This window comes from Arthrobacter sunyaminii (assembly GCF_018866305.1).
GTDB lineage: Bacteria > Actinomycetota > Actinomycetes > Actinomycetales > Micrococcaceae > Arthrobacter_B > Arthrobacter_B sunyaminii.
Window position 1 is genome coordinate 3,823,916 of sequence record NZ_CP076456.1, and the last position, 90,350, is coordinate 3,914,265.

Sequence of the window (90,350 nt, forward strand, 5' to 3'; positions counted from 1 at the left end):
TCGGGACTGCCGTTTTTCACCAGCCCGGGCATGGTGCCGGCGGCGGGAGCGGCGTTGCTGACTTCCAAACCAACTTTTGTGGAAAGCACGGCCCGGTCCCGGTAACCGTCGCCTAGCGCCCGGCCCACCAGCTCCTCATTGGTGTACGGCCCGTACACATCCGCCGTGTCAATCAGGGTGGCACCAAGTTTAATGGCGCCGCGGATTACCGAGATGGACGTTTCCTCGTCCCGTTCGGCGTTCATGTCGTAGGCGTAGGTCATGCCCATGCAGCCCAGGCCGATGACACCGACCTCCGGTCCGTTGATTCCCAGCGTGGTGGTGCGCATAGCAGGCTCCTCTGGTGGTTTGGCCTGAGGCCGTTTGGGCCGCGGAACACGGGCCACTTCAAGGCTAGGAGGGCGAACCGGTCCGCGGGAAGGGTCCGCGGCCACCCGGGCGGGCACGCGCCGGGGAGGTTAAGCGAAGGTGCCGCCCTCCTCCGACCGGAGAAGAGCGGCACCTTGGCACTGCAGCGGGTGAGGCAGATCAGCTGCGGGCAGTCACGCCGTCGGCCTTCGCGGAAGGAGTATCTTCCCCTGCTTCCCCCGTCTCATGCGGGTGGCGTCGTTCCAGGGACGCGCCCTCGACGTCAACATCCGGCAGGATCTTGTCCAGCCACTTCGGCAGCCACCAGGCCTTGTCTCCGGCCAGGTGCATCAGGGCCGGGATCAGCAGCATCCGCACCACAAAGGCGTCCACAAGGACACCGAAGGCCAGCGCGAAGCCGATGGGCCGGATCATGGTGCTGTGCGAGAAGATGAAGCCGCCGAACACCGACACCATGATGATCGCGGCCGCGGTGACCACGGAGCGTCCGTTGCGGAAGCCCTGCATCACGGCCACGCGCGCCGGCGAGCCGTGCACGAAGGCTTCGCGCATGCCCGAGCCCAGGAAGAGCATGTAGTCCATGGCCAGGCCGAACAGGATGCCCACCAGGATGGTCGGCAGGAAGTTCAGTACCGGGCCGGGGGTCTCCACGCCGAAGATGCCGGCCAGCCAGCCCCACTGGTAGATGGCCACCACGCCGCCGATGGCTGCGAAGTAGGACAGGATGAAGCCCAGCGTCGCGATCACCGGAACAAAAATGGACCGGAAGACCAGGATCAGGATCAGCAGGGACAGGCCCACCACTACGCCCAGGTAGATGGGCAGCGCTTCGGAGAGCTTCTCGGAAATGTCGATGTTGCCGCTGGCGGTGCCGGCCACGCCCAGCTCCACCTCACCGTTCTCGGTGTCGATTGGGGACAGGTCACGCAGCGTGTGCACCAGTTCCTGGGTGGACTCGCTGGTGGGACCTTCAGCCGGGATGACCTGGAAGGCGGTGACGGTGCGGTCCTCGGAGGAGCCGATGGGAGCCACGGCCGCCACGTCCTGCTGGTCGAACAGCGTACGGGCGATCTCGCCCTGTGCCACCAATGCTTCTTCCTCGCTGGGGTTGCCGGGCAGGTCCGCGACCACCAGCAGCGAGCCGTTCTGGCCCTCGCCGAACTTCTGCGAGACGGCTTCATACGCCTGGTACTGGGTGGAGTCGTGGGCCTCGGAGGATCCGTCGGGCAGGTTGGTGCGCAGGTCCATCGCCGGGATGGCAATAACGAGCAGCCCCGCGATGGACACCACCACGGTGAGCACGGCGCGCATGGTGGACATCTGCTTCACCGGGATGGATTCCGGCTTGCCGGCGGAGGCGGAGGCCTCCTGGTCCTTGTCCAGTGCCGCGCGCTCCTTGCGGCTGAGGATCTTCATGCCGGCCAGCTTGAGCAGCGCCGGAGTCAGTGTCGTGGCGATCATGACCGCAATGGCCACGCAGGCCGCACCCACCGTTCCCATCAGGCCCAGGAAGGGGATGCCGGTGATATTCAGCGCCAGCAGGGCGATGAAGACCGTAGCGCCGGCAAACACCACTGCGTTGCCGGAGGTGCCGTTGGCCAGGGCGATGGATTCCTCCAGGCCGTAGCCGGCCTTCAGCTGGCGGCGGTGCCGGTTGACGATGAACAGGGCGTAGTCGATGCCCACGGCCAGACCGAGCATGACGCCCAGGATGGGGGTGACGGACGCCATTTCGACGACGCCGGAGAAGGCCAGCGCGCCGGCGGCGCCGATGCCCACACCGATCAGTGCGGTCACCAGCGGCAGGCCGGCACCGATGAAGGTGCCCAGCATTACCACCAGCACGACGGCGGCAACCGCGAGGCCTACCACCTCGCCGACACCCAGGATGCTGGGGACGCCGGCGGAAACCTCGGAGGAGAAGTCCACCTTGACGCCGTCGATCGGCTCATCCTCAAAGGCTGCGACCAGGGCGTCCTTGGTGTCCTGTTCGACCTCCATCTGCGTTTCGCTGAAGACCACGTTGACCACTGCCGCGCTTCCGTCCTCGGACACGGTACGGATTTCAGTGGCCATCTCCAACAGAGCGGCGCCCTGTTCGGCCTGCACGGCGCCGGCTTCCAGCTCGGCGCTCTGCGCGTCAAGCTCGGCACGGTTGGCGTCCAGGACCTCCTGCTGAGCATCCAGCTCGGCAATCATCGGCGCCGGGGCACCGGCCGCTTCGGCCTGCTCCCGCGCGGCGTCGAGCTGGGTTTGTCCGGCCTCCAACTGGGCCCGGCCGGCGTCGATCTGGGCTCGGCCGGCCTCGATCTGGGCCAGCCCGTCCTGAAGCTGCTTAGCCTGCGCGGCACGCTCCGCCTCGGTGGCGAACGGGTCGACGACGGTTTCCACGCCGTCCACGTCACCGGCCTTGGCTACCAGCGCGGAGATGTCCTCACGCTGGGCATCGGTGAACGCCGAACCGTCCTCGGTCTGGACCACCACGGAGCCGGAACCGCCGGAAGCCTGCGGAAGTTTCTCCTGCAGGTGGTCAGTGACCTGAGTGGTGGGGGTATTGGGAATCGAGAAGCCGGTGGCAAGCGTGCCGCCGAAGAGGGCGAAGGCCGCTCCGGCAAGCACCAGCACTCCGATCCATGCCGCGAGCACGGTTTTCGCGCGGCGGGCGGCCGCGGCTCCGAGGCGGTAGAGGAATTCAGCCATTTGAGGGTCTGTCCTTATATGGGAATGGGTGGGAACTACGGGTGGAGTGTTTGTGGGGAGGCCGGGTCGGAGACATAGCCCGATCGCACCTTTTCCAGGAGCGCATCAAGCAGGTCCGACCAGACCCGGCGCGCTTCGGGGGTATCCACGGCCCCGGTGGCACAGTGCCAGTGATGATAAAGAACGCCCAACCCGCTGGTCAGTGAACCAACGAGCAGGTCGACTCCCAGCCGGTCCGCTTCCGGATACCGGCTAAGCATCGCAACGGACAGCCGGTCATTCAGTTCGGTGAACGCACGCAGGGCGATGGGATGGGCCTGCGCCTGGCGCGGCGTGGAGTCCGGAACTGCGCCCGGGCCAAGCAGGCGGGTGAGATACGCCATGGGCGCTACAAGGTCGGCGGCACGGAAGGCTTCGGAAATCTCGGCGAACATGCCTGGGCGGGCAGCATCCACCGGTGATACCGCGGTGAGGCTTTCCACTGCGGAGCTGAGGACGCCGCTGCACACCTCGGACACAATGTCACGGATGGAAGCGAAGTGATTGAACACGGTGCGGCGGGAAACGTCCGCACGCTGCGCCAGTTCGTCAACGGAGAAATCCGTGGTTTGACCCTCGTGCATCAGCGCCGCCGCAGCCGTTATGATCGCCTGCCGGTGGCGGTCCTTGAGCGCCTGGCGGCGGTCTTCTGCGGGCACGGAAGTCTGCACGTTTCATACACTACGTGCAACGATGCACCAAGTGCAATTTGCCTCCGATACCCTCGGTGCGACGTTTATTCGACGCCGTTGACCACCCTGGCAACACCATCCAGTGCAGCCCGGGCTTCGGGGGTGAAGGTGGCGGCAACGTAGACATGGAATCCGTCGGGGGCGACCTGCAGCTCCACCGGCGATGACGCCGCGGCCGCTTTGACCGCGAAGCGTTCTGCATCCGGCAACAGCAGATCCCGTCCTCCCTGGAACAGATACACCGGCGCCAGCCCTGCCAGGGTGTCGTTAATCGGGCTGACCTGCCAGGAGTCCAGCGGAAGGCCGCGGGCCCAAAGTTGGGCGCAGTACACCAGCCCGGGGATGTCCAGCATGGGATCCCGCCGTTCCAGCACGGGGATGCCCGGGTTGGACATGGTGCAGTCCACCCAGGGGGCGAACAAGAACACAGCCTGTGGCTGGCTTTCGCTCCGGTTGCGCCGGTCGATCACGTGCGCCAGGGCCAGTCCGCCGCCGGCTGAATCACCCGCCAGGAAGACGCGGGCGCCGGCTGCCCGGCGGGCAACGGCCTGGTGCACGGCCTCGACGAACGGCAGGGCCTCTGCCACCGAGTGCCACGGTGCCAGCCCGTACAGCGGCACCGTAACCGTGGCTCCGGTACGGCGGATGAGGGCGGTGATGATCCACCAGTGGGCCTCCCGCAGCGGGAAGACGTAAGCACCGCCGTGAAGGTAAATCAGCTCCCGTCCCGACGGTTTTCTGGGGGTCAGCGTCATCACCGGAAACCCGGCCACGACTTCCTCCCGCACCCGGCACAAACGGCGAAGAGTGAGCGGAACGGAAGGCCGGCGCCGCCGTGCAGCGGTGCGCCGGACCACCTCCGGTGTCCGGAAGGCCCGCGGCGCCGCACGCAGGGCCAGCCCGGCCAACCTCATTGAAAGCGACATGGACACTCCGGTTTTGCCGTTGCTCGTCTGAGTGGATTCAGCCTAGGGCACCGACAAAGAAAACCCCCACCCCTAGTGCTGACGAAACCTCTCCCAGGCGGATTGCCGGGACATCCCCAGGGCCGAACCAATGCTGGCCCAGCTGATTCCGCGCACCCGGGCGGCTTCGACCCAGCGCCGGAGATGGGCTTCGACCTGCTCCCGCGCCTCGGCAACCTGCGGCAGCCGGGCCATCAGTTCGTCATCGGAGAGCCCGCCCCAAGGAGTATCCGGAAGCGTTTCCCCGGAAACCGGGGCGGCATCGAGCAGAGCGGTGGCACGAGCGGCGCAGTCACGGCAGATGGAGGCTGTAGGCGCCCCGGCCAACAGTCCCGTTTCCTTTCTGGAACGCAGACAGAAAGAACACATGAACGGTGCCGCGGTGGATGCCGGCACTAATGCATCTCTGGAGGTGTCGGGCATAGAGGTCAGTCTATTCGTTTGCCGGATGCTGAAAATGACCCCTTGTTCTGTCAGGGATTACCTGACAGTATATCGGACGTCAGGAGTGGCCTGACAGAACGCTTCGGGGGAACCATGGCACGACAACAAGCAATCAGCACCGACCTGCCGGGCAGACAAAAGGCTTCGTTCCGGTTCCTGCTCGGGTCAAACACTGTCGAGGGGTTCGCGGACGCCCTCACCCGAACCCTGCTGCCAATCCTCGCGGTGACCGCGCTTGGGCTGGGCTCGGAATTTCTGGGTGTGCTCAACGCAGCAGGGCTGGCCGCATTTCTGCTTCTAGGCGTGCCGGCGGGTGCCGTAATCGATCGGTTGAAGGACCGCCGGCGCGTCATGACCGCAGCCACATGCCTGCGTATCCTTGTCACGGCAACGCTGGCCATCTCCACTTTCACCGGCTGGCTCAGCGGCCCGCTGCTGCTCGGGGCAGCCGTCACGGTGGGGATCGCCGATGTTGTCTTCACCACCGCTCTCAGCACCGTGATTCCGCGGGTGACACCCGCCGGCACATTGAAACATGCCTACTCGCAACTGGCTGTTGCCACCCAGACCGCGTCAACGGCGGCCGCCGCCGGCACCGCAGCACTGTTGGGCATCCTGGGCATGGGCGCGGCCCTGGCTGCCGCCGCAGCTTCCTACGGCATGTCTGCGATGCTGCAACTGGGCATCAGGCTCGGCGCTGCACCGGCTCCTGCCAAGGGAGGGACAGCAAAAATCCGCCGGGATTTGGGCAGCGGCTTCCGCACACTTCGGGCCACGCCCGCACTTTGGGCACTGACAGTTTCGGGGGCACTTACCAATGCCGGAGCGATGCTGGGCAACACCGTGTTGCCGGTGTTTATTCTCCGGGACCTGGACATAGCCCCTCCCCTATTCGCGGGGTTGGGCGCATTGGCTGCCGCAGGAGCCATCGGCGGCGCCGCAGCGGCACCGTTTCTAACGGCTGCATGGGGTTTGCGTAACCTGCGGACAGGCGCCGCGGCGGCGTCGGCGCTGTGCGTCTCCGGAGCAGCCCTCTGCCCCTGGCTCCCCGGGCCGGAACTGGCCTGGCTGGCGATTCAGTCACTGGGCTGGAGTTTTCTCGTGTCAGTGTCAGGCGTGGCAGGAGCCGAGGTGCTTCCGCGGAGCGTTGCGCCCGGCAAACTGGCGTCCGTGGCAGCGGCGCAGCGGACAATCACGCTGGGGGTGATGCCGGCCGCCGCCCTGCTGGGAGGAGCTGCGGCCGGGCTGGCTGGCACCCTCCCGCTGCTGGGTGTGTGGATCGTACTTGCCGGCGCCGCCGCTGTTCCGGTGATTCGCTCGCGGGAACTGGCGGAGTATCGGTGAGCGCCGCCGTCGGCCCGTAAAGACGGGCGAGACGGCGGCACACATTTTCCGCTGCGTCACCGATACCTGCGCCGGAGACACGCGATATGCAAGGGTGGAGGGTACTGAAAGTCTCATCCTTTGACTTCACGATCCAACCATCGGCAGGAGAACACCATGAGCAACCAGGACCAGCCCATCAATTTCGGAGCCGACGCCACCGAGAACAACCTCGCCGGCACCCGGGACGAGTTTAATGACGAGGTGACTGCTCAGCTTCTCGACGAAGTGAAGGCGGAGAAGCAGGCAAAGGCGGAGGACAACAACGAGGAGTCCCCCAGCCGGGAGGCTGAAGAGCGCGAAGAACGCGAGGACCAGCCGGCTCTGGAAGTTGATGAGGAAAGCCCCGCATCCGAGGCGAAGCCTGCCTCCTGATTCCCCGCGCATGAGGCATTTCCGGGTTGCGGGGCCTGGATCTGCTGATCGGCTGTTCGAATGAGTTAGTAAGCGCCCTGTGTTTTGGGTCTCATTCTTTCTATTCTTGAGAGAGGGGTTCTCGGAGGCGCCCATACCCAGCAACCGCAAGGAGTCCTCCCATGAGTACCAGCGCAGGAGCGGCGGGGCAGCCTGCCCGCAAACCAAACCGGGCCGGCACGGGCCAGGGGGCAGCAAACCCGGCTGCCCGTGACGGCGGAACCGAAAGCCGCGAACGGGTAGTCGGCCGGGAGAAGGAACAATTTGGCGGCGTCAAGATCGGCTCCGCCTTCTTCGGCTGGCTAGCAGCAGCGGGAACCACGGTGCTGCTGAGCGCGATAGCCACCGCTTTTGGGGCGGCACTGCTCGCCAACAACGTTGATGCCGCCGGGGAGGCCGCAGCGAACCCTCAGGGCGCAGGCGTGGCCGGAGTCATCCTCCTCATGGTCATCCTGTTTGTGGCCTATTTCTGCGGCGGCTACGTCGCTGGGCGGATGGCCCGGTTTAACGGCGTTATGCAGGGCGTGGCCGTGTGGATTTGGGGAATCGTGATCGCCCTTGTGCTGGCCCTCATCGGCGCTGTGGCGAGCAGCGAACTGGACATCAACGCCCAGCTCAACACCTACCCCCAGCTCTCCGGCGACAACACGGCAGCGGCTGTCATCTCCGCGGTCATTGCTGCCCTTGTTGCCCTGGGCGGCGCCATCCTCGGAGGCTTGGCCGGGATGCGCTTCCACCGCCGCGTCGACAAGGCCGGGCTGGGCGACTGAACACAATGCACCCACCACAGCATTCAGCACAGCACTGCCCATTTTCGGCGGACCGGTGAAATCAGACAGCTTTCCGCCGTGGGTGCGCCGGACAGGGATCGAAGTTGCAGGCTGGCTGCTGATCGCCTTCGGGCTTGTTGCCCTGGTACTGCCCGGACCCGGACTCCTGGGCCTGGTCGGCGGCCTGGCCGTCCTGTCGCTGCGGTACCGGTGGGCCAACCGCCTCCTGCGTCCGGTTAAGGCCAAGGCATTCAAGGCGGCGGAGCAGGGTGTGCAGACCTGGCTGAGGATTAGCGCCAGCATCACCGGCGCACTCCTGGTTATGGCCACCGGCGTTGTCTGGGGCGTGTGGGCCAGGCCGCCGCACTGGTGGCCCTACAGCCAGAGCCTGTGGCTGCCCGGCGGCTGGGGCACAGGGACGGGCCTGATTCTTTCAGGGCTCATTGCACTGGCACTGATTGCGTACAGCTACCGCCGGTTCCGCGGGACAGGATCGCCGCAGCGGGCGAAATCCAAAGATCTTAGCTAGAACCCGGGAAGGTCTGGTCTGACCGCAGCCGGGAGTTCAGCGCCTGAAGCGCCTGTACGGCATCATCCAGCGCGGCGGCCTGCGCAGCATCCAACCCCGCCAGCGCCTTTCGGATGGGCCCTGCCCATGCATCCCCAATGGCCTCATCCTGGGCCATTGCTTTGTCCGTCGGAAACAACCGGCTGATACGCCGGTCACTTGCACTGCTCTCTTTGGTCACCAGTCCGCGGTCGGCGAGTGTCCGGACAGCCGCACTGGTGTTGCTCTGCTTCAGTGCCATGTGCCGCGACAGTTCAGTCACCGTCATCCCGGGCGCCTCCAGCACATGCTTCAGCACGGCAAGATCCGTCGAGGTCAGCGGCTCGATCCCCGTGACATCGGGAACCCGCCGATGGATGGTCCAGGAAAGGTCCCGCAGGAGCATGGCCAATTCGCGCCGTCGCGCCGCAGCCTCCGTGTTGTCCACCATGCGCCAATCCTAGCTTATATCTTGACATACATATGTGCACATATGTATAGTTGAGCGCTCCCCCACCGCCCCCTCGAAAGAAACCATGCCTGATTCCAGCACCACTCCTCCCTCCGCCGTGCACCGCGCGAGCGGACAACTCATTCTTCTCCTGGCCCTGCTGACCGCGCTGGGCCCGCTGTCCATTGACCTATACCTCCCCGCATTCCCGGGCATGGCAGCTGATCTGGACACCACCGCAGCCGGCGTCCAGCTGACCATGACAACCTTCCTGGTAGGCCTTGGCCTGGGGCAGCTGTTTATTGGTCCGCTGTCGGACGGCATCGGACGGCGCAAGCCGCTGCTGGTGGGCACCTTTGTCTGCGCCGCGGCCAGCGTTGTCTGTGCGGTTGCTCCGAACGCGGAAATCCTGGCCGGCGCACGGTTCCTCCAGGGGCTGGGCGGTGCTGCCGGCGTCGTCCTCGCCAGGGCCATTGTCTCCGACACCGCCCGCGGTGCCGCCGCTGCCAAGCTGCTGGGCGTACTGACCATCATCTGCGTCATCGCCCCCGTCATTGCACCTCTGGCCGGCGGTGCGATCATTGCCGCCGCGGGATGGCGTGCGGTGTTCTGGACCCTGGCCGCCCTGATCCTGCTGCTCTCCGTCTGGGGCCTGTTTGGAGTCAAGGAGACTCTGGCCGCCGAAGACCGCAACCGCGGCGGCATCAAGACCACCCTGCACGTTGCCGGCGTGGTCCTTAGCAACCGTAACTACACCGGCTACCTGCTGACCTTCTGCTTCGCCTTTGCCGGGCTGTTTGCCTACATTTCCGCCTCCCCGTTCATCATCCAGAACATCATGGGCCTGTCGGAAACCCGGTTCGCCCTGGTCTTCGCCATGAACGCCCTGTGCATCACGATTGTCAGCGTCATCGCCGCTGCGCTTGCCGGCAAGGTCGCCTACCGCACAATGATCTCCATCGGCCTGGTGGTGGCTGTGCTGGCGGCTGCCGGACTGCTGATTTTCGCGCTTTCCGGGACACCCATGGTTCCGATGCTGGTCCTGTTCGCTGTGTTCCAGGGATCCCTGGGCTTCATTTTTGGCAATGCCACAGCCCTGGCCCTCGAAGAAGCCGGCCATCATGCCGGAACGGGCTCAGCCTTCCTGGGCTGCCTGCAGTACGTGCTGGCAGCTGCAGTGGCACCCCTGGTGGGTCTCGGCGGAGAGGAAACGGCCGTGCCGATGGGCATCGCCATGGTCAGCTTTGCCCTGCTGGCGGCCATCTCCTATGTAACACTGACCCGCAAAACCAGCACAGCCCCCGCTGGTGATGAATCCGATCTGCCAGTCAAGGATGCCCTCCGGTCCGCCTCCTAGTTAGTGCCTGCACGTGGGCTAACCTGCCGGACGCCCCGCGTCCGCACCTCGCTGATTCCCTTCCGGACGCCGTCAAGGCAACCGGAAGGGAATCTGTTTAACCGGCCACCGGGCCGGCCGCGACGGTCATGCACACAGGAGGCACCGGCACGGCAGCGAGTCCGAACCGCCGCCTCCCCCGGACATTTGCCCCACGCCGCTGAGACTGGTCGATTCGAAGAGCCGGTCCAGGAATTCACCCACTAAGCCTTTGGCACAGCACCGGGACGGAGCCAGAACCGGAGGCAGCGGATACATCCGCTGCATGTCGAGGTCTTCCACGTCGGTGTTCAGGTCTGCTGCCAGCACTTTCAACAACCTGCCCTCAACCCCCGGACTCATGGTTCGCCGCTTGGAAATCCGGTCAATCCTCGGGCCGAGCCCGCCGGCTGCGGCGCAGAGGTCCACATGCAGGCGCAGTACGTACTCCATAGCGATCAGATCCACCTCGTGGAGCGCGGGACCGTCGGTCCAAGCCACGTCGATGGTGGCAACGTCGTAGGCCACGAGAGGGAGGACCTCGAACTGCACTCCGGAGAAGGCACCCTCCAAAAAGGTGCTGAGCCTGCCGGCAACTTCCGCCGCCCACCAGTGGTCTTTCATGTGCCTTTGCCGATCCGTGAATGTTGGCTGACCAGCTGCGGGCCGCGGTTGTATCAGCCTTGCCGGCGAAAATGTCGTCGTCGGCAACGTATTGGATTGTAAGGCTCGGCAACCGTCCGCACCAGAGGGACCGGACACATGCCGGTTCTCCACCCGCTCCCCGTGCCACGAGAAATCGACTTCCGCTGTGACGGTGTCGAGCCGGCATCAGGCAGCGCGCTCCGCGCATGTCTCCTGCGGGTGTTGTACCCCTTTTTTCCGCAGGTGCAACTAGTTTCTCGGTTTTGAAGATAATTTGAAAAAGTCTCTGGTGGTTACGGCGTGGCTGCTGGAAGGATGTGAGCCTGACGGCATCACATCTTCATCCAGCCGGCAGACATTTTGTATCCGTATCCAAGCACCCGTCTAGTTTCCACCCTCCGGCCGGCGCGGCAAGTGAAATCTTCTGATTCATGGCGCAGGCGCCGGATCCCGCCCGATGGCGACCCCCACCCCAACAGTGGTTCGACAGCGCCACCACTGTGTCCGCACCGCCGCCCGACTTGCCCCAGGCCGGACGGGCAGCGGTTTTCAATCTCTTTTCTCCAAAGGCCGGAAATCACCTTCGGCATGACGCAAACGGGAGGATCTCCAATGAGCCAGTTAGCAGCAGCACAACAGGTTAAGCCGCTGACCAACGGAGCCGAGTGGTGGTCACTGACCATCCAGCCTACAGATACGGACTTGTGCGACGCCGTCCTTGCTGACGTTGTCATCCCGCTGGCAGCTCAGGGCAGGTCCTGGGGCGCCCAGCGGTGGTTCCATACGCGGTGCATGGATCCGGCGCACCCCTTCATTCAGGTCCGGATCCTTGGTTCTCCCCGGGTCCTGGACCGGCTGGAATCCCTGATGCGCGCACTCGTTGACCAGGCCGCCCCCCGCCTCGGGGAGCTGCAGACTTCCGAATACCGGGAGGATGCCGTACCCACCCGGTGGGACTACGGGCCCGTCTCCCCCCGAGCCGAATCCGATCTGGCAAAGTACGGCGGGGCCGAAGGACTGGCTCTGGCGGAAGAGGTCTTCGAGCTGTCCTCTGACCTGGCAGCTTGGGCAACATCCCGCTTTCCGAAGGTAAACAGCCGGTCTTCCCTGGCCGCCCTGCTTCTCTTTGATGCCGGCTACGCCATGATGCGCGGGCCGCGGTCCCCGGTTTGGGCGGACCGCCGGGCCATTTCGTGGGACTTCTACTGGGACAGCCATCTTCGCAGCTGCACCGCGGGATCCGGCCCCCAGGCTGCCCATATGCGCAACGCCCTGACGTCCCAGCTGGCGCCGCGGATCCTTCCGGCCCACCGGCTGATGGCCGCAACAGCTTCGGAACCGGCCGTGGACAATTGGCGCAAGCGCTGGTCACGGGCCATCGACACCTACCTGTACCGGGCGGACAAGGTCAGGGCCAGCCGAAGCGCCCAGCAGCTGACCGTGTATCAAAGCCGCCTCATGCTCAACCGGCTGGGCATATCCGTCCGGGACGAGGCCGGGCTGGGACTATATGCACGGTCCTGGAGCAAGGAACGTGAAGCGGACTTCCTTCGGATGGCCCCCTAGGGAAAAGCCTGCGGCGCCCGCCGTTACCGCAGCACTTTCAGGATCTTCACAGGTCAATTGGTAATACTAATAGGGCAACGCGAGGGGCGCTTCCGGAAGTGAGACCACCGGAGGCGCCCCGCCTCTTTAACCCGTCCTTTAGCCGGTGAACTAACCGGTGAACGCCGGTTTCCGCCCCGTTTTTCCCGGCCTGTCCACTTTGACAAAATATGAAGGGACGAAGCGGCGTGCCCTCCAGCGGCACGCAACACGGTAAACGGGAATCTGAAAGGCGGCCCCGGGCATGCACTTCTCCTGCACCTGCATTTACCATCCCCATCCGGTGACTGCCCGGCTGGAGATTGAGGTCTACGACCCCTTCTGCACTCAGCGGGTGCACCGCGTCTCCGGCTCCACCAAATACGAGCCCAACTACATCTTCCGCGGTTAGCCTTTCACACACTGCCGGGCCGGTCAGCGGCCGGCGACATCTGCGCCTCAACCGGCTCAGGAGGCTGCGGCTGAGGTCCGTGAACCTCGTCCGCCCCGGCCGCAGCCGGCACCTCACCCGACACGGCGGCGTTGGCCGGGGTCAGCGACTGGTCCCGCAGATACCGCAGCACCACGATGCCGACGGCGGTGGCCGGGACCGCCAGGAACGCGCCGACGATACCAAAGAGCGTGCTTCCGACGGTGACGGCTCCCAGCACGACGGCGGGATGCAGCTTCAGGGTCTTGCCCACGAGGAAGGGCTGCAGGATGTTGGACTCCAGCTGCTGCACCACCAGCACCAGACCAAGGACAATCAGCGCTGTCACCCATCCGTGCGCCACCAGGGTGACCATGGTGGCCAGGACGCCGGTGGCCACGGCTCCGACAATGGGTATGAAGCTGGCAAAGAAGATCAGCACCATCAGGGCCAGGGCCAGCGGCACGTCCAGGAACCACAGGCCGAGGCCAATTAAGACGGCATCTGCCAGAGCTACGGTTGCCTGGGCAAAGATGTAGGCGGACAGGGTTTTCCATGCCTCTTCGGACACCCGGACCGCGTGCACAAAAGCTTGGTTGTTGGTCCAGCGGCTGGCCCAGGGCAGGAATTTATCCCCGTCCTTCAGGCAGAAGAACGTGAACACCAGGGTCAGCAGGAACACCACGGTGACAGAGGTGACGGTTCCCAGCCCGGCGGTAATACCGGAAATGATGTCGCTGCTGTGTTCCTGCAGCTGTGCCAGACCGGCGTCGAGCAGTTCATTGAAGTCAACCGTCTGGACGGCGAAGGGAAGCCCGGCAACGAAGTCGCTGAGATCCTGAAGATTCTCCCCTGCCCGCCGGACCAGTTCTTTCGAGCCGGACGAGATTGAGGGAAGCACCAGAACGGCCACGGCGGCGACGGCAGCCAGCAGGCCCACGAGGGAGAGCAGTGCGGCAAACCCCTTGGGCAGCGCCTTTCGCAGAACCCGGTTCACCGGCCACAGGATTGAGGACAGCAGCAGGGCCAGCAGGCCGGGAAGGGCGATGGACCACAGCGACCGGATACCGAACCACACCACCACCAGCCCGGCCAGCACGATCAGCCCCCGGGCAACCCATACCGATGATGCGGCGAGGCCGCGGGCAAAGGTGCCGCGGGGCTTCAACCTGCCGCTGCCGGAATCCGCACCGGCCGCAGATGACGCTTCGACAGAAGATTTTTGGGGCGGCGAGGCTGGAGAATCGGTCGTAGTCACCGTTCCATCTTGCCTCACCCGGCAGGGGAGGTTATTCCGTCAGCTGCGGCTGGGTTTCGATGAAGACCCAGTCCCGTTCCCCAAGAATCGGCTCAATCACCGGGCCGCCCGCTTCCGCGATGCGGTCCTGCACCTTTCGTGGGAGGCCTTCGTCACGAAGGTTCTCCCGCAGCCACATTTTGGCCGAACCGTCTAGATACGGCCACCAGCGCTCGATCTGGATCGGTTGCATTGCTGCCCCCTTAAACTCGCGGTGAAACAACGTTGCCACCGCGGTCCGGACCGCGCAAGGGGGGTTGCCTAAGTGGCGGCCGCCCAAGGTGACAGGCGGCCGATGCGCCCAGCTAGGGCAGGGTGCCGATGCTTTCGATGGACTCGCGGGCCTGTTCCGCCAGGGTTGCCGGGATGGGAGCACTCTTGGCAGCGTCCTCCGAGGCCGCCTGTCCTTCGTCGCTGACCACGTACAGCCCAAACGCCTTTACCAGCTCCACTGTGTTCGGATCCTCATAGCCGCTGCAGTAGATCTGGTAGGAAACAAGAACCAGCGGATAGGCGCCGGGGACCGTGGTGGTGCGGTCCAGGTGGAGGGCAATGTCATGGGGGCCGCGGTCCGGAACGCGGCTGGCCTGTTCGACGGCGATTGACGCGCCCTCTGCACTGATCGGAACGTACTCCTCCCCGACCAGCAGATTGACGGTGCCCATGGAGTCGTCGATGACGGAATCGTCCGCGTAGGTCACGGCACCCTCGGTGCGGGTCACCGTGCTGACCACACCGGCGTTCCCCTGTGCGTTTTCACCGCCCAAACCGCCCGGCCATGTCCCCGAAGGGCTGTCCTGCCAGGCATCAGGAGCGGCGTCATGCAAATACTCGGTGAAGTTCTCGGTGGTGCCGGAGTCATCGGCCCGGCTGACCGGAGTTACCGGGAGGTCAGGGAGATCAACCCCGGGATTCTGCCCGGCAATGGCGGGATCATTCCACCTGACAATTTCGCCGCGGAAGATCCGCGCGATGGTTGCGGCGTCCAGGTTGAGGGAATCGATGCCCGGCAAATTGAAGGCCACGGCAATCGGTGAAATGTAGGCCGGAATATCCAGGGCGCCTCCCGGGCCGCAGACTTCGCGGGCCTGCTCCAATTCCTCCTCCTGCAGATAGGCATCCGAGCCGGCAAAATCCACGGCCCCGGCCAGGAGGGCGCTGCGGCCGGCGCCGGAGCCGTCCGGGGAATACTGCAGCTGAACCTTCGGGTGAAGGAGGCCGAAGCCTCCAATCCAGGCGTCCATGGCCGGTCCCTGGGCGCTGGACCCGGAGCCGGAAAGAATGCCGGAGAGAGTGGAGGTGCTGTTTTCCGCTGCTTCGCGCTGCGCGTCGCCCAGTGGATAGTCCGATCCGCAGGCGGACAACGCCAGCGCGGCGGCGGCAACCACGGCAAGAGTGCGGGCGGGACGGGGTTTCGGCACGGAGGCTGTCCTTCCGGGGACTGTGACTGTGGGCCGGTTTAAGTGCCCACACGAGCTCCCGGAGGAAAGACCGGGCGCCTCTTCAAGGCTAGCGGCCATTCCCGCTCCTCCGCCAACCGAAAGACCTTCCGGCCCTTGGCCGCCCGCAGTGCCGGTGAAACGATGGAAAGACCGCGACGGCTGCCTCTTTTGTTCCCGGACGGAAATCCGGACCCGGAATCAGCTGTCATCGGCCCAGGAGGAGTCAAAGTGCTCATTACCGCAGCCGTCTTTGCCGTGATTGCCGCGGCTATTCATCTGTACATCTTTGTGCTGGAGTCCCTGCGCTGGACTGCGCCGGCAACCATGGCGGTGTTTAGAATCTCCACTCCGCAGGAAGCTGCCTATACCCAGGGCCTGGCCTATAACCAGGGCTTCTACAACCTCTTCCTGGCCGTGGGAGCGATGCTGGGTGTAGTTCTGCTCGGGGCCGGCAGCCGAGTGGCCGGGCTGACCCTGATGAGTTTTGCCGCTGCGTCAATGGTGCTGGCCGCTTTGGTCCTGGTGTTCAGCAACCGCCGGATGATCCGTCCGGCCCTTATTCAGGGCGGGCCGGCCCTTGTCTGCCTCGCGTTCACCCTGCTCGGTGCCTGACGGTGCTCTTATCGCTTGGCTATTCCGTTCGGGCAGCCCCGTAGGCAGCTGCAGTCCACAGGTGGAACAGGGCATAGGCACGCCACGGCCGCCAAGGTTCGGAGAGCGCCGCCGCCGCACGCGCCGTCGCAACTCCCAGCGCCCGCTTAAGCACCAGGTCGTCGGCCGGATACGCGTCCCGGTCACCGAAGACACGCACCGCAAGATAATCGGCGGTCCAGGGCCCAACTCCCGGCAGCGCCAGCAGCGCGCTCCGGGTTGATCCGGCGTCAGCTTCCGGGCTGACCTCCAGACCGGAAGCCACTGCTCCGGCCAGCGCGGTGACGGTGCGTGCCCGGGCGTGTGTCAGCCCCACGGCCAGCTGCAGTTCCGACGGCGGCACGGCAGCCAGCTCTTCAGGCGAGGGGAAGGCACGCAGCCCGTCCCGTTCGGCACCGCCGTAGGATGCCGCGAGCCGGGCGCCGAAAGTACGGGCAGCCGCCAGCGAGACCTGCTGGCCCAGCACCGTCTGGACTGCGGTCTCGAAGCCGTCCACCGATCCCGGCACCCGCAAACCCCGGGACACCGCCACCAGCGGAGCCAGAAGGTCAAAACCGGAGAGAAACGGATCGATGACGGCGGGATCCGCCTCCAGATCCAGCCAGCGCCGAACCAATGCGAGCACCGCGGCTTCTTCCTGCCCCCGGGCCTTCGCCGGAGTCGCCCCATCCAGGGAAAGCTCTGCCTCCACGGCGCCCGGATGGCCGAACCGGACGCGGACCAGAGCCGGCCCGGACGGCGCGGGCACCAGGCGCTCCACCCAGGCCCCGCCGTCGTCGTATTCCGCCCGCTCCACCCCGGGCACTGCGTGGGCCGCAAGCGCGCGGAACAGCGGCTGCCAGGCGAACGGTTCGGCGCAGGGCAGAACGTGTCGGACACTCCGGGTCAGCGCCGGCATCAGGACAAACCGGTCATGCGCAGGGTGATGTTGATCCGGCCCCGGGGAAGTCCGGAAGCGGGGTCGGCTGTGTCCGGAAAGGTCTTCGGCACACCGTGGTATGCAAACCGGGAGGGGCCGCCAAACACGAAAAGATCACCGGAATTCAGCTCAATATCGGTGAACGGCCGGGTCCTGGTCAATGTATTCCCAAAACGGAATATACAGGTGTCGCCGATGCTCAGGGAAACCACAGGGGCGCTGGACTTCTCATCCTTGTCCTGGTGCATGCCCATGTGGGCGCCGTGCGCGTAGTAATTGATCAGCGCCGTGTCCGGGGTGTAATCCTCGGGTTTCCACAGCTCCGGGGCGTATCCGGGCCGGCCGGGGGTGGCGTACGCTTCGGCCAACGCCCGCCGGCCCAGGGTGATCAGCCAGTCGGGCACGTCGGCCACCCGTCCGCCGCCGGCGTCGTCCGCAGTGCGGGTGTACTTGTACGGCTGCCAGTGCCAGCCCAGGCATACCGTCTGCACCGACATCGGATGCCCGCCCGGCATGACGGCGGCGCGCATGGGCACCGGTCCCACCGCCCACTGCCGGCAGGCCCGGACAATCTCCCGCTGGGCCGCCAGGTCCAGCCACCCGGGTACGTGGACGGCGCCCGGCCCCGGTTCAGTACGTTCGGGCGGAAAGAGTGCATTGTTCATGCGGCTGCCTCCAAGTTCAGCAGAAGCCGTTTGGCAGCAGGGCCGCCGCGGTAGCCGCCCGTGCTGCCGTCCGAGCGCACCACCCGGTGGCAGGGCACCACCACGGGCAGCGGGTTCAGGGCGCAGGCGGTCCCGACGGCTCGGACCGCGCCGGGGCTTCCTGCCAGCGCGGCAACGGCCGAATATGTTGCAGTGGATCCGTAGCCAATGTCCCGCAGATGCTCCACGACGGAGCGGCGGAACCCTGCCGTTAGCCGCAGGTCCAGCGGCAGGTCGAAAGTGCGGCGGGTTCCGTCAAAGTACTCGGTGATCTGAGCGGCGGCGGCTTGGAGCCGGTCCGGTGCAGCCAGGATCCGGGGGCTGATGCGTTCGGCCAGCAGGGCCAGCACGGCGTCATGGTCTTCACAGTCAAAGGCCACCCGTACCAGGCCTGCATGCGTGGCGGCCAGCAGCAGCTTCCCCACCGGGGTCTCAACAACTGTGTACCCCACATCCAGCAGCCGGGCTTGCTCGGCGGCAGCCCCCAGACGTTTCTGCAGCCGGTCCAGGGTGTCGCGGTCGGCCATCTCCCGTCCGGGTCCCGGCTCCTGAATCAGGCGTTCCAGCGGGCTTTCCTGCATTGGGTTGTCCTGCAGCGGGATCATCGGGACTCCTCCAGGTTCAGGCTGCGCAGTTTCTTCATGCCGTCCGCTGCCGACCGGCGGCACGCTGCCTCGGTTCCACCCAGCAGCACTGCCACCTCGGCATAGGGCAGGCCCGCCAGGTGGTGGTAGGCAAGGGCTTCACGCTGGCGCTGCGGCAGAGTTTTGAGTGCCTCCCACAACGGGTCAAAGCACTCGGAGCCCTCCGGTGCACTGCCGTTTCCAGGGGCACGGGCAACGGGCCCCGGGCGGAACGCGGTCTCGGGCAGTTCACCGACGGGCACCGGCCGCCGGCCGGCGGCACGGTGGACGTCTATGGCCTTGTGCTTGGCGATCGTCACCAGCCAGGCCTGGATGTTGGCCCCCGGCGGCAGCCCGGGATAAGCGCGCAGAGCGGCCAGGAACGTTTCCGACCAGGCGTCCTCGGCGTCCTGCGGGCCCAGCACGGCACGGCAGACCCGCAGCACGGCCGGGCCGTGCTCCCTGACAATGGCTTCGAACGGTTTCACTTCCACACCCGGTAGACGTTTCCGAAACAGCTTTTGTGAGCCGGCTCCGGTTTCAGCTCCCATGGTCTCACCGCACGGGCTCCCCGGCCTGCGCCCGCGGGTTTCAGAACAGCATGTCCTGGACCCGCCGGGGATCCTCCAGCCCCAGCAGAAAGTGCTTGCGCTGCAGCCCGCCGGCATAGCCGGTCAGCGCACCGGCCGCGCCGACGACCCGGTGGCAGGGAATGATGACGGAAACCGGATTGCGCGCATTGGCTGAACCGACGGCCTGGGCCAGGTTTTTATCGCCCAGCTCGCGGGCCAGGTCGCCGTAGGACCGCGTTGCACCAAAAGGAATCTCCTGCAGGAGGGCCCAGACCCGCTGCCGGAACGGATTTCCCGCCGGGGCGAGCGGCAGATCGAACTCCCGCCGGTCACCGGCGAAGTACTCGCCCAGCTGGTCCCGCGTCCGCGCCAGGACAGCGGCAGCGTCCAGGGGTACCTGCGCGCCCAGCGTGTCCGGCGCAGGTCCGCGCCGGTGGTTCTCCATGTACACCGCCGTAAGGGCACCGCCGTCGGCCACCAGGGTCAGTAACCCGATGGGCGAAGGGATGACGGCATGCACGGCACTCATGAGCCGAGCGTAGCGCCTTAGCCGCCCAGCTGGCCGCTGAGCCGGGAACGGATGGCATCGGAGGAGTCATTCAAACCGGTAATGCGGACGGTCTTGCCCCGGCTCCGGTACTTTTCCGTGATGGCGTCCAGCGCGGCCACGGTCGAGGCATCCCAAACATGCGAGGCGCTGAGGTCAATCAGCACGTCATCCGGATCCAGGGCGTATTCAAACTGGGTGTAGAGGTCATTGGAGGAGGCAAAGAACAACTCGCCGCGCACCGTGTAGGTGACCGTGCCGCCGTCGTCCGCCGCAGCGCGCTGCACGGTGACGAAGTGCGCCACCCGGCGCGCGAACAGCACCATGGCGGCGAGGGTTCCCGCTCCGACGCCGATGGCCAGATTGTGGGTGAACACCGTGGCCACGACGGTGATGACCATGACGGCTGTTTCGGACTTGGGCATGCGGCGCAGGGTGGAGGGCCGGATGCTGTGCCAGTCAAAGGCCGCCCAGGCGACGAAGATCATCACGGCCACGAGTGCCGCCATGGGGATCAGCGCCACGATGTCCCCGAGTGCCACCACCAGGATGAGCAGGAACACTCCGGCCAGGAAAGTGGAAATCCGGGTGCGGGCACCCGAGGCCTTGACGTTCATCATGGTCTGCCCGACGACGGCGCAGCCGCCCATGCCGCCGAAGAAGCCGGTGACGATGTTGGCGATGCCCTGACCGGCCGCCTCACGCGGCTTGGAGGACCGGGTGTCGGTGATGTCATCGACCAGTTTGGCGGTCAGGAGGGATTCCAGCAGGCCCACAAAGGCCATGGCGAGGGCGTACGGAGCGATGATCTGCAGCGTCTCGAGGGTCAGCGGCACGTCGGGAAACAGCAGGGCGGGGAGACTGTCGGGCAGCGCACCCTTGTCCCCGACCGTGGGGATCTCCCAGCCCGCGGCAACGGCGGCAACGGTCAGCACCACAATCGCCACCAGCGGTGCGGGCACCGCCGTCGTCAGCCGGGGCAGGCCGAAAACAATCACCAGCCCGACGGCGATCACCGGGTAAACCAGCCAGGGCACGCCGATCAGCTCGGGCAGCTGGGAGGAGAAGACCAGGATGGCCAGGGCGTTGACGAAGCCCACCATCACGGAGCGCGGGATGAAGCGCATGAGCTTGGCGACGCCGGCAAGCGCCAGCAGGATCTGCAGGATGCCGGCCAGGATGACCGTTGGCACCAGATACTGCACGCCGTGGCTGGCCACCACCGGGGCGATGACCAGGGCGACGGCGCCGGTGGCAGCGGAGATCATGGCCGGGCGGCCGCCCACGAAAGCGATGGTGACTGCCATGGTGAAGGACGCGAAAAGACCCATCCGCGGATCCACACCGGCGATCACGGAGAACGCGATTGCTTCGGGGATCAACGCCAGGGCCACCACGAGTCCGGCCAGGACCTCGGTTTTCAGCAGCCGCGGCGAGCGCAGCGTGGACAGGACAGACTGCCGGGCGGCCGGGGCAGGTGCACTTGGTGTCATAGCGGGCAAGGCTGTTCCGTTCGAATGTGCTGGGAGGATCCGGTGGCCGGGACGGGGTGTGCGGGGCCGTGCGTCGAATCCGCTTCCAGATTACCGCCGCGCAGGCACCCTCCGATCCGGCTCCGCGGCACGGGCGGCCGATGTCACACTGGCCCGGACTCTGTGAGGAGGGCGGTGATGTTCTACTGACAGGACCTGACCTCTCCGGAACGTCTTTGTCTGGGAACATAATGCATACTAATGCGCAGCGGAAAGTGTGTTCGCTGCACATAATCGGAGGGAGCGTGCATTGTTTACCGGCCTGAGCGCTTTTCCCCTGACACCGCTGCACAATGACGCCGTGGATGAAAGTGCTTTTGTCCGCCTGATGGTGCGGCTGGCCGAGTCCGACGTCGATTCGATCGCAGTGCTGGGCTCCACCGGCTCCTACCCCTATCTGAGCGCCGGGGAGCGCCGGCGCGTGGTGCAGCTGGCCGCGGCAAGTGCTGGATCGAAGCCGCTGATCGTCGGGGTCGGGGCGCTGCGCACTTCCGAGGTCCTGGCCCATGTCCGGGCTGCGGAAGAAGCAGGCGCCGCAGGGATCCTGCTGGCTCCGGTGAGTTACCAGGCCCTGACGGACGACGACGTTTACGGCCTTTTCCGGGAAGTCACGGACTCCTCCAATGTGCCGGTCATTGTTTATGACAATCCCGGCACGACCCATTTCACTTTCAGCACCGCACTCTACGGCAGAATTGCGGAGCTGCCCGGAATAGCGTCGATCAAAATCCCTCCGGTATCCGCCGCAGCCGCACCGGAAAGGGTCAGAGCCGTCCGTGCCGTGATTCCGGACCATGTAACCGTCGGTATCTCCGGGGATGCTGCTGCCGCCGGCGGACTCACCGCCGGGTGCGACGCGTGGTACTCAGCCGCGGCGGGCACCCTGCCCGGCGAGATGGTGCGGATCATGCGTGCCGCACAGGAAGGCCGGTACGAAGACGCGGCAGCCGAGTCTGCACGGATGGCTCCGCTGTGGGAGCTCTTTGCCGAACACGGGAGCCTGCGCGTCATTGCGGCCGTCGCCGAGCAGCTGGGCCTGGCTCACCGAAACTGCCTCCCCCTGCCGGTGCACGGGCTGGGGGTACGGGAACGCAGGCACCTTGCCGGCGTCGTCGAGAAGCTGGAACTCGCGTAACCGCCCCGCAGTCTCAAACCTTCCGGGCCAGGTCGTACAGCTGCTGCAGCGCCGCGGCTTCGGTCTTTTCCAGCACCTCCGTCGGGTCTCCGTCAAACAAGTGCTCGGCGTGGCCTGTTTTCCCGTGCAGGCTCCAGCCGATGAAAACGGTTCCGGCCGGTTTCCCTTCCAACGGTCCCGGGCCGCCCGCCCCCGTGGTGGAGACGGTCAAATCGGCGTTGAACAACCGGGCAGCTCCCGCGGCCATTTCTTCAGCACACCGCGCAGTCACAACGGGGCATTCACTGACACCCAGCACGGTTTGCTTGATTTCCGTCAGGTAGGCAACGATCCCGCCGCTCAGCCACTCGCCGGTGCCCCCTCCGCGGCCCAGGGCGCCGGTAAGGTTGCCGCAGGTCAGCGACTCGGCGGTTGCCACCGTCAGGCCGGCCCGCTCCACTTCATCAGCGATCAGCTGCGGGAGTTCCTCCAGGGGGTTTGTCACCGCGTCCATATACAGCTTTGCCACCTTCCAGCGTCCGTATGCTATTGATTACTAACGGTACTTACTATTTCATCTCCCGCGCCGCTCCCGGTTCTTACCGGGCACGGCGCCTTGAAGAAGCGGGGTCACAGATTGCAGCCGCGGAACTCCATACGGGTGGCGAGTATTCCTTCCGGACACGTCTACGTCCGCCATCTGGACCCCCTGCCGGGAACTGCGCCGGAAACCCCCGAGATTGTCCGCCTCCCGGATCCGGACCCGGACTCACCGGACAACCCGGCCACGGGCAAATGGTGGCCCCCGGTGATGCTCTCCGCCCAGTGGATTGACGCCAACGCGGATCTCTTCGATGTGTTCCACATCCACTTCGGCTTCGACGCCCTGGACCCCCGGGACCTGCAGGAGGTGGTGGCGGCGCTCCGGCGGAACGGCAAGCCGCTGGTCTACACCGTGCATGATCTGCGCAACCCGCACCACGAGTCCCCCGCCGCCCACGACGCCCACCTGGATGTCCTGATTCCCGGCGCTGACGCGCTGATTACCCTGACCGAGGGTGCCGCAGCGGAAATTGAACACCGCTGGGGCCGCCGCCCGGACGTCATTGCCCACCCGCACGTCGTCGAACCCCAAACCATGGCGAAGTATGCCCGGCGCGCCGAGGAGGCCGGGACCGGCGGCCCCTACCGTGTGGGCGTGCACGTCAAGAGCCTCAGGGCCAGCATGGACCCCCTGCCAGTGATCCGGGTGCTGCTGGAACTCGCCCGGGAAGACGGCGGCATGGTGGTTCAGGTGAACGGGCACTGCGATGTCCTGGAGCCCGGCGGCGCACGGTACGACGCCGAGCTGGCGCAGTTCCTGGAACGAAAGTCCCGTTCCGGCGAACTCGAACTGCACATCCACGACTTCCTGCCGGATGATCAGCTCTGGGACTATCTCGCCGGACTGGATCTGTCAGTGCTCCCCTACCGCTTCGGCACCCATTCGGGCTGGCTGGAAGCCTGCCGGGACCTCGGCACCGCGGTGGCCGCACCCGACTGCGGTTTCTATGCAGATCAAGGTCCGGTGTTCGGTTACTCCCACAATGAGGACGGACTGGACGCCGCCTCCCTGAAAGCAGCCGTCCGGGCCGCACGGCACGCCGGCCCGCCCGCGCCGCTTGAGCCCCGCGCCCGGGCCGAGCAGCGGAATGCCATTGCCGCCCGTCACGCGGAACTCTACGCGGAGCTCCTCGAGCGCAGCGGTGTGCTGCAATGAGGCTCTGCATCATCGGCCCCTCCCGCTTCCCCATCAGCGAACCGTTCGCCGGCGGCCTGGAGGCGCACACCCACGCCCTGGTCTCCGCCCTGACGGCCCGCGGGCATGAAATCACCCTCTTCGCAGCGGCCGGTTCCGACCCGGAGCTCCGGGTAAACTTCCTCGACATCCCGGTCTTCGAAATGAGCCAGACGGCGCGGAACGACGTCGGAGCCCTCCCCGAGCAGTGGATGGCAGAACATCATGCGTATCTCTCGCTCATGCTCGACCTGGCCGAACACGGGCATGAAAAGTACGACGCCGTCCTGAATACCAGCATCCACCACCTGCCCATTGCCATGTCCCGAATGCTCCGCGTTCCGCTGATCACCACCCTGCATACGCCTCCGGTGGGATGGATCGAGTCGGCAATCCGTGTGCGCGGCGACGCCACACGGTTTATTGCCGTTAGTTCCCACACCCGAAATGCCTGGGCGGACCTGGTGGACAGCACGGCCATCCTGAACGGTATCGACACCGGGCGCTGGCAGCAGGGCCCCGGCGGAGGCTCCGCCATCTGGTTTGGCCGGATTGTGCCGGAGAAGGGAACGGCCCTTGCCATCCAAGCGGCCAAAGCGGCGGGAATCCCCCTGGACCTGGCCGGCCCGGTCTTCGACAGCAGCTACTTCGAATCCGAGGTCCGCCCGCATCTTGGCACGGACATCCGCTACTTGGGGCATCTGGACCATTCCCATCTGCGACGGGCCGTCCAGGGCGCCTGCGCAGCGCTCGTAACCCCGCGCTGGGATGAGCCGTACGGCCTGGTGGCGGCCGAAGCCCTTGCGGCAGGCACCCCGGTTGCCGCCTTCGAGCGGGGCGCCCTGCCCGAAATCCTCACTCCGGACTGCGGTCGCCTTGCACCGGCGGACGACGTCAGCGCCCTCGCCGTGGCCCTGCGCGAGGCGTCCGCTCTGGACCGGAACGCCGCGCGGCGCCGGGCTGAGACGTTCTGCTCCCATGAGCGGATGGTGGACGAGTACGAAGCACTGCTTATCGAAGCCAGCCGGCAGATGGTCACAGCATGATCGGCTACTACATCCATCATCAGGGCATGGGGCACCTGCGCCGAGCCCAGGCAATCGCAGCGCATCTGCCGGCCGGAAGCGTGACGGCCCTGTCCTCCCTCCCCCGGCCCGGCGGCTGGGACAACCCGTGGATCCAGCTGGACCGGGATGACACCGGTTCGGAACCGGCATCCGTGGATGCCAACGGCCGCCTGCACTGGGTGCCGCTGCACGACGCCGGGCTGCGCGAACGCATGGGACAGCTTTCGGCCTGGCTGCGGGAGGCTGCTCCGGCTGTTCTGGTTGCCGACGTCTCGGTTGAAGCCGCCCTGCTGGCACGGCTGCACGGCGTTCCCGTGGTCTCCGTGGCGCTGCCCGGGCTGCGCAGGGACCCTGCCCACACGCTTGGTTTTGGAATTTCGGACGCCGTGATTTCAGCCTGGCCACCTGAAGCACCGGACATGCTCGCCGTCTCAGATGACTGCCTCAGCGGAAAACTGGTCCCTGTCGGCGCGATCTCCGGCATCCCGGTCCGGCCCGGACGCCCGCCCGGGCCTGTCACCCGGGTCCTGGTTCTGGGCGGCGCCGGCGGCGGCGGGATGAATGACGCCGACATCGAGGACGCCCGGCGCCAGACACCCGGTGTGGAGTGGGTTGCGCTGGGGACAAACCCCGGAAACCGGACCGCGGATCCTCTCCCGCATCTCAGGGATGCTTCCCTGGTGGTTACCCACGCGGGGCAGGGCGCCGTTGCGGATGCCGCCGCTGCCGGTGTACCCGCAGTGGTCGTCCCCCTGGAACGGCCCCACCAGGAACAGTTCACCACCGGCCGGGCACTGTCCCGGATGCCCGGACTCCCCGTCATCGTCTCGCGTAGTTTCGCCCGAAGTGACTGGGCCCAGGTACTGGCGGCTGCCGAAAAACTGGACGGCCGCGGCTGGGCTGTCTGGAACGACGGTCAGGGAGCGGCCCGCGCCGCGCAGGTCATCGCGGACGTGGCCGCACCAAGACCCGTCCCGGCGGGAGCGGCGCCGTGAAGGTCACTGTCATCACCCTGGTGCACGGCCGGCACGCCCATCTGGCGGCCCAGCAGCAGGCACTGCTTCGCTCCTCGCAGCTGCCCGATGACTACGTGCTCGTCGCCATGGATGACCCCGAAATTGCCGCTTCCTTCCCGGACCCGCGCCTGCCCGGAACCGTCGTCGAACTCCCCCGGACGGGCACGGCGCTGCCGCTGGCCAAGGCCCGGAACGCCGGGGCGCGTGCAGCACTGCAGCGCGGCGCTGACCTGCTGCTCTTCCTGGACGTCGACTGTCTCCCGGGAACGGACCTGGTGGCCGGCTACGCAGCGGCAGCCAAGGATGACGCCGTCGCAGCGCGGCTGCTCTGCGGCCCGGTCACTTATCTGGAGCCGCCCGGACCTGGGGGCTACTGCCTGGACCGGCTCCAGGATTTGGACTCGCCGCACCCCGCCCGGCCTGCCCCGCAACCGGACGAGATCATCCCTGAGGACAACCCGGATCTGTTTTGGTCCCTGTCCTTTGCCGTCACGGCGGCAACCTGGGACCGGATCGGCGGGTTCTGCGAGGACTACACCGGCTACGGCGGCGAGGACACCGATTATGCACGCCTGGCCGGGCAGGCCGGGGCCGGCCTGGCCTGGGTCGGAGCGGCACGGGCCTACCACCAGTTCCATCCCACTCAGGATCCACCCGTCCAGCATCTGGCGGACATTGTGCGGAACGCCAACCTGTTCCATGCCCGCTGGGGCACCTGGCCGATGGGCGGCTGGCTGCAGGGATTCCGTGAACTGGGACTCATCAAGGGCGGGCACGGGACAACGCCCTGCACCCTCACCGATCAGATGGGACAACCAGCCTGAACGGAGCGTGTTCCGGCGGCGGAAAATTTCACCGCACCACCCCGTCGGAAGATGTCCGGGCAGGTTACACTGCGTACATACCGCTCAGTATGTGATGCTGGTCACCCATTTGGCCAGCTGGATGCTGACCTGCGTTCCATGTCTGATCAAAGGAGATCTTCATGCAAAACCTCGCCGGAATTCTCACCGATACGGCAGCCCGGATTCCGGACCGCCCGGTCCTGAAACTCGATGACACCACGGTCACGTATTCGCTGCTCGATGCCATGAGCGCAAAAGTCGCCGGCGTCCTCGCGGACCGCGGGATTGAACCGGGAGACCGGGTTGCCCTGATCATGCCCAACATTCCCCAAATGGCTTTCGCATACTACGGGGTGCTTCGCTACGGCGCCGTGGTGGTGCCCATGAATCCGCTTCTCAAAGCACGCGAAGTGGCTTATCACCTGCAGGATTCCGGCGCGAAGCTGGTTTTTGCCTGGGAGGGTATTGCCGCCGAAGCACTGGGCGGCGCCGAGGAAGCCGGCGGCATCGAGGTTATCCCCGTGGACGCCGGCGGCTTTCTGCAGCTGCTGGCTGAGGCTGACCCGGTGATTGAGGTGCAGGACGTGGACGGGGAGGACATCGCCGTCATTCTCTACACCTCGGGCACTACGGGACGGCCGAAGGGCGCCGCTCTGACACACAACAATCTGGTCAGCAACGCCGAGATCTCACGGAACCTGCTGCACACCCTGGAATCGGACGTCATCTTCGGCGGACTGCCGTTCTTCCATGTGTTCGGTCAGACGTCAGCGCTGAACTCCGCGGTCATGGCCGGAGCCTCGATCAGCCTGCTCCCGCGGTTCGATGCCGGAAAGGCACTGGAGATCATTGAGCGCGACGGCGTCACCATCTTTGAGGGCGTCCCCACCATGTACGTGGGCATGCTGCGTCACCCGAACCTGGCTGCGACTGATGTTTCCACTCTCCGCGGAGCAATAACGGGCGGCTCGGCCATGCCGCTGGAGGTGCTGCATGAGTTCGAACGGGTTTTCGGCACTCAGCTGCTGGAAGGCTACGGCCTCTCCGAAACCTCACCCGTGGTCTCCTTCAATCTGCCGGGCCCGGACCGCATGGCCGGCTCCATCGGCAAGGCGGTGGACGGCATGCTGGTGCGCGTGGTGGACCAGGACGGCGCTGATGTGCCGGTGGGGGAAGTGGGCGAGCTTGCCGTTCAGGGCACCGGCGTGATGAAGGGGTACTGGAACAACCCCGAGGCAACGCAGGCGGCCATTCCGGACGGCTGGTTCCGCACCGGAGACCTGGGCCGGGTCGACGAGGCCGGAAACATCTACATTGTGGACCGCAAGAAGGACGTCATTCTGCGCGGAGGTTACAACGTCTATCCCCGCGAGGTTGAGGAGGTGCTGTACGAGCATCCCGCCGTCGCGGAAGCTGCCGTCATTGGTGTCCCCGATGAACTGCACGGTGAGGAAATTGTGGCAGTGGTGGGCCTGAAGGAGGACGTCCTGCCTGCCGACGACGGTGCCCGGGCAGCGTTGCTCGCTGAGATCCGTGACTTCGCCAAGGACCGGCTGGCTGCCTACAAGTATCCCCGGCGGGTCCTGCTGACCGACGCCCTGCCCAAGGGGCCCACGGGCAAGATCCTTAAGCGCGAGATCCGGGTGGATGCGGCAGCGGGTGCGAACGAGGCGCAGGTCGAACCGCAGGTTTAGTTGACGGGCCCGCCGCAGCGTGCAACCGGGCGGCGGGCCTCAGGCCGACGGGTCCGGCTCCGGCAAAGCCTCCCCGGGCATACCGGCGGTTTTGTCGGAGCGAACCAGCACCACACCCAGCACAATCAGGGCACCGCCGATCAGCTGCACGGTGCCGGGCAGTTCGGACAGGAACAGCCAGGCCCAGAGCACCGCAAAAAGCACTTCGGTCAGCGACACAAAGGAGGCCACGCGGGATCCGAGGGTCCGTGCTGCCACAATCCCGGTGACATAGGCCAGCACCGTCGAGAACAACACCAGACCCGCCAGTGGAACCCACCACGGGGCCACCCGGCCGGCCAGCACCACGTCGCCGGTGCTGAAACCGGTGGGAAGAATGCCCACGGCGCCCAGCACCACCATGGTGGCCGCCCCCACGATCATCCCTCCGGTGGCCAGCACGAGCGGCGGCAGGGAGTCGTTCTGCCTGGCGGTAAGGAAGAAGTAGATGGCAAGGCACACTGCCGCCGCCAGGCCCCAGAGGACACCCACCGGATCCAATTGCACCTCCCCGCCGATGTCCAGTACGAGCACAAGTCCGGCGATTGCCGCCAGGGCTCCGCCGATGGTCTTCAGCCCGGGCCGCCGCCGCGTGGCGGCCCAGATCCACAACACCATGAGCACGGGTGCCAGGAACTCCAGGAGCAGCGCCACACCTACTGACAACCTTTCCACTGCATTGAAGTAGAAGAATTGACAGCCCGCGACGCCAATGAATCCGAACGCAAGGATGGTTTTCCAGTTCTCATGGACCTGGTGCCAGCGGCCGTGCAGCACCAGCAGTGCCGGGATGAACAGCACCAGGGCGGCACCGCCCATGCGGACGGCAACGGCCGAAGTGGACGTCCACCCCGTTTCCAGCAGCGATTTGGCAAACGACCCCGAGAGGCCAAAGACGGCAGAGGACAAGAGGGCAACCGCAATGCCCGTGCTGCCCGGCTTCCCTCCGATGCTCCCGGAACTGTCAGCCATCGTGGGCCCCTTGCCCGCGTAACGTTTCACGATGCCTCCAAGAGAGCAGAAAAGAGTCCCTCGGGACCTGTCAGGTTCATTCTGACCCCTAGACCATTACACTGGAAAGACCTGTTACCAACATGTCAGGAATCATCATGGCTTTAGGACATGACACTGTGGACTCGCTCGGCACGGTGGCAGCGCTTATCAACACCGCGGCAACCGGTCCCGATGCCCTGCTCACGCCTGCCGATTTGGACGTGTTCCTGGCCCGGGAGCGTTTCAGCGGCTCCCGCACGCACACCGCTGCGGAACTGCGAGCGGTCCGGCATCTCCGGACCGGACTGCGTCAGCTGTGGACCGCGGACGAAGAGCGCCTGGCAGTCGGCGTGAACCAATTGCTGCGCAACGCCCGCGCTTTGCCGCAGGTGGTCCGCCACGACGAGTGGGGATGGCATCTGCACTGCACCTCGCCCGCGGCGCCTCTGGAGGAACGGCTGGCCACAGAGGCTGCCATGGCGCTGGCCGACGTCCTGCGCGGCGGCGAGCTGGACCGGTTGGGAACCTGTGCCGCTCCGGACTGCGCGGCGGTCATCCTCGACCTGACCCGCAACCGGTCCAAGCGTTACTGCGACACGGGAAACTGTGGAAACCGAGAGCATGTTCGCTCCTACCGCAGCCGGCGGGCGGCAACACAGAAGGCCGCCCGCTGACGCCCGCAGCTTTCTTGCCTCCGCTCTCCCCAAAACTGGTAAGTGGTCTTGTTAGTTTAGTCACCTGAAGCTATGATCACGTTGAGCTTCGTCCGCCGTCTCGGCGAACGGCTATTCAACACAGTCTCGATTCCGCGATGTTCCGGCCAGGGTTACCCCTGTGCCAATTACGGAGATGCGGTCTGTGCCAGTACAAAATGGGGGTTTCAATTGCAGGACAACTCGAGCGCGTTTTACAAACGCGTGGGCGCCTTGGGCGCCGCAACAGCACTGGCGGTGAGCGGAGCGTTTATCGCTTCGCCGGCCATCGCCTCTCCGGCCGCAGAGCCGGACATCACACCAGCCACCGCAACCGCCGAAGCGCCGGTTGACGAGACCGTCGTTGAAGAAACGGTTGTCGAAGAGGCCGTTCCCGCTGAAGAAGCTCCCGCCGAAGAGGCAGGAACCCTGGCTCCCGGCCTGGCCGAAGCCCTTCTGCGCGACCTCGGCATGACAGTCGAGGAATTCGAGGCAGCCGGCGAGCTGGGCCAAAAGGCAGCAGATGCCCTTCCCAGGCTCCAGGCCACCGAAGGCTTCGTAAGCGTTGTCATCGAAGACGGCAAGATTGTCATCACCGGTTCGGGAGAGGCCCTTGAGGCCCTCGCCCTCGAGCTGGATGCCACTCTGGTGGCCCCCGCAGCCAAAGAAGGCGATGTTGAGGCCGCCGAGCCGGAGGCTGAGGCCACCGAGGCAGCCACCGGGGCTCCCAGTGCCGAGCCGACCGAAGCTGCCGAAGAACCGGCGGCAGAGGAAGAAATCGCTGCTCCGGTAAGCCTCGCGGGCGACCCCCGCGAAGTCATTAGGAACCTTCGCACCGAATACATCTCCAGCGTCGGTGTGGAAGGCCTGCAGTCCATCATGCTGACGGCTGAGGGCTATGTCATCAAGGCGAAGAAAGCTGCGCCCGCTGTTGTTGATGGTTCGCTGCTCGCCGAGCGCCTTGCCGAAGCAGCCGGAACCACTCCGGCCGATGCCTTCGCCAAGAACAATCCCAGCGTTACAGTCATCGACGCGTCCGGTCCGGCCAATGCCCTGGAGGACGTTGTCAACGGTCACGGCTACGCCACCTTCACCGGCAACTCCGGCGGATCGTGCTCTATTGGCTTCAACGCCTTCAATGCCGAAGGTGCTCCCGCCGTGATCAGCGCCGGACACTGCGCCGATGACGGCCAGGCCACGGACACCATTCTTACGATTCCGGCGGACGACCCCGCAGGGAACGGCACCCAGCCTTCGCTGGGTTCCGATCTGGGCACCTGGGGATTCTCTCAGTTCGGCGGCGAGAACAATTCACCCACCGATATCGGCTCCACGGAGAACATCGGCACCGATATCGGTGTCATCAACGGCATCAACAGTGACCTTGACCTGCTGCCCGAGGTCACCCAGTGGACCAATCCGCAGGACCTGACGGCGGACACCGTCAAGGTCACCGGAACCACCGACCCCGTTGTCGGCGCTCCGATGTGCAAGTCCGGCCGCACCACCGGCTGGAGCTGCGGTGACGTCTCCGCCATCGGCGAGTTCTACGTGGGCGCCGCAGATGGAGCCCGCGGCGTATGGGGTTTTGAATCGACGCTTGAGAAGAACGCCGCCCCGGGTGACTCCGGCGGCTCCGTGATTTCCGGTTCCAATGCCATGGGCCTCGTCAGTGCCGGCCCCGAGGATGGAAACTACTTCTTCTCCACCACTCTCTCCGACGGCATGTTGCGCCTGCCCGGCTACTCCGTTGCCGTGTTCGTTGAAGCGCCGGCTCTGACTTCGCATGAGGACAAGGGCACCGTTCTGACGGACGAGGCCATCACCGGAACCGCCGCCGGCACCAAGGTCCGGCTCACCATCAACGGTGAGACCGCGGACCTCGACGTCGTGAACGGAACCTGGAGCTTCCCGGCTCCGGCCACCGTTCCTGACGGCGGAAAGCTGAAATTCACGGTTCAGGCAGTGAACGGCTTCAACGAGTCCAAGACCGTCTCTTACGAACTGACGGTCAAGGAAGCTCCGCTGCCTGCTCCGGTCATCACCAACCCGGCTGCCGGCGATAGAATCATCGATTCACTCACGACCATCAAGGGCACCGGCGCCCCCGGCGCCACGGTAACTGTAGAGGTCGCGGGTGCGTCCGCCGCTGACACTGTAGACGCTGCGGAGGAAGCTGCCGCGGACGCGAAACCTGGCACCGCCACCGTCGATACCAAGGGAAACTGGGAGTACACGCTTGAGGACGCACTGTCCTACGGCAACTACACGGTAACCGCCCGTCAGGGTGGCATCGAGGGCAAGAATGTGTCACCGAAGGCCACCTCCAAGTTTGCGGTCATCCCGAACAAGCCGATCATCACCTCACTTAATGACGGCCAGGACTTCGCTGAGGATTCAACACCCGAAAAGATCTCCGGCACCGGCGTTGCAGGCGCCGAGCTTTCAGTCATGATCGGTGATTTCAAGGCCAACGCTGAGGTTACGGAGGACGGAAGCTGGACCGTTGGTCTTCCGGCCCTCTCTCCAGGAAGCTATTCGGTACGGGCGTCACAGACCCTCAACGGAGCAACCTCTGAGGACGCATATTTGGTCTTCACCGTCACTGCAGTCGTCGTCGAAGAGCAGGCACCGCCCGTAGCTCCCCAGCCGGGCGACCCCACACCGGACAACAACGGTGACGGCCTGCCCGACACCGGCGCTGCCGGCATGGGCCTCTTTGCCGGAGCAGGCGCACTGCTGACCATTGGTGGCATCAGCGCCCTGCTGATGAACCGCCGCCGGATGCAGGACGCCTAATCTGCGGCTAGCGTGAAAAGACCAAAGCGGGTCCCGGCCTTGTGCCGGGGCCCGCTTTGGTATTTCGTACTTGGAAACCCAGGAGGCAAGATGTCCATCCCGAAAAAGACCCGCGGCGCGGCTGCGGCACCGGTTGCGGCGCTGGCCACCGCTGTCCTGTTGCTCCTCAGCGGCTGCGGGCAGGATCCACAGTCTCAGGGGCCCTCTGCATCCCCGGCTTCCGCGGGCGCAGACTCATCAGCGAATCCCAAAACCCCGGCAACCGCTGCCGCACCGGACAGCACCGCCGCCGGGACGACGGGCGCCGTTCCGGCCACTCCCTCTGGCCCCGACACAGCAATGGATGAAAACATGACCCAGCTCCTGCAGCTGCACACACAGCTGAAAACCGATCTTGGTTCCGCATATTCCGATGCCTGGATCGAGGACAACCAACTCCACGTGGCCGTTACCACCCCGGAAGCCGAGGCGGCAGTGACGGAAGCCGGAGCCGTTCCCTACCTGACCCAGTTCACGGCTGACCAGCTCAAGGATGCTGTGGATGCGTTCAAGACCTGGCTGGGCACGGACTCGGCTCCGAAGGTCCAGCTGCACTGGCTCGGCACCAGCGGACGGACCGGCAGCATCACGGTCCGAGTTCCGGCAGACCAGGTCCAGCCCCTGACCGATGCCGTAGCTACCCAGCAGCCTACCGGGGCGGTAAAGGTCATTGTGGAGGAGTCCAGCGGCCTCGCAACCCCCCTCGCCACAAACGGACCGTAAACGGGCAACTGGCTGGTCCGGTCCGGTTGGGCCTGCCTAGACTTGAGGGCGTCGAGCAGACGGCACCACGGCCTCTTCCTAGGACCTGTTCATGGATCAGAAGCTGCAGAACCTGTTCTTGTCCCTTCCATCCCGGACCGCCTGGATCATCATCGGCAGCTGCGCAGCGTACTGGCTCGCCTGCCTTACCGGCCTTTTGACGCCTCCCCTATCGGCGCCTCCGAACCTCGCGCTCTATTGGTTTTACGCCATGCTGATGCTGGCCCTGGCCTCCGGCCTTGCCGCCGTCGCGCTTGGAGGCCTGCTTGTCATACGGGGCCGGCGCGGCACTGTTGTATCCGGCGCCGCACAGCCCGGGTCAGGGGTGCCGGATCGCGAGGACCGGGACCAGCTCGCCGGACTCGGCCGGATGCTTGATGGTCCCGAGAACCTGCGGGCATCTGAAAGCCCCGCTCCCCCGGTTAAAGACCCCGGAGGATAGCAGCGTAAGCGGCGCCGCTAAGGGGCGGCGACTTACTAGGCGGTGGGGTCAGCAGGCCGGGATTCGCCGCCGGCTTCCGGCTGCGTGCTTTTGCTGCTCTCCCGGGCGGTGCCCTCCCCGGCCTTTGGCCCGGTGGCTGAGCCGGGGGCGCCGATGGAACCGGCCCCACCGGGAATCTTGGCGGAGCTGCGGTGTACGCCGGATCCTTCGCTGAGGTGGTCCGGGTTCGGCTTTTCCGTCATGAGGAGCAGCGAACAGATCAGGAGCGAGGCGATGAACGCGATTCCGGCAGCCGTGAGACCCAGATCCACTCGCAGTTCCTTCTCGGCGCCGCCGGTGGCAAAGATCATGGTGGCAACACCCGCAATCACAGCCAGCACGGCAGAGAAAATGAGCGGGGCCTTCACGGAGTTCCGCTTCTGCGGCCTTCCGGATGAGCTGTTCGCCACTGTTGTTCCTCCTGCTGCGTTGAATGTTCTCAGTTCTACAGTAGGTAGAACCGGAGTTGTCTAGTTTACGGCTTTTGTCATACGGCGGGCGACTGGCTCGGCTGGCCGCTGCCCTGTGACCGGGCATCCCACCTGGCACCGAGTCCCGACGTTGCCAGCATCACGGCAATGATGATCGCCGAACCGCCGGTGACCCCCAGCATTGCGTGTGCCCCGAGGCCCATCAGCTGGACGACAGCCAGGATCAGGGCCGTTCCCAGGCTCACTGCCCCGGTGATCAGCCAGTCCCGTGCGGGCAGGAACGTTTTGCGGGACTTGGCCCAGAGGTAGAGTTCGACGACGCCCCCCACCACCAGGGCCAGGCCGGCAGCTGCAAGGAACGCTTCAACGGACCGAAGTGCCAGGACGGCCAGGCCTGCCAGTGCGTAGCCGGCGGCTTCCAGCAGCTGCAGGCTGCGGATCCGCGGTTCACCGCTGGTGCCCGCGAGGACGGCCATCCGCCAGACGGACACCCCCGTCAACAGCAGGTACAGGCCGCCGGCAACGGAGAGTACGCCCACGCCGGGTGACTGCCAAAAAACCGTAAGGATGGCAAAGGCAGCCGCCGTTGCGGACCGTAGGAGGATTGGTACCCACGGGGTGCCGTGGTTGGAATCGCCCACTGCCGAGCCTCCGCTTTCATGTCTGCGCATCGTATGGCCGGTTGGCCATCCACAAGCTTAGTCGCTTACGGCGCCCGGTGCCGCCCCGGTGACCATCCACGCATCCTGGCGCACCCGCCAGGTCAGGGTCACGGCACGTGCACTCATGTAGCCGAGGGCAAAGGCCGCCCACAGCCAGGCAATCCCGCCCGGGCCCTCCAGCCCCGACGCGTGGACCCACCACAGCAGCGGGAGGTAGGCCACAAGATTCAGCACACCCGTGACCGCCAGGTACCGTGCGTCACCGGCACCGATGAGTACGCCGTCGAGCACAAAAACCAGCCCGCAGATTGGTTGGGACATGGCCAGCACCCACAATCCCGCGGTGAGCGCGGACTGCACCCCGGCGTCGGGCGTGAAAATCCATCCGGCAAAGGGAGCGGCGGCCGCCAGCAGCGCTCCGGTGATGATGCCGAAGCCCACACCCCAGCGGATCATCCGGCGGGTCATCTCCCGTGCCAGTGCCCGGTTGCCGGCGCCAAGTTCCTTGCCGATGAGCGCCTGCGCGGCTATCGCCAGGGCATCCAGGGCAAAGGCCAGGAACGTGAACATGGTCATGACCAGCTGGTGGGCGGCGAGGGACTGTGGCCCCTGGGCGGTGGCGACGAGCACAGCGGCCAGCACGGCCAGGCGCAGGCTAAGCGTGCGCAGCATCAGCCAGGAGCCAACGTGGGCGGTAGCCCGGATGCCGGCGGCCGAGGGACGCAGCGGCACCCCGGCCCGGCGCACCATCCGTCCCACCAGAAGCAGATAGACGCCGGCCATTCCCCACTGGGTGATGCTGGTGCCCAGCGCGGACCCGGCCACTGAAAGGTTGAAGCCGTACACCAGCAGATAGTTCAGCCCGATGTTGACGCCGAAGCCCACGGCGGCGACCGCCAGCGGAGTGCGGGTGTCCTGCAGGCCGCGGAGCACTCCGGTGGCGGCCAGGACGACGAGCATTGCTGTCAGGCCCGGCATCGAATACTGCAGGTAATCCACGGCGAAAGCGTGCACTTCCCCGGTGGCCCCCAACGCGGTGGCGAGGGCGGGCGCAGCCAGGATGCCGGCGGCAGAGAGCAGCACCCCCAGGATGAGGGCCAGCCCGATGCCGTCCCGGCCGGCGGCCACGGCCTCGCGGTGGCGGTTGCCGCCCAGGTGCCGGGCCACGGTGCCGGTGGTGGAGTAGGCCAGGAAAACCATGAGGCCGACGGCGGTCTGCAGCACGGTGGATGCCAGGCCCACGCCGGCCAGCTCATTGACGCCCAGGTGGCCCACGATGGCGGAATCCGCGATCAGGAACAGCGGCTCGGCGATCAGCGCACCGAGTGCGGGTACGGCCAGGGCAAGGATGCGCCGGCCCAGGGAGGAGCCGGAGGTTTGTGCTGGAGTGCCCACCTTCAAAGTTTACGGTCCTCCGGGTGGCCCGGCCGCGCCGGCTGAATCAGCAGTGGAACCCGTGCCTGACTCCGGCGTGAGCACCACGGCAGCGGTTCCGGCTGCGAGAGCCATCAGGGCGCCCACAAATCCACTGAGTCCGGCCCAGCCCCAGGTCTGAAAGAAGATGCCGCCGATCCAGCCCAGCAGGCTCGACCCGGCGTAGTAAAAGAGGTTGTACAGCGACGAGGACTGGGCCCGGCCCGCAGTGGCGAGGAACGGCGCCCAGCCGGAGGCAATGGAGTGGGCAGCGAAGAATCCGCCCGTGAACACCACCAGCCCGGCAATCACTGCGGGCAGCCACGCAGTGAGCGTGAGGGCCAGCCCGGCGGCCATGACGGCAATGGAACCCAGCAGCACCGTTTTGCGGCCGCCGCGGCTGGAAAGCCGGCCGGCGAGAACTCCGGCGGACCGCGAGGACCAGGTACCGGCAAGGTAGGCCAGGAACAGGAAACTGGCCACACTCTGCGGCAGCGAAAACGGTGCGGCACCGAGCCGGAAGCCCAGATAGTTGTAGACCGCCACAAAGCCGCCCATCAGGAGGAACCCCTGCAGATACAGGCTCAGCTGCCGCGGGTTGCGCAGATTGGCCAGTAGGCGCCCGCCCAGTCCCGGACCCGGATCGGACCGGCGAAGCGGGGCAAATCCCTGCTGTTTCGGTGCGGTGAGCATGAACACGACACCGGCGCCGGCGGCCAGGAGGCTGACGACGCCGACGCCGACGCGCCAGTCCGCCGCATCGGCCACCGGAGCGGCAACCAGTCGCCCGGCCAGCCCGCCGATGGTGGTGCCGGAAACGTAGCTTCCGGCCGCGACGGCGGCGTGGACGCGTGATACTTCCTCGTTAAGGTAAGCCAGGGCAACAGCGGGAATCCCGCCCATGGCCGCACCTTCGGCGAACCGCAGCACCAAAAGCACGGGCAGATCGGGGCTGAACGGCACCACCAGACCCAGCACCACCGCCGCGATGATCGCCAGCCGCATCACGGGCAACCGGCCAAACCTGTCCGCTGCAGCTGACCAGGGAATGACTGCTGCAGCCAGGCCCAAAGTTGCAGCCGAGACCGTAAGCGCGGCGGACGATGCGGTGATGTCCAGGTCCCGGGCCATTCCGGGCAGGATCCCCTGCACCGAGTACAGCTGCGCGAAGGTGGCCATGCCGGCCGCGGCCAGACCAATCAGCACACCCCGGTAACCCCGGCTGCCTTTGGCGTGCCCGGCCCACGGCTGGTCCCTGCTGCTTCCCGCTCCTGTTTCTGTCCCCTTGCGCACCATCAAACTGTAGGCCCTCCCCCTCCCAGCCTGCACCGCGGTCAGCCCCGCTGCGGCAGTTCCCCTTCGGACATGAGGTTGCTGCGCGCCTGCTCTTCCCAGCGGGCGCGGGCAACGGGTGCGGAAAAGATCGGATCGAGTTTCAGCAGGTCGGCCACCACGCGGCGGCGGCCCGCTTCGAAGGCTGCATCATTCAGATGCGGATACTCCAGCCGAACATCAGCCAGATACCGGCGGTAAGCCTCCGGGCTTCGGCCCAGGACCGACAGATCTGCATCGCAGAGCAGCGCACCCGACACATCCCCGGGTTCCGGGCGGTGGCCGGCCGTCAGCCGGACCAGGCGCTGGACCTCACGGATTTCCCGCGCCGGGCTTCCGGCTTCAGCGAGCAGGCTTCCGGCGAGGGAAGCTGAGTTCTCCTCGTCGTCGGCGGCGCCGCGGTACACCGCGTCGTGGAACCAGGCGGCCAGCAGCACCGTCCGCGGCGGCTCCCCGGAGAGCTGTTCCGCTGCTTCCAGCACCGCGAGCAGGTGCCGCCGGTCATGGTAGCGGCGGTGCGGTTCGCCCCAGCGGTTGAGCAGTTCCATGCCAACCCCGCGCGCACCCGGAACCAGCACGTCCCAGCGGGCCAGAAGCGGATGCACGAGTGAGGCATTGCGCTCCCGCGCCTTGATCCGCAGACCGCTGCGGATGAGCACGCGCACCAGCATGCCGCCGTCGACCTCCACCGCCCCGCTGGCCACCAGATCCCGGTAGCGGTGCCGCGGTACGTCATAGTGGTCCAGGTCGAAGGCACGGGTGCTGATCCCGGCGGCTGCGGCGAAGGCGTGGAGCTCAGACAGCGACGTGTCCGACACCAGATGTGAAAACACCGTGCCATGGGCGGGCCACCGCGGCGGATCAATATAGATCATCGCGCTGCGGGCCGGGACGGAGACAGGAAAGCCATATCCCATACCTACCGGACCCCCGCCCGGATTTCCACGCGAACCTTTCGGCATGCCCTTGTCCATGCCGCGGGTCCATGGTCCAATACCTGCATGAATGAAGGGGACACTGCCGTCCTGGCCATCGGAACACGCAAGGGTTTGTGGCTGGCGACCAGTACCGACAGGCGTGATTGGAACCTGACCGGGCCGCACTTTTTGATGGAAGAGGTTGCTTCCGTGGCCCTGGATACCCGGGGTCCGGTTCCGCGGATCCTCGCGGGCATCATGGACTGGCACTGGGGCCCGTGCGTGGTCCACTCCGATGACCTTGGGCAGACCTGGAGTGAGCCGGAGGACGGCGCGGTCCGGTTCCCGCCGGACACCGGAGAAGGGCTCACGCGGGTCTGGCAGCTGCAGCCGGACAGTGCCGGGCGCCCCGGCGTGGTCTGGGCAGGTGCCGAACCCATTTCCGTGTGGAAATCCACCGATGGCGGAGAGCACTTCGAGATGAACCAGCCCTTCTGGGACCACCCGCACCGCAGCGGGTGGGGGGCCGGGTTCGGCGGAGCAGCCGCGCACACCGTTCTGCCCAGCCCGGACGATGACACCGTCCACGTGGCGATCAGCGTCGCGGGCGTCTACCGGACCGACGACGGCGGAGCGTCCTGGATACCGCGCAACACCGGCATCAGCGCCTATTTTCTTCCCGACCCTAATCCGGAGTACGGCCAGTGCGTGCATAAAGTGGCTCGTGATGCAGGTAATCCTGACCGGCTGTATGCCCAGAACCACCACGGCGTGTACCGCACTGACAACTCGGGCGATTCGTGGCAATCCATTGCCGACGGGCTGCCGGCGGATTTCGGTTTTGTCATGTTGGCGCATCCCACCAGGTCCGGCACCATCTGGACTATCCCCTTGAAGGCCGACGGCGAGCGCATTGCCCCTGAGGGACATCTGGCGGTGTACCGCAGCACGGACTCCGGGGATTCCTGGACGCGGCTCGACGACGGTCTTCCCGAGACCGATTTCAACGCGGTGCTGCGTGATGCCGCCGCTGTGGACAGCGCCGATCCTGCCGGAGTGTACTTCGGCACCCGCGGCGGGCAGGTGTTCGGCAGCGCCGACGAAGGGGACAGCTTCTCTCTCATTGCCGGCAATCTTCCGGACGTGCTCTGTGTTCGGGCCGGCATTGTGCCGGCGGGTTCCTTGAGATGACAGCGCCGCCGGTCCGCGTGGTTCTTCCTGCCGCACTCTCAGCCGATGCCGGAGGGCAGCGCGAACTCGTCCGCCCCGCGGGCCCGGAACTGACCGCAGCCGCCCTGCTGGACGGGCTGGCCGCCGACTATCCGCGGTTGGAACGCCGGATCCGGGATGAGGCAGGGAAGCTTCGCCGCTACGTGAACGTGTATCTCGACGGCGAAGAACTGCGTGCCCTTAACGGTCTGGACAGCCAGGTGCCCCCGGGCTGCGAGGTTTTGATCCTGGCGTCCGTGGCCGGTGGCTGAACGGCGGAGACATCCCTGATGCATCATCCCTATATAACGAGTGAAGGCGCCCCGCCGATGGCGGAGCGCCTTCACACTGTCATTTTCCGGTTCCCTGGCGATGCCGGGAATCCGGCTTAGACCTTCATTAGGCCGGCAGCTGCAGGACCTGGCCGGTGAGGATCAGGTCCTGGTGGATGAGCGAGTCGGCGTTGGCGTTGTACAGCGCCTGCCATCCACCTTCAATACCCAGCTTCTCCGCGATGGCGGAGAGCGTGTCACCGGGCTGGATGGTGTAGGTCTCGCCGCTCACCGCAGGAGCAGGGGTCTGCACCGGTGCGAGCTCCTGGACCTGGGCTTCCGGCAGCACCGGAGTCTCAGGCACGACAGCCTCAGGGGCAACCTGGGTTTCCGGCTGGACCGGAGCTTCGGCTACGTATTCCTGCGTGGTCTGCGGCGCGGTGTACTGCTGGGTCTGCTCCGGAACGGTGGTCTGGCTCTGGGTGCTCACCGAGCCGGTGGCACCGCCGGACAGGCCGAGTTTGGCGGAGCAGGCGGGCCATGCACCCCAGCCCTGGCCGGCGAGAACGCGCTCTGCCACGGCGATCTGCTGTTCGCGGCTGGCGGAGGCGGGGTCACCCGTGCCGCCGTAGGCTGCCCAGGTGCTCGGAAGGAACTGGAGGCCCCCGGAGAATCCGTTACCGGTGCTGATGCCCCAGTTACCGCCGCTCTCGCACTGTGCCAGTGCATCCCATGTACTTGCGTCGGCAGCCTGGGACGGTGCTGCGGTCAGTGCTACGCCTGCACCTGAGATGGCTGCTACTGCGAGTCCCCGGCGCACGGTTCGGCTGATCTTAGACTTGGTCATTGGTATTGGCTGCTCCTAGGGCCCACCTGCGTTCCACCCTTCCCAGGGCTTCCTTACGCCGTCGCCAACCCCCTGACGAATCGAGGTCATGGTACGGTGCCTGACGATGTGGCGACGTGAGATGGCTCGAGGCACCGAGCGCTGCGGCGGCACCTGGAACGGCGCCCGCCTGATGCCGGGACTTGGATGCCCGGCGGGGTTCGTTTTTCGAACCGTTAACCACGTTAGGGCAACTGCCCTTAGATAACAAATTGATATCGGTCACGCAAAACTGTTGGACCCGGGCGGCACCTTGATCGACTGCTGATCGCCTGCTTCAAGCCGCTCCACCTGCCGTTTCTAGACAGCGTGCCAGCGGCAGGTCTAGGGTTTGACCTCGTGCTGACATTCTTCAATGCGCTCAAACGCGTTCTGGTCGGGCGCCCCTACGGCAATGAACAGCTGGCGCACACCCTGCTTCCCAAGCGCATCGCACTGCCGGTCTACGCCTCCGATGCCCTCTCTTCCGCAGCTTACGCTCCGGACGAAATTCTGCTTACCCTGGCCCTCGCCGGGGTCACTGCCGTAACGCTCTCACCGTGGGTCGGTCTTGCTGTGATCATCGTCCTACTGACGGTAGTGGCGTCTTACCGGCAAAACGTTCATGCCTACCCCTCCGGCGGCGGGGACTACGAAATTGCCAGCACCAACCTGGGCAAGCCCGCCGGATTGACAGTTGCTTCGGCACTGCTGGTGGATTACGTGCTGACGGTCGCCGTCTCGATGTCCTCGGCCTCCCACTATCTGATAACGGCGGTGCCTGCCCTGAACGGACTCCAGGCACCGATTGCCGCCGTTGGCGTGGCCGGCCTGGTCCTGGTCAACCTGCGCGGCGTCCGTGAAGCGGGAGCGGTATTCGCGGTTCCCACCTACGTTTTCATGGCATCGGTGCTGGGCATGTGCGCTATTGGCGCCTTTCAGGCAGCCACCGGCAGTCTGGGCCAGGCGCCGTCGTCAGGCTTTGACCTGGTGCCGGAATCGGGACTGGACAGCGGCCTGGTGGGACTGGCCGGCGCGTTCCTGCTGCTGCGGGCCTTCTCCTCAGGGGCGGCGGCCCTGACCGGGGTGGAAGCAATCAGCAACGGAGTTCCCACCTTCCGCAAGCCCAAAAGCACCAATGCGGCCAGCACCCTGCTGCTCCTGGGTGGAATCTCGGCGGCAATGCTGGCGGGAATCCTGGCGCTGGCCAACGCCACCAACGTCCGCGTCGTACAGGATCCGGCCACCCAGCTGATCTATGACGGCAGCCCGGTCGGTTCTGAATACGTGCAGCATCCGGTCATCAGCCAACTCGCGGAAACGATCTTCGGTGACGGCAGCCTCGCCTTCTACATCGTGATTGCCGCCACCGGACTGATCCTGGTCTTTGCCTCAAACACCGCCTTCAACGGATTTCCCGTACTGGCCTCCATCCTTGCCAAGGACGGCTTCCTGCCGCGTCAGATGCGCACCCGCGGAGACCGGCTCGCCTTCAGCAACGGCATCGTGGCCCTGGGATTGGGTGCACTGGTTCTGATCCTGCTTTTTGACGCCGATGTCACCCGGCTGATCCAGCTCTACATTGTCGGAGTGTTCGTCTCATTCACAGCCAGCCAGCTGGGCATGATCCGGCATTGGACGGCCCGGCTGCGTACGGAACGAAGCCGGGACGCGCGGCGCGGCATGAAGCGCTCCCGCATCATTAACGCCGTCGGGTTCGGCATGACCGCGCTGGTTCTGGTGATTGTCCTGGTCACGAAGTTCACCCACGGCGCCTGGATTGCCCTGCTGGCCATGGGCTTGCTGTACCTGCTGATGTTCCTCATCCGGTCCCACTATGACTCGGTAGCCCGGGAACTGGCCGTGGATGACGACGTGCAGGGCCTCGCACTGCCGTCGCGGGTCAATGCCGTGATCCTGGTGTCCAAGGTCCACAAACCCGCCCTGCGGGCCCTGGCCTACGCTCGCGCGTCGCGCCCTTCAAGCCTGAACGCCATCATTGTGGACATCGACCCCGAAGACACCAAGCGGGTGATGGAGCAGTGGGACCGGATGCAGATCCCGGTGCCGCTGACCGTGCTGTCGTCCCCGTACCGCGAGACCGTGTCCCCCGTACTCACGTATCTTCGCGAGGCCCGGCGGAATTCACCCCGTGAACTCTTTGTGGTCTACATCCCCGAGTACGTCGTAGGGCGCTGGTGGGAGCAGCTGGTACACAACCAGACCGCGCTGCGCATGAAGGCCCGCCTGCACTTTGAACCGGGCATCATGGTGGCCAGCGTTCCCTGGCAGCTGGCGTCCAGCCGAGACCGGAACGCTACGCCCACACCGGGTTCCGGGCTGTAACGCCCCCTGAAACCGGGCGTCCCGCAGCCTCTGCGGTTCCTGCGGACGTCAGCTGTCAGCGCCGGGGGCGGACAATCCCCTGCCGGCGAGGACCGACTGGTAGGCATAGTCCGTGAGCCGGCTCTCTGCGTGTGCCTGCACCACGTTCTCGAAGGACCGCGGCCCGGATTCGGCCGTGTACGGGAAGTGAATCAGCTCAGCGATCAGCTCCCACTCTTCGGCAATGGTGTCGATAAGGTCATCGGGGGTTTCCTCCGGGCCGGGGCCGCCGCCCAGAACAGTCCATGTTCCCTCCGGAACGCGGTAGGCCTCCAGCCGGTCCAGGTCGGCAACGAGTTCTTCCAGGGACCCGTATTCGGTCTGGGCCTCGGGCGGGACGGAACCGTCCGGCGTCGCCAGCTGGCTCACGAATCCGGTTTCCAGCGGGAAGACGGATGTCGGCACGGGCTCGCCCTCCTCCAGATAGGCGGGCAGCTGCGACGGCATCCAGTACCAGGCGTCGCCGTCGAGCGCGCCGCCGGGCTGGTTCCGCTCGCTGATCCAGCCGCGGGACGTCAGCAGAGCCTCACCCTCGTCACTGGTAAAGGATTCGGTGTTGCCGAAAATCCGGTTCGTTTCATGCTCGGCGCGGCGGGCCTGCTTCTTCTTGGCGACGGCCTTCTTGCGGGGCTTGGACTTGGGCACGGAACTCCTTGGATACGGCTGGTCGGGGGTGGCACCGTGAGCGGACACGGGGCCGACCGGCAGCACCAATTCTAGTCGGGCGGCGGCTAGAAGCCTGAGCCGCCCTCCACCGCCATGTTGGAGAAGCGGGAGTAATGGCCCTGAAAGCCCACCACGATGGTTTTGGTGGGCCCGTTGCGGTGCTTGGCCACAATGACGTCTGCCTCGCCGGCACGCGGGGATTCCTTGTCATAGATGTCTTCACGGTGCAGCAGGATGACCATGTCGGCGTCCTGCTCAATGGAGCCGGATTCACGGAGGTCGGACACCATGGGTTTCTTGTCGGTGCGCTGCTCAGAGCCTCGGTTCAGCTGGGAGAGCGCAATCACCGGCACTTCCAACTCCTTGGCCAGCAGTTTCAGCGCACGGGAGAACTCCGAAACTTCCTGCTGCCGGGACTCCACCTTTTTGCCCGAGGACATCAGCTGCAGGTAATCCAACACCACCAGCTTGAGATCATGGCGCTGCTTCAGGCGGCGGCACTTGGCCCGGATCTCCATCAGGGACATGTTCGGGCTGTCATCGATGAACAGCGGGGCGTCATTCATCCGGCCCATGGTGGTGGCGATCTTGCCCCACTGCTCGTCCTTGATGGTTCCCTTCCGCAGGTCCTGCAGCCCGATGGTTGCCTCGGCCGAAAGCAGGCGCATCGCAATCTCGTTGCGGCCCATTTCCAGCGAGAAGAAGACAGTGGTCATGTTGTTCTTGATGGCCGCGGACCTGGCGAAGTCCAGCGCGAACGTGGACTTACCGACAGCCGGACGGGCGGCAATGACGATCATTTGTCCGGGGTGCAGCCCCTGGGTCAGCTCGTCGAGTTCGTAGAAGCCGGTGGGCACACCGGTCATGCCTTCGCCGCGGTGGCCGGCCGACTCAATCTCGTCCACCGTTCCTTCGATGATGTCCTTGAGCGGTACGTAGTCCTCGGCCGTGCGGCGCTCAGCCACGGCGTATACCTCGGCCTGGGCAGCGTTGACGATGTCGTCGACTTCCATGCCGTCGCTGGAGTAGCCCAGTTGGACGATCTTGGTGCCGGCGTCCACGAGCCGGCGGAGGACCGCACGTTCACGCACAATCTCCGCGTAGAAACCGGCGTTGGCAGCGGTGGGAACCGACTGGATCAGGGTGTGCAGATACGCGGGCCCGCCGATGCGGCCAATCTCACCGCGCTTGGTGAGTTCATCCGACACGGTGACGGCGTCCGCGGGCTCGCCGCGGCCGTACAGGTCAATGATGGCTTCGAAAATGGACTCGTGCGCAGGGCGGTAGAAGTCAATGCCGCGCAGGACCTCAACGACGTCGGCGATGGCGTCCTTGGAGAGCATCATGCCGCCCAGGACCGACTGCTCGGCAACCAGGTCCTGCGGCGGTGTCCGCGCAAAGTCGGAGCCCGAACTCGATGCCGGTGAGTCAGTATGCGTGAGCGACACTGTGTAACCCTTTCCCAAGGTACTGCTGTGGTGCGATCCCTGCCCGGTGGGCAGCTGCTTCAGGTCTATCCCGCCGCGGTGACACTTTCGTGTGCGGCGGCTGCCGGTCCAACGGCACCGTCCCGGTAAGGGGCTAGGAGTCGAATAGGAGGGATTCACCCGCAACCGTAGTCCTGAAACCGCCTGCTCCCAAACGAGTTATCCACAAGCCTTGTGGACAAGGTGTTCATAACTGGGCGTGTCTTGTGCACAGGTTGGGTATAAGGGTGTGGATAAACTATTAATTTCTCTCAAAAGATGGCTCTGACATGGGGAAACGTTCATCCACACCTGTGTATAGAAGGTATTTTTCGTCAACATTCATCACCTGGTTTCAGGTTGACAGATGATAAAAACAGGCCTATGGGGTGAAGTTATCCCCGGCGGGCAGGCAATTTTCCACAGCCGATATCCACAGACACGCCGCGGTGTGGCCGCCCAGGGGTGCACAACGTCCGCTGAGGCTTCCGGGCATGCAAAAGCGCCCCCCGCTAACGCGGAGGGCGCTGACGCGCTACACGCCCTCAGGGCGTGTTGACGGCCGAATTACTAGCTGGCTACGACGTTGAGGTCGATGACAGCAGCAACGTCGTCGTGCAGACGAACGTTGGCCTGGAAGGAGCCAACCGACTTGATGTGAGTCGGCAGTTCAACCTTGCGCTTGTCGATGGTGCCGAGACCGGCAGCCTCAACAGCAGCAGCAACGTCGGCGGGCTTGACCGTGCCGAAGAGGCGTCCGGACTCGCCGGCCTTGACGGTCAGGGTGACCGGCTTGGCGGAGAGTGCAGCAGCCTGCTTCTGAGCATCTTCCAGGGAAGCGTGCTCGCGGGCAGCGCGGGCAGCCTTGATGGACTCAACCTGCTTCTCGCCACCCTTGGTCCAGGTCAGAGCGAAGCCACGGGGCAGCAGGAAGTTACGTGCGTAACCGTCCTTTACCTCGATGACGTCGCCGGCAGCGCCGAGACCGGTTACTTCGTGGGTCAGAATGAGCTTTGCCATGTGTTTAGGTTCCTTTCCTTAGCCGCGGCCAGCGCCGGAGTACGGCAGGAGAGCAACTTCACGGGCATTCTTGATTGCCTGTGCAATTTTGCGCTGTTCCTGCACGGTTACGCCAGTTACGCGACGGGCGCGGATCTTTCCGCGGTCGGAAATGAACTTGCGCAGCAATGCTACGTCCTTGTAGTCGATGACAGTGATGTCAGCGGCCTTCAAGGGATTGGACTTTGGTTTGGGCTTGCGAAGTTCAGCCTTAGCCATCGTGGAGCTCCTTATGTCTGGTGGAGCCCGTGGATCATTCCACGGGATGGGCTCGACGGCGAATGCCGTCTGAGGTTGCGCCCGAAGGCGCAGGGGTGAAGTGCTGCACGCTTACCGCGAGGCAAACGTGCCGCTCCTCGGTTGAGATTAGAAGGGAGGATCGTTGGAATCCGGTCCGTTGCCCCAGCCGCCGGCGTTTCCGCCGCCTGCAGGAGCACCCCAGGGATCGTCAGCCGGCGCAGCCTGTGGCTGCTGCTGGCCGCCGCCCCATGCGGGGTTGGAATTGCCGCCGAAGCCGCTGTTTCCGGAGTTTCCGCTGTTGCCGCCAAAGCCGCCGCCACCGCCGCCGGAGCGCTGGGTGCGGGTAACCTTCGCGGAAGCGTACCGAAGCGAGGGGCCGATCTCGTCGACCTCAAGCTCCATTACGGTGCGCTTTTCGCCTTCTTTGGTTTCATACGAACGCGACTTCAGGCGGCCCTGGCAAACAACACGCGTCCCCTTGGTCAGGGATTCGGCCACGTTCTCAGCAGCTTCGCGCCACACAGATGCCCGGAGGAACAGCGTTTCGCCGTCCTTCCAGTCATTTGACGTGCGGTCGAAGGTCCGCGGAGTCGAGGCAATGGTGAAGTTGGCCACTGCCGAACCTGACGGCGTGAACCGGAGTTCCGGATCATTCGTTAGGTTGCCGACGACGGTAATAGTTGTCTCGCCTGCCATGTTGCCTCCTGATATCGGTTTGGTTTGCAGAAATTACTCTGCGGAAACCTTTGCAGCTTCAGCCTTAGCGGCCTTCTTGGCATCCTTCTTCGAGATCTTCTGCTCTTCCGGGCGGATGATCTTGGTGCGCATGATGGTCTCGTTCAGGCTCAGCTGGCGATCCAGTTCAGCAGCAGCTGCAGGCGTCGCGGTGAAGTTAACCACTGCGTAGATGCCTTCAGTCTTCTTCTGGATTTCGTAGGCGAGGCGGCGACGGCCCCAGATGTCGACCTTGTCGATGGTTCCACCATCGTTGCGGACAACATTGAGGAACTTGTCGAGCGAAGGCTCGACTGTACGCTCTTCTACCTCGGGGTCGATGATAACCATCAGTTCATAAGCACGCATTTGTGAACCCACCTCCTTTGGGCTATACGGTCACGGCATTTCCGTAACAGGAGGTTCTTTTGCGTTGTCGTCCCGCCGGGCCTGGGTGACCAGGGGGCAGGAAAAGCGTCGGCAAGGCCGACAGCACAGACTTAGCTAGTCTACCGGACGGCGGCAGGTGTTTCTGACGCCGCGCACCCGGAGCCGGCATCTGCGCCGGTTGGCGTCAGCGGATAAAGAACACTTCACTCACCCGTGAAAGGTAGAAGGGATCCTGCACACCGGCCATCTCCCGGGCCGAATGCATGGACAGCAGCGGAATACCGACGTCGACGGTACGGATCCCCAGACGGGTGGCAGTCAGCGGCCCGATGGTGGACCCGCAGGGCATCGAGTTATGGGAAACGAACTCCTGGTAGGGAATTCCGGCGTCCCGGCATAGCCGGGCCCAGCGGGCGGCACCGGGAGCATCTGTGGTGTAGCGCTGGTTGGCGTTGATTTTGAGCAGCGGACCGCCGTTGAGCACGGGATGGTTGGCCGGATCATGGCGCTCGGCATAGTTGGGATGCACGGCGTGGCCGGCATCCGCGGAGATACAGAACGACGCCGCGAAAGCCTGCTGCCGCTCCGCCTCCGACGCGCCCAGCCCGGCCGTAATCCGGTTCAGCACATCTTCCAGGAAGGGGCCTGCAGCACCGGACCGGCTCCCGCTGCCCACCTCCTCGTGGTCGAAAGCAGCCAGCACGGCGATGGAGCCGTCCGTCTTGTTCTCCGCGGCGGCAATCAGCGCCGCCAAACCGGCATGGACCGAGGACAGGTTATCCAGCCGTCCTGAGGCGAAGAACTCGTTCTCGGCGCCAAAGGTCCGCGGCTCCTGGGTGTCTGCGGCCACGATGTCGTAGCCGCCGATCTCCTCCGGCGCCAGGCCTGCTTTCGCGGCCAAAAGGCCCACCAAGTCTGCGGCGGAGGGGTCCCCCAGGCCCCAGACCGGGTTCATATGCTGCTGCTTATCCAGCTTCAGGCCCTCATTTACGGCGCGGTCCAGATGGATGGCCAGCTGTGGAAAACGCATCAGCGGTCCGGTTTCCACCAGCCGCTCCTCGCCGTCGAAGGTGACCAGACGCCCGGCGAGCTGGAGTTCGCGGTCCAGCCAGGAATTCAGCAGCGGTCCCCCGTACACCTCCACGCCGGCCTGCAGCCACCCCAGCCGTCCGGTGGTGGGGCGGGGCTTGAGCTTGAAGGACGGCGAATCAGTGTGGGTGCCCAGGATCGAGAATCCCGTTCCGGGTCCGGCTCCTTCCGGAACGATCCAGGCGATCAGGGCACCGTCCCGCACCACGAGGTACTTCCCGGGCCCGGCCGGCCAGGACCGGTCCTCGCCGAGTTCGGTGAACCCGGCAGCCGCGAGGCGGCGCGCGCCCTCACGGGCCGCATGGAAGCTGGAGGGGGAGGCGCTGACAAAAGCGCCAAGGTCATGAATGTGATCCAATGCATCAGGCATACTCCGATTCAACCAGAGCCTGCTCCGCGCGCGTAATGGCTGCCCGAAACCGTGGACTGCCAACTTGTTAAACACAAAAACTCCCCGCTGTGGAGGAGTTTGAGTGCCCGGCAACGGGGATCCGGGGAAAGAGGCTGCGGCCGTTCTTCCGCATCCTCCGTCCCCGAAGAATTCAGTCCCTAGACGTCGCGGCGTTTGGCCACGAGCAGGGAGATGATCAACAGCGCCACAGCCCAGGCCGCCATAACCAGGCCGCCTTCGAGGGCGGTGAGCTGCCCGGCTTCATCAGCTGGAATCAGGAGCATCCGGTCCCCGGCGTTGGTGGGGAGGAAGCGGGCGGCGTCAGGGATCCAGTCGGCCAGCCCCTGAATGAGGTTCACGATGATCACGGGGAAGACGAAGAACAAGCCAATGGCCGTCACCACGCCGCCGGCAGTGTTGCGCAGGAGCGTGCCGATCCCCATGGAGATCACTGCGATGAACGCCAAATAGGTTCCGGTGTTCAGGATGGAGCGCAGCACCCCGTCGGCAGCCAGGTCGAACTCCAGATTTTCCGCGGCGAGGATTGGCTGGGCCAGGAAATAGGAGATGAATGCCGCGCCGGCACCCAGGACAAAGGCGATGAGGGCAATCACAAGGTTCTTGGCCAGCAGGGCAGGAATGCGGGTGGGAACGGCCACCATGGTGGACCGGATCATGCCGGTGCCCCACTCAGAGGCGATCAGGACAACCGCCAGTGAGGCAATCAGCAGTTGGCCGAAGATGTAGCCGCTGGCCGGTGCCATCAGCGCCTGCTCCCGGAGCATGTCCATGCCTCCACCCATCTGGGCCTGCATTTCCGGAGAAGCGTCCGCCATGAACCCAACGGACACTGCTAACTGCCAGGCATAAAGGGCGCTGAGTCCCACCATGACGACGAGCGTGATGCCCAGGAGGATCACGGTGGAGGGCACGGTGGTGACCTTGATCCACTCCGAGCGCAGGATGCGCCCGAAACTCAGGCCCGAGCCGTCCCGGCTTCGAGCCGGAGCAGGTGTTGGTGCTGTTTGGATGCTCATGCTTACTTTCCTCCGCCGCTGATCAAAGTGGCTTCGGCTGCGGGGGCCTGTGCCTCTGGCTGCTCGATGGCCTGTGACTGGTATTCGACCTGGTCCCGGGTCAGTTCCATGTACGCCTCTTCGAGGGAGGACTGGCGGGGTGTCAGTTCATAGATCAGGATCTGCCGGGCCAGGGCGGCCTCGGCGATGCTGCGCGGATCCCGGCCGGTAATCTCCAGGAGGTCCGGTTCCAGCTGCGTGAACGTGGTTTCACGGTTCTCTAGTTCACGGCGCAGTTCTTCCGGCTGGTCTGTGCGCACCAGCGTGCGGATCTTGTCCTGCCCGGCAATGATCTCGGTAATCGGTGCATCGGCAATGATCCGGCCGCGCCCGATCACGATCAGGTGATCCGCGGTGACGGCCATTTCGCTCATCAGGTGCGAGGAAAGGAACACCGTGCGTCCCTCAGAAGCCAGCCCCTTGGCCAGGTTGCGGACCCACAGGACCCCCTCCGGATCCAGTCCGTTGACCGGCTCGTCGAAGATCAGGGTCTGGGGGTCGCCCAGCAGTGCGACGGCGATGCCCAGCCGCTGCCCCATGCCCAGCGAGAAGCCGCCCACCCGCCTCTTTGCCACCGGACCCAGCCCGGTCAGTTCAATGACTTCGTTGACCCGCTTGTTGGAGATGCCGTGGGTGGCAGCCAGGGCGCGCAGGTGGTTGTACGCAGAGCGCTTGGTGTGGACGGCCTTCGCATCCAGCAGGGCCCCCACCTCATGCAGGGGCGCCTTGTGCTGCTTGTAGGGCTTGCCGTTGACGGTGACGGCACCGCCGGTGGGACGGTCCAGTCCCACGATCATGCGCATGGTGGTTGACTTGCCGGCGCCGTTCGGGCCGAGAAAGCCGGTGACTTTGCCCGGCTGGACGGTAAATGAAACGTTGTCCACGGCGGTTTTGGCACCGTAGCGTTTCGAGAGGCCGAGTGCCTCAATCATGGTGATCCTCACATTGGGCGGAAATACATTGGGCGGAAGAAAATCTTGGGGGGCTTCCCCCACCCTAGAGGAGCGGACGGCAGCCCGCACCGTCCTAGAGGATGATTTCGGTGCTTTTCCGGGTCCCCCCGGAGGATGACTCAGGGAAGACCCTGAGTCCGTTCAGGCGCCCGCCCCTGGTCCCGCTTAGACGTCCCGTTTCTTGAGAACGACGACGGCGGCGGCGAGCAGCACCACGGCCCAGCCGGCAAGAATGAGGCCGCCTTCCGCCTGGTTGAACGCATCCGGCTGGACCCGTGTGGCTACCAGCGCGGCAGAGGCGCTGCTGGGCAGGAAGCGCTCGGCGTCTTCCACCCAGTCCGCAAGGCCGGAGAGCAGTCCGGTGATAATCGGCAGGACAAAAAGTGCTCCGACGAGGGTCACCACTCCCCCGGCCGTATTGCGGAGCAGGGCACCGATGGCCACGCCCATGACGGCGATCAGGGCCAGCACCGTGCCGGTGTTGATGATGGACGGCAACACCCCTTCAGCATCCAGCCCAAAATCCAGGTCGGAACCGGACAGTATCGGCTGGGCCACCAGATAGGTGGTGAACGCCGCCAGGACACCAAGAACGAAGGAAATGACAGCGATCACGAGGGTCTTGGCCAGCAGTGCGGGGGTGCGGGTGGGCACGGCCACCATGGTGGAGCGGATCATGCCCGTGGTGTATTCGGATCCGATCAGCACCACGGCCAGCGCGGCGATCAGCAGCTGGCCGAAGGGCAGCCCCGATGCCGGGATGTCATAGGCCAGGCTCTGCGCTGAGGTGCCGAATCCTTCGGGAGGGCCGGCCACCGGGTCATTCACCAGCTGAACCGTTCCCCAGGCGACCAGGGCGCCCAGCCCAACCATCACCGCGAAGCTCACCGCCAGCAGGATAACGGTGGAGGGGACCGTGGCGGTCTTGATCAGCTCGGAATGCAGCACCCGGGCGAAAGTGACACGGCCGGCGGCGGAACTCCGGGGCCCCCGTGCGGCCGCTGCTGCTGTGCTCATGATTGTTGTCCTTCTCCGGCCGGCAGATAGGGGGCGGTCCTCTGCTGTGACTGGTACTCAACCTCGCCGCCGGTCAGCTCCATGTAGGCGTCCTCCAGGGAGACCTGCTGCGGGGTGAGCTCGGTGATGAGGATCCCCCGGGAAAACGCCGTTTCAGCGATGCTGCGGGTGCTCAGACCAAGGATCTCCAACTGATCCGCCTCCTGTCTGCGCACTTCCACTCCCGGCGAGCCGAGGGCGGCGGCCAGGGCACCTGTGTCGTCCGTGCGCACCAGGACACGCTCCTGCTTGCTGCCGGCGATTACCTCGTCGATGGGAGCATCGGCCAGGATCCGGCCGCGGCCAATCACTATCAAATGGTCGGCGGTCACCGCCATCTCGCTCATCAGGTGGGAGGAGATGAAGACGGTGCGGCCTTCGGCTGCCAGTCCCCGGACCAGGAAGCGCACCCATTTCACGCCTTCCGGGTCCAGTCCGTTAACCGGCTCATCCAGGATCAGGGTTTGCGGGTCCCCCAGCAGTGCCGCTGCCAGACCCAGCCGCTGTCCCATGCCCAGCGAGTACCCGCCGACCCTTTTCCGCGCCGCGGATCCGAGGCCCGTGAGCTCGATGACTTCGTTGACGCGGGCCGCGGAAATGCCTTCGGTGGCGGCCATGGCCCGCAGATGGTTGTAGGCGGTGCGTTTGGGATGTGCTGCCTTAGCCTCCAGCAGGGAGCCCACCTCATGGAGCGGAGACCGGTGCCCGGCGTACGGTTTTCCGTTGACGGTCACGGTGCCGGCGGTGGGATGGTCCAATCCGACGATCATCCTCATGGTGGTTGATTTTCCGGCACCGTTCGGCCCAAGGAATCCGGTGACCTTGCCCGGCGGAACCGAAAAGGTAATGCCGTCGACGGCGGTTTTGTCGCCAAAGCGCTTGGTGAGTTCGCGTGCCTCGATCATGGTGTGTCCTCACACTTGGTGTTTCCATCTTGCAGCCTGGGGTTCCTACCGGGAACTCACGGACTCAAACTTCCTCACGGCAAGCGGAACAAAGATGAGCAGCATTACCGCCGATCCGATCAGCACCGTGGCCACCGCGTGCTGCATGGGCCAGGTGTCGGGCACCGGGGTGGTTCCCAGGTTTCCGAACAGCTCCCGGACGGCCTGGACCAGGGCTGAGACGGGGTTCCAGTCCGCGAAAATGCGCAGCGGCGTGGGCAGCGTGGAGCTTTGCACGAACGCATTGGAAATGAAGGTGATGGGAAACAGGATCATGAAGGAGGCATTGTTGATGGTTTCGGGGGTGCGCACGGTCATGCCGAGCAGCGCCATGACCCAGCTGAAGGAGTAGGAGAAAAGCAGCAGGAGCCCCACGGCGGCCAGGAAGGACGCAAAGGACGTATTGACCCGCCAGCCCACCAGTAACCCCGTGCCCATCATGATCAGCACCGAAATCGCGTTGAGCGCCAGGTCCGAGTTGGTCCGTCCGATCAGTACTGCGGAGGGGCTCATGGGCAGGGTGCGGAACCTGTCGATGATTCCCTCCTTCAAGTCCTGGGCCATGGCGGCACCGGAGAAGGTGGAGCCGAAGACCACGGTCTGCGCAAAGATCCCGGCCATCAGGTACTGCGTATAGTCCGTGCCGGCGACGTTGATGGATCCGCCGTAAACCTGGCTGAACAGCAGCACGAACATGACCGGCTGCAGGACGGCGAAAATGATCATGTCCGGGGAGCGCTTGATCTTGATCAGGTTCCGTTTGGTGACCGTCCAGCCGTCACCGGCCCAGTTGGCCGCGGCCGAGTTACCGCGGGCGGCGGCTGCAGGAAGCCTGGTTGCGGCGGCACTCATCGGCGCGCTCCTTCCCTGTGCCGGGCTGCCTTGCCGTGTCCTTCAGCGGTGGACGGCTCCTCCGGTTCCTGTTCCTCCTCCGCCGGCCGGCCGGTCAGCTGCAGGAACACGTCATCGAGGGTGGGCCGCCGGATGCCGGCGTCGTGCAGTCCAATGTCCTGGGTTTGAAGGTCCGCCAGAACCAGCTGCAGGGAGGCCGGGCCGTTCTGAACCGCCACCTCCAGGGTCCTGCCGTCATCAGCGGTGTGGGGTGCAGCGGATCCGTGCCGGGCGAGTATTTCCCGTGCCGCGCCGGCGTCGTTCCCGTCCATCAGGGCCACCGCAACACTGTGACCGCCAATCCGGGACTTCAGCTGGTCCGAGGTGCCCTCGGCGATTACTACACCGCGGTCGATCACGGCCACGGCGTCGGCAAGCTGGTCTGCCTCCTCCAAATACTGAGTGGTCAGCAGCAGCGTGGTGCCGGCGGCAACGAGGTCCTTGATGACCTGCCACAGGGCCAGTCGGCTGCGCGGGTCCAGCCCGGTGGTCGGTTCATCCAGGAACAGGACCCGGGGGCTGTTGACCAGGGCGCCGGCCAGGTCCAGGCGGCGGCGCATGCCGCCGGAATAGCCTTTCACCGGCCGGTTGCCGGCATCCGTCAGTTCGAACATGTCGATCAATTCCGCGGCCCGTGTCCGGGCCTCTTTGGCGGGCAGGTGGTAGAGCCGGCCCACCATCCGCAGGTTTTCCTGGCCGGTGAGGTTTTCATCGACGGCGGCGTACTGGCCTGAGACGCCGATGATGCGGCGCACTTCCTTGGGGTCGGCCAGCACGTCGATACCGTCAATGCTCAGTGTGCCGGCGTCGGGTTTGATCAGGGTGGTGAGGACTTTGACGGCCGTGGTTTTCCCGGCACCGTTGGGGCCCAGCAGGGCCATGACGGTACCTTCCGGCACGGAGATATCCAGGCCGTCCAGCGCACGGACCGGACCCGATTTGGAGGAATAAACCTTCGTGACTCCCTGTGCCCGGATCAGGCCCTGAACGGGGCCGGGCAGCCCCGAAGAAGAATTGGGGGTAGTGGACATCGTCCGAAGGTAAACCGTGCGGTCAGCGTTCGGAACCCCTATTGCGGACAGCTCCGGTCCGCTGGAGCAAGACCCGGCCGGCTGATCAGGGCTCCTGGATCGAGACCTTTTTTTGCTCGGCGGCGGCAGGCGCAAAAATGATGGAAAGCAGCATGGCTGCGCCCACCACCAGCAGGGAATTACGGATTCCCCAGTGTTCGCCCAGGAAGCCGAGCACCGGCGGGCCAATGAAGAAGGCCGAGTAGCCGATGGTGGAGACAACGGACACCCGGGCCGCAGCGTGCGCCGGGTCCTCGCCGGCGGCCGACATGCCCATCGGGAAGCCCAGCGCTGCGCCGATTCCCCACAGGACGGCGCCAAGCGCGGCCAGGGGAAGGTTGGGTGCCAGGACAAAGAGCAGCAGGCCCACGAGGGACGCGCCCATGCAGATCCGCAATGCCGGCACGCGGCCCATCCGGTCGATCAGCCGGGCGCCGAACCAGCGCGTCAGAGTCATGGCGGCCACAAAGGTTGCGAACATTACGGCGCCGGCGGACTCACTGCTTCCCAGCCCGTCCACGGTCGCCTTGGCCACCCAGTCATTGGCGGCGCCTTCGGTCAGCGCCGCGCCCAGAACCACGACGCCGATCAGCAGCGTACGTCCTTCTTTCCAGGCGCCGAAGCGGGAGGGTTTCACAGCCGCGCCGGTACCGTCGGTGCCGTGGACGGCATGGGACAGCTGCAGGAAGTTGCGCGGCACGATCAGCACCGCAATGCAGACCACGGTCAGGATGGCCAGCAGATGCAGGGACAGCGAGATACCCAGAGCGGACAGGCCGGCGCCGATCAGGGCGCCCACAAAGGAACCACCGGAGAACGCCCCGTGGAATTTAGGCATGATGTTCCGGCCAAGCCGGCGCTCCACGTCCGCGCCCTCCAGGTTCATCGCAACGTCCCAGCCGGCAATGCCGACGCCAAAGATCAGCAAACCCACGGCCGTCAGCGGAATCGACCCCAGGTACAGTCCCGCGGCGATGATCAGGGATGCGGCCGACGTCGTGATCCCGCCGGCACGCACAGTGCCGGCGGTGCCGATCCGCTGTGCCACCGAACCGGCCAGCGGAAGGGCCGTTACCGAGCCGATCGCGGAGAACAGCAGCAGCAGCCCCACGCCGGCCGCACCAATACCGAGGTCCTGGGCCGCGGCGGGAATGCGGGCCGCCCAGCTGGCAAAGACAAGGCCGTTGAGGCCGAAAACCACGAAAACGGCAATGAGTGCCTTGTTGAGGGCAGTCTCTCTTTGGACAGTGTCAGTCGGGTTCTTTTCGGTCACGGCAATATTGTCCCCTACCGCGCGCGGACCACGCGTTTCTCATCCCAGACCGGAGTCTCGGATTCATAGACCTTCCCGTCGGAACCGAACACCAGGAACCGGTCGAAGCTGCGGGCGAACCAGCGGTCGTGGGTGACGGCCAGAACGGTTCCTTCGAACGCCTCGATGGCCTTTTCCAGGGCTTCGGCGGAGTGCAGGTCCAGGTTGTCGGTGGGCTCATCAAGCAGCAGCAGCGTGGCACCGGAGAGTTCCAGCAGCAGGATCTGCAGCCGCGCCTGCTGCCCGCCGGAAAGCGAGTCGTATTTCTGCTCGGAGGACGCCGCCAGGCCGTAGCGGTCCAGGGCTCCGGCGGCGGCTTCGCGGCCGAGGCCGGAGCGGTGTTCATCACCGCGGTGCAGGATGTCCAGCAGGGTTTTTCCGAGCAGGTCCGGGCGCATCATGGTCTGGGCGAAGAACCCCGGCCGGATGCGGGCGCCGAGCTTGACGGAACCCTCGTGCGGAACGGGAGAGATTTCCACCTCGGACACCGGCTCGTGTTCCTTGTCCGGGTCGGTGCCGCCCAGGGCCAGCAGGCGCAGGAAGTGGGACTTTCCGGACCCGTTGGAGCCGAGCACGCCCACCCGGTCGCCAAACCAGATTTCCGTGCTGAACGGCTTCATCAGCCCGGTCAGCTCCAGTTTCTGCGCGACGACGGCCCGTTTGGCGGTGCGTCCGCCGCGCAGGCGCATCTTGACGTTCTGTTCAATCGGCAGGGCCTCGGGCGGACCCGCTTCGAGGAACTTGGCCAGCCGGGTCTGGGCGGCCTGGTACCGGTTGGCCATGTCGGAGCGGAACGCCGCCTTGTTCTTGTACATGTTCACGAGCTCTTTGAGCTTGAGGTGCTCCTCATCCCAGCGCCGGCGCAGTTCCTCGAACCGAGCGTTGCGGTCCTCGCGCGCCGTGACATAGCTGCTGAAGCCGCCGCCGTGGATCCAGGCCGACGCGCCGTTGATGCCCGGTTCCAGGGTGACGATGCGGGTGGCGGCGTTGTCGAGCAGTTCCCGGTCGTGGCTGACAAACAGGACGGATTTCTTGGACTCAGCGAGTTTGGCTTCCAGCCAGCGCTTGCCGGGAACATCCAGATAGTTGTCCGGCTCATCCAGCAGCAGCAGCTCATCCGGGCCGGAGAACAGTGCCTCCAGGACCAGGCGTTTCTGTTCGCCGCCGGACAGGGTGGAGGCCTTGCGGTACTGGGCGCGGTCAAAGGGCATGCCCAGGGCCGCCATGGTGACCTCGTCCCAGACGGTTTCCTGCTCGTAGCCGCCGGCGTCTCCCCAGTCGGCAATGGCGGTGGCGTAGCGCATCTGGGTGGGCTCGTCGTCGTGCTCCATCATCGCCAGCTCCGCATCATCCACGGCTTTGGCGGCCGCGGCGAGCGCCGGCGGGGCGGCAGAGACCAAAAGGTCCCGGACCGTGCTGTCATCGCGGACCTGGCCCACGAACTGGCGCATGATGCCCATGGATCCGGATTTGGACACGGTGCCCTCGTCGGCCTTCATGTCCTCGGCGATGATGCGCAGCAGGGTGGTCTTGCCGGTGCCGTTGGGTCCGATCAGGGCCGTCTTGTGCCCGTCCCCCACCTTGAAGCTGACGCCGTTGAGCAGCTGCCTGCCGTCGGAGAGGAAATAGTCAATGTTGGATACGTCGAGGTGTGCCACACTTCCATCCTCCCATCCCGCCGGGATGGACAGCCGCGGCCCTGACGTGCCTAGGATGAAGGCCGCGTGTCTCCGCCCGGGACACGCCGGAAATACCCCGCTAAGGAGCGAAGATGATCTTCATTACCGTCAAGTTCAACGTCAAGCCGGAATGGGTGGAGCGCTGGCCGGAACTGACCAAAGATTTCACCGCCGCCACCCGTGCCGAGCCCGGCAACCTGTGGTTCGACTGGTCACGCAGCCTGGAAAACCCCAACGAGTTTGTCCTCGTGGAAGCCTTCAAGGACGACGCCGCCGAGGCTCACGTGGGCAGCGACCACTTCCAGCAGGCCATGAAGGATATGGTCCAGGCGCTGGTCGAGACTCCGAAGATCATCAACACGGTCATCGAGGGCGAAGACTGGTCCCGGATGGGTGAACTGACCGTCGAGTAGCCACCGGCCACGGGCCGGCGGATCCTACTTGGTGTCCAGCGTGTATCCGGCCCGGGTCAGCATTTTGCGCAGGTCCACAACGGTCTGCTCGTCAATGTCCTTGCCCCGCGGAGGCTCCAGATAGTCGGTTTCACCGGCGAGGGTAACCTCATACTTGCCGTTGTGTTCCCGGGTGGTGTCGGCCACGGCCTCCAGCAGGGAGCGGACTCGCTTCCACTCAATGTTGGAACTGGTGGGATGCCGCAGGATCTCGTCCAGGGTGTCCCGGTGGTGGTTGTTCAGGTGCACGGTCATCGGTAAACCTCCTGGTTCCAGTTGCCCATGCCGGGGTCCTGAGCGCAAGGGATGCAGGCCAGGTCACGGGCGGACGGTGTCAGTTCCCGGGGGTCCCGCTGAAGAATGCGGCCATCCGCCGCGGCACCAGGTGCCCCAGCTGGGGGGCCAGTGTCCGCGAGCCCGCTTCGATCACCAAACCCCAGGCGGCCATGACCAGGAACGTCCACCAGGCGGGGCCAACGGTTCCTGCTCCCGGGCCGAAGCCGCTGCCCCCGGCGGTGCCCTGTCCCGCCGCCACGAGGCTGATGACGGACAGCACCGCGCCGCCCAGACCGAAAACCGCCGGCAGGGTCAGCCATGATTCCTGCCCTGCCGGCTCCCCCCGGTTACGGCCCCGGCTGAGGGACCAGAGGACTGCCGCCGCCGTGGCCAGCAGCAGCACCAGGACTCCGACGGCGGCACTGGCCCAGACGGGCAGGTCGCCCACGGTCAGCGGAAAGAGTCCCGACAGCGGCAACCCCAGGTTCGCCACAGCGGACAGATGGCCGGTGGCGAAGGCCCAGGCCGACGCTGTCGGCAGCCAGAGCGGTGCGGCGAAGGCCACCGCAGCCCCGCCGTGCACCAGGGCCGTGACGAGCAGCGCCAGGCCGATCACGCAGGTGTAGGCAAGATAGTGGCAGCCGGCCAGGCGCAGCGCCGGCCGAAGTCCCGGCAGCGCTGCTTCAGCCCGCCTGAACCAGCGAAGCTCCGTACCGGCCTCGCGTTTCCGTCCCGCCCAGCTGGCCGCCGTCCCCAGCAGCACGGCGCCGGCCACCAGGCTCGGTGAGGCAGCGGTCAGGAACGCGTCACCGGTGTCAGTGGTTCCGCGCAGTGAAACCAGGAGGCTCAGCAGCACGGAGAAGGCAGCCAGCGCCAGTCCCGTGAGTCCTGCGTAAAGCCAGCGGGCCCCGTCTGATTCCAGTGCCGCCTTACGTTCCGCGCGGCGGCCAAGACGCCAGAGTGATGCCGTTGCCACAGCTGTCAGCGCCAGGGGAAGAACCCCCACCCACACGCTGACCAGCGGCGCGCCGAAGTCCGTTACGGTGGAGGACACTGTCAGGACCGTTGTTCCGCCCAGCGCCATCGCGGCCAGGAAAAAGGGATAGATCGCTAGGGCCGAGGGACCGTCAAGCCTGGCCCCCATGCTGCCGGCCGAATCATTCATGGCGTTCAGGGCACCCGCCCCGCCCAGGAAGAATCCCAGGACCAGCAGCGCCATGGTCACCAGGGCGGCGCCCAGGGTCAGGCCGTAGGCAATCAGTGCCGACTGCACTGCCAGCCACCAGCGCGGGCTCAGGCGCCCGGTTACGGGAGGCGGGACGAGGGTGTCCGGATTCGCCGGCTCCCCGTTGTCCTGGTTGTGCATGGTCCATTCCCTCTGCAGAGCGTGAGCGGGGTTCCGCTGGATTTAAACATACAAGCTTGCAGCGGCGTCAGCTGTTTACCCCTAGGTCCGGCATCGGCAGGGCATGCCGCCGGCGCAGTGCCAGCCCGGCGGCATGAAAGCCTCCCATACCGTGGACCCCGGGTCCCGGCGGCGTGGACGCCGAGCAGAGATAGATCCCCGGAAGCGGCGTTTGCCATGGATTCACTGCCGGTACGGGGCGCGCCGCCATCTGCCACAGGCTCACTGCGCCGCCGCCAAAGTCACCGCCCACATAGTTCTCGTTGTAGCGCTCCAGGTCCGCCGCCGTCGTCACCTGCGAGCGCACGACGACGTCGCGGAAGCCGGGTGCGAACCGTTCAATCTGCGCGGTGACGGCTTCGGTCATGTCCACCGTGGAACCGGCCGGAACGTGGCAGTAGGTCCACAGGATATGGCGGCCCGCCGGTGCCCGGGAGGAATCGAAGGTGCTGGGCTGGGACAGCAGGACGTAGGGCTTGTGCGGATGCTTTCCCGCCGCGACCTGCGCCTCGGCGGCGGCAAGTTCGGCGCGGCGCCCGCCCAGGTGCACCGTTCCGGCCCGTCCCACTTCCCGGTTGGCCCACGGCACCGGGCCGGAGAGGATGAAGTCCACCTTGCAGGCCGCGTTGCCGTACCGGAACCGCTCCAGCGCTCCCGCATACCGTCCCGGCAGCTCCGGTCCGGCGAGCTCCAGCAGGGTCCTGGGGGAAACGTCGAGCAGGACGGTCCTGGCGCCGCGGACCTCATCGAGTGAGGACACCCGGTGGTCCGTGACCAGCTCTCCTCCGTGTGCCTGCAGGTCCTTCACCATGGCATCGGCAATTGCCTGGGATCCGCCGTCGGGCACCGGCCAGCCCACGGTGTGGGCGAGCAGGGCCAGAAGCAGGCCGCCGCCGGCCGACGGCAGTGAGGGCATGCGTCCCACCGGGTGGGCGGCGACTCCGGTGAGCAGGGCCGGCGCCTTATCGGCGGTGAACCGCGTGTTCCACAACGGGGTGCCCTGGTCCAGGGCGGCGCGGCCGAACGCCAGTGCCGCACCGGGCTGCCGGTAGCCCCGGATCAGCGGGGACATCAACAGCTCGGTGATGGCTTCGCTGCGCCGGACCAGCGGCGACATCAGCTTACGGAAGGCAGGCCCGTCTGCCCCCAGCCCCTCGACGGTGCGTTCCAGGTCCTTGTAGGCCAGTCCGGCGTCGCCCCCGTCCAAAGGATGCGCATAGGAGATCTCCGGCACCGTGAGCTTGATGCGGTCGGCCAGTTCAAACCGGCGGAAGAAGGGGGACGCCAGGGCCATGGGATGCACGGCCGAGCACACGTCGTACCGGTGGCCGGGCTCCAGCAGTTCCTTGGTGCGGCTGCCGCCGCCGGCCGTTGGCCCCGCTTCGAAAACCTGCACCGACAGCCCCGCACGGGCCATGATGACCGCAGCCGCCAGACCGTTGGGCCCGGAACCGACCACCGCGACATCGGTCATGGTGTTCCTGCTTCCTTCGGAGTGGATGTCCGGGTGCCGGCTTCCCCAGCTGACGTGCCGCTGATCCTGCGGCGCAGCCGGAACCGGTCGGGTGCGTGGTCGAAGGGCCCGCCCTGCGGATCATCGATGTTCAGCCGACGCACCGGATCGCGGGCGGGCACCAGGATGTCCCTGACCACCTGGGACATCAGCCAGGCCGTGGCCAGCACGTGCCCGGCCACGGCCCACACGTAGTAGGCGGCGTCGATGTTGTTCTGGGCGGAGCCGCCGGAGGTTTGCGCGCCCAGATACATCCAGATGGCCCACCAGTGGAGCACTTCGAAGAACTGCCAGACCAGAAAGTCTCTCCACCTGGGACGGGCAAGCGCCACCAGCGGAATCAGCCACAGGACAAACTGGGGCGAATACACCTTGTTGGTCAGGATGAAGGCGGCAACAATCAGGAACGCCAGCTGCGCCAGCCGGGGCCGCCTCGGAGCGGCAAGTCCCAGGAGTGCAATGCCCGCGCAGGCCGCGGTGAACAGGAAATAGGCCCAGAAATTGATGAACCCTGAATCCGCCTGCGACTGCCCCCACCGCTCCGCCAGCACGTTCCACGCAAACCATACGGAGGAATACCCCGCAGGCCGCTCCCCGGTGAAGGTCAGGAAGAACTTCCAGCCGGTGAAGTCGGCAACCATGAACGGAACGTTCACCACCAGCCATGCGGCCGCAGCTGCGCCCGTTGCCTGGAAGGCCGGGCGCAGCCGCCCGGTCCGCAGTGCCAGAACCAGCACTGCGCCGAGGATCAGCACCGGATAGAGCTTCAGCGCCGCCCCCAGACCCAGCAGCACTCCGGCTAGGACCGGGCGGCTGCGCGCAAAAGCCAGCATGCCCAGCGCCGCCAGCAGCACGGCCCAAACGTCCCAGTTAATGAACACCGACAGGATCATGGCGGGGGCCAGCGCCACCATGGCAGCGTCCCAGGGCCTGCGGTTGGCCATCCGCATGGTCGCGATGACCGTGCCGATCCAGGCCAGGACCGCCAGGACCGCATTGACGTCAAAGTAGGCCAGCGCGCGTTCCTGCGATCCGCCGTCGGGCACCAGCAGGGCAACGGCGCCCGCCAGCAGCCCCAGCAGCACGGGGTATTCGAAGGCGGCGTCCGGGGTCAGGAAGGGAAAAACGCCCTGCGCCAGACCGCGGGAGTCGAACAGGACCGGCCAGTCCGAGTAACAGGCCTGATAGAAGTGGGTCGGTGCGGTCCAGCCGCCGGTGCGGCACGGCATTTTCACCAGCACCGCCACCAGAGCTGCTGCCGTGGTGAGCAGGATCAGGACCCGCTCCACGGTAAAGAACCCGGGCGTCACGATGCCCGGGGCGGTGTGGCGGCCCAGCGGACCGCCAATGCCCTCGGTGAGTTCGCGCAGCAGCGGGTCATTGCGGCTGGGCACCACTATCCGCAGCGGCTGGCGTCGGGGCTTGGGCTCCATGGTTACCAGTATGCCGCTCCGCCCCGGCTTCTCCGGGTGCCGGACGGCACCGCAGTCGCCGCCGCTGCGCGAAGCTGTGATGCCAAACACTAATTGCTTGGGTAGAGGCCGTAGACTGGGCCCGGTCTTGCCGCCGCAGGTGCGGCGGTTGATAACTCGTCTTCAAAGGAGAACCGTGGCTAAGAACCCCATTCGGGTCGCAATCGTTGGTGTGGGAAACTGTGCGGCATCGCTGGTGCAGGGCGTGCAGTATTACCGCGATGCAGATCCGGACCTGACGGTCCCTGGTTTGATGCATGTGGAGTTCGGAAGCTACCACGTCAATGACGTGCAGTTTGTCGCCGCCTTTGACGTCGACAGCAAGAAGGTTGGCCTGGACCTGGCCGACGCCATCGGCGCCAGCGAGAACAACACCATTAAGATCGCTGATGTTCCGGAAACCGGCGTCACCGTGCAGCGCGGCCACACCCTCGACGGCCTGGGCAAGTACTACCGCGAGACCATCGTGGAGTCCGACGCCGAGCCGGTGGACATTGTTGCCGCGCTGAAGGACAACGCCGTTGACGTGATGGTCTGCTATCTGCCCGTCGGTTCCGAGCAGGCTGCCAAGTTCTACGCCCAGTGCGCCATCGACGCCGGTGTTGCCTTCGTGAATGCCCTGCCCGTTTTCATTGCCGGTACCAAGGAGTGGGCGGATAAATTCACTGCTGCCGGCGTGCCGATCATCGGTGACGACATCAAGAGCCAGATCGGCGCCACCATTACGCACCGCGTGATGGCCAAGCTGTTCGAGGACCGCGGCGTGGTGCTGGACCGCACCTACCAGCTGAACGTCGGCGGCAACATGGACTTCAAGAACATGCTTGAGCGTGAGCGCCTGGAGTCCAAGAAGATTTCGAAGACGCAGGCCGTCACCTCCAATACCTCAGCCGATTTGAAGGCCGACGACGTCCACATCGGCCCCTCGGACTACGTTGCCTGGCTCGATGACCGCAAGTGGGCCTTTGTGCGCCTTGAGGGCCGCAACTTCGGCGACGCTCCGGTGTCCCTGGAATACAAGCTGGAGGTCTGGGACTCCCCCAACTCCGCCGGTGTCATCATCGATGCCATCCGGGCGGCCAAGATTGCGCTGGACCGGGGTGTGGGCGGGCCCATCCTCTCGGCGTCGAGCTACTTCATGAAGTCCCCGCCGGAGCAGTACAACGATGACATTGCCAAGGAAAAGGTGGAGCAGTTCATCCGCGGCGAGGTGGAGCGCTAAGCCCGGCGCTTCCCCGTTGCGGCACGCCCGCCGGTTATGAGAGGCCGGAGGGCGTGCCGTCCGCGGCAACGTCCATGCGCATTGCTGCCGGAGCCTTCGGCAGTCCGGGCATGGTCATTACGGCACCGGTGAGTGCGACGACGAATCCGGCTCCGGTCTTCAGGATCAGGTCCCGCACGTGCACGGTGAAACCGGTCGGTGCTCCGAGCAGGTCCGCGTTGTCCGAGAAGGAGTACTGGGTCTTGGCCATGCACACCGGCAGCGAGTCCCATCCCCCGGCCTTGATTTCCTCCAGCCGGCGCAGGGCCGGCAGGGAAAACTCCACGTCGTCGGCTCCGTAAATGTCCCGGACCACCGTCCGGATCTTCTCCTCGACCGGCACGTCCAACGGGTACAGATGGTGGAAATCCGCCGGTTCCTCCAGGGCTTCCAGGACCTTGGCGGCCAGCGCATCACCCCCGCTTTCCCCTCCGCCGTTGGCCCAGACATCGGCTGCGGCCGCGGCGACGCCTTCGCCTGCACACCACTGCAGCAGCCAGTCCACCTCTTCCTGCGTGTCCGTGGTGAAGGTGTTCACCGCCACGACGGGGCTCAGGCCGAACCTGGCGATGTTGCGGATGTGCCGGCGCAGGTTGGCCGTTCCCGCCTCCAGGGCGGCGAAGTCCGGCTCACTCAGCCGGTCCTTCGGCACGCCGCCGTGCATCTTCAGGGCACGGATCGTTGCCACCAGGACGACGGCGTCCGGGGCCACGTCCGCGGCCCGCGAGGTGATGTCCATGTACTTTTCGGCGCCAAGGTCGGCGCCGAAGCCCGCCTCGGTGACCACGATGTCGCCGACGGTGCGGGCCAGTTCGGTGGCGATCACGGAGTTGCAGCCGTGTGCGATGTTGGCGAACGGGCCGCCGTGGACCAGCGCCGGCGTCCCGGCGAGGGTTTGGACCAGGTTCGGTTTCACGGCGTCTTTGAGCAGCAGTGTCAGTGCGCCCTCCACGCCCAGATCCCGCACCGTGACCGGCCGCCGGTCGTAGGTGTATCCCACTGTGATGCGGGCCAGCCGCTCCTTGAGGTCGGCGAGGTCGCGGGCCAGGCAGAAGACGGCCATGATTTCCGAAGCCACGGTGATGTCGAAACCATCCTGGCGCGGCACACCCTGCACCGGGCCGCCCAGGCCGATCACGATGTCCCGCAGCGAGCGGTCATTCATGTCCATGACGCGGCGGAAGGTGATCCGGCGCGGATCGATCCCCAGCTCGTTGCCCTGGTAGATGTGGTTGTCCAGCAACGCCGTCAACGCGTTGTTGGCGGTGGTGATGGCGTGGAAGTCGCCGGTGAAGTGCAGGTTGATGTCCTCCATGGGCACCACCTGCGACCAGCCGCCGCCCGTGGCTCCGCCCTTCATGCCCAGTACCGGCCCCAGTGAAGGTTCGCGCAGGGCTATGACGGTGTTTGCTCCGGCTTTGGCCAGTGCATCGCCCAGTCCGACGGTGACCGTGGACTTGCCTTCTCCGGCCGGGGTGGGGCTCATGGCGGTGACCAGCACCACCTTCCCGCGGGTGCTGCGTGCGGGCACCAGTGCCGGGTCAATCTTGGCTTTGTACCGTCCGTACAGTTCCAGGGCTTCTTCGGGGATGCCGGCTGCACGGGCGATGTCCGTAATGGGCTTCATCACGGCCCGGCGGGAGATTTCCAAATCGCTGGTCATGTCAGCGGCTGCGCGCATCATTGCGGTCCTTCCGGTTCCCGCCGGTGGTCTTCATCGACGGTGGTGGCGTATCACCAAGCTATCAGCGCACGGAGTGCGCCGAGAACTGTTCGGCGGCCTGCAGGTAGCTCTGCGCCGTGAGTGTGGCTGTGCGCTTCCAGCCAAACGCGGCAGCGTGCACTGCGGCGCCGTAGCCCAGCGCCCGCCGCATACCCTCGTCGTCGTACAGCCGTTCCAGCTCGGCGGACCAGCGCCCGCTCTCGTGACCGTCCACCAGAAGCCCGGTGCGGCCGTGTTCCACAGCCTTGGGCAGCCCGCCCACGTTGGCGGCCAGCACTGGAGTGCCGCAGGCCTGGGCTTCAAGGGCCACGAGGCCGAAGGATTCGCTGAAGGAGGGCACGGCAACCACGTCGGCGGCCCTAAACCAGTCGGCCAGCACGGCGGCCTCCACGGGCGGATGGAGGGTCACCTGTCCGTGCAGCCCCAGCGAATCCGCCAGCGGCGCCAGGTCCAAAACATCGGCGCCGCTGCCGGCGCCGAGCACGGTGACGTGCAGCGGGATGTCCGGACGGCGGGCGTGCAGTTCCGCGGCGGCCCGGATCAGCACCTGGGGGCCTTTCATCCGCTGGATACGGCCGGCAAAGACGACGTGGAACACGCCGCGGGGCACGCCCAGCCGGGCGCGGGCCGCGCCGGAGTTCCGGCTCGAGAAAACCTGCAGGTCCACTCCCGGCGCGACGACGTCCACGGCGCGGGGGTTGGCTCCGTACAGCGATTCCAGCTCGGCGGCTTCAGTGCTTGTATTGGCTATCAGGCGGGTGGCACCGCCCACGATGTCCTGTTCCCCGTCAATCCGCACCCGGGGCTCCGGCTTCTCTCCGGCCTGCAGACGCAGGTTCTTCACCCGGGCCATGGTGTGCATGGTGTGCACCAGGGGAAGGTCCCAGGCACGGGCAACAGCCAGGCCGGCTGTGCCGGAGATCCAGTAGTGCGAATGGATGACGTCAAAGTGCCGGTGGGAAGGGAATGGATGGCTGCCCGTCACGGATGCTGCCAGGGCAGCTTCCAGCCCGGGGAGAGCTTCCTTGGCAATCTTTCGGCGCGGTCCCGCTTCAACGTGGCGCACCGTCACACCGGGAACAAGTTCCACGGACGGACGCTGGTGCCGGTCGGTTGCCCGGGTGAAAATCTCCACCTCTACGCCTGTGGCAGCCAACTCCACGGCCACGGAGCGCACATAAACATTCATGCCGCCGGCATCACCGGAGCCTGGCTGCTCCAACGGTGACGTATGCAGGGAGAGCATGGCGACACGCTTTACCTGAAGCAACAGCTCTCCCTTCCTGGCCGGCCGCTGTCCTTGTCCCCTACTGACTTTATAACGACACGGCGCAGAGCATGGTTTCCAGGCAGGCTGCGCCCACCACATAAAACGGGGGAGTCCGCACTGCAGGACAGCGCGGACTCCCCCGGTTTTGTTCCCGTCGGTTCGGGGGGCTACTTCGCCGACCAGGTGTTGTGGGCCATCAGATACCGGTGCGGACCGTTCCAGCACTGGTCCAGGCGTGCCTGATGAACGGCATCGGAACGGGCGAAGGACGCTAACAGTCGGAAAAACATGGCGGACACCTCCTTTCGCAGCGGTGTTGGGACGCGGGCCGGACCAGGGGCTTCGCGGGCTTCGGTGGGGTTAGGTGCGTCGGTGGCATCGAGTGCTTGAACTGCTTCGCGTGCTTCAGGCGAAGCGAAGGGTTTTATCGGAACTGAAAAGGGCAGGCTGGATTTAGGCACAGTAAACTCCGGAAAAAGGCGCATGTTTTTGGGTGCGCAAAAGGAAACAATGGAAGAAGGAATGACCCAATGAGGCCGCAGGGAAATGAAGAGAATTACCCTGAAAAAGAACGTGCGGGAAATGGGAGTCCATACACGGGAACACTGCCTCCCCGGCCGGCCGGGCACCTGCGGTTCCTCACAGCGAGCGCATCACGTGAAGCTTCACGGCAGGGCCGCACCACGAGCACCGCGCAGCGGACGCCGGGAAGTTCAGTGAGTTGTCGAAGGAAGGATCAGCGCCGCACACCGTCCGGCGCAAAGCCAGGGCGGTGGCGTGCACACGCTTGGAGCCGCCGAACTGCGGCTACCAAAGACTCGGCAGCCAGCGGCGGGGCAGTCAGCCCGCGGTTACCCGCCGGATGATCGGCCAGGGATTACCCGCGGCCACCGTCGAACGGGGGCCGTCGCCAGGAGACTCCAAAACCCGCCGTGCCGGTGCCGGCCACCCGCCGTCCAAGGGGCCGCATCAGCGGCCCTGCAGTCGAAGGGATGGACGTGCGGGCCTGCGGGCAGGCAACCGTCGTGGCAGTGAGGAATTTGTGGATGTTCATTACCTCACCTCCCTTTCATGAGTGCATGGACTTGCGGATGGACCGGTCACAGAGCTGCGGACCGGAATAACACGTATTCACTGGCTGGTGCGGTATCAACCTGTAAGAAAGGTGGCCGCAGGAAAAACATACAACAGGTTTCCGTTCCCTGCCAAGACATTTACGGAAACTTTTTTACATTCTTTTTGCGACTAATAGTCCCAGCGCACTATCGCGGGAGTGTGCTTGTCCCAGCCCAGTGTGCAAACCGCAGCGGTTCCGAGGACAAAATGCCGTCCCTGGTCCGCCCGAAGACCGAGCCAGCGGGCGGCGAGGATCCGCAGGAAATGTCCGTGCGCCACGAGGAGGACCTTCTCCACCGGGGTGGCATCCGGCGTGCGGTCCATCGGTGTTCCGCAGCCGGCCTGGACGAGCGAGATGATGCGGTCGGCCCGCTCCGCCACCTGGTCCAGGGTTTCACCGTTGGGTACGCCGTCGTTCCAGATGAGGTACCCGGGGTTCTCGGCACGGACCTGGGTGCTCTTTCGGCCCTCGTTGTCTCCGTAGTCCCATTCATGGGCGTGGGGAAGGATCTGAGGATTGGGGTAGCCCACCAGTTCGGCGGTGCGCCGCGCCCGGGCCAGCGGAGAGGACAGGACAAGATCAAAGTCCACGGCCCCGATCTTTTCCCTGGCGGCCCTGGCCTGGGCCTCGCCCGCCTCCGTCAGGGGGATGTCCGTCAGACCGGTGTAGTTGCCCTCCCGGGACCACTCCGTTTCACCGTGGCGCAGCAGCCACAGGCGCGGCAGCCGGGTACCTGCCGGCGTCGTATCCGGAACCGCGGGACCGAAGTCCTCAGCGTTACTCATTTACTTCCTTCCGCTTGTCAGGACGGATTTCCGTCCGACTCCATTTTGGCACCGCCGCGGGCGGCGGCATTGCCGGAGCTGTCAGCGGAAGGCTCTGCGGGCGCCGCGGGAGTATCGGCGTCTCCGGCGGCGGCGGCAGCGGAATTGTCGGGATTCTCGGGCTGGGAAGCCCACCAGCTGCGCAGCAGATCCGCCGCTTCAGCCTCACTGGAGGGCCCCTTTTCCATCCGTTCTTCCAGCAGGAACCGGTAGGCGCGGCCCACCACGGGGCCCGGCCGGATGCCCAGCAGGGCCATGATCTGCTGCCCGTCCAGATCGGGCCGGATGGCGGCGAGTTCCTCCTGCTCGGCGAGCGCAGTGATGCGGGCTTCCAGGTCGTCATAGGCGAAGGCCAGGCGTTCGGCCTTGCGCCGGTTGCGGGTGGTGACGTCGGAGCGGGTCAACCGGTGCAGCCGCTGCAGCAGGGGGCCGGCGTCGTTGACGTAGCGGCGGACGGCGGAATCGGTCCAGCCCGCATCGCCGTACCCGTAGAACCTCATGTGCAGCTCCACCAGCCGCGAGACCGCTTTGATGGTGTCATTATCGAAGCGCAGCGCTTTCATCCGCTTGGCGGTGAGCTTGGACCCGACGGCGTCGTGGTGCAGGAAACTAACGGAGCCGTTCGGTTCGAAACGGCGGGTGGCGGGTTTGCCGACGTCGTGCATCAGCGCAGCGAAACGAAGGACAAAATCCGGACCCGGCACTGCGCCGTCGGCGTCCGTCTCCTGGCCGCAGGCCTGCCGGAGCACCGTCAGCGAGTGCTGGTAAACGTCCTTATGGCGGTGGTGCTCGTCGATCTCCAGCTTCAGCGCGGACACCTCCGGCAGGACATGCTCGGCCAGTCCGCTTTCCACCAGCAGGTCAATGCCGGCCCACGGCGCCTTGCCGTTAATGAGTTTGACCAGTTCGTCGCGGACGCGTTCGGCGGAAATAATGGTGATCCGCCCGGCCATGTCCTTCATTGCCTCGAAGACCTCGGGCGCCACGTCCACTTCCAGCTGGGAGGCAAAGCGTGCGGCACGCATCATCCGCAGCGGGTCGTCGGAGAACGACGTCGAGGGGGCGCCGGGAGTGCGTACGAGGCCCGCGTGCAGGTCCTTCGCTCCGCCGAACGGATCAACCAGTTCCATGGAAGGCAGCCGCAGAGCCATCGCGTTCATGGTGAAGTCGCGGCGGAAGAGATCGTCTTCGAGCTTGTCTCCGAACGCCACGGCCGGTTTGCGCGAATCCGGATCGTAGGCATCGGCCCGGTATGTGGTGATTTCAATCTGGAAGCCGGCCTTGCGCATACCGATCGTTCCGAACGCACGCCCGATCTCCCAGTAGGTGTCACACCAGCGGCGAATCACGCTGATGATGTCATCGGGGCGGGCGTTGGTGGTGAAATCCAGGTCCGGGGATACGCGCCCCAGAAAGAGGTCCCGCACCGGACCGCCCACGAGGGAAAGCTCGTAACCGGCGTCGTGGAACAACTGCCCGAGGTCGCCGACAACGGAGGGAAGGGGGGTTTTCAGGGCCGAGCTGTCAGAAAGGTGCGCCATAGTGCTTTAAGCGTGCCAGATAAAAGGTCCGGGGGTGCACATCCGGCTCCTTCCGGAACCCGGACACGCCGGGCATTCCCGCTTCCTCGCCGGGGTACCGCTGCCCAGTCATCATCCCCGGACAAAGATCGTTAGAGTGGTCCTATGGCCCATCCCGTACCGAGCGCACCCAAGCGAACCCCGTTGACGGCGTCAATGGGCAATGCCGCCGCGCATCCGGTGCATGCTTCCCTTCCAACAGTGGAAGAGGTCTCCGCGGGGGGAATCGTGGTGGATGCCGCTTCAGCGGACCTGCCCGTGGCCATTATTGCCCGTCTGAACCGCGGCGGGCGGCTGGAATGGTGCCTTCCCAAAGGCCATCCGGAAAATGATGAAGACAGCCGGGAAGCAGCCATCCGGGAAATCGCCGAGGAGACCGGCATCGACGGGCGGATCCTGACAGCCCTGGGAAGCATCGACTACTGGTTTACGGTGAGTGGTCACCGCGTGCATAAAACCGTGCACCACTTCCTGCTGGCTGCCACGGGCGGTCACCTGACCATCGAAAATGATCCGGACCACGAAGCCGTGGATGTCGCCTGGGTTCCGCTGGCGGAACTGGGCAAGCGGCTTTCCTTTCCCAATGAACGGCGCATCGCTGACCTGGCGCGGGAAATCCTGCCCCGGTACCTCTGACGGCACCGGTCCGGCATGCCGTGTTCCAGTGCTGGTGCAGTGCTGCGTTTTATCGGCTGCCGCACTGAAGTGAGAGCATAGGGACACCATGGCCGAAAACAATATTGCTCCCAGCACGGCGCGTTCCAGCGCCGTCATGGCAGCCGGAACCCTCGTCTCCCGTGTCCTCGGCCTCGTCCGAACCGCTCTTTTGGCCGTGGCCATTGGCAACACGGGCCTGGTAACGGACATCTTCAGCTCTGCCAACGTGCTGCCCAACTTTATCTACCTGCTGCTGGCCGGCGGCGTTTTCAACGCCGTGCTGGTTCCGCAAATCATCAAGGCCAGCAAGCGGCCGGACCGGGGCCGGGAATACGTCTCGTCGATCATGACCCTGAGCCTGCTCGGGCTGGGCGTCCTGGCGCTGGTTGCAACCCTTGCCGCCCCGTGGATCCTGCCATTGGTGACACAGCTGGACGAAACGCAGCTTCCGCTGGCCACAACCTTCGCCTACTGGCTCTTTCCGCAGATCTTCTTCTACGGCGCGTATGCGGTCATCGGACAGACGCTCAATGCCAACGGCCGCTTCGGAGCTTATATGTGGGCTCCGGTCGTCAACAATGTGGTTGCCATCGCCGGAATCGTGCTGTTCATCGCGCTGATCGGACGGGAAGAGACCAGCGCCTTCTCGCCGGAGAACTGGACCACGTCCGCCACCGTGCTGCTGGCCGGCAGCACCACCCTCGGCATCGTTGTCCAGGCCCTCGTCCTCTTAATTCCGCTGCGCAAACTCGGCCTGGGCCTGCGCCCCAACCTGCGGATGCGCGGCATCGGCCTGCGGCAGACCGGAAAAGTGGCCAAATGGACGATCATCACCATGCTGGTGGGCAACGGCGCCTATCTCGTTTACACCAACATTGCCACCATCGCCACGGCCGCACGCCCGGCCTATGCGGCGATGAACCCGCCCGAGGTCATTGCCGGGCACCTGAACCTTGAGACGGCTTCCATGTTCTACATGATCCCGCACTCCGTCATCACGCTTTCGCTGGCCACGGTGCTGTTCAACCAGATGTCCCACGCCTTCACCGAGGGAAACCTGAAGGCAGTACGGGACACCGTTTCCTCCGGCCTCCGCGCCATCGGTGTGGCAACCGTCTTCTGTTCCGCCGTGCTGGTGGTGCTGGCCGGTCCCCTGAGCATGTGGTTCAGCGGCGGATCCATTGCCTCCGCCGTGGTCCAGGGCCAGGTGCTGATGCTGCTGGCGATCAGTGCACCTTTCCTCAGCGCCACTTTCCTCATGAACCGTGCCTTTTACGCCGATGAGGACGGCAAGACACCGATGATCATGCAGATCATCCTGTCCGTTTTCGGCATCGCGCTGGCACTCGGTGCCGCCGCTCTTCCGCCCAACCGGATTGTCTTCGGTCTTGCCGTTGCATATTCGCTCGGCAATGTTGCCGGCGTGATCATCAGCCATATCTTCCTGACCCGGAAGCTGGGTTACTACGGAGCCGGCGAAATCTTCGATGTCCACGTCCGGCTGACGGTCGCGGCCCTGGGCAGCGCCGTCCTCGGATCAGCGGCGCTGGGACTGCTGGGCGGCTATTCCGCTGACGGTTTCGCCTGGTCGTCCCTCACCGGTTCGCTGGTGGCTTTGCTGGTCTGCGGATCGCTGATGGCCGGGTCCTACTTCTTCATGCTGCGTGCCCTGAAGGTGAAGGAGCTCGATGCCTTCCTCGCACCGATTCTGGCAAAGGTGCGCCGCTAGGCAGGCATGCCGCGCCCGGGAACCGGCGTTGCCTTCTGAAGGATTTCCCATTGCCCGCGGGTAGCATGGGTACAAAGCATGCGATGCAGTCTCGTCACGAATAATCAGCAGGTCAGTCCGCAGCAAAAATGAACGCAGTAATTTGCCGTTTCCATGGGAGGAACACGTGCCACAGCCGGTAGACGTTGGCTCAACGCTGGGAGGCCGCTACAAAGTGACCGCCTGGGTCCTGGCCTCTGCAGAAGATGATCTGGTCCTCGACGGCGTGGACCAGGTGCTGAACCGTGCGGTAAGCATCCTCCTGGCTGCACCCGAAAACACCTCCCAGGTCAGTGCCAGTGCCCGTGAAATTGCCACGGGTGAACGTGCCAGCAATGTGCAGGTCCTGGATCTCGGCGTGAGCGACGGCCGCACCTATCTGGTGACCAACAATGCAAATGCAGCGGATTTGCTGGACCTGGTCATTGAGCGGGACGCACCGTATGTTGAACCCTTCTTTACCGACACCCTCGGCTCCGAAATTTTCGGCATGCCCCGTTCGCGGGAACCAGAGAACGAGGAAGAGGACAGGTACGTCGAGGAACCTGCCGAACGTGCACCGCGCAAACCACTGATGTCCGGCCGTCCGCTGCCCAGGCTTCCCAAGTTTGGGCGAGGGGCTGCCGCGGCAGGAACCGGTGCCATGGTCTCCGGCGCCGAAGAAGCCGCCGCCGCACGCGACCTGGAGTTCGGCGAAGCCGAAGACGCTCCCGCAGAAGCAGCCACCGGTGCAGCCACGCTGCCGCCGCCGCCTTCCGCACGCCCCAAGGGTCCCCGCGTCCAGGAACGCGGCACGGCGCCGGCCACCGGCCAGACACCCAAAGTTTCACGCTGGACGGACACCGACTACTCCGAGGAAACCGCTTCCGACGACGATGACACCGCCGCGGGCAGCATGTCGGAGACAAATCATCCGGTGCAGGATTCCGGCCGCCGGCCCTCCAACTTCCCCAGGTCCGCCGTGGCTGCGACCGCCGCAGGATCCGGCAATGATTACAGTGAGAATTACCCGGACGACGGCGGCTACGACGAAGACGAGGATGACGCCCCGCCGCGCACCAACCGCACCATGGGGCGTGTCCTCGTGGGGACCCTCCTGACGCTGGTCCTGATCGTCGCCGTCGTCCTGTCCGTCAGCACCCTCGGCAGTCTCAAGGACCCCGATCCCCTGGCCGGCTCCGACACAACGCCTACGGCAGCCGCGCCGGAGCAGGCACCGGCCGCCGAAGCCCCTGCTGAGGAGCCCGCAGCCCCGGCTCCGGTACCTGCAGGGGTCAGCCGGCTTGTCCCCGCCAACCCCGCACTGGATGCTGAACATGACGGCGAACTTCCCCAGATCCTTGACGGCAATCCGGCAAGCTACTGGTCCAGCTACGAATACGCTAATGACACCTTCGGCGGGTACGCTCCCAACCTGGCCCTCGTCGTCGAGCTGGAGGAGGAATCCGCGATCAACAAGATCGACATCACCCAGCTCAACGGCACCGGCGGCAGCTTCTCCGTGCTGCTCAACGATTCTCCGACTCTGGACGGTGCCGTCACCGTAGCCGAGACCGGGTTCACCGGCCCGACCACCAGCATTCCGGTACCCAAGACGAATGGTGAAACAGCCACCGCACAGTACGTGATTGTGAACTTCACGCAGCTGCCGCGCCTGACCGGGGTGCAGACCGCCTTTCCGTGGGGCCTGCGGATCGCCGAAATCGGCGTCTCCTAACCCCGGCATCGTCACGGATCGGGCCGGGAGGCACCCGGCCCGCTCTCCTGACATGTGCGGGACGCGCTGCCCGGAATAAGCTGGAGCCTGGAACGGTTGTGCCCAGTGATCCCGGAGTAAGCACACAGAACATGATTCGTCAGGACTACTGCAGGATCGCTGAAGTTTTCAACAGGAAGAGGAACACCTAACCGTGAGCATCGAAACCCCCGCAGCCGCCGACGGCGTACGCGACGTCATCATTGTCGGTTCCGGTCCGTCCGGTTACACCGCCGCCGTTTACACGGCGCGCGCCAACCTCAAGCCGCTGCTGATTGCCAGCTCGGTTACCGCCGGCGGTGAGCTGATGAACACCACGGACGTGGAGAATTTCCCCGGCTTCCCCGAAGGCGTCATGGGTCCGGACCTGATGGCCCAGTTCGAGAAGCAGGCAGCGCGCTTCGGTACGGAAATCCTTTTTGAGGACGTCACCTCCCTGGAGCTCGACGGCGACATCAAGAAGGTCACCATCGGCACCGGCGAAACCTTCCTGGCGCGGGCCGTCATCATCTCCACCGGCTCCGCCTACCGCGAGCTGGGCCTTGAGGACGAGAAGCGCCTGTCCGGCCGCGGCGTCAGCTGGTGTGCCACCTGCGACGGTTTCTTCTTCAAGGGCCAGGACATCGCCGTCATCGGCGGCGGCGATTCCGCTCTGGAAGAGGCCCTGTTCCTGACGAAGTTTGCCTCCAGCGTGACCGTGGTACACCGCCGCTCCACTCTGCGTGCGTCCAAGATCATGCAGGACCGCGCCCTGTCCCACGAGAAGATCCGCTTTGTCTGGGATTCGGAAGTGGCTGGCATCCACGGTGAAGACAAGGTCACCGGTCTGCGCCTGCGCAGCACGGTGGACGGCTCCGAGTCCGACCTGGCCGTCACCGGCGTCTTCGTCGCCATCGGCAACGACCCGCGGACCGACCTCGTCAAGGACCAGCTGGAGCTGACCAGCGAAGGCACCATCGCCGTCGCCGGCCGCACCTCCAAGACCTCCCTGCCCGGCGTGTTCGCCGCCGGCGACGTCATTGACCCCACCTACCGCCAGGCGATCACCGCTTCGGGTTCGGGCTGCGTGGCTGCCATCGACGTTGAGCATTACCTGGCTGACCTGGGCGATTCGGTGGCCACCGCAGCCGAAGTGCCCACCCCGCCGGCTGAAGCCGTATCCGAACACGCCGCCCTCTAAGTTCGCAGAAATCTGTAAGGAGCACCACATGAGCAACGCTAAAGATGTCACCGACGCTTCCTTCGGCGCCGACGTCCTCACCGCCGACAAGCCCGTCATCGTTGACTTCTGGGCAGAGTGGTGCGGCCCGTGCCGCATGCTCTCCCCCATCCTCGACGACATTGCCGCGCAGTACGCGGACAAGGTGGACGTCGTGAAGGTGAACGTGGATGACAACCCCGCCATCGCCGCCAAGTACGGCATCACGTCCATTCCCGCTGTCTACGTATTCCAGGGCGGTGAAGTGGCTGCCACGTCCATCGGCGCCAAGCCCAAGCAGGTCCTGGAACAGGAATTTGCGGCCTTCCTGAAGTAAGTCACCAACCATGCACCCGGCAGGAGAAACCCTGCGGAGAATGGACGCCGGCCGGCGTGTCAGGGCGCTTCGCGAAGCGCTGCTGAGCGCCGGCATCTCCATGTCCTATTTGGCTCCGGACTCCGTCAACAACCCCGATCTCTTTGACGATCACGTGGACGCCGCCGTCCGTTCCTTCCAGCAAAGCCGCGGGCTCATCGTGGACGGCGTGGCCGGACCCGACACCCTGCGTGCCCTGGCTGAAGCGCAGTTCCGCTTCGGGGACCGCGTCTTGGCCCTGGTCGAAGGCCAGCAGCCAATACGGGGCGATGACGTTGCAGAACTCCAGCGGCACCTCTCGCACCTGGGGTTCTACTACGGCCACATCGACGGCGAATTCAACGTCCGTACCCGTTATGCCGTTGCCGAGCTGCAGAACAACCTTGGCATTCCCGGCACCGGCGTCTGCGACCAGGACACTATTCGAGCCATGGCCCGGGTTAACCGCGCCATCACGCCCAGCCAGGCATTTGCCCTGCGTGACTATGAGCGGCTGGACCGTTCCACCGCTGCGCTGCGCGGCCGTTTGATCGCCCTCAGCACCGGAAGCTCCGAGCTGGCCTCGCCCCACGCCGTCGACCGGCTGACATCCCGGCCACTGACCGAAGCCATGGTTGCCGCCGACATCGGGCAGCGCGTGGAGCGTATTCTGCGCGAGTTCGGTGCCGGAGTTGTTTCCCGTGCCTCCGCCTTCGCCGGGGTGGACGGCGGCGGCGAGAGGGTCCCCAGCCTCAGCCTGGATCTCCACTGTGACTGGCTGGACCAGCAGGCAGCTTCCGGAATCGCCGCCTTTTACTGGGGCTTGCCCGGAACCGGTGAAGCACGATCACCCATCGGTCACCGCGCCGCCATCCTGCTGATGAAGGAACTGGCCGCCCGGACCGGTATGGACAGCCTGGGCGTCCACGGCCGCACGTGGGACACCCTCAAACTCTCCGGAATCCCCTCCGTCGGCCTGGACCTTGGTTACCTCAGCAACCGCGGCGACGCGGAACGGCTGGCAGATCCGGTTTTCCGGCAAACGGTGGCCGATTCCATCGTTATCGGCATTCAGCGCCTCTACCTGCTCGAAGAAGAGGACCAGCCCACGGGCACCTTGGCTCTGGACGATGTGTTCCGTTTTAATCCGGCGGAAGTTCCGGAGGAACGGCGCGTAGCCGGACTCTAACAGGCATCCACCGCACAATACGACGGCGGCGTCCCCCTTCGCGGGGGACGTCGCCGTCGTTGTTTAGGCGGCTACTGGCAAGTGCCCGGCTTAGGAGGTGCCGGCTGTAGATCCCATAGTCGGTACCCATGCCGTTGCGAAGCCAACCAATTAACGCGTCGGCAGCGTGGTGAAAAGTATCCTCGCGAAAAGCCCCTGTTCGTTCGAACTGGACGTTGCAGTGGTGGGCATGGGCTACGTCGGGCTGCCGACTTCCCTGGCTTTCCGGAGGCCGTCTACCGGGTGATGGGGATCGACATCAACTCCCGCCGGCTGCAGGCCATTCAGGGCGCGCGTGCCGACCTGCTCGAAGGCGACCGCGACCGTTCGGACCGTGCGTTGGAGGACCCGGCGTTTGATCTGACGTGCGATCCGCCGCGGCTCTCCAGCGCCGCTGCTGTTGTCGTGGCCGTCCCCACGCCGGTCGACACATGTCTGGTGCCGGACTTTTCCATCCTGCGCAGCGCCTGCAGCACGGTGGTGGAACACGCCGTTCCGCGCCAGTTGCTCGTCCTGACGTCATCAACCTACGTGGGCAGCACCCGGGCTCTTTGTGGGCCCCCTGGCAACCCGCGGGTTGGATACAGGAAGGCACCTGCATGTGGCGTTCAGGCCGGAACGCATCAATCCGGACGTGGATGATTTCAGCCAGGAGGATGTCCCCCGGGCTGAACAAATACGTGCCCGCCGTGCATCTGGTGCCAGCGGCCGAGGCCGCGGAAATGACAAAGCTGCTGGAGAACACCTTCCGTGCCGTGGCTATCGCCCTGGCCAACAAGTTCGCCGATATCTGTGGGGCTCTGGGTATCCCGGTGATGGATGTCATCGACGCCGCAGACACCAAACCGTTCGGGTTCATGCGGTTCAATTCGGTGCCCGGGATGGGCGAGCACTGCATCCACACGCCGCACACCGACTTTGACGTGTCATGGCTGGCCTCGGTACCCGCCGTCCTGGACGCCGCCTACAGGCTTCCCGCAGGCCTCAACATCATTGCGCTGTGATTCTCAGCCGCACCACTTCTTTGCAGGGAATACACCACCATGAAAACAGCAGTAACGGCGGCGCCGGCTTTAACGGCAGCCATCTTTCTGAATACCTACTGGCCGCCGGCGACCACGTGACGGTTCTTGATGATCTGTCCACCGGCTCCCTGGAAAACCTCCGCGGAGTGCTGGACCACCCCGGCATCCGCCTTGTCGAGGGAACCATTTTGGACCGGACCGCCGCTGAGAGTGTGATCGCCGGTGCGGACCGATTGTTCCATCTGGCCGCCGCCGTCGGCGTCATGCTCATTGTCGAAGACCCGCTCACAAGCCTGCGCCAATATCCAGGAACCGAAGTGGTGCTGGACGCCACCGTAGCTGCCGGTGAGTGCGGCTATTGCGTGGCTTTTCAACCGCCAATGGTGCTGCCGGAACCCCGGACGGTGGCCAGGATGGTCTCCTAGCCGTCGCGTGCCAACGTTTAGGAAGGAGGCTGAACCTGCCGCAGGTGGGCTGGTTGAGTTGGAGGGTCTTTGAATATGGGAACCAAGTCTGCTCGCCGACTGCCGTCGCACCGCAAACATAAACGGTCTCTGCAAACCTTTGCCGCTCTCCTGATGCTATCTCTTCCCATGGCCTTCCTGATCTTCGAGGCCTATGGCTGGCAGCGGCCGGCTGGGGTTCCCCGGACAACACATGTGCCGTCGCGGAAGCACAGCCCCTTCCGGCTTACATACCCTCCGAGTCGCTCCCCTTCGCCCCCCGGGCAAACGGTAGTGAGCCTGACGTTCGACGACGGGGTCAGCGGTGCGGCACGTGCGGCTGAAATCCTCAACGCCGTGGACATGAAGGGAACCTTCTACATGAAGTCAGGTTTGCTGGACGAAACCGGATTCATGGCCCTCCGGCAGGCCAAAGGCGTGGCCGGCCCATTGATGACGAATCCCTGCTCCATGAGTTTGTCGCCTGGCTGGCAATACGGGAAACCATCAGTCCGACTGTGGTCCTCTCCGTGCAGGAGGTGTTTGGCGGGCATTTGCTGGTCCCGGGCCGTTGCGGCAGCAACACCGCGGAGTTGACCAGGGCGCCGGGCCCGCGGGGAGGCACGGGTGGGCAGGTGTGACCGTGTGAGGCTATGAAAGCGGTGATGCCAAACTGACACAGACGCAGGGTCTGGGTACGTTTTCCCCTGCCGTCCATCCTGGTCGCCGTTGCTTGTTGAGACTCTCCTGCACTGCCGATGTGCCAACCCAGCTCAGTCTTTACTATCGGGCCAATTTGGGTGAATGGCAGAATGGACGGCCGGTCCCTTCTTGGAACCCTCCGAAGACTTCACTCCCACGGCATGGACAACCCCTCCTGTTCCCGAAGGCGCAGCCGGCCTGACGTATGGTCCGTCATTGAGCGTCCGGGAGTCCTGCGGATGCGTCTACGGAGGGTGTGACGGAGCGGTGATCGGCAATAGCTGCGAACCCGGGCTGCGGGCAGAAGACGAGGGTTGGTTGCATGGGTATATGCTCCCCGCCGCGAAAATCGGTTCTGCCTTGATCTCCCGTTCGACGACGTCAATGTTCCCCGGGCCTTCGCCATGCGGGGTTCCGTCGTCCCCTGGGCGGACGAGCCGGAATGCTACAGCCAGATCCATGACGCGGGACCGGCACTCTATGACGACGTCGCTTACGTTTTCGGGGATGACGACGTCCGTCCCGCCAATACCCTTCACAACGGTGCCGGCATGGACGTCTCGCCCGCTCTCAATGGCTGCCTGGGTTTTGAATCTCTGAACGCCGCCGACCGTGTGAGTCGGTAATTGCTGGACCAGACGCATGTTCCGGCCGACCCCTGGCGGGAGTCGTCACCGCCAGCCAGGTGCAGCATGAGTGAACCAGCAGCCACGCCGTCCGCAGTTCGAAGCTCATCTAAAAAGTCTTGGGGGGGGAACGTGGAACCATGCGCAATTCTGGTCATTGCACTGCTGATGCTGGGGATCGCCACTCCCCTATCGAGCACGGTAGGCCTGCTTCGCCGGATCGGGGAATTACATAACCCAAGCATCCCGAACCAGTTGGCCTGCCCACAGACATCACACTGTCTTCCTGAATCAGGTTGCCGTCCTGATAGCAGCACGCCATGAAGAACTCGTGATCGCGGAAACCATCGCCTCAGCCAAAGTGCTCATCCTTACCTCCAACCTTCACGTTGTTTCGGATGGTTCCACCGGCGCAACTTCGTTAATCGCTGAAGCCGAAGGGGTGAACTGTCTGGAACTGCATCCGAACCGGGGAAAGGCCAGTGCGCATGCCGCCGGAATTGGGTACTACGCTCTGGCGTCCATTTATGAGGGCATGCTCCTTCTCGATGCTGATACACGGTTGATGCCGGATTACGTCAAGACCAAGCTGCCTCGGTTCGCCGCATCTGACGTCGTCGCAGTCGCCGGCCGGGCGAAGTCCCTCCCTGCAGCGGATGCCGGAAACCAGTGGGTTGGGTTTTGCTCGCATGCCGGGAGCGCACTCAACAGCATTACTCAACGGGACCGGGAGTGAACTGGATATCCCTCTCGGACTAACTCATCAGGTTCGTTGGCTTGCACACAAACAGCGGTACTACTCAGGTAGTTACTCGTGCACTGCATCGAAGTTACCTACGGACACCCCCACGAGATACGCCCGACGCATCCATTGACGATGGTCATCCATCCACGATGCCTCAGCACTCAGGCTAGCCAGGTCGCCGCTCGACTGAGGTGAAAGTGCCGCTACCACCGGTACCCGACGCCCGGCCACCGCCTTCAATATCGTGAAGACCGCAGTCCTCCGTAAACTCGACGGTTCACGGCCGGGCTCCCGCTGGGTGGCAGCGTTTCACGTGAACCAAGGAACTGTGGTGGGGGTCGTCGAATCGCCATAGCTACGGCGGAGGACGGCGAGTGCACGTCGAAGTTCATCTAAACCGGTTGGAAGCGGCATGCAACACCTGGGTAGGACGGTGGCCGCGGACAACAATGGCATCTCCGGAATTCATAACGGACTCCTCGCGTGCGGCTACCTGGAGAGAAGCTCGACACTTGTTTCACGTGAAACAGACATAGAGACCTAAGGGATTCGTCCCCTGGCAGGTGTTGAGCGGCGATGTCAGGACCGGGGACCGGGGACCGGAGCCGGCGACGAGTCAGATAGCCTGCCAGACCCCGGCCTTCAACCGGGCACGCGTCCGCGGCATACCAGCTGCACGTACACCGACAGGCCGGCGGACGGGGGCGATGAGTACCGTGAAAGACAGAGGCATGCATTCAAGTCGACGCGACCCCACCCAGACCGTACGCGGCCAGCCAGTGGGGTTTGGGGGCCTTCCGGCACGGCCGAGAGCAGAGGCACCCGCCAAGTGGAACCGTATCTCCACACCCCGTGGTCTACCGCTCCGGGATGATGCGCGCTGACAGTGTAGGACGCCACTGGCGCACATTCTTCGGGGGTCACCGCCTACCAGGGTGTGCTGTTTCAAGGCCAGCAAGGAAACTGCGGCGTGTGCCGGCCGCGGATGGGGACGGGCGCCGTGGCACGGACAGTCCATGACGTTTCACGTGAAACAGGAGGACCGTATGGCGTCCAGTAAAAATGGTGCGGGCCTTTATGTTAAATCGGGCGGTCCGCATTCGATCGGTCTCGGACATCCGCGCGAGCGGAACATAGGACGTCCACGGGGTAAGCAAGGTCTGCTTGTTGATACTCCGAACTGACAAGACACCTCCGGCTCGTGAGCCACGTACGATGCTATTCGGCGACCACGAACCGACCCGCATGTCGGTCATGCGTCACCCAGCAGCCAGAACTCACGTGGTCGTAACGTTTCACGTGAAACACAAGAACGGACGGCTACTGACCTGGCTGTGGGCGACTACGGATTATGTCGGGAGCTGCGATCAAGCGCTCACGGACGACAGCCCATCTAACGTACTTCTGTTATTCGCGGTCTGTTCTCCAACCACACATGGCCTGAATCAGAGGTAGCCGCGAAGCGAAGACGGTTAATTGCCTATCCAGGAGCAGCACTACCCTGTGACCCTAACCCACGGAGCAAAGCGGATAAGTGGAGCCGACACAGCCGCACAAAAGACCATGTTCCACGTGAAACACAGGCGCCGGCACATCCCCAACTCGTTAGGGCGAGAGGGCTGAGGCAGGGAGGCAACGAGCGACCAGGAGAACAGTTGGCTGTATAGCGCACTCAGAAACTGAATCATGCCGGTGTTCAGGACTGGCAGGCGGCAACCAGCCTTCTAGTCATCTCCAACCGATCCTGCGGCTCTTTGGGCCATGACTTGCTGCATGGAACAAGAGCTCTCCGTCGCACCAACTGCTGACCGCGCGTGCGGCAAGCGATTTCGTTCCGCGATCAGCGTGCGGTCCTCGGATGCCGTGTCGCCATTACCTCGATATCAGACGTGCAGTACTGACGCCGCGAAGGCGGTACAGGACAGCTGACCTGGCGGGTGTTTCACGTGAAACACCCCATTGGCCCTAGTTCGCCGGCGGGGCCAGCACTCCCATAATCCGGTTCAGATCATCAACACTGGCGAACTCAATGCTGACTTTGCCCTTGCGCGCACCCAGCGTAATTTTCACATTGGTATCCAGTCGGTCTGAAAGGGAGGTGGCAAGGTAGTCAAGGCGTTCATGTCGTGCGCCGGTTTTCGGTTTTGCAGCCTTGGCGGGACGCCGAAGCCCGTCGCTCAGAGCCACGATCTCCTCAGTTGCACGGACGGAAAGACCCTCAGCGACAATGCGCTGCGCCAGCTTTTCCATCTCCGCCGCATCGGCCAGTCCCAGCAGTGCTCGTGAATGCCCGGCGGACAGTATCCCGGCTGCAAGCCGGCGCTGTACGAGAGGAGGAAGCTTCATCAACCGCAATGTGTTGGTAACCTGCGGTCGCGACCGCCCAATGCGGTCCGCCAACTCCTCGTGCGAGCACTCAAAGTCGTCCAGAAGCTGCTGGTACGCTGCCGCTTCTTCCAACGGATTGAGCTGGCTGCGGTGAAGGTTCTCCAGCAGGGCATCCCGGAGCAGATCCACGTCCTGGGTGGAGCGGATAATTGCCGGAACAGCTTCCAGTCCAGCCTCACGACTGGCCCGCCATCTGCGTTCACCCATGACCAGTTCATAAGGGTGCTCGGGATCATTTTCAGCGGAGGGCCGGACCACGATCGGCTGAAGAACACCGATCTCGCGGATCGAGTGAACCAGCTCGGCCATGTCCTCTTCATCGAAGACCGACCGAGGCTGCTTTCTGTTCGGGTGGATCGAGTCCACCGGAATCTCGGCAAAGGTCGCTCCGGGCACCTCCACGAGTGTTTCACGTGAAACGCCGCTGCCCTCAGTGCCCTGTGCGGCGTCCTGAGTAGGCTCGACACCCTGGGAGTCGCCGTTGCTCTGGGAAGCGCCGTCGGGGGCCTTCACGGCCTTCGCAGCACGCTTGGCAGCACCGGACGTGGCGGATCCCGTGGGCGAAGTTTCTTCGCCGGCACCCCCCAAGCCGTCCTCAGGACCCGACGGCTGTGTGCGGTTCTGCTGGCGCGGCGACGACGCAGCCGAGCTCTTGGAAGCGGGGCCCCGGAGGGCATCCTTGTTGATGCCGCTGCCTCTCCGGACGCCCTGGGCGGCCGGCCGAGAAGGCGTTACGTTGTCTGCGGCGGACGGGAAGAACACATCGACGGGACGCCCGGCACGTGTGGGCACTGAAGATGTGGATGCAGGTTCCTCGGGTGCTGCACTGCTGGGGATTAGTGCCCCCAGGCCTCTTCCCAAACCACGACGCTTTTCGGTCATGGGTATGTCCTTCCCTTATGCACACAAGCGGCATGGATTGTTTGTGACTGTATTCTACGGTTCATCGCGTCCGTAACGGCGCAAGGACCCGGGGATGTCTAACCGCGCTGGGCGATCTCTGCTGCGGCCTCAAGGTAAGACAAGGCGCCGCTGGAAGACGGATCATATGTCATGACCGTCTGCTGGTAACTCGGGGCTTCAGAAATACGGACCGACCGCGGCACCACTGCACCCAAAACCTGATCCGGGAAATGTTCCCGCACTTCGGCTGCCACCTGCGCCGCCAGGTTGGTGCGTCCGTCGTACATGGTCAGCAGAATCGTGGAGACAACCAAGTCAGCGTTCAAGTGCTTCTGAATCATCTCAATGTTCTTCAGGAGCTGACTCAGGCCTTCGAGTGCGTAGTACTCGCACTGGATAGGAATAAGGACCTCCCGCGCCGCGACAAACGCGTTTACGGTCAGCAGTCCCAAACTCGGCGGGCAGTCAATAAAAATGTAGTCCAGTCGCTCCTGGCCGTTCCGTTCACGCTCCGCGGCATAAACATCGATGGCTCTCCGGAGCCGCTGCTCACGGGCTACCAGCGAAACCAGCTCAATCTCAGCGCCAGCCAGGTGAATTGTTGCCGGCGCACAGATCAGGTTGGAGATATCGGGGCACTGGGCCACAACATTTCCCAGCGGGAGATCATCGATGAGCACGTCATAAATACTCTCCACTTCGGCGCGGTGGTCGATGCCGAGGGCGGTAGAAGCATTTCCCTGCGGATCTATGTCAATCACCAGGACGTTCAGACCCGCGGTGGCAAGTGCGGCAGCCAGGTTCACGGTGGTGGTGGTTTTGCCTACACCGCCCTTTTGATTGCTAACCGTCATGATGCGCGTTTCCGCGGGGCGGGGAAGAACGCGGCCGCGGAGCTTTTCGCGGCGGCGGTTTTCGTGTGCCAGTTCCCGGGCAAGCGGGGTGCTTTCGTCCATCAAATCCATAACGTCCACCGACGTCGACGGCATGACCGCCGCGTCAGATACACCACCTTCGATAGCCTCGGGGCCCGCGGACGGTTCGACCGCGGTCTGCAGGGGAACAGCACTGTGTGTCGTTTCACGTGAAACAAGCTCGCTCCCGGCGGCAGGCGCAGAATTGCCTGCTGCGGGCCGATCAGTCTCCGTCGACGGCACCAGCGCGGTCTGAATCACAGGTGCCTCCGTTACCGGTTCTTGAACCTCGGGAGCACTTGATGGAATCTGTGCGGGATCTTGAGTAGTTGCAAACATTTGGGGTTGAATCCGGGAGAACTGTGCGGAGAGGGCAGAACCCAAAGCAGCAAAAGGGGGAATTCGTTTTGCTCCGGAATCGCGGCGCGCACTCACCTGGACATGCTCACTTTCCAAACATAGGCATTAGTCCATCCAGCCTATCCGCTGCCCGGCAAATATCCCGGATCGAGGCCGGTGTGTGCACAAGATAGTGCTGCGGGCCACTACCCCACGAGGATGCGAACAACCGTTGTGTGTTCTTCCAGAAGGTCCTCGCCAGCCGTCACAATGGACGTTTCGCGGCCCCCGAGCTTGCGGATTGCTTTGGCAGCCTTGGCAATCTCTTCCTCGGCGCTGCGTCCCTTGATGGCCAGGACCTCTCCCTTTCCCTTCAGGAGGGGAATGGTTAGGCCGGCCAGAGTGGACAGTGCCGACACCGCACGGGCGGTCACTACGTCTGCATCAACATCCTTGACGACCTGTTCCGCCCGTCCCCGAAGGACTGTCACGTTGTCCAGGCCGAGGTCCTCCACCACCTCATTCAGCCAGTTAACCCGGCGCTCGAGGGGCTCGATGAGGGTGAGGTGAAGATCAGGACGTGCTATCGCCAGGCACAGGCCCGGAAGGCCTGCGCCGCTGCCGACATCTGCCACCCGCAGGTTTTCATCGATGAGGTCCGCGACGACGGCGCAGTTCAGCACGTGCCTGCTCCACAGCCGTGGCACCTCTCGGGGCCCCAGGAGGCCCCGTTCCATCCCCGACGTAGCCAGGTGTCCGACATAGCGTTCCGCCAGATCCAGCCGGGAGCCGAAGATTCTTTCCGCCGCTATGCGTTCAGCGGGCGATGTTTCAACCACGAAGTGTGTGTCCTTTGTCTGCAGTGCAGTTTCCAGTAGTAAGTGGCCCGGCCTAGGCTTCAGCCTGCGACACCACAATGTGGCGCGCGGCCCCTTCGCCCTCGGATTCGCTGACGAGCCCGAGATCCGCCACGGCGTCGTGCACGATCTTTCGCTCGTAGGCACTCATGGGGCTAAGTGCGATTTCCTTGCCGCTTTCCCGGACCTGGGCAACGGCCTTCTCCGCAATGACCTGCAGCTCGGCGCTGCGCTCCTGGCGGTACCCGGTAATGTCCAGAACGAGACGGGAACGATTATCAGTGGCTGTCAGTACGGAAAGCCGTGTCAGTTCCTGCAGTGCTTCCAGAACTTCGCCGTCCTTGCCGACAAGATGCTGCAGACCGCTGGCGTCGCCTTCCTCCGCCACAACCGAGATGTAAGTCCTGCCGCTGCGGACCTCGATGTCGATGTCTCCGTCGATATCGGCGATGTCCAGCAATTCCTCGAGGTAGTCCGCAGCAACGTCTCCCTCTTCTTCGAGGCGGCCGGGGCGGGCAGCGCCCGCCTGCGGATCAGCAGCAGGTTCAGTCCCTGCTGTCTCTAAACCAGTTTCCGGTGTCTCCGCGGCGGGCTCAGTGGTCATCGCTTTTTCCTGTTCTTCCGCTGGGGCTGGACACGCTGGGTCTTTACGGCCACCGGAGCCGGCTCAACGGTGTCGGACTTCTTCTCGCCGAGCAGCGGGACCATGGGAAGTCCCTTCTTCGCACGGCGTTCGGCCATTGCCTTGGCCGCAGGGGAGCCCGGGGTGGGCATCCGGCGGATGACGAAGAACTGCTGTCCCATGGTCCACAGGTTGGTGGTGGTCCAGTAGATAAGCACGCCGATGGGGAAGTTGATGCCACCGATACCAAACACGAGCGGCAGGATGTAGAGCATCATCTTCTGCTGCTTCATGAAGGGGCTGGCCAGAGCCTCTTCAGACATGTTCTTGGACATGATCTGCTTCTGGGTGATGAACTGCGAAGCGGTCATGGCCAGGATCATGACGATGGAAAGGATGACGACGGCGAGCTGGCCGTCTCCGCCGCCGCCGTGCAGCAGCGAGGAGGACAGCGGAGCACCGAGGATGGTGGCTTCATCGAACTGCTGGATGGCTTCAGAGGACAGGGCACCAATGTGGGCGCCGGTGTCGCTGGCCTTGGAAACGCCGTTCAGCACCTGGAACAGGGCAAAGAAGAACGGCATCTGGATCAGCATGGGCAGACAGGCCGCAAACGGGTTGGTGCCGTGCTTCTTGTACAGCGCCATCTGCTCCTGCGTCATAGCCTGACGGGAGAGCTGGTCGGTTTTACCCTTGTACTTCTGCTGGAGTTTCTTCAAGTCCGGCTGCAGCGACTGCATGCCGCGCTGTGCCTTGATCTGCTTCACGAAGACCGGGATCAAGGCGGCCCGAATCACGATCACCAGGCCAATGATGGACAGCGTCCATGTCCAGCCGGATGCGGCATCCATCCCGAGGAAAACAAAACCCTCGTGGAAGATCCACATGATCCAGGACACTACCCATTTAAAGGGGAACAGTATCGTCTCGAAGAAACCCATTTATACTCCTCAGGCCGCTTCGCGGCTGTCTTCGTCGGCTGGAATCACGGGGTGATTCAGCACAATAATTCTCGGAACCCTGTTGGGATCCCAATTCCTGTCTCCGTGCGGTACGTGGTCCACCCCGCCGTCGTTCCAGGGGTGGCAGCGAACCAGCCGCCGGGCAGCCAGCCAAGTACCGCGCACTGCACCATGAACAGTCACGGCTTCAAGAGCATAGGCGGAGCAGGACGGAAAGAACCTGCAGACCGGCCCGTAAAGGGGCGAAATGGTTTTTCGATAGGCAACCAGGAGGCCGATCAGCATGTAGCGCGGCAGATTCCACACAAAAGAGGCAACCCTCTGAACAGCCTTTCCCGGATTGGTACCGGAGCGGCTCATCAGCAGATCACCTCTTCTGGTCAAACGATGGAACACGGTCGAGTTTGCCTGCACAGGTGCGAAGCGCTCCCATATAGTCCGTACGGAGTTCCTGCCACGACGCCGTTGCCGCCGGCGGCAACGCACGGACCACCACGTCGTATCCGGTGGGGTACTCACGCAGACTCTCCGCAGCTGCTTCCCTCAGTCTTCTCTTAACGAGGTTGCGTGTCACTGCGTTCCCGACGCTTTTGGCGACGATGAAGCCTACGCGGGTCGGGCGTGGCCCGGTTCTCACCGCATATAACACTACGTTCCGGCGCCCACTTCGGGCACCGGAACGTACAGTATGAGAAAAATCCGTCGACGTCCGCACCCGGTTTCCTACGGCCAGCATTTAGGCCGCCTGGAATCGGTTGCGGAGCTGCAGGTACGCAGCATCGACAAACTTAAAGCTGTTTATGCCGACAGTTCGGTGCGGCCCTTGGCGCGGCGTGCGGAAAGGATTCCACGGCCGGCACGGGTACGCATGCGAAGGCGGAAGCCGTGCTTCTTGGCACGACGGCGGTTATTCGGCTGAAAAGTCCGCTTGCTCACGGTAGTTACTCCAAGACAATCTGAGTTGCGCTGGCTTGCTACGACAAGGGGGAAGAACAAGCGGCGCTTTTTTCATGTGACTGACTGCTCTCAACCCGGACCTGGACCCTGATTCCCAGAACCCTGATGGGCATGAAT

The 90,350-nt window shown here is 64.9% G+C and carries 91 protein-coding genes (1 of these 91 cut by a window edge); 34 read left to right on the forward strand and 57 right to left on the reverse strand.

Annotated features, from left to right (window positions below):
* The 5 genes from KG104_RS17485 to KG104_RS17505 form a co-directional block, all read right to left on the reverse strand.
* Positions 1–329, reverse strand: partial view of an aldo/keto reductase gene (locus KG104_RS17485; RefSeq protein ID WP_207348199.1) — the start only. It extends 649 nt beyond the left edge of the window; only the first 329 of its 978 coding nucleotides appear in the window; it begins with the start codon at positions 327–329; its stop codon lies beyond the left edge, outside the window.
* A gap of 199 nt (positions 330–528) precedes the next feature.
* Positions 529–3,069 (reverse strand): MMPL family transporter, encoded by a 2,541-nt coding sequence (locus KG104_RS17490; protein ID WP_207348198.1) that lies wholly within the window; start codon positions 3,067–3,069, stop codon positions 529–531.
* 35 nt (positions 3,070–3,104) lie between these two features.
* A complete protein-coding gene (locus tag KG104_RS17495; RefSeq protein ID WP_237688625.1) occupies positions 3,105–3,779 on the reverse strand; it encodes a TetR/AcrR family transcriptional regulator in 675 nt (224 codons plus the stop codon).
* A gap of 65 nt (positions 3,780–3,844) precedes the next feature.
* On the reverse strand, positions 3,845–4,726 hold the full coding sequence (locus tag KG104_RS17500) for an alpha/beta hydrolase (protein ID WP_207348197.1): 882 nt from the start codon (positions 4,724–4,726) through the stop codon (positions 3,845–3,847).
* A 72-nt stretch (positions 4,727–4,798) separates the two neighbouring features.
* The gene (locus KG104_RS17505) at positions 4,799–5,188 is read right to left on the reverse strand and encodes a ClpX C4-type zinc finger protein (protein ID WP_104102376.1); all 390 of its coding nucleotides are present in this window, start codon (positions 5,186–5,188) and stop codon (positions 4,799–4,801) included.
* A 114-nt stretch (positions 5,189–5,302) separates the two neighbouring features.
* Between KG104_RS17505 and KG104_RS17510 the strand changes: the two genes are divergently transcribed.
* From KG104_RS17510 to KG104_RS17525, 4 genes are all read left to right on the forward strand, one after another.
* Entirely contained in the window at positions 5,303–6,553 is a 1,251-nt protein-coding gene (locus KG104_RS17510; protein WP_207348196.1) for an MFS transporter, read from the forward strand.
* Positions 6,554–6,709: 156 nt separating this feature from the next.
* Positions 6,710–6,967, forward strand: a complete 258-nt coding sequence (locus KG104_RS17515) for a hypothetical protein (protein ID WP_207348195.1) — start codon at positions 6,710–6,712, stop codon at positions 6,965–6,967.
* Positions 6,968–7,128: 161 nt separating this feature from the next.
* A complete protein-coding gene (locus tag KG104_RS17520) occupies positions 7,129–7,776 on the forward strand; it encodes a hypothetical protein (RefSeq protein ID WP_104053408.1) in 648 nt (215 codons plus the stop codon).
* Between the two features lie 55 nt (positions 7,777–7,831).
* Positions 7,832–8,305, forward strand: a complete 474-nt coding sequence (locus tag KG104_RS17525; RefSeq protein ID WP_207348194.1) for a PGPGW domain-containing protein — start codon at positions 7,832–7,834, stop codon at positions 8,303–8,305.
* On the opposite strand, the gene KG104_RS17530 is transcribed toward KG104_RS17525, so the two are convergent.
* Positions 8,298–8,774, reverse strand: coding sequence for a MarR family winged helix-turn-helix transcriptional regulator (locus KG104_RS17530; protein ID WP_237687198.1), 477 nt, complete (start codon positions 8,772–8,774; stop codon positions 8,298–8,300). The two genes, KG104_RS17525 and KG104_RS17530, sit on opposite strands and share 8 nt — an antisense overlap.
* An 85-nt stretch (positions 8,775–8,859) precedes the next feature.
* On the opposite strand from KG104_RS17530, the gene KG104_RS17535 reads away from it, so the two are divergent.
* On the forward strand, positions 8,860–10,131 hold the full coding sequence (locus tag KG104_RS17535; RefSeq protein WP_207348193.1) for a multidrug effflux MFS transporter: 1,272 nt from the start codon (positions 8,860–8,862) through the stop codon (positions 10,129–10,131).
* 126 nt (positions 10,132–10,257) lie between these two features.
* Here KG104_RS17535 and KG104_RS17540 read toward each other — a convergent pair whose 3' ends face one another.
* Entirely contained in the window at positions 10,258–10,773 is a 516-nt protein-coding gene (locus tag KG104_RS17540) for a hypothetical protein (protein ID WP_207348192.1), read from the reverse strand.
* A 633-nt stretch (positions 10,774–11,406) separates the two neighbouring features.
* Here KG104_RS17540 and KG104_RS17545 point away from each other — a divergent pair.
* Both KG104_RS17545 and KG104_RS17550 read left to right on the forward strand, forming a co-directional pair.
* Positions 11,407–12,360 carry a lantibiotic dehydratase C-terminal domain-containing protein gene (locus tag KG104_RS17545; RefSeq protein WP_181032198.1) on the forward strand — a complete coding sequence of 318 codons (954 nt, stop codon included), beginning with the start codon at positions 11,407–11,409 and terminating at the stop codon, positions 12,358–12,360.
* Between the two features lie 283 nt (positions 12,361–12,643).
* Positions 12,644–12,790, forward strand: a complete 147-nt coding sequence (locus KG104_RS17550; protein WP_181032197.1) for a hypothetical protein — start codon at positions 12,644–12,646, stop codon at positions 12,788–12,790.
* A gap of 4 nt (positions 12,791–12,794) precedes the next feature.
* Here the strand turns inward: KG104_RS17550 and KG104_RS17555 are convergent, their stop codons facing one another.
* The 3 genes from KG104_RS17555 to pstS form a co-directional block, all read right to left on the reverse strand.
* Positions 12,795–14,066 (reverse strand): AI-2E family transporter, encoded by a 1,272-nt coding sequence (locus tag KG104_RS17555; protein ID WP_207348191.1) that lies wholly within the window; start codon positions 14,064–14,066, stop codon positions 12,795–12,797.
* 31 nt (positions 14,067–14,097) lie between these two features.
* Positions 14,098–14,298 (reverse strand): hypothetical protein, encoded by a 201-nt coding sequence (locus KG104_RS17560; RefSeq protein ID WP_237685543.1) that lies wholly within the window; start codon positions 14,296–14,298, stop codon positions 14,098–14,100.
* 112 nt (positions 14,299–14,410) lie between these two features.
* On the reverse strand, positions 14,411–15,526 hold the full coding sequence (gene pstS, locus KG104_RS17565; protein ID WP_237688626.1) for a phosphate ABC transporter substrate-binding protein PstS: 1,116 nt from the start codon (positions 15,524–15,526) through the stop codon (positions 14,411–14,413).
* A 249-nt stretch (positions 15,527–15,775) separates the two neighbouring features.
* Between pstS and KG104_RS17570 the strand changes: the two genes are divergently transcribed.
* Entirely contained in the window at positions 15,776–16,159 is a 384-nt protein-coding gene (locus KG104_RS17570) for a DUF1304 domain-containing protein (protein ID WP_237688627.1), read from the forward strand.
* A gap of 19 nt (positions 16,160–16,178) precedes the next feature.
* Here the strand turns inward: KG104_RS17570 and KG104_RS17575 are convergent, their stop codons facing one another.
* The 6 genes from KG104_RS17575 to KG104_RS17600 form a co-directional block, all read right to left on the reverse strand.
* Entirely contained in the window at positions 16,179–17,096 is a 918-nt protein-coding gene (locus KG104_RS17575; RefSeq protein ID WP_207348190.1) for a DNA-3-methyladenine glycosylase family protein, read from the reverse strand.
* Positions 17,096–17,782, reverse strand: coding sequence for an alpha-ketoglutarate-dependent dioxygenase AlkB family protein (locus KG104_RS17580; RefSeq protein ID WP_207348189.1), 687 nt, complete (start codon positions 17,780–17,782; stop codon positions 17,096–17,098). Before KG104_RS17580 ends, KG104_RS17575 begins: the two co-directional genes overlap by 1 nt.
* On the reverse strand, positions 17,779–18,348 hold the full coding sequence (locus KG104_RS17585; RefSeq protein ID WP_237687223.1) for a methylated-DNA--[protein]-cysteine S-methyltransferase: 570 nt from the start codon (positions 18,346–18,348) through the stop codon (positions 17,779–17,781). Before KG104_RS17585 ends, KG104_RS17580 begins: the two co-directional genes overlap by 4 nt.
* A 74-nt stretch (positions 18,349–18,422) precedes the next feature.
* Positions 18,423–18,938, reverse strand: coding sequence for an RNA polymerase sigma factor (locus tag KG104_RS17590; protein ID WP_237688628.1), 516 nt, complete (start codon positions 18,936–18,938; stop codon positions 18,423–18,425).
* A gap of 97 nt (positions 18,939–19,035) precedes the next feature.
* Positions 19,036–19,545, reverse strand: coding sequence for a methylated-DNA--[protein]-cysteine S-methyltransferase (locus tag KG104_RS17595; RefSeq protein WP_207348188.1), 510 nt, complete (start codon positions 19,543–19,545; stop codon positions 19,036–19,038).
* Positions 19,546–19,562: 17 nt separating this feature from the next.
* Positions 19,563–21,056, reverse strand: a complete 1,494-nt coding sequence (locus KG104_RS17600; protein WP_207348187.1) for a SulP family inorganic anion transporter — start codon at positions 21,054–21,056, stop codon at positions 19,563–19,565.
* A 289-nt stretch (positions 21,057–21,345) separates the two neighbouring features.
* On the opposite strand from KG104_RS17600, the gene KG104_RS17605 reads away from it, so the two are divergent.
* Positions 21,346–22,230: a dihydrodipicolinate synthase family protein gene (locus tag KG104_RS17605; protein ID WP_207348186.1), complete on the forward strand. Its 885-nt coding sequence runs from the start codon at positions 21,346–21,348 to the stop codon at positions 22,228–22,230.
* A 13-nt stretch (positions 22,231–22,243) separates the two neighbouring features.
* Here the strand turns inward: KG104_RS17605 and KG104_RS17610 are convergent, their stop codons facing one another.
* Positions 22,244–22,714 carry a CinA family protein gene (locus tag KG104_RS17610; protein ID WP_237688629.1) on the reverse strand — a complete coding sequence of 157 codons (471 nt, stop codon included), beginning with the start codon at positions 22,712–22,714 and terminating at the stop codon, positions 22,244–22,246.
* Positions 22,715–22,870: 156 nt separating this feature from the next.
* On the opposite strand from KG104_RS17610, the gene KG104_RS17615 reads away from it, so the two are divergent.
* The 5 genes from KG104_RS17615 (at position 22,871) to KG104_RS17635 (ending at position 28,608) form a co-directional block, all read left to right on the forward strand.
* Positions 22,871–23,968, forward strand: coding sequence for a glycosyltransferase family protein (locus KG104_RS17615; RefSeq protein WP_207348185.1), 1,098 nt, complete (start codon positions 22,871–22,873; stop codon positions 23,966–23,968).
* On the forward strand, positions 23,965–25,032 hold the full coding sequence (locus KG104_RS17620) for a glycosyltransferase (protein ID WP_207348184.1): 1,068 nt from the start codon (positions 23,965–23,967) through the stop codon (positions 25,030–25,032). Before KG104_RS17615 ends, KG104_RS17620 begins: the two co-directional genes overlap by 4 nt.
* The gene (locus KG104_RS17625; protein WP_207348183.1) at positions 25,029–26,048 is read left to right on the forward strand and encodes a glycosyltransferase; all 1,020 of its coding nucleotides are present in this window, start codon (positions 25,029–25,031) and stop codon (positions 26,046–26,048) included. Before KG104_RS17620 ends, KG104_RS17625 begins: the two co-directional genes overlap by 4 nt.
* Positions 26,045–26,893, forward strand: coding sequence for a glycosyltransferase family 2 protein (locus KG104_RS17630; RefSeq protein ID WP_207348182.1), 849 nt, complete (start codon positions 26,045–26,047; stop codon positions 26,891–26,893). Before KG104_RS17625 ends, KG104_RS17630 begins: the two co-directional genes overlap by 4 nt.
* A 161-nt stretch (positions 26,894–27,054) precedes the next feature.
* A complete protein-coding gene (locus KG104_RS17635; protein ID WP_207348181.1) occupies positions 27,055–28,608 on the forward strand; it encodes a long-chain-fatty-acid--CoA ligase in 1,554 nt (517 codons plus the stop codon).
* Between the two features lie 39 nt (positions 28,609–28,647).
* On the opposite strand, the gene KG104_RS17640 is transcribed toward KG104_RS17635, so the two are convergent.
* Positions 28,648–29,619, reverse strand: coding sequence for an EamA family transporter (locus KG104_RS17640; RefSeq protein WP_207348180.1), 972 nt, complete (start codon positions 29,617–29,619; stop codon positions 28,648–28,650).
* Between the two features lie 137 nt (positions 29,620–29,756).
* Between KG104_RS17640 and KG104_RS17645 the strand changes: the two genes are divergently transcribed.
* The 4 genes from KG104_RS17645 to KG104_RS17660 all read left to right on the forward strand — a co-directional run bounded on the left by KG104_RS17645 (position 29,757) and on the right by KG104_RS17660 (position 34,374).
* On the forward strand, positions 29,757–30,314 hold the full coding sequence (locus KG104_RS17645; RefSeq protein ID WP_207348179.1) for a CGNR zinc finger domain-containing protein: 558 nt from the start codon (positions 29,757–29,759) through the stop codon (positions 30,312–30,314).
* Positions 30,315–30,524: 210 nt separating this feature from the next.
* A complete protein-coding gene (locus KG104_RS17650; protein WP_207348178.1) occupies positions 30,525–33,131 on the forward strand; it encodes an LPXTG cell wall anchor domain-containing protein in 2,607 nt (868 codons plus the stop codon).
* Between the two features lie 90 nt (positions 33,132–33,221).
* On the forward strand, positions 33,222–33,893 hold the full coding sequence (locus tag KG104_RS17655) for a hypothetical protein (RefSeq protein ID WP_207348177.1): 672 nt from the start codon (positions 33,222–33,224) through the stop codon (positions 33,891–33,893).
* Positions 33,894–33,984: 91 nt separating this feature from the next.
* Positions 33,985–34,374 carry a hypothetical protein gene (locus KG104_RS17660; RefSeq protein WP_207348176.1) on the forward strand — a complete coding sequence of 130 codons (390 nt, stop codon included), beginning with the start codon at positions 33,985–33,987 and terminating at the stop codon, positions 34,372–34,374.
* Positions 34,375–34,409: 35 nt separating this feature from the next.
* Here KG104_RS17660 and KG104_RS17665 read toward each other — a convergent pair whose 3' ends face one another.
* The 5 genes from KG104_RS17665 to KG104_RS17685 all read right to left on the reverse strand — a co-directional run bounded on the left by KG104_RS17665 (position 34,410) and on the right by KG104_RS17685 (position 39,168).
* Positions 34,410–34,823: a hypothetical protein gene (locus tag KG104_RS17665; RefSeq protein ID WP_181032194.1), complete on the reverse strand. Its 414-nt coding sequence runs from the start codon at positions 34,821–34,823 to the stop codon at positions 34,410–34,412.
* A 77-nt stretch (positions 34,824–34,900) separates the two neighbouring features.
* Positions 34,901–35,485, reverse strand: a complete 585-nt coding sequence (locus KG104_RS17670) for a hypothetical protein (protein WP_207348175.1) — start codon at positions 35,483–35,485, stop codon at positions 34,901–34,903.
* 57 nt (positions 35,486–35,542) lie between these two features.
* Positions 35,543–36,901 (reverse strand): MATE family efflux transporter, encoded by a 1,359-nt coding sequence (locus tag KG104_RS17675; protein WP_207348174.1) that lies wholly within the window; start codon positions 36,899–36,901, stop codon positions 35,543–35,545.
* A 9-nt stretch (positions 36,902–36,910) separates the two neighbouring features.
* A complete protein-coding gene (locus KG104_RS17680) occupies positions 36,911–38,215 on the reverse strand; it encodes an MFS transporter (RefSeq protein WP_207348316.1) in 1,305 nt (434 codons plus the stop codon).
* 38 nt (positions 38,216–38,253) lie between these two features.
* Entirely contained in the window at positions 38,254–39,168 is a 915-nt protein-coding gene (locus KG104_RS17685; RefSeq protein WP_237688631.1) for a DUF4031 domain-containing protein, read from the reverse strand.
* Between the two features lie 84 nt (positions 39,169–39,252).
* Here KG104_RS17685 and KG104_RS17690 point away from each other — a divergent pair, with 84 nt between their 5' ends.
* A complete protein-coding gene (locus tag KG104_RS17690) occupies positions 39,253–40,359 on the forward strand; it encodes a WD40/YVTN/BNR-like repeat-containing protein (RefSeq protein WP_207348173.1) in 1,107 nt (368 codons plus the stop codon).
* Complete coding sequence (locus KG104_RS17695) at positions 40,356–40,649, forward strand: MoaD/ThiS family protein (protein ID WP_104053435.1); 294 nt, start codon at positions 40,356–40,358, stop codon at positions 40,647–40,649. The genes KG104_RS17690 and KG104_RS17695 overlap by 4 nt, the downstream gene beginning before the upstream one ends.
* Positions 40,650–40,776: 127 nt before the next feature.
* Here KG104_RS17695 and KG104_RS17700 read toward each other — a convergent pair whose 3' ends face one another.
* Positions 40,777–41,496, reverse strand: coding sequence for a transglycosylase family protein (locus tag KG104_RS17700; RefSeq protein ID WP_104053436.1), 720 nt, complete (start codon positions 41,494–41,496; stop codon positions 40,777–40,779).
* A 378-nt stretch (positions 41,497–41,874) separates the two neighbouring features.
* Here KG104_RS17700 and KG104_RS17705 point away from each other — a divergent pair, with 378 nt between their 5' ends.
* A complete protein-coding gene (locus tag KG104_RS17705) occupies positions 41,875–43,860 on the forward strand; it encodes an APC family permease (RefSeq protein ID WP_207348172.1) in 1,986 nt (661 codons plus the stop codon).
* Positions 43,861–43,908: 48 nt separating this feature from the next.
* Here the strand turns inward: KG104_RS17705 and KG104_RS17710 are convergent, their stop codons facing one another.
* The 15 genes from KG104_RS17710 to KG104_RS17780 form a co-directional block, all read right to left on the reverse strand.
* Positions 43,909–44,544, reverse strand: coding sequence for a hypothetical protein (locus KG104_RS17710; protein WP_207348171.1), 636 nt, complete (start codon positions 44,542–44,544; stop codon positions 43,909–43,911).
* Between the two features lie 86 nt (positions 44,545–44,630).
* The gene (dnaB, locus tag KG104_RS17715; RefSeq protein WP_104053439.1) at positions 44,631–46,013 is read right to left on the reverse strand and encodes a replicative DNA helicase; all 1,383 of its coding nucleotides are present in this window, start codon (positions 46,011–46,013) and stop codon (positions 44,631–44,633) included.
* A 588-nt stretch (positions 46,014–46,601) separates the two neighbouring features.
* Positions 46,602–47,051 carry a 50S ribosomal protein L9 gene (gene rplI, locus KG104_RS17720; RefSeq protein ID WP_104053440.1) on the reverse strand — a complete coding sequence of 150 codons (450 nt, stop codon included), beginning with the start codon at positions 47,049–47,051 and terminating at the stop codon, positions 46,602–46,604.
* An 18-nt stretch (positions 47,052–47,069) separates the two neighbouring features.
* Entirely contained in the window at positions 47,070–47,309 is a 240-nt protein-coding gene (gene rpsR, locus KG104_RS17725) for a 30S ribosomal protein S18 (RefSeq protein WP_003800144.1), read from the reverse strand.
* Positions 47,310–47,456: 147 nt separating this feature from the next.
* On the reverse strand, positions 47,457–48,026 hold the full coding sequence (locus tag KG104_RS17730) for a single-stranded DNA-binding protein (RefSeq protein ID WP_104053441.1): 570 nt from the start codon (positions 48,024–48,026) through the stop codon (positions 47,457–47,459).
* A gap of 33 nt (positions 48,027–48,059) precedes the next feature.
* The gene (rpsF, locus tag KG104_RS17735) at positions 48,060–48,413 is read right to left on the reverse strand and encodes a 30S ribosomal protein S6 (RefSeq protein WP_104053442.1); all 354 of its coding nucleotides are present in this window, start codon (positions 48,411–48,413) and stop codon (positions 48,060–48,062) included.
* A gap of 205 nt (positions 48,414–48,618) precedes the next feature.
* Positions 48,619–49,893, reverse strand: a complete 1,275-nt coding sequence (locus KG104_RS17740) for a M18 family aminopeptidase (protein ID WP_104053443.1) — start codon at positions 49,891–49,893, stop codon at positions 48,619–48,621.
* A 179-nt stretch (positions 49,894–50,072) separates the two neighbouring features.
* Complete coding sequence (locus tag KG104_RS17745; protein WP_104160019.1) at positions 50,073–50,951, reverse strand: ABC-2 transporter permease; 879 nt, start codon at positions 50,949–50,951, stop codon at positions 50,073–50,075.
* 2 nt (positions 50,952–50,953) lie between these two features.
* Positions 50,954–51,922 (reverse strand): ATP-binding cassette domain-containing protein, encoded by a 969-nt coding sequence (locus KG104_RS17750; protein ID WP_104102430.1) that lies wholly within the window; start codon positions 51,920–51,922, stop codon positions 50,954–50,956.
* Between the two features lie 186 nt (positions 51,923–52,108).
* Complete coding sequence (locus tag KG104_RS17755; protein WP_207348170.1) at positions 52,109–52,960, reverse strand: ABC transporter permease subunit; 852 nt, start codon at positions 52,958–52,960, stop codon at positions 52,109–52,111.
* Positions 52,957–53,904 (reverse strand): ABC transporter ATP-binding protein, encoded by a 948-nt coding sequence (locus KG104_RS17760; protein ID WP_104053447.1) that lies wholly within the window; start codon positions 53,902–53,904, stop codon positions 52,957–52,959. Before KG104_RS17760 ends, KG104_RS17755 begins: the two co-directional genes overlap by 4 nt.
* Before the next feature lie 45 nt (positions 53,905–53,949).
* Positions 53,950–54,795: an ABC transporter permease gene (locus tag KG104_RS17765; RefSeq protein ID WP_104160018.1), complete on the reverse strand. Its 846-nt coding sequence runs from the start codon at positions 54,793–54,795 to the stop codon at positions 53,950–53,952.
* Positions 54,792–55,865, reverse strand: coding sequence for an ATP-binding cassette domain-containing protein (locus tag KG104_RS17770; RefSeq protein ID WP_207348169.1), 1,074 nt, complete (start codon positions 55,863–55,865; stop codon positions 54,792–54,794). The genes KG104_RS17765 and KG104_RS17770 overlap by 4 nt, the downstream gene beginning before the upstream one ends.
* Before the next feature lie 85 nt (positions 55,866–55,950).
* A complete protein-coding gene (locus KG104_RS17775; protein WP_207348168.1) occupies positions 55,951–57,177 on the reverse strand; it encodes an MFS transporter in 1,227 nt (408 codons plus the stop codon).
* Between the two features lie 14 nt (positions 57,178–57,191).
* Positions 57,192–58,874, reverse strand: coding sequence for an ABC-F family ATP-binding cassette domain-containing protein (locus KG104_RS17780; RefSeq protein WP_207348167.1), 1,683 nt, complete (start codon positions 58,872–58,874; stop codon positions 57,192–57,194).
* Between the two features lie 113 nt (positions 58,875–58,987).
* Between KG104_RS17780 and KG104_RS17785 the strand changes: the two genes are divergently transcribed.
* Positions 58,988–59,308 carry a putative quinol monooxygenase gene (locus KG104_RS17785; protein WP_104053451.1) on the forward strand — a complete coding sequence of 107 codons (321 nt, stop codon included), beginning with the start codon at positions 58,988–58,990 and terminating at the stop codon, positions 59,306–59,308.
* Between the two features lie 24 nt (positions 59,309–59,332).
* On the opposite strand, the gene KG104_RS17790 is transcribed toward KG104_RS17785, so the two are convergent.
* The 4 genes from KG104_RS17790 to KG104_RS17805 form a co-directional block, all read right to left on the reverse strand.
* Positions 59,333–59,602: a hypothetical protein gene (locus tag KG104_RS17790; protein ID WP_104053452.1), complete on the reverse strand. Its 270-nt coding sequence runs from the start codon at positions 59,600–59,602 to the stop codon at positions 59,333–59,335.
* 79 nt (positions 59,603–59,681) lie between these two features.
* Positions 59,682–60,989, reverse strand: a complete 1,308-nt coding sequence (locus KG104_RS17795; protein ID WP_207348166.1) for a hypothetical protein — start codon at positions 60,987–60,989, stop codon at positions 59,682–59,684.
* A 67-nt stretch (positions 60,990–61,056) separates the two neighbouring features.
* Positions 61,057–62,502, reverse strand: coding sequence for a phytoene desaturase family protein (locus KG104_RS17800; protein WP_207348165.1), 1,446 nt, complete (start codon positions 62,500–62,502; stop codon positions 61,057–61,059).
* On the reverse strand, positions 62,499–63,974 hold the full coding sequence (locus KG104_RS17805) for a glycosyltransferase family 87 protein (RefSeq protein ID WP_207348164.1): 1,476 nt from the start codon (positions 63,972–63,974) through the stop codon (positions 62,499–62,501). Before KG104_RS17805 ends, KG104_RS17800 begins: the two co-directional genes overlap by 4 nt.
* Positions 63,975–64,149: 175 nt before the next feature.
* Here KG104_RS17805 and KG104_RS17810 point away from each other — a divergent pair, with 175 nt between their 5' ends.
* Positions 64,150–65,235: an inositol-3-phosphate synthase gene (locus KG104_RS17810; protein WP_104160013.1), complete on the forward strand. Its 1,086-nt coding sequence runs from the start codon at positions 64,150–64,152 to the stop codon at positions 65,233–65,235.
* Positions 65,236–65,269: 34 nt separating this feature from the next.
* Here the strand turns inward: KG104_RS17810 and KG104_RS17815 are convergent, their stop codons facing one another.
* The 6 genes from KG104_RS17815 to KG104_RS17835 form a co-directional block, all read right to left on the reverse strand.
* Entirely contained in the window at positions 65,270–66,955 is a 1,686-nt protein-coding gene (locus tag KG104_RS17815) for a formate--tetrahydrofolate ligase (protein WP_207348163.1), read from the reverse strand.
* Between the two features lie 64 nt (positions 66,956–67,019).
* The gene (gene mshA, locus KG104_RS17820; protein WP_207348162.1) at positions 67,020–68,267 is read right to left on the reverse strand and encodes a D-inositol-3-phosphate glycosyltransferase; all 1,248 of its coding nucleotides are present in this window, start codon (positions 68,265–68,267) and stop codon (positions 67,020–67,022) included.
* A gap of 167 nt (positions 68,268–68,434) precedes the next feature.
* Positions 68,435–68,557, reverse strand: coding sequence for a hypothetical protein (locus KG104_RS18230; protein ID WP_258059776.1), 123 nt, complete (start codon positions 68,555–68,557; stop codon positions 68,435–68,437).
* A gap of 587 nt (positions 68,558–69,144) precedes the next feature.
* Positions 69,145–69,321: a hypothetical protein gene (locus KG104_RS17825; RefSeq protein ID WP_181032192.1), complete on the reverse strand. Its 177-nt coding sequence runs from the start codon at positions 69,319–69,321 to the stop codon at positions 69,145–69,147.
* A 191-nt stretch (positions 69,322–69,512) separates the two neighbouring features.
* Positions 69,513–70,169, reverse strand: coding sequence for a histidine phosphatase family protein (locus KG104_RS17830; protein WP_104053457.1), 657 nt, complete (start codon positions 70,167–70,169; stop codon positions 69,513–69,515).
* 17 nt (positions 70,170–70,186) lie between these two features.
* Positions 70,187–71,749, reverse strand: coding sequence for a CCA tRNA nucleotidyltransferase (locus tag KG104_RS17835; protein WP_104053458.1), 1,563 nt, complete (start codon positions 71,747–71,749; stop codon positions 70,187–70,189).
* Between the two features lie 144 nt (positions 71,750–71,893).
* On the opposite strand from KG104_RS17835, the gene KG104_RS17840 reads away from it, so the two are divergent.
* From KG104_RS17840 to KG104_RS17895, 11 genes are all read left to right on the forward strand, one after another.
* A complete protein-coding gene (locus KG104_RS17840; protein ID WP_104053459.1) occupies positions 71,894–72,424 on the forward strand; it encodes an NUDIX hydrolase in 531 nt (176 codons plus the stop codon).
* 88 nt (positions 72,425–72,512) lie between these two features.
* Positions 72,513–74,174 (forward strand): murein biosynthesis integral membrane protein MurJ, encoded by a 1,662-nt coding sequence (murJ, locus tag KG104_RS17845; RefSeq protein ID WP_104053460.1) that lies wholly within the window; start codon positions 72,513–72,515, stop codon positions 74,172–74,174.
* Positions 74,175–74,340: 166 nt separating this feature from the next.
* Positions 74,341–75,930 (forward strand): ABC transporter substrate-binding protein, encoded by a 1,590-nt coding sequence (locus tag KG104_RS17850; RefSeq protein ID WP_207348161.1) that lies wholly within the window; start codon positions 74,341–74,343, stop codon positions 75,928–75,930.
* Positions 75,931–76,129: 199 nt separating this feature from the next.
* Positions 76,130–77,149: a thioredoxin-disulfide reductase gene (gene trxB, locus KG104_RS17855; protein ID WP_372434198.1), complete on the forward strand. Its 1,020-nt coding sequence runs from the start codon at positions 76,130–76,132 to the stop codon at positions 77,147–77,149.
* Positions 77,150–77,177: 28 nt separating this feature from the next.
* Entirely contained in the window at positions 77,178–77,504 is a 327-nt protein-coding gene (gene trxA, locus KG104_RS17860) for a thioredoxin (RefSeq protein WP_104053463.1), read from the forward strand.
* Positions 77,505–77,514: 10 nt separating this feature from the next.
* Positions 77,515–78,711: a peptidoglycan-binding protein gene (locus KG104_RS17865; protein WP_104053464.1), complete on the forward strand. Its 1,197-nt coding sequence runs from the start codon at positions 77,515–77,517 to the stop codon at positions 78,709–78,711.
* Positions 78,712–78,996: 285 nt separating this feature from the next.
* Positions 78,997–79,392, forward strand: coding sequence for a nucleotide sugar dehydrogenase (locus tag KG104_RS17870; protein WP_207348160.1), 396 nt, complete (start codon positions 78,997–78,999; stop codon positions 79,390–79,392).
* A gap of 14 nt (positions 79,393–79,406) precedes the next feature.
* Positions 79,407–79,754, forward strand: a complete 348-nt coding sequence (locus KG104_RS17875) for a hypothetical protein (protein WP_207348159.1) — start codon at positions 79,407–79,409, stop codon at positions 79,752–79,754.
* The gene (locus KG104_RS17880; protein ID WP_237688632.1) at positions 79,751–80,200 is read left to right on the forward strand and encodes a GDP-mannose 4,6-dehydratase; all 450 of its coding nucleotides are present in this window, start codon (positions 79,751–79,753) and stop codon (positions 80,198–80,200) included. Before KG104_RS17875 ends, KG104_RS17880 begins: the two co-directional genes overlap by 4 nt.
* Before the next feature lie 1,034 nt (positions 80,201–81,234).
* A complete protein-coding gene (locus tag KG104_RS17890) occupies positions 81,235–81,546 on the forward strand; it encodes a hypothetical protein (protein WP_207348156.1) in 312 nt (103 codons plus the stop codon).
* Positions 81,547–81,853: 307 nt separating this feature from the next.
* Positions 81,854–82,282: a glycosyltransferase gene (locus tag KG104_RS17895; protein ID WP_273545222.1), complete on the forward strand. Its 429-nt coding sequence runs from the start codon at positions 81,854–81,856 to the stop codon at positions 82,280–82,282.
* A 1,974-nt stretch (positions 82,283–84,256) separates the two neighbouring features.
* On the opposite strand, the gene KG104_RS17900 is transcribed toward KG104_RS17895, so the two are convergent.
* From KG104_RS17900 to rpmH, 8 genes are all read right to left on the reverse strand, one after another.
* Positions 84,257–85,561 carry a ParB/RepB/Spo0J family partition protein gene (locus KG104_RS17900; RefSeq protein WP_207348154.1) on the reverse strand — a complete coding sequence of 435 codons (1,305 nt, stop codon included), beginning with the start codon at positions 85,559–85,561 and terminating at the stop codon, positions 84,257–84,259.
* A 98-nt stretch (positions 85,562–85,659) separates the two neighbouring features.
* A complete protein-coding gene (locus KG104_RS17905; RefSeq protein WP_207348314.1) occupies positions 85,660–86,571 on the reverse strand; it encodes a ParA family protein in 912 nt (303 codons plus the stop codon).
* Positions 86,572–87,041: 470 nt separating this feature from the next.
* Positions 87,042–87,674, reverse strand: coding sequence for a 16S rRNA (guanine(527)-N(7))-methyltransferase RsmG (gene rsmG, locus KG104_RS17910; protein ID WP_104053471.1), 633 nt, complete (start codon positions 87,672–87,674; stop codon positions 87,042–87,044).
* Between the two features lie 52 nt (positions 87,675–87,726).
* Complete coding sequence (locus KG104_RS17915; protein WP_104160005.1) at positions 87,727–88,296, reverse strand: Jag family protein; 570 nt, start codon at positions 88,294–88,296, stop codon at positions 87,727–87,729.
* Complete coding sequence (gene yidC / locus KG104_RS17920) at positions 88,293–89,255, reverse strand: membrane protein insertase YidC (RefSeq protein WP_104053473.1); 963 nt, start codon at positions 89,253–89,255, stop codon at positions 88,293–88,295. Before yidC ends, KG104_RS17915 begins: the two co-directional genes overlap by 4 nt.
* Before the next feature lie 9 nt (positions 89,256–89,264).
* On the reverse strand, positions 89,265–89,636 hold the full coding sequence (gene yidD, locus KG104_RS17925; protein WP_104053474.1) for a membrane protein insertion efficiency factor YidD: 372 nt from the start codon (positions 89,634–89,636) through the stop codon (positions 89,265–89,267).
* Between the two features lie 7 nt (positions 89,637–89,643).
* The gene (rnpA, locus tag KG104_RS17930) at positions 89,644–90,012 is read right to left on the reverse strand and encodes a ribonuclease P protein component (RefSeq protein WP_104053475.1); all 369 of its coding nucleotides are present in this window, start codon (positions 90,010–90,012) and stop codon (positions 89,644–89,646) included.
* 62 nt (positions 90,013–90,074) lie between these two features.
* Positions 90,075–90,212 (reverse strand): 50S ribosomal protein L34, encoded by a 138-nt coding sequence (gene rpmH / locus KG104_RS17935; RefSeq protein WP_056010217.1) that lies wholly within the window; start codon positions 90,210–90,212, stop codon positions 90,075–90,077.
* Positions 90,213–90,350 lie beyond the last annotated feature (138 nt).

Bases quoted from the DNA above. Each gene is read 5' to 3' on its own strand.
- KG104_RS17490 (WP_207348198.1), bottom strand. From the start codon at position 3,069: ATGGCTGAATTCCTCTACCGCCTCGGAGCCGCGGCCGCCCGCCGCGCG.
- KG104_RS17500 (WP_207348197.1), bottom strand. From the start codon at position 4,726: ATGTCGCTTTCAATGAGGTTGGCCGGGCTGGCCCTGCGTGCGGCGCCG.
- KG104_RS17505 (WP_104102376.1), bottom strand. From the start codon at position 5,188: ATGCCCGACACCTCCAGAGATGCATTAGTGCCGGCATCCACCGCGGCA.
- KG104_RS17510 (WP_207348196.1), top strand. From the start codon at position 5,303: ATGGCACGACAACAAGCAATCAGCACCGACCTGCCGGGCAGACAAAAG.
- KG104_RS17515 (WP_207348195.1), top strand. From the start codon at position 6,710: ATGAGCAACCAGGACCAGCCCATCAATTTCGGAGCCGACGCCACCGAG.
- KG104_RS17520 (WP_104053408.1), top strand. From the start codon at position 7,129: ATGAGTACCAGCGCAGGAGCGGCGGGGCAGCCTGCCCGCAAACCAAAC.
- KG104_RS17530 (WP_237687198.1), bottom strand. From the start codon at position 8,774: ATGGTGGACAACACGGAGGCTGCGGCGCGACGGCGCGAATTGGCCATG.
- KG104_RS17535 (WP_207348193.1), top strand. From the start codon at position 8,860: ATGCCTGATTCCAGCACCACTCCTCCCTCCGCCGTGCACCGCGCGAGC.
- KG104_RS17540 (WP_207348192.1), bottom strand. From the start codon at position 10,773: ATGAAAGACCACTGGTGGGCGGCGGAAGTTGCCGGCAGGCTCAGCACC.
- KG104_RS17545 (WP_181032198.1), top strand. From the start codon at position 11,407: ATGAGCCAGTTAGCAGCAGCACAACAGGTTAAGCCGCTGACCAACGGA.
- KG104_RS17550 (WP_181032197.1), top strand. From the start codon at position 12,644: ATGCACTTCTCCTGCACCTGCATTTACCATCCCCATCCGGTGACTGCC.
- KG104_RS17560 (WP_237685543.1), bottom strand. From the start codon at position 14,298: ATGCAACCGATCCAGATCGAGCGCTGGTGGCCGTATCTAGACGGTTCG.
- KG104_RS17575 (WP_207348190.1), bottom strand. From the start codon at position 17,096: ATGCCGGCGCTGACCCGGAGTGTCCGACACGTTCTGCCCTGCGCCGAA.
- KG104_RS17580 (WP_207348189.1), bottom strand. From the start codon at position 17,782: ATGAACAATGCACTCTTTCCGCCCGAACGTACTGAACCGGGGCCGGGC.
- KG104_RS17585 (WP_237687223.1), bottom strand. From the start codon at position 18,348: ATGGCCGACCGCGACACCCTGGACCGGCTGCAGAAACGTCTGGGGGCT.
- KG104_RS17595 (WP_207348188.1), bottom strand. From the start codon at position 19,545: ATGAGTGCCGTGCATGCCGTCATCCCTTCGCCCATCGGGTTACTGACC.
- KG104_RS17600 (WP_207348187.1), bottom strand. From the start codon at position 21,056: ATGACACCAAGTGCACCTGCCCCGGCCGCCCGGCAGTCTGTCCTGTCC.
- KG104_RS17620 (WP_207348184.1), top strand. From the start codon at position 23,965: ATGAGGCTCTGCATCATCGGCCCCTCCCGCTTCCCCATCAGCGAACCG.
- KG104_RS17625 (WP_207348183.1), top strand. From the start codon at position 25,029: ATGATCGGCTACTACATCCATCATCAGGGCATGGGGCACCTGCGCCGA.
- KG104_RS17635 (WP_207348181.1), top strand. From the start codon at position 27,055: ATGCAAAACCTCGCCGGAATTCTCACCGATACGGCAGCCCGGATTCCG.
- KG104_RS17640 (WP_207348180.1), bottom strand. From the start codon at position 29,619: ATGGCTGACAGTTCCGGGAGCATCGGAGGGAAGCCGGGCAGCACGGGC.
- KG104_RS17645 (WP_207348179.1), top strand. From the start codon at position 29,757: ATGGCTTTAGGACATGACACTGTGGACTCGCTCGGCACGGTGGCAGCG.
- KG104_RS17655 (WP_207348177.1), top strand. From the start codon at position 33,222: ATGTCCATCCCGAAAAAGACCCGCGGCGCGGCTGCGGCACCGGTTGCG.
- KG104_RS17660 (WP_207348176.1), top strand. From the start codon at position 33,985: ATGGATCAGAAGCTGCAGAACCTGTTCTTGTCCCTTCCATCCCGGACC.
- KG104_RS17680 (WP_207348316.1), bottom strand. From the start codon at position 38,215: ATGGTGCGCAAGGGGACAGAAACAGGAGCGGGAAGCAGCAGGGACCAG.
- KG104_RS17685 (WP_237688631.1), bottom strand. From the start codon at position 39,168: ATGGGATATGGCTTTCCTGTCTCCGTCCCGGCCCGCAGCGCGATGATC.
- KG104_RS17690 (WP_207348173.1), top strand. From the start codon at position 39,253: ATGAATGAAGGGGACACTGCCGTCCTGGCCATCGGAACACGCAAGGGT.
- KG104_RS17695 (WP_104053435.1), top strand. From the start codon at position 40,356: ATGACAGCGCCGCCGGTCCGCGTGGTTCTTCCTGCCGCACTCTCAGCC.
- KG104_RS17700 (WP_104053436.1), bottom strand. From the start codon at position 41,496: ATGACCAAGTCTAAGATCAGCCGAACCGTGCGCCGGGGACTCGCAGTA.
- rplI (WP_104053440.1), bottom strand. From the start codon at position 47,051: ATGGCAAAGCTCATTCTGACCCACGAAGTAACCGGTCTCGGCGCTGCC.
- rpsR (WP_003800144.1), bottom strand. From the start codon at position 47,309: ATGGCTAAGGCTGAACTTCGCAAGCCCAAACCAAAGTCCAATCCCTTG.
- KG104_RS17730 (WP_104053441.1), bottom strand. From the start codon at position 48,026: ATGGCAGGCGAGACAACTATTACCGTCGTCGGCAACCTAACGAATGAT.
- rpsF (WP_104053442.1), bottom strand. From the start codon at position 48,413: ATGCGTGCTTATGAACTGATGGTTATCATCGACCCCGAGGTAGAAGAG.
- KG104_RS17740 (WP_104053443.1), bottom strand. From the start codon at position 49,893: ATGCCTGATGCATTGGATCACATTCATGACCTTGGCGCTTTTGTCAGC.
- KG104_RS17745 (WP_104160019.1), bottom strand. From the start codon at position 50,951: ATGAGCATCCAAACAGCACCAACACCTGCTCCGGCTCGAAGCCGGGAC.
- KG104_RS17750 (WP_104102430.1), bottom strand. From the start codon at position 51,922: ATGATTGAGGCACTCGGCCTCTCGAAACGCTACGGTGCCAAAACCGCC.
- KG104_RS17755 (WP_207348170.1), bottom strand. From the start codon at position 52,960: ATGAGCACAGCAGCAGCGGCCGCACGGGGGCCCCGGAGTTCCGCCGCC.
- KG104_RS17760 (WP_104053447.1), bottom strand. From the start codon at position 53,904: ATGATCGAGGCACGCGAACTCACCAAGCGCTTTGGCGACAAAACCGCC.
- KG104_RS17765 (WP_104160018.1), bottom strand. From the start codon at position 54,795: ATGAGTGCCGCCGCAACCAGGCTTCCTGCAGCCGCCGCCCGCGGTAAC.
- KG104_RS17770 (WP_207348169.1), bottom strand. From the start codon at position 55,865: ATGTCCACTACCCCCAATTCTTCTTCGGGGCTGCCCGGCCCCGTTCAG.
- KG104_RS17785 (WP_104053451.1), top strand. From the start codon at position 58,988: ATGATCTTCATTACCGTCAAGTTCAACGTCAAGCCGGAATGGGTGGAG.
- KG104_RS17790 (WP_104053452.1), bottom strand. From the start codon at position 59,602: ATGACCGTGCACCTGAACAACCACCACCGGGACACCCTGGACGAGATC.
- KG104_RS17795 (WP_207348166.1), bottom strand. From the start codon at position 60,989: ATGCACAACCAGGACAACGGGGAGCCGGCGAATCCGGACACCCTCGTC.
- KG104_RS17800 (WP_207348165.1), bottom strand. From the start codon at position 62,502: ATGACCGATGTCGCGGTGGTCGGTTCCGGGCCCAACGGTCTGGCGGCT.
- KG104_RS17805 (WP_207348164.1), bottom strand. From the start codon at position 63,974: ATGGAGCCCAAGCCCCGACGCCAGCCGCTGCGGATAGTGGTGCCCAGC.
- KG104_RS17815 (WP_207348163.1), bottom strand. From the start codon at position 66,955: ATGCGCGCAGCCGCTGACATGACCAGCGATTTGGAAATCTCCCGCCGG.
- KG104_RS18230 (WP_258059776.1), bottom strand. From the start codon at position 68,557: ATGTTTTTCCGACTGTTAGCGTCCTTCGCCCGTTCCGATGCCGTTCAT.
- KG104_RS17825 (WP_181032192.1), bottom strand. From the start codon at position 69,321: ATGAACATCCACAAATTCCTCACTGCCACGACGGTTGCCTGCCCGCAG.
- KG104_RS17830 (WP_104053457.1), bottom strand. From the start codon at position 70,169: ATGAGTAACGCTGAGGACTTCGGTCCCGCGGTTCCGGATACGACGCCG.
- KG104_RS17835 (WP_104053458.1), bottom strand. From the start codon at position 71,749: ATGGCGCACCTTTCTGACAGCTCGGCCCTGAAAACCCCCCTTCCCTCC.
- KG104_RS17840 (WP_104053459.1), top strand. From the start codon at position 71,894: ATGGCCCATCCCGTACCGAGCGCACCCAAGCGAACCCCGTTGACGGCG.
- murJ (WP_104053460.1), top strand. From the start codon at position 72,513: ATGGCCGAAAACAATATTGCTCCCAGCACGGCGCGTTCCAGCGCCGTC.
- trxA (WP_104053463.1), top strand. From the start codon at position 77,178: ATGAGCAACGCTAAAGATGTCACCGACGCTTCCTTCGGCGCCGACGTC.
- KG104_RS17865 (WP_104053464.1), top strand. From the start codon at position 77,515: ATGCACCCGGCAGGAGAAACCCTGCGGAGAATGGACGCCGGCCGGCGT.
- KG104_RS17870 (WP_207348160.1), top strand. From the start codon at position 78,997: ATGGGGATCGACATCAACTCCCGCCGGCTGCAGGCCATTCAGGGCGCG.
- KG104_RS17875 (WP_207348159.1), top strand. From the start codon at position 79,407: ATGTCCCCCGGGCTGAACAAATACGTGCCCGCCGTGCATCTGGTGCCA.
- KG104_RS17900 (WP_207348154.1), bottom strand. From the start codon at position 85,561: ATGACCGAAAAGCGTCGTGGTTTGGGAAGAGGCCTGGGGGCACTAATC.
- KG104_RS17905 (WP_207348314.1), bottom strand. From the start codon at position 86,571: ATGCCGTCGACGTCGGTGGACGTTATGGATTTGATGGACGAAAGCACC.
- KG104_RS17915 (WP_104160005.1), bottom strand. From the start codon at position 88,296: ATGACCACTGAGCCCGCCGCGGAGACACCGGAAACTGGTTTAGAGACA.
- yidC (WP_104053473.1), bottom strand. From the start codon at position 89,255: ATGGGTTTCTTCGAGACGATACTGTTCCCCTTTAAATGGGTAGTGTCC.
- yidD (WP_104053474.1), bottom strand. From the start codon at position 89,636: ATGAGCCGCTCCGGTACCAATCCGGGAAAGGCTGTTCAGAGGGTTGCC.
- rnpA (WP_104053475.1), bottom strand. From the start codon at position 90,012: ATGCTGGCCGTAGGAAACCGGGTGCGGACGTCGACGGATTTTTCTCAT.